General features: G+C 50.2%; 113 protein-coding genes (2 of these 113 only partly in view). 69 read left to right on the plus strand and 44 right to left on the minus strand.

The genetic code is table 11. The features are described from left to right. Both ACQYWX_RS10825 and ACQYWX_RS10830 read right to left on the minus strand, forming a co-directional pair. Window positions 1-1,019 carry the start of a FecR family protein gene (locus tag ACQYWX_RS10825; RefSeq protein WP_431688757.1) on the minus strand. 1,150 nt of this gene lie to the left of the window's left edge, so 1,019 of the gene's 2,169 nt are visible here — the first part of the coding sequence; the start codon lies at window positions 1,017-1,019; its stop codon lies off the left edge, out of view. A gap of 12 nt (window positions 1,020-1,031) precedes the next feature. Next, window positions 1,032-2,345, minus strand: a complete 1,314-nt coding sequence (locus tag ACQYWX_RS10830; RefSeq protein WP_431688758.1) for a tetratricopeptide repeat protein — start codon at window positions 2,343-2,345, stop codon at window positions 1,032-1,034. Between the two features lie 127 nt (window positions 2,346-2,472). Here ACQYWX_RS10830 and ACQYWX_RS10835 point away from each other — a divergent pair, with 127 nt between their 5' ends. Next, on the plus strand, window positions 2,473-4,674 hold the full coding sequence (locus ACQYWX_RS10835; protein ID WP_431688759.1) for a CHASE2 domain-containing protein: 2,202 nt from the start codon (window positions 2,473-2,475) through the stop codon (window positions 4,672-4,674). A 46-nt stretch (window positions 4,675-4,720) separates the two neighbouring features. Here the strand turns inward: ACQYWX_RS10835 and ACQYWX_RS10840 are convergent, their stop codons facing one another. From ACQYWX_RS10840 to ACQYWX_RS10870, 7 genes are all read right to left on the minus strand, one after another. Beyond that, window positions 4,721-5,677, minus strand: coding sequence for a GNAT family N-acetyltransferase (locus tag ACQYWX_RS10840; RefSeq protein WP_431688760.1), 957 nt, complete (start codon window positions 5,675-5,677; stop codon window positions 4,721-4,723). Continuing rightward, window positions 5,664-6,881: a cupin domain-containing protein gene (locus tag ACQYWX_RS10845; protein WP_216735743.1), complete on the minus strand. Its 1,218-nt coding sequence runs from the start codon at window positions 6,879-6,881 to the stop codon at window positions 5,664-5,666. Before ACQYWX_RS10845 ends, ACQYWX_RS10840 begins: the two co-directional genes overlap by 14 nt. A 7-nt stretch (window positions 6,882-6,888) precedes the next feature. Beyond that, the gene (gene purB, locus ACQYWX_RS10850; protein ID WP_431688761.1) at window positions 6,889-8,283 is read right to left on the minus strand and encodes an adenylosuccinate lyase; all 1,395 of its coding nucleotides are present in this window, start codon (window positions 8,281-8,283) and stop codon (window positions 6,889-6,891) included. Window positions 8,284-8,343: 60 nt separating this feature from the next. Continuing rightward, window positions 8,344-8,961: a high frequency lysogenization protein HflD gene (gene hflD / locus ACQYWX_RS10855; RefSeq protein ID WP_216735745.1), complete on the minus strand. Its 618-nt coding sequence runs from the start codon at window positions 8,959-8,961 to the stop codon at window positions 8,344-8,346. A 13-nt stretch (window positions 8,962-8,974) separates the two neighbouring features. Continuing rightward, on the minus strand, window positions 8,975-10,069 hold the full coding sequence (gene mnmA / locus ACQYWX_RS10860; RefSeq protein ID WP_216735746.1) for a tRNA 2-thiouridine(34) synthase MnmA: 1,095 nt from the start codon (window positions 10,067-10,069) through the stop codon (window positions 8,975-8,977). A 132-nt stretch (window positions 10,070-10,201) separates the two neighbouring features. Then, window positions 10,202-10,648 carry an NUDIX hydrolase gene (locus ACQYWX_RS10865; RefSeq protein WP_216735747.1) on the minus strand — a complete coding sequence of 149 codons (447 nt, stop codon included), beginning with the start codon at window positions 10,646-10,648 and terminating at the stop codon, window positions 10,202-10,204. Between the two features lie 21 nt (window positions 10,649-10,669). Beyond that, complete coding sequence (locus tag ACQYWX_RS10870) at window positions 10,670-11,278, minus strand: pseudouridine synthase (protein WP_279502014.1); 609 nt, start codon at window positions 11,276-11,278, stop codon at window positions 10,670-10,672. A gap of 165 nt (window positions 11,279-11,443) precedes the next feature. Between ACQYWX_RS10870 and icd the strand changes: the two genes are divergently transcribed. Beyond that, window positions 11,444-12,703, plus strand: a complete 1,260-nt coding sequence (icd, locus tag ACQYWX_RS10875) for an NADP-dependent isocitrate dehydrogenase (protein WP_216735749.1) — start codon at window positions 11,444-11,446, stop codon at window positions 12,701-12,703. Window positions 12,704-12,912: 209 nt separating this feature from the next. Here icd and ACQYWX_RS10880 read toward each other — a convergent pair whose 3' ends face one another. Further along, window positions 12,913-13,263 carry a cold-shock protein gene (locus ACQYWX_RS10880; RefSeq protein ID WP_127969723.1) on the minus strand — a complete coding sequence of 117 codons (351 nt, stop codon included), beginning with the start codon at window positions 13,261-13,263 and terminating at the stop codon, window positions 12,913-12,915. Window positions 13,264-13,624: 361 nt separating this feature from the next. On the opposite strand from ACQYWX_RS10880, the gene clpS reads away from it, so the two are divergent. Then, window positions 13,625-14,005, plus strand: a complete 381-nt coding sequence (gene clpS, locus ACQYWX_RS10885; protein ID WP_216735750.1) for an ATP-dependent Clp protease adapter ClpS — start codon at window positions 13,625-13,627, stop codon at window positions 14,003-14,005. An 18-nt stretch (window positions 14,006-14,023) separates the two neighbouring features. Beyond that, window positions 14,024-16,303, plus strand: coding sequence for an ATP-dependent Clp protease ATP-binding subunit ClpA (gene clpA, locus ACQYWX_RS10890; protein ID WP_216735751.1), 2,280 nt, complete (start codon window positions 14,024-14,026; stop codon window positions 16,301-16,303). Window positions 16,304-16,459: 156 nt separating this feature from the next. Here clpA and infA read toward each other — a convergent pair whose 3' ends face one another. The 9 genes from infA to ACQYWX_RS10935 all read right to left on the minus strand — a co-directional run bounded on the left by infA (window position 16,460) and on the right by ACQYWX_RS10935 (window position 23,592). Then, window positions 16,460-16,678 (minus strand): translation initiation factor IF-1, encoded by a 219-nt coding sequence (gene infA, locus ACQYWX_RS10895; RefSeq protein WP_011396232.1) that lies wholly within the window; start codon window positions 16,676-16,678, stop codon window positions 16,460-16,462. A 210-nt stretch (window positions 16,679-16,888) separates the two neighbouring features. Beyond that, the gene (locus tag ACQYWX_RS10900) at window positions 16,889-17,593 is read right to left on the minus strand and encodes an arginyltransferase (RefSeq protein ID WP_216735752.1); all 705 of its coding nucleotides are present in this window, start codon (window positions 17,591-17,593) and stop codon (window positions 16,889-16,891) included. 2 nt (window positions 17,594-17,595) lie between these two features. After that, window positions 17,596-18,300 (minus strand): leucyl/phenylalanyl-tRNA--protein transferase, encoded by a 705-nt coding sequence (aat, locus tag ACQYWX_RS10905; RefSeq protein WP_279502008.1) that lies wholly within the window; start codon window positions 18,298-18,300, stop codon window positions 17,596-17,598. Between the two features lie 104 nt (window positions 18,301-18,404). Beyond that, window positions 18,405-19,355, minus strand: coding sequence for a thioredoxin-disulfide reductase (gene trxB / locus ACQYWX_RS10910; RefSeq protein ID WP_127969728.1), 951 nt, complete (start codon window positions 19,353-19,355; stop codon window positions 18,405-18,407). Window positions 19,356-19,538: 183 nt separating this feature from the next. Beyond that, entirely contained in the window at window positions 19,539-20,447 is a 909-nt protein-coding gene (locus ACQYWX_RS10915) for an AAA family ATPase (protein ID WP_127969729.1), read from the minus strand. A gap of 132 nt (window positions 20,448-20,579) precedes the next feature. Further along, window positions 20,580-21,482, minus strand: a complete 903-nt coding sequence (locus tag ACQYWX_RS10920; protein ID WP_431688762.1) for a carbon-nitrogen hydrolase — start codon at window positions 21,480-21,482, stop codon at window positions 20,580-20,582. Then, entirely contained in the window at window positions 21,482-22,516 is a 1,035-nt protein-coding gene (locus tag ACQYWX_RS10925; RefSeq protein WP_431688763.1) for an agmatine deiminase family protein, read from the minus strand. The genes ACQYWX_RS10920 and ACQYWX_RS10925 overlap by 1 nt, the downstream gene beginning before the upstream one ends. Window positions 22,517-22,554: 38 nt before the next feature. Beyond that, window positions 22,555-22,848 (minus strand): hypothetical protein, encoded by a 294-nt coding sequence (locus ACQYWX_RS10930; protein WP_431688764.1) that lies wholly within the window; start codon window positions 22,846-22,848, stop codon window positions 22,555-22,557. A gap of 132 nt (window positions 22,849-22,980) precedes the next feature. Further along, complete coding sequence (locus tag ACQYWX_RS10935; protein WP_431688765.1) at window positions 22,981-23,592, minus strand: PilZ domain-containing protein; 612 nt, start codon at window positions 23,590-23,592, stop codon at window positions 22,981-22,983. A 176-nt stretch (window positions 23,593-23,768) separates the two neighbouring features. Between ACQYWX_RS10935 and ACQYWX_RS10940 the strand changes: the two genes are divergently transcribed. Together ACQYWX_RS10940 and ACQYWX_RS10945 are read left to right on the plus strand one after the other, a co-directional pair. Further along, window positions 23,769-25,010 (plus strand): lipoprotein-releasing ABC transporter permease subunit, encoded by a 1,242-nt coding sequence (locus ACQYWX_RS10940; RefSeq protein ID WP_431688766.1) that lies wholly within the window; start codon window positions 23,769-23,771, stop codon window positions 25,008-25,010. Then, window positions 25,003-25,698 carry an ABC transporter ATP-binding protein gene (locus tag ACQYWX_RS10945; RefSeq protein ID WP_279501998.1) on the plus strand — a complete coding sequence of 232 codons (696 nt, stop codon included), beginning with the start codon at window positions 25,003-25,005 and terminating at the stop codon, window positions 25,696-25,698. Before ACQYWX_RS10940 ends, ACQYWX_RS10945 begins: the two co-directional genes overlap by 8 nt. 100 nt (window positions 25,699-25,798) lie before the next feature. On the opposite strand, the gene tal is transcribed toward ACQYWX_RS10945, so the two are convergent. Together tal and dusA are read right to left on the minus strand one after the other, a co-directional pair. Then, window positions 25,799-26,758 carry a transaldolase gene (tal, locus tag ACQYWX_RS10950; protein WP_216735760.1) on the minus strand — a complete coding sequence of 320 codons (960 nt, stop codon included), beginning with the start codon at window positions 26,756-26,758 and terminating at the stop codon, window positions 25,799-25,801. Between the two features lie 27 nt (window positions 26,759-26,785). Further along, entirely contained in the window at window positions 26,786-27,835 is a 1,050-nt protein-coding gene (gene dusA, locus ACQYWX_RS10955; RefSeq protein ID WP_431688767.1) for a tRNA dihydrouridine(20/20a) synthase DusA, read from the minus strand. A gap of 159 nt (window positions 27,836-27,994) precedes the next feature. Between dusA and ACQYWX_RS10960 the strand changes: the two genes are divergently transcribed. After that, a complete protein-coding gene (locus ACQYWX_RS10960) occupies window positions 27,995-28,765 on the plus strand; it encodes a hypothetical protein (RefSeq protein ID WP_431688768.1) in 771 nt (256 codons plus the stop codon). Here the strand turns inward: ACQYWX_RS10960 and ACQYWX_RS10965 are convergent. After that, a protein-coding gene (locus ACQYWX_RS10965) for an IS3 family transposase (RefSeq protein ID WP_431685671.1) occupies window positions 28,739-29,898 on the minus strand; the annotation gives its coding sequence in 2 pieces (ribosomal slippage) (window positions 28,739-29,634 and window positions 29,634-29,898; 1,161 coding nt in all). The genes ACQYWX_RS10960 and ACQYWX_RS10965 overlap by 27 nt on opposite strands. Before the next feature lie 39 nt (window positions 29,899-29,937). On the opposite strand from ACQYWX_RS10965, the gene ACQYWX_RS10970 reads away from it, so the two are divergent. Next, a complete protein-coding gene (locus ACQYWX_RS10970) occupies window positions 29,938-30,285 on the plus strand; it encodes a tyrosine-type recombinase/integrase (protein ID WP_431688769.1) in 348 nt (115 codons plus the stop codon). On the opposite strand, the gene ACQYWX_RS10975 is transcribed toward ACQYWX_RS10970, so the two are convergent. From ACQYWX_RS10975 to ACQYWX_RS11015, 9 genes are all read right to left on the minus strand, one after another. After that, entirely contained in the window at window positions 30,209-30,544 is a 336-nt protein-coding gene (locus ACQYWX_RS10975; protein WP_431689510.1) for a pyocin activator PrtN family protein, read from the minus strand. The genes ACQYWX_RS10970 and ACQYWX_RS10975 overlap by 77 nt on opposite strands. Window positions 30,545-30,570: 26 nt before the next feature. Continuing rightward, complete coding sequence (locus ACQYWX_RS10980; RefSeq protein WP_431688770.1) at window positions 30,571-30,981, minus strand: single-stranded DNA-binding protein; 411 nt, start codon at window positions 30,979-30,981, stop codon at window positions 30,571-30,573. Window positions 30,982-31,015: 34 nt separating this feature from the next. Next, the gene (locus ACQYWX_RS10985; protein ID WP_431688771.1) at window positions 31,016-31,843 is read right to left on the minus strand and encodes a DUF2303 family protein; all 828 of its coding nucleotides are present in this window, start codon (window positions 31,841-31,843) and stop codon (window positions 31,016-31,018) included. Between the two features lie 6 nt (window positions 31,844-31,849). Further along, a complete protein-coding gene (locus tag ACQYWX_RS10990) occupies window positions 31,850-32,185 on the minus strand; it encodes a hypothetical protein (protein WP_431688772.1) in 336 nt (111 codons plus the stop codon). Window positions 32,186-32,196: 11 nt separating this feature from the next. Then, the gene (locus ACQYWX_RS10995) at window positions 32,197-32,694 is read right to left on the minus strand and encodes a siphovirus Gp157 family protein (protein WP_431688773.1); all 498 of its coding nucleotides are present in this window, start codon (window positions 32,692-32,694) and stop codon (window positions 32,197-32,199) included. Next, window positions 32,694-33,422 (minus strand): hypothetical protein, encoded by a 729-nt coding sequence (locus ACQYWX_RS11000; protein ID WP_431688774.1) that lies wholly within the window; start codon window positions 33,420-33,422, stop codon window positions 32,694-32,696. The genes ACQYWX_RS10995 and ACQYWX_RS11000 overlap by 1 nt, the downstream gene beginning before the upstream one ends. Next, window positions 33,409-33,774: a hypothetical protein gene (locus ACQYWX_RS11005; protein WP_431688775.1), complete on the minus strand. Its 366-nt coding sequence runs from the start codon at window positions 33,772-33,774 to the stop codon at window positions 33,409-33,411. The genes ACQYWX_RS11000 and ACQYWX_RS11005 overlap by 14 nt, the downstream gene beginning before the upstream one ends. Next, a complete protein-coding gene (locus ACQYWX_RS11010) occupies window positions 33,771-34,025 on the minus strand; it encodes a hypothetical protein (protein ID WP_216740566.1) in 255 nt (84 codons plus the stop codon). Before ACQYWX_RS11010 ends, ACQYWX_RS11005 begins: the two co-directional genes overlap by 4 nt. Window positions 34,026-34,445: 420 nt before the next feature. After that, window positions 34,446-35,138 carry a S24 family peptidase gene (locus ACQYWX_RS11015; protein ID WP_431688776.1) on the minus strand — a complete coding sequence of 231 codons (693 nt, stop codon included), beginning with the start codon at window positions 35,136-35,138 and terminating at the stop codon, window positions 34,446-34,448. A gap of 100 nt (window positions 35,139-35,238) precedes the next feature. Here ACQYWX_RS11015 and ACQYWX_RS11020 point away from each other — a divergent pair, with 100 nt between their 5' ends. From ACQYWX_RS11020 to ACQYWX_RS11045, 6 genes are all read left to right on the plus strand, one after another. Beyond that, window positions 35,239-35,433, plus strand: coding sequence for a Cro/CI family transcriptional regulator (locus ACQYWX_RS11020; RefSeq protein ID WP_216740568.1), 195 nt, complete (start codon window positions 35,239-35,241; stop codon window positions 35,431-35,433). A gap of 21 nt (window positions 35,434-35,454) precedes the next feature. Continuing rightward, complete coding sequence (locus tag ACQYWX_RS11025; RefSeq protein ID WP_431688777.1) at window positions 35,455-36,066, plus strand: hypothetical protein; 612 nt, start codon at window positions 35,455-35,457, stop codon at window positions 36,064-36,066. Window positions 36,067-36,077: 11 nt separating this feature from the next. Next, a complete protein-coding gene (locus tag ACQYWX_RS11030) occupies window positions 36,078-36,980 on the plus strand; it encodes a replication protein (protein WP_431688778.1) in 903 nt (300 codons plus the stop codon). A gap of 2 nt (window positions 36,981-36,982) precedes the next feature. After that, on the plus strand, window positions 36,983-37,693 hold the full coding sequence (locus tag ACQYWX_RS11035; RefSeq protein WP_431688779.1) for a replication protein P: 711 nt from the start codon (window positions 36,983-36,985) through the stop codon (window positions 37,691-37,693). A 17-nt stretch (window positions 37,694-37,710) separates the two neighbouring features. Beyond that, window positions 37,711-38,016: a hypothetical protein gene (locus tag ACQYWX_RS11040; RefSeq protein WP_431688780.1), complete on the plus strand. Its 306-nt coding sequence runs from the start codon at window positions 37,711-37,713 to the stop codon at window positions 38,014-38,016. Window positions 38,017-38,220: 204 nt separating this feature from the next. Then, entirely contained in the window at window positions 38,221-38,568 is a 348-nt protein-coding gene (locus ACQYWX_RS11045; RefSeq protein WP_431688781.1) for a hypothetical protein, read from the plus strand. Window positions 38,569-39,342: 774 nt separating this feature from the next. On the opposite strand, the gene ACQYWX_RS11050 is transcribed toward ACQYWX_RS11045, so the two are convergent. The 3 genes from ACQYWX_RS11050 to umuD all read right to left on the minus strand — a co-directional run bounded on the left by ACQYWX_RS11050 (window position 39,343) and on the right by umuD (window position 45,562). Further along, window positions 39,343-42,186, minus strand: a complete 2,844-nt coding sequence (locus ACQYWX_RS11050; protein ID WP_431688782.1) for a COR domain-containing protein — start codon at window positions 42,184-42,186, stop codon at window positions 39,343-39,345. A gap of 1,691 nt (window positions 42,187-43,877) precedes the next feature. Beyond that, entirely contained in the window at window positions 43,878-45,143 is a 1,266-nt protein-coding gene (gene umuC / locus ACQYWX_RS11055) for a translesion error-prone DNA polymerase V subunit UmuC (RefSeq protein WP_431688783.1), read from the minus strand. Beyond that, window positions 45,140-45,562: a translesion error-prone DNA polymerase V autoproteolytic subunit gene (gene umuD, locus ACQYWX_RS11060; RefSeq protein WP_431688784.1), complete on the minus strand. Its 423-nt coding sequence runs from the start codon at window positions 45,560-45,562 to the stop codon at window positions 45,140-45,142. Before umuD ends, umuC begins: the two co-directional genes overlap by 4 nt. Before the next feature lie 177 nt (window positions 45,563-45,739). On the opposite strand from umuD, the gene ACQYWX_RS11065 reads away from it, so the two are divergent. Together ACQYWX_RS11065 and ACQYWX_RS11070 are read left to right on the plus strand one after the other, a co-directional pair. After that, window positions 45,740-46,156, plus strand: coding sequence for a hypothetical protein (locus ACQYWX_RS11065; RefSeq protein WP_431688785.1), 417 nt, complete (start codon window positions 45,740-45,742; stop codon window positions 46,154-46,156). Between the two features lie 51 nt (window positions 46,157-46,207). Next, window positions 46,208-46,849 (plus strand): hypothetical protein, encoded by a 642-nt coding sequence (locus ACQYWX_RS11070; RefSeq protein ID WP_431688786.1) that lies wholly within the window; start codon window positions 46,208-46,210, stop codon window positions 46,847-46,849. Window positions 46,850-46,858: 9 nt separating this feature from the next. Here the strand turns inward: ACQYWX_RS11070 and ACQYWX_RS11075 are convergent, their stop codons facing one another. Beyond that, window positions 46,859-47,185, minus strand: a complete 327-nt coding sequence (locus ACQYWX_RS11075; protein ID WP_431688787.1) for a type II toxin-antitoxin system RelE/ParE family toxin — start codon at window positions 47,183-47,185, stop codon at window positions 46,859-46,861. Between the two features lie 493 nt (window positions 47,186-47,678). Between ACQYWX_RS11075 and ACQYWX_RS11080 the strand changes: the two genes are divergently transcribed. The 5 genes from ACQYWX_RS11080 (at window position 47,679) to ACQYWX_RS11100 (ending at window position 50,156) form a co-directional block, all read left to right on the plus strand. Continuing rightward, window positions 47,679-48,305 (plus strand): hypothetical protein, encoded by a 627-nt coding sequence (locus tag ACQYWX_RS11080; protein WP_431688788.1) that lies wholly within the window; start codon window positions 47,679-47,681, stop codon window positions 48,303-48,305. 411 nt (window positions 48,306-48,716) lie between these two features. Next, window positions 48,717-49,100, plus strand: a complete 384-nt coding sequence (locus ACQYWX_RS11085) for a M15 family metallopeptidase (RefSeq protein ID WP_431688789.1) — start codon at window positions 48,717-48,719, stop codon at window positions 49,098-49,100. Then, the gene (locus ACQYWX_RS11090) at window positions 49,097-49,501 is read left to right on the plus strand and encodes a 3TM-type holin (protein ID WP_253938772.1); all 405 of its coding nucleotides are present in this window, start codon (window positions 49,097-49,099) and stop codon (window positions 49,499-49,501) included. Before ACQYWX_RS11085 ends, ACQYWX_RS11090 begins: the two co-directional genes overlap by 4 nt. Next, window positions 49,501-49,779 carry a hypothetical protein gene (locus ACQYWX_RS11095; RefSeq protein ID WP_011398331.1) on the plus strand — a complete coding sequence of 93 codons (279 nt, stop codon included), beginning with the start codon at window positions 49,501-49,503 and terminating at the stop codon, window positions 49,777-49,779. Before ACQYWX_RS11090 ends, ACQYWX_RS11095 begins: the two co-directional genes overlap by 1 nt. Further along, window positions 49,779-50,156: an HNH endonuclease gene (locus tag ACQYWX_RS11100; protein ID WP_431688790.1), complete on the plus strand. Its 378-nt coding sequence runs from the start codon at window positions 49,779-49,781 to the stop codon at window positions 50,154-50,156. The genes ACQYWX_RS11095 and ACQYWX_RS11100 overlap by 1 nt, the downstream gene beginning before the upstream one ends. A 67-nt stretch (window positions 50,157-50,223) precedes the next feature. Here the strand turns inward: ACQYWX_RS11100 and ACQYWX_RS11105 are convergent, their stop codons facing one another. The 3 genes from ACQYWX_RS11105 to ACQYWX_RS11115 all read right to left on the minus strand — a co-directional run bounded on the left by ACQYWX_RS11105 (window position 50,224) and on the right by ACQYWX_RS11115 (window position 52,503). Continuing rightward, a complete protein-coding gene (locus ACQYWX_RS11105) occupies window positions 50,224-50,619 on the minus strand; it encodes a glycine cleavage system protein H (RefSeq protein WP_431688791.1) in 396 nt (131 codons plus the stop codon). Window positions 50,620-50,837: 218 nt separating this feature from the next. Next, window positions 50,838-51,620 (minus strand): transglutaminase-like domain-containing protein, encoded by a 783-nt coding sequence (locus ACQYWX_RS11110; protein ID WP_216740464.1) that lies wholly within the window; start codon window positions 51,618-51,620, stop codon window positions 50,838-50,840. Between the two features lie 25 nt (window positions 51,621-51,645). Continuing rightward, a complete protein-coding gene (locus ACQYWX_RS11115; RefSeq protein ID WP_431688792.1) occupies window positions 51,646-52,503 on the minus strand; it encodes a transglutaminase family protein in 858 nt (285 codons plus the stop codon). 514 nt (window positions 52,504-53,017) lie between these two features. Between ACQYWX_RS11115 and ACQYWX_RS11120 the strand changes: the two genes are divergently transcribed. The 16 genes from ACQYWX_RS11120 to ACQYWX_RS11195 all read left to right on the plus strand — a co-directional run bounded on the left by ACQYWX_RS11120 (window position 53,018) and on the right by ACQYWX_RS11195 (window position 69,272). Then, entirely contained in the window at window positions 53,018-53,494 is a 477-nt protein-coding gene (locus tag ACQYWX_RS11120) for a phage terminase small subunit P27 family (protein ID WP_431688793.1), read from the plus strand. Between the two features lie 13 nt (window positions 53,495-53,507). Next, complete coding sequence (locus ACQYWX_RS11125; RefSeq protein ID WP_431688794.1) at window positions 53,508-55,226, plus strand: terminase large subunit; 1,719 nt, start codon at window positions 53,508-53,510, stop codon at window positions 55,224-55,226. Next, the gene (locus ACQYWX_RS11130; protein WP_431688795.1) at window positions 55,226-56,431 is read left to right on the plus strand and encodes a phage portal protein; all 1,206 of its coding nucleotides are present in this window, start codon (window positions 55,226-55,228) and stop codon (window positions 56,429-56,431) included. The genes ACQYWX_RS11125 and ACQYWX_RS11130 overlap by 1 nt, the downstream gene beginning before the upstream one ends. Window positions 56,432-56,450: 19 nt before the next feature. Beyond that, window positions 56,451-57,008 carry an HK97 family phage prohead protease gene (locus ACQYWX_RS11135; RefSeq protein WP_431688796.1) on the plus strand — a complete coding sequence of 186 codons (558 nt, stop codon included), beginning with the start codon at window positions 56,451-56,453 and terminating at the stop codon, window positions 57,006-57,008. A gap of 5 nt (window positions 57,009-57,013) precedes the next feature. Next, entirely contained in the window at window positions 57,014-58,207 is a 1,194-nt protein-coding gene (locus tag ACQYWX_RS11140) for a phage major capsid protein (RefSeq protein WP_431688797.1), read from the plus strand. Next, the gene (locus ACQYWX_RS11145) at window positions 58,207-58,494 is read left to right on the plus strand and encodes a head-tail connector protein (RefSeq protein WP_431688798.1); all 288 of its coding nucleotides are present in this window, start codon (window positions 58,207-58,209) and stop codon (window positions 58,492-58,494) included. Before ACQYWX_RS11140 ends, ACQYWX_RS11145 begins: the two co-directional genes overlap by 1 nt. Beyond that, entirely contained in the window at window positions 58,491-58,829 is a 339-nt protein-coding gene (locus tag ACQYWX_RS11150) for a phage head closure protein (RefSeq protein ID WP_431688799.1), read from the plus strand. Before ACQYWX_RS11145 ends, ACQYWX_RS11150 begins: the two co-directional genes overlap by 4 nt. Beyond that, window positions 58,826-59,326, plus strand: coding sequence for an HK97-gp10 family putative phage morphogenesis protein (locus tag ACQYWX_RS11155; protein WP_431688800.1), 501 nt, complete (start codon window positions 58,826-58,828; stop codon window positions 59,324-59,326). The genes ACQYWX_RS11150 and ACQYWX_RS11155 overlap by 4 nt, the downstream gene beginning before the upstream one ends. Continuing rightward, window positions 59,323-59,697, plus strand: coding sequence for a DUF3168 domain-containing protein (locus ACQYWX_RS11160; protein WP_431688801.1), 375 nt, complete (start codon window positions 59,323-59,325; stop codon window positions 59,695-59,697). The genes ACQYWX_RS11155 and ACQYWX_RS11160 overlap by 4 nt, the downstream gene beginning before the upstream one ends. 2 nt (window positions 59,698-59,699) lie before the next feature. Further along, a complete protein-coding gene (locus ACQYWX_RS11165; RefSeq protein WP_431688802.1) occupies window positions 59,700-60,116 on the plus strand; it encodes a hypothetical protein in 417 nt (138 codons plus the stop codon). A 14-nt stretch (window positions 60,117-60,130) separates the two neighbouring features. Next, a complete protein-coding gene (locus ACQYWX_RS11170) occupies window positions 60,131-60,496 on the plus strand; it encodes a hypothetical protein (RefSeq protein ID WP_431688803.1) in 366 nt (121 codons plus the stop codon). A gap of 41 nt (window positions 60,497-60,537) precedes the next feature. Then, window positions 60,538-60,717, plus strand: a complete 180-nt coding sequence (locus ACQYWX_RS11175) for a hypothetical protein (RefSeq protein ID WP_431688804.1) — start codon at window positions 60,538-60,540, stop codon at window positions 60,715-60,717. Window positions 60,718-60,750: 33 nt separating this feature from the next. Next, window positions 60,751-62,616, plus strand: coding sequence for a hypothetical protein (locus ACQYWX_RS11180; protein ID WP_431688805.1), 1,866 nt, complete (start codon window positions 60,751-60,753; stop codon window positions 62,614-62,616). Then, the gene (locus ACQYWX_RS11185) at window positions 62,616-63,008 is read left to right on the plus strand and encodes a hypothetical protein (RefSeq protein ID WP_431688806.1); all 393 of its coding nucleotides are present in this window, start codon (window positions 62,616-62,618) and stop codon (window positions 63,006-63,008) included. Before ACQYWX_RS11180 ends, ACQYWX_RS11185 begins: the two co-directional genes overlap by 1 nt. Window positions 63,009-63,096: 88 nt before the next feature. After that, window positions 63,097-68,349, plus strand: coding sequence for a hypothetical protein (locus tag ACQYWX_RS11190; protein WP_431688807.1), 5,253 nt, complete (start codon window positions 63,097-63,099; stop codon window positions 68,347-68,349). 158 nt (window positions 68,350-68,507) lie between these two features. Beyond that, window positions 68,508-69,272 carry a hypothetical protein gene (locus tag ACQYWX_RS11195; protein WP_431688808.1) on the plus strand — a complete coding sequence of 255 codons (765 nt, stop codon included), beginning with the start codon at window positions 68,508-68,510 and terminating at the stop codon, window positions 69,270-69,272. Window positions 69,273-69,414: 142 nt separating this feature from the next. Here the strand turns inward: ACQYWX_RS11195 and ACQYWX_RS11200 are convergent, their stop codons facing one another. From ACQYWX_RS11200 to ACQYWX_RS11215, 4 genes are all read right to left on the minus strand, one after another. Beyond that, the gene (locus ACQYWX_RS11200) at window positions 69,415-70,662 is read right to left on the minus strand and encodes a HEAT repeat domain-containing protein (RefSeq protein WP_431688810.1); all 1,248 of its coding nucleotides are present in this window, start codon (window positions 70,660-70,662) and stop codon (window positions 69,415-69,417) included. Between the two features lie 177 nt (window positions 70,663-70,839). Continuing rightward, entirely contained in the window at window positions 70,840-71,556 is a 717-nt protein-coding gene (locus ACQYWX_RS11205; protein ID WP_431688811.1) for a DUF4328 domain-containing protein, read from the minus strand. Then, window positions 71,543-71,803 carry a hypothetical protein gene (locus ACQYWX_RS11210; RefSeq protein ID WP_431688813.1) on the minus strand — a complete coding sequence of 87 codons (261 nt, stop codon included), beginning with the start codon at window positions 71,801-71,803 and terminating at the stop codon, window positions 71,543-71,545. Before ACQYWX_RS11210 ends, ACQYWX_RS11205 begins: the two co-directional genes overlap by 14 nt. A 14-nt stretch (window positions 71,804-71,817) precedes the next feature. Next, window positions 71,818-72,015, minus strand: a complete 198-nt coding sequence (locus tag ACQYWX_RS11215; RefSeq protein ID WP_431688815.1) for a DUF6316 family protein — start codon at window positions 72,013-72,015, stop codon at window positions 71,818-71,820. Between the two features lie 525 nt (window positions 72,016-72,540). Here ACQYWX_RS11215 and ACQYWX_RS11220 point away from each other — a divergent pair. After that, window positions 72,541-72,840 (plus strand): hypothetical protein, encoded by a 300-nt coding sequence (locus ACQYWX_RS11220; RefSeq protein WP_431688816.1) that lies wholly within the window; start codon window positions 72,541-72,543, stop codon window positions 72,838-72,840. 9 nt (window positions 72,841-72,849) lie between these two features. Here the strand turns inward: ACQYWX_RS11220 and ACQYWX_RS11225 are convergent, their stop codons facing one another. Continuing rightward, the gene (locus tag ACQYWX_RS11225; protein ID WP_431688817.1) at window positions 72,850-73,350 is read right to left on the minus strand and encodes a hypothetical protein; all 501 of its coding nucleotides are present in this window, start codon (window positions 73,348-73,350) and stop codon (window positions 72,850-72,852) included. 162 nt (window positions 73,351-73,512) lie between these two features. On the opposite strand from ACQYWX_RS11225, the gene ACQYWX_RS11230 reads away from it, so the two are divergent. From ACQYWX_RS11230 to ACQYWX_RS11250, 5 genes are all read left to right on the plus strand, one after another. Then, entirely contained in the window at window positions 73,513-73,767 is a 255-nt protein-coding gene (locus ACQYWX_RS11230) for a hypothetical protein (protein ID WP_431688819.1), read from the plus strand. Between the two features lie 124 nt (window positions 73,768-73,891). Beyond that, window positions 73,892-75,883: a diguanylate cyclase domain-containing protein gene (locus tag ACQYWX_RS11235; RefSeq protein WP_431688821.1), complete on the plus strand. Its 1,992-nt coding sequence runs from the start codon at window positions 73,892-73,894 to the stop codon at window positions 75,881-75,883. 125 nt (window positions 75,884-76,008) lie between these two features. Beyond that, complete coding sequence (locus ACQYWX_RS11240; RefSeq protein WP_431688823.1) at window positions 76,009-76,524, plus strand: DUF1993 domain-containing protein; 516 nt, start codon at window positions 76,009-76,011, stop codon at window positions 76,522-76,524. 150 nt (window positions 76,525-76,674) lie between these two features. Then, entirely contained in the window at window positions 76,675-77,259 is a 585-nt protein-coding gene (locus ACQYWX_RS11245) for an ATP-dependent Clp protease proteolytic subunit (RefSeq protein ID WP_431688825.1), read from the plus strand. A 485-nt stretch (window positions 77,260-77,744) separates the two neighbouring features. After that, window positions 77,745-78,914 (plus strand): DUF3103 domain-containing protein, encoded by a 1,170-nt coding sequence (locus ACQYWX_RS11250; RefSeq protein ID WP_431688827.1) that lies wholly within the window; start codon window positions 77,745-77,747, stop codon window positions 78,912-78,914. Window positions 78,915-79,014: 100 nt separating this feature from the next. Here ACQYWX_RS11250 and ACQYWX_RS11255 read toward each other — a convergent pair whose 3' ends face one another. Beyond that, on the minus strand, window positions 79,015-79,320 hold the full coding sequence (locus ACQYWX_RS11255) for a ComEA family DNA-binding protein (protein WP_127969748.1): 306 nt from the start codon (window positions 79,318-79,320) through the stop codon (window positions 79,015-79,017). A 225-nt stretch (window positions 79,321-79,545) separates the two neighbouring features. On the opposite strand from ACQYWX_RS11255, the gene ACQYWX_RS11260 reads away from it, so the two are divergent. From ACQYWX_RS11260 to rfbD, 26 genes are all read left to right on the plus strand, one after another. Next, the gene (locus tag ACQYWX_RS11260) at window positions 79,546-79,893 is read left to right on the plus strand and encodes a histone-like nucleoid-structuring protein, MvaT/MvaU family (RefSeq protein ID WP_431688829.1); all 348 of its coding nucleotides are present in this window, start codon (window positions 79,546-79,548) and stop codon (window positions 79,891-79,893) included. A gap of 226 nt (window positions 79,894-80,119) precedes the next feature. Continuing rightward, window positions 80,120-81,610 (plus strand): capsule assembly Wzi family protein, encoded by a 1,491-nt coding sequence (locus ACQYWX_RS11265; RefSeq protein ID WP_431688831.1) that lies wholly within the window; start codon window positions 80,120-80,122, stop codon window positions 81,608-81,610. Between the two features lie 17 nt (window positions 81,611-81,627). Next, window positions 81,628-84,714, plus strand: coding sequence for an SLBB domain-containing protein (locus ACQYWX_RS11270; protein WP_431688833.1), 3,087 nt, complete (start codon window positions 81,628-81,630; stop codon window positions 84,712-84,714). A 123-nt stretch (window positions 84,715-84,837) separates the two neighbouring features. Beyond that, window positions 84,838-85,788, plus strand: coding sequence for a Wzz/FepE/Etk N-terminal domain-containing protein (locus ACQYWX_RS11275; protein ID WP_279501979.1), 951 nt, complete (start codon window positions 84,838-84,840; stop codon window positions 85,786-85,788). 64 nt (window positions 85,789-85,852) lie between these two features. Then, entirely contained in the window at window positions 85,853-87,727 is a 1,875-nt protein-coding gene (asnB, locus tag ACQYWX_RS11280) for an asparagine synthase (glutamine-hydrolyzing) (protein WP_279501978.1), read from the plus strand. Then, window positions 87,708-88,571 carry a class I SAM-dependent methyltransferase gene (locus tag ACQYWX_RS11285; RefSeq protein ID WP_431688835.1) on the plus strand — a complete coding sequence of 288 codons (864 nt, stop codon included), beginning with the start codon at window positions 87,708-87,710 and terminating at the stop codon, window positions 88,569-88,571. The genes asnB (ACQYWX_RS11280) and ACQYWX_RS11285 overlap by 20 nt, the downstream gene beginning before the upstream one ends. Before the next feature lie 154 nt (window positions 88,572-88,725). Continuing rightward, window positions 88,726-89,898: a lipopolysaccharide biosynthesis protein gene (locus tag ACQYWX_RS11290; protein WP_431688836.1), complete on the plus strand. Its 1,173-nt coding sequence runs from the start codon at window positions 88,726-88,728 to the stop codon at window positions 89,896-89,898. Next, window positions 89,898-91,655, plus strand: coding sequence for a carbamoyltransferase C-terminal domain-containing protein (locus ACQYWX_RS11295; RefSeq protein ID WP_431688837.1), 1,758 nt, complete (start codon window positions 89,898-89,900; stop codon window positions 91,653-91,655). Before ACQYWX_RS11290 ends, ACQYWX_RS11295 begins: the two co-directional genes overlap by 1 nt. Window positions 91,656-91,690: 35 nt before the next feature. Beyond that, window positions 91,691-92,440, plus strand: coding sequence for a class I SAM-dependent methyltransferase (locus ACQYWX_RS11300; protein ID WP_216735775.1), 750 nt, complete (start codon window positions 91,691-91,693; stop codon window positions 92,438-92,440). A gap of 5 nt (window positions 92,441-92,445) precedes the next feature. Beyond that, a complete protein-coding gene (locus ACQYWX_RS11305) occupies window positions 92,446-93,858 on the plus strand; it encodes a hypothetical protein (RefSeq protein ID WP_431688839.1) in 1,413 nt (470 codons plus the stop codon). 4 nt (window positions 93,859-93,862) lie between these two features. Further along, entirely contained in the window at window positions 93,863-94,960 is a 1,098-nt protein-coding gene (locus ACQYWX_RS11310; RefSeq protein ID WP_431688840.1) for a glycosyltransferase family 4 protein, read from the plus strand. Further along, on the plus strand, window positions 94,950-95,882 hold the full coding sequence (locus ACQYWX_RS11315; protein ID WP_431688841.1) for a glycosyltransferase family 2 protein: 933 nt from the start codon (window positions 94,950-94,952) through the stop codon (window positions 95,880-95,882). Before ACQYWX_RS11310 ends, ACQYWX_RS11315 begins: the two co-directional genes overlap by 11 nt. Beyond that, window positions 95,875-96,609 carry a class I SAM-dependent methyltransferase gene (locus tag ACQYWX_RS11320; protein ID WP_431688842.1) on the plus strand — a complete coding sequence of 245 codons (735 nt, stop codon included), beginning with the start codon at window positions 95,875-95,877 and terminating at the stop codon, window positions 96,607-96,609. The genes ACQYWX_RS11315 and ACQYWX_RS11320 overlap by 8 nt, the downstream gene beginning before the upstream one ends. 150 nt (window positions 96,610-96,759) lie before the next feature. Then, window positions 96,760-97,893, plus strand: a complete 1,134-nt coding sequence (locus tag ACQYWX_RS11325; RefSeq protein ID WP_431688843.1) for a glycosyltransferase family 4 protein — start codon at window positions 96,760-96,762, stop codon at window positions 97,891-97,893. Between the two features lie 128 nt (window positions 97,894-98,021). Further along, window positions 98,022-99,935, plus strand: coding sequence for an asparagine synthase (glutamine-hydrolyzing) (gene asnB / locus ACQYWX_RS11330; RefSeq protein ID WP_431688844.1), 1,914 nt, complete (start codon window positions 98,022-98,024; stop codon window positions 99,933-99,935). Window positions 99,936-99,994: 59 nt separating this feature from the next. After that, window positions 99,995-101,992 carry an asparagine synthase (glutamine-hydrolyzing) gene (asnB, locus tag ACQYWX_RS11335; RefSeq protein WP_431688845.1) on the plus strand — a complete coding sequence of 666 codons (1,998 nt, stop codon included), beginning with the start codon at window positions 99,995-99,997 and terminating at the stop codon, window positions 101,990-101,992. 12 nt (window positions 101,993-102,004) lie between these two features. Then, window positions 102,005-103,111 carry a glycosyltransferase family 4 protein gene (locus tag ACQYWX_RS11340; RefSeq protein ID WP_431688846.1) on the plus strand — a complete coding sequence of 369 codons (1,107 nt, stop codon included), beginning with the start codon at window positions 102,005-102,007 and terminating at the stop codon, window positions 103,109-103,111. A 410-nt stretch (window positions 103,112-103,521) separates the two neighbouring features. Beyond that, on the plus strand, window positions 103,522-104,577 hold the full coding sequence (locus ACQYWX_RS11345; RefSeq protein ID WP_216735784.1) for an MraY family glycosyltransferase: 1,056 nt from the start codon (window positions 103,522-103,524) through the stop codon (window positions 104,575-104,577). A gap of 112 nt (window positions 104,578-104,689) precedes the next feature. After that, a complete protein-coding gene (locus ACQYWX_RS11350; RefSeq protein WP_431688847.1) occupies window positions 104,690-105,610 on the plus strand; it encodes an NAD-dependent epimerase/dehydratase family protein in 921 nt (306 codons plus the stop codon). A 221-nt stretch (window positions 105,611-105,831) separates the two neighbouring features. Next, a complete protein-coding gene (locus tag ACQYWX_RS11355) occupies window positions 105,832-106,761 on the plus strand; it encodes a ketoacyl-ACP synthase III (protein WP_431688848.1) in 930 nt (309 codons plus the stop codon). A 266-nt stretch (window positions 106,762-107,027) separates the two neighbouring features. Then, window positions 107,028-108,047, plus strand: a complete 1,020-nt coding sequence (locus ACQYWX_RS11360) for an MraY family glycosyltransferase (protein WP_216735787.1) — start codon at window positions 107,028-107,030, stop codon at window positions 108,045-108,047. Between the two features lies 1 nt (window position 108,048). Further along, window positions 108,049-109,965 carry a polysaccharide biosynthesis protein gene (locus ACQYWX_RS11365; protein ID WP_371824032.1) on the plus strand — a complete coding sequence of 639 codons (1,917 nt, stop codon included), beginning with the start codon at window positions 108,049-108,051 and terminating at the stop codon, window positions 109,963-109,965. Window positions 109,966-110,137: 172 nt separating this feature from the next. Continuing rightward, window positions 110,138-111,202 (plus strand): dTDP-glucose 4,6-dehydratase, encoded by a 1,065-nt coding sequence (gene rfbB / locus ACQYWX_RS11370; protein ID WP_216735788.1) that lies wholly within the window; start codon window positions 110,138-110,140, stop codon window positions 111,200-111,202. Window positions 111,203-111,283: 81 nt separating this feature from the next. After that, complete coding sequence (gene rfbA, locus ACQYWX_RS11375; RefSeq protein ID WP_216735789.1) at window positions 111,284-112,156, plus strand: glucose-1-phosphate thymidylyltransferase RfbA; 873 nt, start codon at window positions 111,284-111,286, stop codon at window positions 112,154-112,156. A gap of 10 nt (window positions 112,157-112,166) precedes the next feature. Beyond that, the gene (gene rfbC, locus ACQYWX_RS11380; RefSeq protein ID WP_216735790.1) at window positions 112,167-112,706 is read left to right on the plus strand and encodes a dTDP-4-dehydrorhamnose 3,5-epimerase; all 540 of its coding nucleotides are present in this window, start codon (window positions 112,167-112,169) and stop codon (window positions 112,704-112,706) included. Next, on the plus strand, window positions 112,706-113,281 hold the 5' portion of the coding sequence (gene rfbD, locus ACQYWX_RS11385) for a dTDP-4-dehydrorhamnose reductase (protein WP_216735791.1). 336 nt of this gene lie beyond the right edge of the window; 576 of the gene's 912 nt are visible here — the first part of the coding sequence; its start codon is at window positions 112,706-112,708; the stop codon falls past the right edge of the window. Before rfbC ends, rfbD begins: the two co-directional genes overlap by 1 nt.

Genomic DNA, 113,281 nt, shown 5'->3' on the forward strand with positions numbered 1-113,281 from the left:
ATGCGGTCATTGATGAACTGCTCATACTCGGCGACGGTCAGGCGCGGGTCCTGAATGGCGGGGCCGGAGTTGTCGCCAGAGGGGGCTGGCGTCAGTCCGCCGCTCAAGTCAGGATTGGTGTCGGTGAAGTTGGTGGTTTCCGGATCACTGACAAGGTTAACGGGATTGGACTCGGCAATCGTCGTCGCGGAGATCAGCTCCGCGTCGCTGTTATTGGCGCTGGCGGTTGTGTCGTCGGTGAAACCATCCGGTGATGTTTTGACTGCGCCAGTCGCCGCTGTCTGGCCTGAGGAAGCGGATGTGCTCTCGCTCTCTTTATCCGGCTCCTCTGCGGAGTTGGCGTCGTCGGCGGTCGCTCCTTGTGAGCGCGAGCGCCGTGCTTCCGCTTTCGGGATGGGCAGGCCTTGCTGCATTTCCGGCGGCGCTTGCAGGAGCCCTTCAGGGGCCTGTCCGGGCGTGATGGCGGAGAAGCGGAAGGCGACATCCTCTCCCAGGTCCAGGGCTCCAGCTGCGTTCTCTACCCGAACGCCTCCTTGCCAGACCGCCAGCAGCAGCTTTTGCCCACTGCTCTCCAGAGCCTCGTAGTGCGTGCCGCGGATACCGATGCTGGCTGCGTGGGTGGAGACTTTGTAGGCGTCACTGTCGCCTTTGCCGATGGAGCCTGTAATGGTGCGGAATCCGCCTTCCAGCAGCTGCATGATGGCGGCTCCGCCTTTACCCTCGTCTCCTGGAGAATATTCTTCAATGGTGAAGCGGGTGTTTTCCCGCAGCGTCATCAGAGCCTTGTCGGTAAACCTTAGTTGCAGCATGGAGTCGGCCCCGGTGGTGAGCGTATCTCCCACATAGATAGCGGCGCGCCGGTTCAGGGAACGTTCTTCGCCATTATCTCCTGTCGCTGTGGCGACGCCGCGGGACATAATCACTTTTCCCGCCTCCAATGGCGCAGCGGCGGCTATAGGCGCCAGCATGCCGTAGGTCATCAGTATGGCGGCCAACGCGTTGAGCATGAGTTCTCGCATAAGGGAACCTCCTTAAAACCGCCAACGAACGCGGAATTCTCCGCGCCATCGGGTGTAGTCATATAAGTCCAGATTGCTTTGGTTGTCCGTGTAGGACAGCTCGGCGAGCGCGCTTAGCTCATGATTGAGCTTCCATTCGCCGCCGGCGTTGAATTGGGAAGATTTATCGTCGCGCACTTCCCCGAAGACCGGGTTTTCCGCTTTGTAATCAGCGAAAAAGCCTGAGTATCCCAAATACGGCGTTATAGTCGGGGAAAGCTTGTAGCTAAGCCGATAGCCCAGACTGTAGAAGTCTTTGGCGAGAGAAGCTGCGTCCTGCTCCCGTGGGTTCTCCGTTCCGGCGAAGACACTGAGGGTGTGCAGGAGTCTGGCGCGAGGAATAAGCAAAGACAGACCTGTCAGCGGCTGATAGTTATTCAGCAGCGGGTTGGCGAAAGAGTCTTTGACGAATACGCCCGCGTAAAAAAACGTCAGCAAATGCGCATTCCATTGCTCTCGCCACTGCATGAACGTGCCCGTATTGCGCTGGTAATCTTCGGCGTCCAGCAGCACATGTTGATAAGAGGCCCCGGCCTCCAATTCCCGACGGGCGCGACTGTATTTCCAGGAAGCGCTGAGGCGGGCGGAGTCGAGGTCAAAATCGCTGTTTTCAAAGTTGTGCTTGTGCTGGCTGTCGAACTCCAGTTTGGCGGCGTTTAATTGTGAAACCGGGTGTTCGTAAGCGAAATTGGTGCGCAGCGCGGCGTATGCGCTTTCCGTTTCCTGAGCGGAATCAGGTAGCTCAAACAGACCGACGAAGCGTTCGTCGGTGGCGTTATTGATGTTACTGTCGTAACCGCCGCCCAGTCCGATATAGCCGCGCCAGCGCCGCTGGCTTTCATATTCGCGTTCGTCCAACGCGGCGAGAAAGCGGGCGATATTGTCTTTGACGGCGGTCGGCGGCTCTCTGGCCAGAACGATGAGAAACTGCTCCCGCGCAGCTTCATACTGCTGCAGATTAAATAGCGTTCTCGCATACTCCAGGCGGAAGCGATCATTGTCCGGGTATGTGGCAGTGAGCCTTTCGAACATAAATTGCGCTTCCGGATAGTGGCCGCTCTGCAGGGCGGACATGCCGAAATAGAAATCGAACTCCGGATCGCCTTCCATGTTCTCCACTTGCGCGGACCCCAGTCGATAAGCCTGCTCATAATCCGCTGCGGCGTTCAACGACTTCAAGGTCGCAGTGATTGAGCTACTCTTAACAGAATCCTGGGCGTAGGCGGGCAGGCCCCAGATCATCAGCAAAACCATTAACAGGCGGCGAGTTATTTTGGTTATCAACAAAGCGATAATTCCTTTTGCCGATGGTTACGGAAACATCCAGTGCTTTAAGTCTAGAAAGAGAGGGTGATTTTGCCAGCCGCAGTTTTTTCGGAGTCGGCAATAAATTGATGAATTGCAACAAGTTCACATGCGAACGATTTCTGGGTTCCTCAAGCATCTTCCCGCGCTGCTGATTGCTGTCGTCATGATCGGCTGGCAGCTGATCACGCAGTCGGGCGACCGTTCGTTATTGAATCGTCTCGACTATGTGTTTTATGACTGGCGGGCGCAGACAGGGGCGCTTTTCACCAGGGCGGAGCTGTATGCGGACGTGGTGATTGTGGACATCGATGAGGAGTCCATCCAGCGTGAAGGACGCTGGCCCTGGAGTCGCGCCCGGGTGGCGGCTCTGGTGGAGTCGCTGCAGGAATCCGGCGCGGCGGTGGTGGCGTTTGATGTGGTGTTCTCCGAGTCCGAAAGCAATAACTTCATCGAATCCGTAGCGGCGTCCGCTGGTCCGGATCTGAGTGATGAAGAACGCGCGGTGCTTAATCGCATTGCTATGTCCTGGCGGCCGGATGAACAGCTGGCGGAACGTCTGTCGGAGATTGATACGGTGTTGGGGTTCTTCATGCATCTGGACACGTCGATGCAAATCGGCAGGTTGCCGGACCCGCTCACCTCCGCGCCGGCAGGCAATGTGCTGATCAATGCTTCTGGCTACGCCGCGCCGTTGTTGGAATTGCAGGATGTGGCGGCGGGAAGCGGGTTTGTCACCACCTTTCCGGACGCGGACGGGGTGATTCGACGCACCCCGTTGTTCATGTCCCATGATGGCTCTGTCTATCCCTCTCTGGCTCTGGCGTCGGCGATGACCTATTTGCTGACGGATGAGGTGGAATTGGAGTTCGCGCCTTTGGGCGCGGTGCAAGCTGCGAGCGGTATTCGTTTGACTGATGCGCTGGTGCAGACTGACGCCGTTGGACGGGTATTGGCGCCATATCGGCAGGGGCGCGGACAGTTTCGCTATATTCCTGCCTGGATTGCGCTGGCTGGCGGTTTGGCGCCGCAGGAACTGGAAGGCAAGCTCGTGTTTGTGGGAACCTCCGCCATTGGTCTCGCGGATCTGGTCAGTACGCCGTTCGCCACGGTTTTCCCTGGCGTAGAAGTGCAGGCGCTGGTGGCGCAAGGGCTTTTGCGGGGAGGGTTTCCATATCGACCGGTGTGGGAGCCGGGCGCGGTGCTGGTGTTTCAGCTGGCTTTGCTGCTGTTGCTGGTTTGGGTGTTGCCGGGGCGTCGTCCCCTGACAATGGTGCTGGCGGCGATCATGATCAGCCTGTTATTGGTCGCATTGAACACACTGATATGGACGCGCTGGCGCATGGACTTTCCCATGATCAGTACGCTGTTGCTGGCGCAAGGCGTTTTTGGCTGGTATCTGGTGACGGAATTCATTCACGAATATGCTGTCGAGCGACGTGTTCGCGGTATGTTCGCGCAATATGTGCCGCCCGCGCATATTGATCGTATGCTGGATAATCCAGAGCAATACTCCATGGCGGGGGAAAGCAAGGAGCTGACGGTGTTGTTCTCCGATATCCGCAGCTTCACCACTATCTCCGAGCAGCTATCCGCCGCGCAACTGAAAGAGCTTCTGAATCTTTACTTTACGCCTATCACCGAGTCCATTTTCCGTAATGACGGCACCATCGATAAGTATGTCGGCGATATGGTGATGGCATTCTGGGGCGCGCCGGTAGACGACCCGGAGCATGCGGAAAAAGCGGTCAAAACCGCCATGGAGATGCAGGCGATCACTCGGCGCTTGTCCGCCGAGCTTACCGCCAAAGGCTTTCCCCCTATTCAAATCGGTGTTGGCGTTAATACCGGCCTGATGAATGTCGGCGACATGGGGTCGCAGTATCGCAAGGCGTATACCGTATTGGGGGACGCAGTGAATCTGGGCTCCCGGCTGGAGGGGCTGACCAAGTTCTATGGCGTGGATGTGCTGGTGGGAGAGACGACAGTCAAGGAGGCTGAGGGCTACGCCTTTCGTTTCTGTGATCGCATTCAGGTGAAAGGCAAGGACATTCCGGTGGACGCCTACGAACCTTTGGGAGAAAAGGGGCGACTGGATGCGGTGACCTTGAATCGTCTGACGCGCTACCAAAGGGCGATCGAGTGTTATCGAGCGCGGCAATGGGAGCAGGCGGACGCCATATTCCAGCAACTGCAACTCGAAGAGCCAGGCTGTCGTTTGTACGGTCTCTACAGGGAGAGGATCAGCGGGCTAAGACAGCAAACGCTGCCGGAGGATTGGGACGGCGTCTACCGCCACACCTCCAAATAGCGGTGAGCTGTGCGTAGAAAACTCAGTTTGGGAGCTGAACGCCGATCTACAGGGAAAACTGACGCAATTCCTGCGAAACCTGACTGTGCTGCAGTAAGCGCATGAATTCATCTTTCAGGCGCTTCACCGTGCCGGGGTCCTGATAGCAGCAAAAGCCTTCCCATTTTTCGTAATGATGGCGCAGTAAGACGCCGTCATCGTCAATCAGCACATAAACCTGCTCGGGAAAACTCAGCTCAGGATTGAGCATCTTGATTTCAATATTGGAGGTGAGCCGACGGGCGAGGGCGAGCAGTTGGTTGCTCTGCGCCACTGGCGTTTTCGGCGCACCCAGCAGGATTTTAATCTGTGTGGCGCGACCGCCCCGGGCGAGACGACTCAGTGCATCCAGCACATCGGGGTCGTCCAAAACATTTTTTTCCAGATCCCAGGTCAGAATTAAGGCGCTTTGTTTCGCCTGGGAGGTAAGACACTTCAGGTGCTCCAGATAGTCGGGCTCAGAGTGGGTGCGGTAAACCCGCTCGTCTTGCCCCAGCGCATTGGCGGCTTCGACTTTGGCGGTTCCTAACGTCAGCTCCATGCGCTGATGCAGCGAACCGGCTTCTTCATGAGGCGAACCTAAAGCCTGGAAACCTTCGTTCGCGTAGAGGGAGGTAGCGTCGATGTTGGCGCTGAGCGTCAGAAGGTTGAATCCTTCTGAACGGGCGTAACCGATAACGAATTTGAGCAGACTTTTGGCGATGCCCTGGCGGCGAAACTCCGGCAGCACCGCCAGACGACCGACCTTCGCTTTTTCTGGCGACAGACGCACCAGACGGGCGACCGCGAGATTGCGGTCTTCCACGTCTTTTACCAGGAAATGTACGGCGTTCTCGTCCTTGTCGTCCCACTCCAGTTCCGGGGGAACGCCTTGCTCCTCCACAAACACTTGTTGGCGGATCGCGCGTAGTTCGCTCTCATTTTCCAACCAAGTCGTAATGCGGGTGTACTTAAGCGTCGTCATCGTCCCAGTCTTCCTCGTCATCATCGAAGCCTTCTAGCACCAGACTGCCTCTATTTAACAAGGAACTCAACAACTTCAATGCGTCCTTATCGGCGCCCCACGGCAGCAGCCGTTCACGGTCTATGTTGTTGCTGCGGCACAATATTTCCACCAGCGGCGCAAAGCGCTCATCGGCGTCGTATGCCTCGCCGTCGACGGCGAACATGACACGGCGCACGCCAGCTTCTTCATACAGACTGTAGGTGTAGCGGGAACCTTCGTTCCAGCGCCACTGGATTTCTGAGTCCTGCAACGATTCGCCTGCGTCTTCAGGCGAAAGACGCATATCCGCCTCCAGGGGCGGGACAGCGGCGTCAAACTTAGGCGCGCTGATAAAGCGACCGAAGCTGCGACGCAGGCCTGCTTCGTCATCCAGCAGAGCTTGTAAACGGGATTTGATATCCGCAAAAACGTCGTCGCTTATCAGGCCTGGATTATTTAATGGCGCTTCGGTGGCGTCATGCAAATGGGTGGATAACGCGGGATTCTCAAACCAATCGTCCGCCAGCGCGGACATCAGTTCCGCATAAGTAGGTGAGCGAAAGCCCACGGAAAGAGTGATACAGGACGTTTCCGCGATGCCGTAGTGGGCGTAACGTGGCGGCAAATACAGCGCATCGCCTGGCTCCAGCAGCCATTCTTCCGTCTGCTCGAAATTCTGCAGAATGCGTAATGGCGTGCCGTCCACCCTTGGCGACTGGTGATCGCAGGGCGGGCCGATGCGCCAGCGGCGAGCGCCCGTCGCCTGGATCAGGAACACATCGTAATGGTCAAAGTGCGGTCCCACACTGCCGCCGGGGGGAGCGAAGCTGGCCATGATGTCATCCACGCGCCAGTTGGGCAGGAAGCGGAAGCGGTCGAGCAAGTCGGCGACTTCTGGAACCCAGGTGTCCAATCCTTGCACCAAAAGGGTCCAACCCTGAAGAGGCATGTTCTCCAGCTTTTCAATGGAAAACGGGCCATGCTCAAGTTGCCAGGGCTGACCGTTCAGTTCTTCATAGACCAAACGGGATTCCACTTCTTCTTCCGTGGCGAGCCCCGCCAGATCATTCTCGTCCAGCGGGCATTCGTAACCGGGAAGTAAACCGCGAATAATCAGCGGCTTTTTTTGCCAGTAATTCGCCAGGAAGTCGGCGACGCTGATGTCGCCCAGGTGAGTCAACATATCGCTGTTACTCGCCGCTATAGTCTTTGATGCGCGCAGCTTGCTCCGCAGCATTGCCAATGTATGTCGCCGGCGTCATTTCAAGCAGACGCTGCTTGGCTTCTTCAGGAATTTCCAGCGACTCAATAAACGGCTTCATCGCTTCCTGGGTAATCGCTTTGCCGCGAGTCAGCTCTTTCAGCTTCTCGTAGGCGCCTTCGATGCGATAGCGACGCATGACGGTCTGAATGGGTTCCGCCAATACTTCCCAGCTTTGATTCAGGTCTTCGTCCAGGCGCATTGGGTTCAGCTCCAGCTTACCAAGGCCTTTCAGAGTAGAGTGATAGGCGATCAAGGACTGCGCCAGACCAACGCCCAGATTACGCAATACGGTGGAGTCGGTCAGGTCGCGCTGCCAGCGGGAAACCGGCAGTTTGCGGCTCAAGTGTTCCATCACCGCATTGGCGATGCCCAGGTTGCCTTCGGAGTTTTCGAAATCAATCGGGTTAACTTTGTGAGGCATGGTGGAAGAGCCGACTTCGCCAGCCACCGCTTTTTGCTTGAAGTAACCCAGGGAAATGTAGCCCCATACGTCGCGGTTCAGGTCGATCAGGATAGTATTGAACCGGCATACTGCGTCGAAGGCTTCAGCGATAAAATCGTGGGGTTCGATCTGAGTGGTGTAGGGGTTCCATTCCAGGCCCAACTCATTGATCAGGCCTTGCGCGTGGGCTTCCCAGTCGACATCGGGATAGGCGCTTAAGTGCGCGTTGTAGTTGCCGACAGCGCCGTTGATCTTGCCCAGCATTTTGACCTGACGAATCTGCGCCATTTGTCTTTTTAGACGAGCGACCACATTGGCAAGCTCTTTGCCAACCGTTGTGGGAGATGCAGTTTGACCGTGCGTACGGGACAGCATGGGCTGTGCGGCGAAGTTCAGAGCCAGCTCTTCCAGTCTGGCGACGACCTGCTGCATGACCGGCAGCACGACGTCTTGTACGCCGCGCTTCAGCATCAGGGAGTAAGACAGGTTGTTAATGTCTTCCGAGGTGCAGGCGAAGTGGACGAACTCATTGATATCCGTAAGGATTTCAGGCGCGCCTTCGCGTTTGAACTGTTCTTTGATGAAATACTCCACCGCCTTCACATCGTGATTGGTGGTGCGCTCGATTTCCTTGACTCGGGAAGCGTCTTCCAGCGACAGGTTTTCGTAAATGGCGGTCAGGAAGGCCGCAGTGGCTGCGTCAAAAACGGGAACTTCTGGGATACCGGGATTGGCGGCCAATTGCAGCAGCCATTTGATTTCCACTTCAATCCGCGCTTTGATCAGACCAAACTCACTGAAGATCGGCCGCAAATCGGCGACCTTACCGGCGTAACGGCCGTCGACGGGGGAGAGTGCTGTCAGCTCGTTAAGTATCATGTTTCTATCTCTTGCAGCGGTTGAACAAACGTTGAATTCTAACATTAAAGGGGCGTGCGATCAGCGCAACATGCCATTGGCGATCTGCAGAATCTTTTTGCGCATGAAGAACAGTTTCCAGCGGCGTCCGCCAACCTGTCTCCATAACACGGCGGCGCGAATGCCAGCCAGCAGCAGGGCGCGAATTTTATCCGCGTTTTCATCCACTCTCAGGAATCTGGGGTCGCCAGTCACCTGTATACGCTGAGGGAAGGTGCTGATGGTGTCGCTGTATAGCGAGGCGAAAGCGCTGATGATATTGGTATGTGTGGGGTCGAAGTGCAAAGTCTGGGTCGTTATCTGCGCGATGCGTTGGCTCATTACGTCCAGCATATCGCCGCGCTTGTTGACCTTGCCTTCCAGGTACAGGAGCGTCAGGGCGTAACGCACGACATCCACTTTTTTGCGGTCCTGCTTTCTCTCCAGTACGGCGATCAACTCTTTCAAGCCCAGTTGCACGCCATAAATATCGCCATACACATCCAGGGTTGAGGTCGCATCGACCTTGAGCAGGCTTTTCAGACTGCATTCATAGCTGGTTGGAGCGACAGTACCTTGCTTGGCCAACTGATCCACCAACGCGGCGGACTGAAAGACGCCCGCCAGCGCTATCACTTGATTCTCAAGGTTATAGGACAATGTCGACAGACTCCTATTTGAATACGGATTCGATAACGCCGCCGCCCAGGCAGCGCGCGCCATCATAAAATACAACTGACTGGCCGGGGGTGACCGCCCGCTGGGGCTTATCAAATGTCACCTTTACGCCGCCATCCCGCACATCCACCCGACACAACTGATCAGGTTGACGATAACGGGTTTTGGCGTAGCAGGAGAAGGAGGACTTGGCGGGAAGGCCGTTAATCCAATCCAGCTTGCTGGCGGTAAGACCGGCGCTGAACAGTCGAGGATGATCGCCGCCTTGGGCGACGACCAGTTCATTGTTATCGAGATCTTTCTCCACCACATACCAGGGCGCGTCGTCATAGCCTTTCAAGCCGCCAATGCCGAGACCCTGGCGCTGACCGATAGTGTGGTACATCAAGCCTTGGTGACGGCCAATTTCTTCGCCTTTATCCGTCACGATTTTCCCGGGCTGGGCAGGCAGGTAGGTTTTCAGAAAGTCGGAAAACTTACGCTCGCCGATGAAGCAGATGCCGGTGCTGTCCTTTTTGTCGTGAGTGACCAAATCCTGCTCCCGGGCAATGCGGCGGACTTCTTTCTTTAATAGACCGCCGACCGGGAATAAGGTTCGCGCGAGCGCCTGTCCGGGGACGGCGTGTAGAAAGTAGCTCTGTTCTTTGCTGGGATCTGCGCCTTTCATCAGATAAGTGTGCTCGCCAAAACGGGAGAACTGGGCGTAATGGCCGGTGGCGATCAGATTGCCGCCAAGAGCCTGGGCGTAGTCCAGGAAAGCTTTGAATTTGATTTCTTTGTTGCACAGGATATCCGGGTTGGGCGTGCGTCCTGCGCGATATTCATCCAGAAAATGTTCGAAAACGCGGTCCCAGTACTCAGCAGAAAAGCTTGCTGTGTGCAATTTGATGCCCAGCTTATCGCAGACTTTTTGCGCATCCTCCAGATCGGAAAGCGCGGTGCAGTATTCGGTGCCGTCATCCTCATCCCAGTTTTTCATGAACAAGCCTTCGACTTCATAGCCGAGTGCTTTCAGGAGGTAGGCGGATACAGAGGAGTCGACTCCTCCGGAAATGCCAACGATGACGCGTTGATTACGATGTGTGGACATGGCTTAAACTTTCAGGGCTTGGATTGGCTAAGGGACGCCAAGGCTTCAGTGTGAAAAAACGCCCTATTATAGGCGTCCGCCGGCAAGATTTCTAAAGTTTCATTAACTGGCGCCTGATTTTTGGCGCAAGCCTTAGATTCTGTGGTGGCGAATCGTATCCAGAGGAAGGCGGCGACCTGCAAGATAATCTTCCAGACACAGCCTGACCAGATCGCTGCGCAGAGGGATATCGCCATTGATCAGTTGCGCAGGCGACAGCCAGAGGGTGGCGGTGATGTCCGGGTCCAGCGTGCGTCCGGTTTGTCTTAAGGGGCGAGCGCTGAAGCAGTAGCGATGGTAAACCGTCTCCGGATCGGGTGTATTCAGGACATATATGCCGACAAAATTTTCCAGTTCCACTTCCCAGCCGGTTTCTTCCAGCGTCTCACGTAGAACTGCGTCAAATATGCTTTCGCCTTTTTCGATATGGCCGGCGGGCTGATTCAGAACGGCGCGCCCATTAATCTCTTCCTCTACGAACAGGAATTTATCGTCTTGGGGAATGATCGCGGCCACGACGGCTCTGGGGCGCCACACCATAAAAATGCTCCGAATATTTGATTAGCGTTTTTTGAAACGAACAACTTTCTGAGGGTTTCTGCGACTGGAGGTTTGCGCTTTCTGCGGCGCGTGAACGTGTTCTTCCCGCCACTCTCCAGGCTCTAAGCCATTAATGCTCCAGGGGCCAATACTGTATCGGATCAGACGCAGGGTTGGAAACCCTACCGCGGCGGTCATACGACGCACCTGTCTGTTTCTGCCTTCAAAGAGGGTCAGGGCGATCCAACTGGTGGGGATGTTTTTACGTTGTCGGATGGGAGGGTCACGCTCCCAGACCTCGGGTGGGCTGATGAGGCTGGCGTGAGCAGGGCGGGTGGGGCCGTCATTGAGCATTACCCCTTTCTCCAGTCTACGCAATGCGGCTTCGCCAATGACGCCCTCGACTTGCACCCAGTAAGTTTTCGGGAGTTTAAATTTCGGTTGACTGATGCGCGCTTGAATCGCGCCGTCATCCGTCAGCAGCAGTAATCCCTCAGAGTCGTAATCCAGTCTGCCTGCGGCGTACACGCCGGGTTTGTCGATATAGTTGGACAGGGTGTCGCGTCCCTGAGAGTCGTTAAACTGAGTCAGAACGTTCATGGGCTTGTTGAATACGACTAAAGTAGCCATTGCTTGGAGTTACCAACTTCTGTAATAAAATTACGGTTTTCGCAGTGCTATACTATGGGTGCGGTAATAAAACTACAAAGCGCTCCCGCTTCACGCCGTTCGGTGGAAGCTTCTTTCTGTTCGATATTATGGAATAACACAAACCTTAAACCTACGGAGTAGAGAATGGGATACCAAAAGATCAGAGTTCCTGCCGACGGTGACAAAATCACAGTAAACGCGGACCTGTCCATGAATGTCCCCAATCATCCAATTATACCTTTCATCGAAGGCGATGGGATTGGCGTCGACATTACCCCTCCAATGATCAAAGTTGTCAATGCGGCTGTTGAAAAAGCCTATGGCTCCAAACGCGCCATCGCCTGGATGGAAATCTATACCGGCGAGAAGGCGACCAAGGTGTATGGGCCCAATGACTGGCTGCCTGAGGAAACCTTGGAGGTGTTGCGGGAGTTCTCTATTGGTATCAAAGGACCGCTGACCACGCCTGTTGGCGGAGGCATTCGCTCCCTGAACGTTGCGCTGCGACAGGAACTTGATCTCTATGTCTGTATGCGCCCGGTGCGCTGGTTCAAGGGTGTGCCCAGTCCTGTCGTGGCGCCTCAGAAGACCGACATGGTGATTTTTCGTGAGAACTCCGAAGATATCTACGCTGGCATTGAGTGGAAGGCGAATAGTCCGGAAGCGCAAAAAATCATCCGTTTTCTGCGTGAAGAAATGGGCGTCACCAAAATCCGTTTTCCCGACAATTGCGGTATCGGCATCAAGCCTGTGTCGGAAGAGGGCACCAAGCGTCTGGTGAGAAAAGCGATTCAATATGCGATTGATAATGACAAGCCGTCAGTGACTCTGGTTCACAAAGGCAACATTATGAAGTTCACCGAAGGGGCGTTTAAGGACTGGGGATATGAATTGGCGGTGGAGCGCTTCGGGGCGGAACCCCTGGATGGCGGGCCATGGCATGCGTTCAAGAATCCAAAAACCGGCCGTCAGATTGTTATTAAAGACGTTATCGCCGACGCATTCCTGCAGCAAATCTTGATGCGCCCGGAAGATTACAGCGTCATTGCGACACTGAACCTGAACGGCGACTACATTTCCGACGCTTTGGCGGCGGAAGTGGGGGGAATTGGCATTGCGCCAGGCGCGAATATTGGCGGCAGTGTGGCGTTGTTTGAAGCGACGCATGGCACGGCTCCCAAGTACGCTGGCCAGGACAAGGTGAATCCTGGGTCGTTAATTCTTTCCGCTGAGATGATGTTGCGTCATATGGGATGGGAAGAAGCGGCTGATCTGATTTTGAATGGCATGGCCGGCGCTATCGAGGCGAAAACGGTAACTTACGACTTCGAGCGTTTGATGCCGGACGCGACATTGCTGAAAACTTCTGAGTTTGGCGATGCGGTAATCAGGCACATGAAGTAGGATTTTCCGTGCAGCGGAAACTAAAAGCCCCGCATGCAGCGGGGCTTTTTTTCGCCATCTCGTTTATGTCTATCGCCATGATCTGACGTACATAATAGTTGATGGCGCAAAGGCGGTGATTTGGCCGATTGATGTCGCAAGCAGGGCAAAACACGCCCCGTACAAGCCGGAGCATGTTTGGAATTTCAAGTATCCGGATGGTTGCTAAGCTAAGCGCTTGCGGCCATTGGCGTTCTTGAATTCTCTTTTGATTTATTCTCGACTGATTCGGTTTTTGCGGCGCTTTCAGGGCCTTCCGCAGTCTCCGTTTCAGGATCGTTCGAGGATTTTTCTGGTTCGGATTCTAGCGGAACAATATTGACCGCGTGGAATCCTTTGCCGCTGGGCTGTGCGTCAAAATTAACAGCTTGTCCCGCTTTCAGCGTCTTGTATCCTTCCATTTGGATTGACGAGAAGTGGACGAACAGATCTTCTTTGCAGAGATCGCCGTTTCCTTCATCAGCGATGATAAAGCCGTAGCCCTTGGCATTATTGAACCATTTTACTTTACCTTGAGGCATGATCGACTCCCTTGTCTCCATAGAGATGGGCTTTTACCCTAGTTATTTTTGTCTATTGGCCAGTCCACTCTAATTTTACTACTTTCGCTTTACTACTAAAGCACCGGTAGCAGCAGTACAACAATTCGAGTATCTCGGCCTAGTTTGCTACCAAAGCAGATAGTATTATAAAGCAGCGCATATTGAAAGTAACCGGCCAAAAGGCTGGGCCCATTGAAGTTTGGATGGGGCGACTCCACTTTTATAATTGGCGTATAGTGTAGTTGGCGGGCAGTTATTGTGTTGCAAAAAAGAGCTCAGAGCTGGTTGCCGGAAAGTTACGAACTACTGTAAAAATTTAACTAAATTATTCAATCCGGCTATGGGTAAAGTTGAAAATAGTCTACTAATATTAAATCAGGACAACGATGGCCTGGAGGATGAAGGGAACCAAGATGGGGACCACCCCGGGAGTCTAGCGCTAGCGCCTGAGAAACCGGCGCTGAAGCGGCCTTCGATGTATCAGGTTGTTATGTTGAATGACGACTATACACCGATGGACTTCGTTGTTGAGGTGTTGATAACGTTTTTCAACATGTCGGAACCTAAGGCTACGCAAGTTATGCTGGCGGTGCATACCCAAGGGCGTGCAGTATGTGGAGTGTTCACCAGGGATATCGCTGAGTCGAAGGCGGCTCAGGTAAACCAGTACTCGTCCGAGTGTGAACACCCTCTGCTATGTGAGATAGAAAGAGCGGATTAGTCATTCCTGAGGTGCCAAATGCTAAGTAAAGACCTCGAATTAACTCTTAATGCAGCTTTCAAAAGCGCGCGCGAGAAACGTCATGAATTCATGACGGTCGAGCACCTTTTGCTTGCCCTGCTCGACAATGATTCTGCGCTGAAAGTGTTAACAGCATGCGGCGCGGATCTGGGTCAGCTGCGTAACGAGCTTTCGGAGTTTGTTGATTCGACTACGCCGTTGATTCCGAACAATGATCCAGAGCGGGAAACTCAGCCGACTCTTGGGTTTCAACGGGTACTTCAAAGAGCCGTATTTCATGTCCAGTCATCAGGCAAGAAAGAAGTGACTGGCGCTAATGTTCTGGTCGCTATTTTTAGCGAGCAGGAAAGTCAGGCGGTGTACGTCCTGAAGAAACAGAACGTCGCTCGTATTGATGTGGTTAACTATATCAGTCATGGCATTTCCAAAGTTTCCGGCGACCGTGAACAGGATGAGGAACACGAACACCAGGAGGAAGGCTTGGAAGAGGGCGGCGGTTCAAAACCTTTGGAATCGTACGCAACCAATCTGAATGAGCAGGCCAGACTGGGGCGGATTGATCCTTTAATCGGTCGTGACAAAGAGCTGGAAAGAGTCATGCAGATTCTTTCGCGTCGTCGCAAAAACAACCCGCTGTTGGTGGGGGAGGCTGGCGTTGGTAAAACCGCCATTGCTGAAGGTTTGGCGAAACAGATCGTTGAAGGTAACGTGCCGGACATCATTAAAGATGCGGTAGTCTATTCTCTGGACCTGGGCGCCCTGTTAGCGGGTACCAAGTACCGTGGCGACTTTGAAAAACGCTTCAAAGCGTTATTGAAAGAATTGAAGCGTCAAACCAAGTCCATTTTGTTTATTGATGAAATTCATACCATCATTGGCGCTGGCTCAGCTTCCGGTGGCGTTATGGACGCATCAAACCTGTTGAAGCCGTTGTTGAGCTCCGGTGAGATTCGCTGCATCGGTTCAACCACCTTCACTGAATTCCGCGGCATATTTGAGAAAGACAGCGCCCTGGCGCGTCGTTTCCAGAAGATTGACGTGGTGGAGCCCTCTGTTAACGATACCTATCTGATTCTGAAGGGCCTCAAAAGACAGTTCGAGAAGCATCATGAAGTTGAATATACCGACGCGGCGCTTCGTTCCGCGGCGGACTTGGCGGATCGCTATATCAATGATCGCCATATGCCGGATAAGGCGATTGACGTCATTGATGAGGCGGGCGCCAGTCAAAGGCTGAAGCCCGAGGCTGATCGCGCTAAGATCATTGATATTCATATCGTTGAGAGCGTCGTGGCGTCAATCGCCAGGATTCCACCAAAAACCGTTTCTTCTTCCGACAAAGACAAGCTGCGCAATCTGCAGCGTAATTTGAAGATGGTGGTGTTTGGCCAAGACCCTGCAATTGAGGCCTTGGTGACCGCTATCAAGCTCTCCAGAGCGGGGTTGAAGTCGGACGGTAAGCCTGAAGGCTCATTCCTGTTTGCTGGCCCTACAGGGGTTGGTAAGACGGAGGTGACTCGTCAGTTGGCCAAAATTCTGGGTGTGGAGCTGGTGCGTTTTGACATGTCTGAGTACATGGAAAGGCATACGGTTTCCCGTTTGATTGGCGCGCCTCCTGGCTATGTCGGGTTTGATCAGGGTGGTTTGTTGACCGAAGCGGTTAATAAGAATCCTCATTGCGTATTGCTGCTGGACGAGATAGAGAAGGCGCATCCGGAAGTCTTTAACCTGCTACTGCAGGTAATGGACCACGGCACTCTAACTGACAACAACGGTCGCAAGGCGGATTTCCGTCACGTCATTCTGGTGATGACCACCAACGCTGGCGCTGAGGAAATGAGTCGTCGCTCCATTGGCTTCCGTTCTCAGGACCACACGACTGATGGTATGGAGATCATTACCAAGACCTTTACGCCTGAGTTCAGAAACCGTCTGGATGGAATCATTCAGTTTGGCCCATTGGACACCACTACGATTACTCATGTGGTGGACAAGTTCCTGACCGAGATGCAGGCGCAACTGGACGAGAAGCGCATCCTTCTTGAGTTTGATACCGAAGCCAAAGCCTGGTTGGCGGTGCACGGATATGACGAGAAGATGGGGGCGAGGCCCATGGCTCGACTTATTCAGGAGAATATCAAGAAGCCTCTCGCCGAACAGATCCTGTTCGGAGATTTGGCGGAATGCGGCGGCACCGTGTTTATCAGTGTGAAGGACGACAAGTTGGACTTCAAATATGTGCCGGAGCGTGAACTGCTGGACGAGTCTACGCCTTAATTGGAAGGGTGTTGGAAACTAAAAAAGGGGCGGTAAGCCCCTTTTTTATTTCGCCTGCTTAAATCGCCAGATAATTACTGGTGATTTACGAATTTTCCCAACTGCAGAACGTGTTAAACAGTTCAGGAGGCGATTTGGGAGAATTAATGTGAGGTATTAGCGGGCGCGGTATACGATGCGACCTTTGCTCAGGTCGTAGGGGGTCATTTCTACTTTGACTTTGTCTCCAGTCAGAATGCGGATGTAGTTTTTACGCATTTTTCCGGAGATATGGGCAGTAACGACATGACCATTTTCGAGTTGAACCCTGAACATTGTATTGGGAAGGGTGTCAATGATGGTCCCTTCCATTTCAATATTACCTTCTTTCGCCATTCAGCTTTGTCCTCATGAAATTCGTGTTAAGCGCAAAAAGTTAAAAAATAGTAAGCGCTTTTTTAAGAGAGCGAATTTTGCCTTAATTATAACCAAAGTGCAAAAGCCAATTCTTTATTATCTGGATAATCAGCCCCTATTTCGCAAAATTTTCGGGTTGACGCGGGGATAAGGGTGTTATGTAGCCAGGAGATGTATGAAAGTTGGGCGTTAAATAGTAATCCAGGAATCTCTGACTAACACTTGAATAGGGCGGTAATTGGTTTTGTAGGACATTTTTCGACAGCCTCGTATCCAGTATCCCAGATATAAATAGGGGAGGCGTTGTTCGCGGGCGAACTGGAGTTGCCACAAGATGGCGTAGACGCCAAGGGCGCGTTTATCCTCATTCGGATCAAAGAATGTATAGATTGCGGAGAGGCCGTCTGTGGTTCTGTCTGTTACCGCGATGGCGAGCAGTTTGTTGTCCAGGCGGAACTCGATAAACAAGGTTTCTGACCGCGCCTCCAGTAAGAATGACTCATACTGGTCCAGTGTGGGAGGGTACATATCGCCGTCCTGATGTCGGGCGCTGATGTAGCGTTGGTAGAGTGCAAAGTGCTCTTGTTCGAACTGAGCGGAGCGCAGACGTACCGTCAGGTCTGAGTTGCGCTTCCAGGTGCGTTCCTGGCTGCGTGTACGGTTGAATTCCTCCGTGGGGATGCGCACGGCGATACAGGCGTTGCAACCATTGCAGCGAGGCTTGTAGTAGTGGTTGCCGCTGCGACGGAAACCCAGTTGTGACAACCGGGTGTACAGATCCACGTTGATGTCCGCTTTAGGGTCCACGAACATGGTGGTGGCCAGGCGATCGTCAAGGTAACTGCACGGGTGTTCCGGCGTGGCGTAAAAAACCAGAGTCCTTAAGTTCGACATCGTCAGCAGCCTGTGGGGTCTATCGTCATCTTCCAGGGGTGAGAGAAATCGGCTCGCACCTCTATTTCTAGTATAGATAAAAACTCTTTTCTTGAAATCTGGCAAGCCCCTAAAGAGAGAAGGTGTGGATTGGGCACCTGACAGTCAATTAATCGATAGCCCCAGGCGTGTAATTGTCGGACCAAGGTGATGAATGCGGCTTTGGATGCGTTGGTTTCTCTGGAGAACATGGACTCGCCAAAAAAGCAGCGTCCGATGGCGAGACCATACAATCCGCCAACCAGTTCGGACTCCCGCCATACTTCAATGCTGTGAGCGACGCCAATCTGATGGAGATAGCTATATGCCTGAAGCATGTCAGGGGTGATCCAGGTTTCGTCTGAGTAGGAACGAGGCGCGGCGCAGGATTGCACTACCTGACTGAACTGCTGGTCGAAGCTGTAAGTAAGTCCGCTGTTACGCAAAAAACGGCGCATGCTGCGGGATATATGCAAGTCTTCGTGTCGAATGATGCAGCGAGGATCGGGAGACCACCAAAGTATCGGCTGGTCGTCGCTGAACCAGGGAAAAATGCCGTTTTCATACGCCAGACGTAAGCGGGCGGGATGGAGATCTCCGCCGACACAGAGCAGGCCGTTTGGGTCCTTCAAGGCGCTGTCAGGATGAGGAAACCATAGGTTTTCATCTAACCAGGGTAGGGCGGGCATAGAAATGAATCTTGCTGGGCTTGTTTTAATACACAATATCGAAGAAAGCGTAAACAAAAACGCCCATTTGGATTAATGGGCGTTTAGTCGCATTCCCGGTGGGATTATTGGTCCAGGAACTTCTCGGCGTCAAGAGCGGCCATACAGCCAAAGCCCGCCGAAGTTACCGCCTGGCGGTAGATATGGTCGGCAACGTCGCCTGCGGCGAATACGCCGGGTACGCTGGTTTGGGTCGCATTGCCTTCAGAACCGGAGCGAATTTTGATGTAGCCGTCTTTCATATCCAGTTGGCCAGCGAAAATGTCGGTATTGGGCTTATGGCCAATAGCGATAAATGCGCCAGTCACTTCCAGCTCCTGAGTGCTGTCGTCTTTGGTGCTGCGCAGGCGCAGGCCCGTTACGCCGGAGTCGTCGCCCAGGACCTCGTCCAGTGTGTGATCCCAAACAATTTTGATATTGCCGTTCTGCTCTTTTTCGAACAGTTTGTCCTGCAGGATTTTTTCCGCCCGCAACTTGTCGCGGCGGTGCACCAGGGTGACTTCCGCTGCAATATTGGACAAGTAAAGCGCTTCCTCGACTGCAGTGTTGCCGCCGCCGATAACTGCGACTTTCTGCTTGCGGTAAAAGAACCCATCGCAGGTGGCGCAAGCGCTGACGCCTTTGCCTTTAAATGCTTCTTCAGAATCCAGGCCAAGGTACTGCGCGGAGGCGCCGGTGGCGATAATCAGCGCGTCACAGGTGTACTCGCCGTTGTCGCCTTTCAGGCGGAACGGGCGCTGGCTCAAGTCAGTTTCGTTGATGTGGTCAAAAATGATTTCGGTGTCAAAGCGCTCTGCGTGCTTTTGCATGCGCTGCATCAGCTCAGGGCCTTGTACGCCAGCATCGTCGCCGGGCCAGTTATCTACATCCGTGGTGGTGGTCAATTGTCCGCCCATTTGCATGCCGGTGATAATGACCGGATTCAGGTTGGCGCGGGCTGCGTAAACCGCAGCGGTGTAGCCGGCGGGGCCGGAGCCTAGAATAAGCAGTTTGATGTGCCTGGTTTCTTTACTCATTGACGTTCCTTAATGCTGAAATAAAACAATGCCTGGTACGGACCCCTTGCCGCTGTATCCAATGATCCCTGTGGCTGGAAGGCATCAAAAATAATGCGCCTAAAGTACCATATTTGTTTAACTGGATTGATTATATTTGGTTATGGGGCATATAGAGCCACGTAATTATGGGTGAAGCGGTTTTTAGACCACTGTCACCTCTCTTAGAATTTGCGTCGACAACGGATAGTGCTCCGCGCGGCTTGAGCCTCCGAGCCGGTGCTCGACGACAGCTGGCAGGACGGTCTGAACGTCGTCAGGAAGCACGTGCTGGCGTCCCTCCAGCAATGCCCAACCTTTGGCCGCGCGCAGGAGTGCGATGGCTCCACGAGGCGATATGCCGTCTTTAAAGCCGCTGTGGCTGCGAGTATAGGCGATGATGCGCTGGATATAGTCTATGAGCGGGTCAGTGGCTCGCACTTCCAATACTTTCGCCTGCAGATCCGCCAACACGTCCGGCGGCATGACAGGCTGCAGCTTGCTCAGCAGTGAGCGACGGTCACTGCCTTTCAGTAGTTCACGCTCAGCTTCCGGCGGCGGGTAGCCGAGATGAATGCGCATGAAGAAGCGATCCATTTGCGACTCCGGCAGCAAAAAGGTGCCGGACTGGTCGGATGGGTTCTGCGTCGCAATGACGAAGAACGGCTTCGGAAGCGTGTAAGTGGTTCCTTCGACGCTGATCTGGCGCTCTTCCATGGCTTCCAGCAAGGCGCTCTGAGCCTTTGGCGTGGCGCGGTTGATTTCGTCGGCCAGCACCAATTGCGCGAAAAGAGGTCCTTTATGAAAAGTGAACTCGCTTTTGTTCTTATCGAACAGGTTAATCCCAATCAGGTCGGACGGCAGCAGATCGCTGGTGAACTGCACCCGGTTGTAACTCAGGCCCAGCGTTTGCGCCATGGCGTGGGAAAGCGTGGTTTTGCCCATGCCGGGCAGGTCTTCTATCAGCAGGTGCCCTTGGCAGAGGAGGGAGGTGAGTGCGAGCCTGATCTGGTGCTCTTTACCTAAAACGACTTTGCCAATCTGTGCGACGGCCTGTCTGACGGTTTCTGTCATGGTTCGTCCAATCAGTGATTAACGGTCATCAGTCGGCTGCGCGCCGCGCTGACTGTTTGAGAATTATAGTCGCGCCAGGATAATTTGGGCGCTAAATAGAGAAGCGGACGTATAGTCCGCTTCTGGCTCTAACTAGTCGATGTAACGACGAGTCAGGTCTTGGTAGGCGTCTACTCTGCGATCGCGCAGATAAGGCCAGATGCGGCGGACATCATCCGTGCGCTGCAGGTCAAGCTCAGCGGCGATTATCTGCACGCTTGAGTCATCGGCCTGACGCAGGATTTCGCCCTGTTGGCCAGCGATAAAGCTATTGCCCCAAAACAGGCTGCCGGGAGACTGTTGTGAAGGGTCGGGCTCTTGGCCGACCCGGTTGGCGACGATTACCGGCAATCCGTTGGCGACTGCGTGTGCGCGCTGAATGGTGATCCAGGCGTCCAGTTGGCGTTTGTGTTCGGCTTGATCGTCGCGCACGTCCCAGCCGATAGCGGTTGGATAGATCAGCATGTCTGCGCCGGCCAGCGCCATTAATCTCGCCGCTTCTGGATACCACTGATCCCAGCACACCAGTACGCCCAGTTTACCGACAGAGGTCTGGATTGGCTTGAAGCCCGCCTCGGCATCAGCATCGCCAGGCGTGAAGTAAAACTTCTCGTAGAAGCCGGGATCGTCGGGAATATGCATTTTGCGGTATTTACCGACCAATGATCCGTCTTTCTCCAATACGACCGCCGTATTGTGGTAGAGGCCTGGGGCGCGCTTCTCAAATAAAGAGCCAACGATCACTACATTGTGCTTGCGCGCGCACTCGGACAGGAACTCGGTGGTCGGGCCGGGAATCGACTCCGCCAAATTGAATACGTCCACATCTTCTGTTTGGCAGAAGTACAGGGTGGCGTGCAGCTCCTGTAATACAATCAATTCAGCGCCTTGCGCCGCAGCCTGGGCGATTAGCTCCGCCGTCAGGGCAAGACTTTTTTCTTTCTCGGGAAAGCTCTGCTGCTGGAGGGCCGCCACCTGTAAGGTGGTTTTTTTCATCAGATCACTCCCTCTGGTAATTGCATGGTGACGCAGTGGAGACTCCCATGCTGTTCAATCAGGCTGCGGCAGTCAATGGCTTCAATAGTACGGTCAGGGAAGCATGACTGAATGGCGTTCAACGCCGCCTCGTCCTCGGGAAGGTCGTAGACAGGAACCAGGACTGCCTCATTAATGATCAGGAAGTTGGCGTATGTCGCTGGCAGGCGATGACCGTCTTCGTCATAGCAGGCTCGCGCCATGGGTAGTGGAACCAGTTTGTAAGGCGCGCCGTCCGCATCGACGAATGACTGCAGTTGCTTTTCCATTGCAGACAATTCCACGTAGTGCTCATCTTCCGGGTCCAGACACTGTACATAGCAGATAGTGCGTTCGTCGCAGAAGCGGGCGAGCGTATCAATGTGGCTGTCGGTGTCATCCCCGGCCAAATAGCCGTGATCCAGCCACAAAGTGCGTTGGATGCCCAAGTGTTCCGCCATGACGGCTTCCACTTTTTCCTTGGTGGCGTCCGGGTTGCGCGTCGGGGTCAACAGGCAGGCGGAGGTGGTTAGCAATGTACCTCGACCATCCGTTTCAATGGAGCCGCCTTCCAGAATATAAGGAATATGGCGCAAGGCTGCGCCATCAAACGCGCCCAGCTCGTAAAGCGTAGCGGTTATCTGGTCGTCTTTTTCGGAGTCAAACTTACCGCCCCAGGCGTTAAAGTGGAAATCCAGCAGCACCGGCTCGTCATTGTCATAAATGGTGATAGGCCCGTGGTCCCGGCTCCAGGTGTCGTTCGACGGGGCGCAGAACAGCGCCACTTTTTCAGGAGGTACGCCGTTTTCGTGCAATGCGTCGGCGATCGCCTCCAGGCGCGGAAATGACTGACAGTTAATAACCAGATTCTGGTATTTGCATACCGCAATGGCGATATCCAAAAAAGTTCTGTCAACTTCTTCCAGGCGGTCAGCCCAGTCGGTTTGCTCATGAGGCCAAGTCAGCAGAACGGCGCACTGCGGCGCCCATTCAGGAGGCAGGACAATAGTGCTCACTGGTTAATCCATCGTAAACAGTTTAAGGGGCGAGTAGTTTACGGTTTGACGGGCTTAAGTACAGTATGAATTACGCGATCGCCCTCAAAATATACGGAATAGTTTCCGTACTCCCACACTGTGATAGGCGGGTCGCCTACCGGGCCTTTAACATGAGAAGGGCTGCCGTAGCGTTTTTCCACCGCGCTCATAGTTAGGCCAGTGCGTGGCGTTTCCATGCTGGCGTTTGATGAGCCTTGTTGCATGATGGGGGTGACTAGCTCATCGGCGTTGGCCAATGGCGCGAGACTGATTAAAGCGACAGCGAATAACTTATTCCAAGAATTTAGCATCGACTTATTCCTAAATTCGTTTCTTTAACATACTAGTCTAGCTGTATTTAGCTGATTAGACACTTAAAATTTCATACGCAAGTCTTTGTCATTAATTGAGTAATGCTCTTGGATTTGCGTCATGGCGACATCTTATTCCAGTTGGCGCCTGCGTTGCTGTTGCTGGGTTCTCAGAATGTGTCTTGCAACGATTTGTCGCTGTGATTCACTAAAATTAATGAAATTGACTCGCGTGATAAATCCGTCGCCGTTTTCTTGTTCATGGCTTAGAACATGCTCTGGATGCTCCCTGACGGACTCGGAGCTGACGACTTCCGCTTCGGTCAGAATGGATATATAGCTGGGCACCAGCGTCGCCTTAAGAATCAGCTGCTGTCCCGCACGCTCCTGGCGGGGGCTGACAAAGGCCATGCCGCCCTCGCTCAGGTCGATAAACTGCAGTCTATCCTCATTGATGTCCGTCTCCACCAGCGCGAGCGTGCGGGCGATCAAGTCGACTTTTTTGTTGAGCGCTTTCAGCAATGCAGCGAGGGAACGGTCCTTTTCCGCAACATGTCCCATCAGCTTGGCGGTCTCCAGATCCAGGCTTTGCAACTCGTTCAGCATTTCGAAATAGACAGGGTGCCGATAGAACTCCGCCATTGAGTGATTGCTTGCAGTGCGTTCCTGATACTCAACCAAAGCCTGGTCATGAATTCGATAATAATCCCTCCGGTTATCTGATGTGGCGTCTGAATCGGACATATTAATAAACCGTAGTAGTGAAACACTTATTAATAGATTATAGTTTTACGCCGCTTAATTTGGGCTAATTAACTTATCATCTTAAGCGGCCAGTCGGACGCTCCCATCCGATCACACTTTCAGGCGGCGATTTAAGCCCGCCAACAAGCCAACCATTAATACCAGGTGCTCTGTGGATGTATAAACCCTTATCTCTATTTATAGGCTTGCGCTATACCTCGGCGAAGCGAGATAACCACTTTATTTCTTTTATCTCCTTGACGTCCATGATTGGGTTGATTCTTGGAGTGCTGGTGCTGATTACCGTCATGTCCGTCATGAATGGTTTTGACCGGGAGTTGCGGCAGCGGATATTGGGTATGGTTCCGCACGCGGTGATTAAGAGCCATAACCCTATAAGTAGCTGGGAGGAGGTCAAAGAGTTTGCTTTGCAACATCCGCAGGTAGAAGGCGTTGCCCCATTCGTATATGCGCAAGGCATGGCCACCGCGTCGGGAAATGTGCATGGAATCATGATCAACGGTATTGATCCCGAGGCGGAGAAAGGTGTTTCCATCGTTCAGGATCACATCACCTCTGGCAGTCTTGATGATTTGAAGCCTGGGGAGTTTGGTATTGTTCTTGGCGACATTTTGGCTAGCTACATGCGCGCCAGAGTGGGAGACAAAATCACGGTCATATTGCCCGAAGCTTCGGTAACTCCTGCTGGAGTGTTCCCTAGAATGAAGCGGTTTACAGTGAAAGGGATATTCAGCGTTGGTGCGGAACTGGATAGTACGCTGGCGATTATCAATATAGAAGATGCAGCCAAGATAAAGCGCTTGGGAGATTCTGTTGAGGGTGTGAGACTTAAGCTGAAGAACTTGTTTGATGCTTCAAAAGTGTCCCGCACAATTGTGGCGGAATTAGGGAGTGGGTACTACGCAAGCGACTGGACGCGGACGCACGGTAATTTGTTTCAAGCTATCCAAATGGAAAAGACCATGGTTGGATTGCTGTTGATGTTCATCGTTGCGGTGGCGGCGTTTAACATTGTTTCCACTCTGGTAATGGTTGTGACGGACAAGAAAGCGGATATTGCAATATTGCGGACGATGGGGGCGACCCCCGGTAATATTCTGCGCATTTTCATGGTCCAAGGTCTGTTTATAGGGGTTGTGGGCACTGCCTTGGGGGTGCTGCTAGGTTGCCTGCTGGCGCTTAATATCAGTGATATGATCGCCTGGTTTGAGAAAGTGGCGGGTATTCAGTTACTAAGCTCCGATGTGTATTTCATCAGTTACCTCCCTTCTGATTTGCAATGGGGAGATGTTGGGTTGATTAGCGCAGTAACCCTGACTATCAGCTTTGTTGCGACTATGTATCCCGCATGGCGCGCGTCCAAAATCGAGCCGGCGGAGGCGTTAAGGTATGAGTAGTCCAGTATTGGAATGCCAATCTGTGCATAAAGTATATGTTCAGGGGAAGGAGTCTATCGAAGTTCTGCGTGGCGTTAATATTTCGCTTTACCCAGAGCAGACCGTCGCTATTGTCGGCGCATCCGGTTCGGGTAAGTCCACGTTGCTGAATATTATGGGCGCTTTGGATCATCCAAGTTCGGGCTCTATTCGCATCTCGGGACAGGACGTGCACGGTATGGATGAAAAAGCCAAGGCCAAACTGCGGAACGCGCACGTGGGTTTTGTCTATCAGTTTCACCACCTCTTGCCTGAGTTCAGTGCGCTGGAAAATGTCTGCATGCCTTTGTTGTTGAGAGGTGTGGCGGTCAAGGAAGCTAAAAAGGAAGCAGAATACTGGCTGGAGCGTGTGGGTTTGTCGCACCGCCTTAAGCATCGTCCTGGGCAGCTGTCTGGTGGTGAGCGCCAGCGAGTAGCGATAGCGCGTGCGCTTTCTCCCAGGCCGTCCTGTGTTTTGATGGACGAACCTACCGGTAACCTGGACCCGGATACTGCGGATTCTGTGCAGGCGCTGTTATGGGATCTGGTGCGTCAGAATCAGACCGCGTTTGTGCTGGTGACTCATGATTATGGGCTGGCGGCGCGTATGGATGAACAATACTCCTTAAAAGAAGGCGTACTGGCGAAAGTGGATCGCAACTCTTTGTAGAGTAACCTTTGCGGCGCATGTCGTTGTGGGATTAAAAAAGGCGGGTTCTTTATAGAAGCCCGCCTTTTTTATTGGGGTTACCCTGGAAGCTCTGCCAAGTTTAGCCCATTTTCTTGAGCAGCATTTGCTCTAGCTTAACTTGATCTTCGGCGAACTTGCGAATGCCTTCGGCCAGTTTTTCGGTAGCCATTGCGTCCTCGTTCATCCCCCAGCGGAAAGTGGCTTCAGTAATCGGCGCATCGCGTTCGGCGCTAGGCTGCTCAGAGGATAGGGCGCGGGTCAATTCGCCGGAATCAGCTTCCAGGTCATTCAGCAGTTCTGGGCTGATGGTCAGCTTGTCGCAGCCTGACAGGGCTTCAATTTGTCCAGCATGACGGAAGCTGGCGCCCATTACGATAGTGTTGTAACCACGTGATTTGTAGAACTCGTAAATAGATTTGACTGACACTACGCCAGGATCTTCGTCAACGGAAATCTCGTCTTTGTTCCACTTGGCTTTGTACCAGTCATAGATGCGCCCAACAAAAGGCGATATCAGGAATACGCCAGCCTCGGCGCAGGCAACCGCCTGAGTGAAGGAGAACAGCAACGTCAGGTTGCAGCGAATGCCTTGCTTTTCCAGCACTTCCGCAGCGCGAATACCTTCCCAGGTAGACGCGATTTTGATCAGAATGCGGTCTTTGCCAACGCCGACGTCATTGTAAAGCTTGATCAGCTGCTTGGCTTTTTCGATGGTGGCGTCAGTGTCAAAGGACAAGCGAGCGTCCACTTCCGTGGAAATATAACCCGAAATGACTTTTGAAATTTCTTTGCCGATAGATACGGACAAGTAGTCGATAGCGTGGGCGACGGCCTCTTCAGGCGTAGCGGATTGTTGCTTGCCATAGTTGAGCGCGTCATTGACCAGGCTTTCGTAGACGGGAAGAGATGCGGCCTTCAACAGTAGCGAAGGGTTGGTGGTCGCGTCGTCGGGTTTGTGCTTTTTGATTGCTTCGATATCACCCGTGTCAGCGACAACGGAAGTCATTTGGCGTAATTGCTCGAGCTTGCTTAAAGCCATTGTATTTTTATCCCTGGGTTGGTTCTTTCAGACCGCCTCGGAGGCGGTGTTCAGAGAGTTGGACTGTTTGTAAGAAGATACTATATCTAAAGCTTCTCTAAAAACAGTCGGTGAGGCAGTGCGTTTGATGGCGTTTTCGCTTAAATATCTGCGAAACTGTTTCCCACCTTTTTGGCCATGAAACAAACCCAGCGCGTGTCGCGCCATATGCCAGACCGCAACGCCGTTTTGATAGTTGCGTTCGATATACTCTAAAAACTGATAGCCGATATCCGTAGCGCTGAAGCTCGGCGGCGGAGTGTGAAACAGACGGTGGTCCACGTCCGCCAGCATCCATGGGCGCTGATAGGCTTCGCGCCCGATCATGACCCCATCGACTTCCTGCAGGTGGCTTTCCGATTCGTCCATGGTTTTGATGCCGCCATTGATAATGATCTCGAGCTCAGGAAATGTCTGCTTGATCATATAGGCGCGCGGATATATCAGCGGTGGAATTTCGCGGTTTTCCTTTGGGCTGAGTCCTTTGAGAATCGCCTTGCGCGCATGAATGATAAAGGTGGAGCATCCTGCTGCTTTGACGGTGCGGACAAAATTCAACAAGAACTCTTCGGAGTCCTGATCATCAATGCCTATGCGATGTTTGACCGTCACCGGGATGGAAACAGCGGAGCGCATGGCGGCCACGCATTCCGCCACTCGCTCAGGATAGCCCATCAGGCAGGCGCCGATCATATTGTTCTGTACGCGGTCGCTGGGACATCCCACATTCAGGTTGATTTCATCATAGCCCCAGTCTTCGCAAATCTTGGCGCACTCCTTCAATTCATCAGGATTGCTGCCGCCAAGCTGCACGGCGACAGGATGCTCTTCCGTGTTGAAATCCAGGAAGCGATGACGGTCCCCATGTATGATGGCTCCAGTGGTCACCATCTCGGTATATAAATAGGTATGCTTGGAAAGGAGGCGGGCGAGGTAACGATAGTTCCTGTCCGTCCAATCCATCATCGGGGCTACGGAAAAGCGACGAAGTCCTGAAATGCCTGAATCTATTGGCTTAGTGCTTGATTTTGTTGACATACTGCGTTGTATAAAACTGTACTTTCTTGTGCAAAATTAGGCGGTTTTATACAATTGGTGCACCAAGCGTGCACCATGATCCACTAAAAATGCACCATGGAATTATAGGAAAGTGCACCAGCAATTGCGGTGCAAAATTCGTCCGGAAGGCAGTATAACATGGCAACCATCATCAAGCGTAAAGCCAAAGACGGCAGTACCCGCTATAGAGTGCAAATTAGAGTAAAAAAAGGAGGGGAGGTTGTTCATAGCGAGAGCGCTACTTTTCCAACTATAAAGCTAGCTAAGGAATATGAACGTCGCAGGGAGACTGAACTAGATCAGCCTGGGGCGATTGAGAGATTGCAGTTTAGCGGCCTGACGGTTCGCGACGTGCTGCAGTGGTACTTTGATGAGTATCATGAGGTTTCAGGGTTTGGCGAATCTAAAGCGTCTCATTTTAAAATGATGATAAATATGGAGCCTTTTGCAAGTATAGAGCTGATTGCCCTGACCACGGCGCACCTTGTAGATCACCTTAAGGATCGTCGCAAAACTGTATGTGCTTCTACGGCGAACAATGATTTGGTTTGGCTTCGGGTGGCGTTTCGAACTGCCAAATCTCATTTTCCTGACTACCCAATTAATTTGCAGGCTGTTGAAGATGCAGTAGTGATCGCACGTAAACACAAACTTGTGGCGAAGTCTGCACAGCGTGATCGTAGGCCCACGGCTGAAGAGTTGGCTTTACTCTCAGATTATTTCATGCGGCGCGATAAAAGCTCCTCAATTCCTATGCATGACATTATGTGGTTTGCAATCTATTCGGCGAGAAGGCAGGGGGAGATTGTTAAACTAAAGTGGACTGATAACCATGATGATGCTCGGGTCGGATTAGTAAGGAATGCGAAACACCTGTTCTGGTCAAATCCCACCGGACACTTTCTTTAGAGAGTTTTCATAATTAACCGGCGACATATCATTGTTCGCCGTATGCAGTCTTTCGAGGTTGTAATACCTCATGTAGGCTGCGACATCCTGCTTCATGTGTTCCCGGGTGGGCTGGGGGATTTTTAATATCCAGTCATGCTTAAGGCTACCAAAAAAGCGTTCAACCACCGCATTGTCCCAACAGGCTCCTACATCGCCCATACTTGCCCTGATTTCATACTTTTCCAGCAGTTTTCGATAATGTCCGCTGGTGTACTGAGAGCCCCGGTCACTATGGAATACCAGGCCCTTGGGCGGCTTCCGCAAATTGTAGGCCTTGATCAGCGCCTGGCTGACCAGGCTCGTTGTCATGCGCTTATCGATGCGCCACCCGACGATCCTTCGGGAATATAAATCCATGACAATGGCCAGATATATCCAGCCTTCTCCTGTTTTCAGATAGGTCACGTCGCCAGCCCAAACCTGATTGGGCGCGGTAGGATTAAAATTCTGATTCAACAAGTTATCCGCCACCGCATGATGGTGTTTGCGCCTTGTAGTGGCTTTGTAAGCAACGCGTTGCGTGACCTGAAGACCAAGCCGCCTCATGAGCTTGCGAACCCGGTAGCGTCCCACCTGAAAGCCTTCTTCGCGTAGCTTCTTCATCATCTCTCGACTGCCCAGACTGCTTCGAGAAGCGTTAAACAGTCGCTTCATTCGCCGATGCAGATGCAGCTCATCAAACCGGATCACCGGCGCGGAGCGCCGTCGCCAGGCATAGAATGCTGATCGACTTGCACGCAGAGCCCGGCAAAGCACTTTCACAGGGAAGCGATTCGACTCTGCCTGAATGAAGGCGAACTTTATTTCATTTCTTTCGCGAAGAAGGCCGAAGCCTTTTTTAGAATTTCCTTTTCCATGCGCAGCTCTTTGTTTTCTTTGCGAAGCCGTTTTAACTCGGCGCGCTCGTCTTCAGCCAGAACCTGATTTTCAAGTTGAGCTTCAATCTTTTCCTTCCACTTGTAGAGCATATTGGCGCTAATGCCGAGGGATTTAGCCGCTTCTGGGACGGAATAACCTTGGTCGCGCACCAAGGAAACGGCCTCTTCTTTAAACTCTTTTGTATACTGCTTATACGACTTTTTCTGACTCATGCTGACACCTTAATCGTTGACGGGTATTGTCTCTTATTAATGTGTCCGGGACTATTAGACCACTACAACCCAACTAAGAAAGATGGCAATCATAAAAAGTTCAAATATACCAATGAGGCGTGGGAAATCGTCCAGCGTCAGCCGCGAGATAGTGAGTATATCTTCCCGTACATCGAGGGCACTATTAGTTCGATTTTTACTAGGGCCTGCCGTATCAATGGTATTGAAGACTTGAGGTTTCATGATCTAAGGCATGAGGCGACGAGCCGGCTCTTTGAGGCCGGCTACAGCATAGTAGAGGTGCAACAGTTTACGTTGCACGAGAGCTGGGGAGTTTTGAGGCGGTACACAAATTTGAGGCCCGAGAACCTGGAGTTAAGGGCTTAACGTTAAACCCATTAATGGCGGCCCAGCTCTTGGCGGCCTCTTCTCTCTGGTTATCAATCCAGTTCGCCAAATCGTGAACGTGAACAATCCACTCTGAAGCGTTAGATTTTGCGCGGTATACAGCAAAGGGAAATTGCTGTGCGCGAGCCTTTCTTTGTATCTCCGTGCGGACAGTAATGTTCAGATACTTTTCAGCAATTACGGTGAGCGGTATCTGGCTTGTTTCGTATTCGGCCATTAATAAGAATGCAGTATTCATAATTTCCTTATCTTTCTTTGTGTCATTCAAAAAGGAATGTCGTCGTCAAAGTTGTCGTATGCCTGGCCTGTGGCTGGCATCTGGGCTGGTGGCGGCGTTGCTGGCCTGTATGGTTGCGGCGCAGGCTGGGTTTGTTTCGGGCTCGCAAAGTCGATCTTAACTATCTTGCAGCGAATCTTGGCGCTGGGTGTGCCGTCGCCTTTGGTGAACTGCTCCAGCTCCAGATCGTCAGCTGTCACGACCAGCTTTGTGCCTTTGGTCAGATGCGGCTCCATCGAGATTGCCCGGTCACCCCATAGCGCGCCGTCGATCCACTGGGTCCGCCTGTTGTCGCCGTGGCCGATGCTGTAGGCGAGGGCGAGCGTAGCCACTGCCTGTCCGCTTGGTGTGTATCTCAGTTCGGCGTCACGCCCGAGGGCGCAGAGTTTGATAAACATATAATCTCCAGAAAGGGGCGAAGCGCCCCGTTAATTACGAGCGGATTTTTCCCAGGTAGGAACGAACTTTCAGGCCGCTGAAACCTTCAGCCAGTAACGCCTTAAACTCCTGCGCGATCTTCTCCCGTTCGGCTTCCCACTGAACAACCCGGAACAAGACTGAGACGCCGCCTTGCTTATCGTTGTTGCTGACACCGAGGCGGATTTGAAAGGCGCGCTCGCCCAGTCCGTCATAGGGAATGCAACGGAAAATAAGCGTGTGCGGCATGACCTCTTTGCTCTTGGCTTCGATGGACTCCATAGCGCTACGTTGGGTTCTGAAGTCGCCTTGCTCGTGTTCCGTGGTCCGGGTGGCTTCAATGGTGATCCGACGAATAGCGTTGATTGCGGTTTTAATGTGCATAGTGGCGCCGCTTTCGTCTTTGGCTTCGATGTTGTCGTGCCAGTCCTCAATCCATTCCGCAGCGGCCTTTTGCGAGACCTTCGAACTGTTAACGGCCTGCAGGGCTTTAAAAGCGGCGGTGTGTTGCAGGTCCAGTGTCGCTTGGTGATCGCAATGTCCTGGCGCTTCGACGGTCCCCATATCGAATACGGTTGTGGCGCTCAGCTCTTGGTTGGCCGTGTCGATGAAGCAGGACGCGCCGTCCACGTCGAACTCGGCGACGTATTTCTGGTAGTCCTGAATGCTGGTTGTGCTCATCTTGGCCCGGTAGCGGGTCCGCGTCGGCATGTGGCTTTCAAGGCTTCTAACATCAAATCCCGAAGGCAGGGCGACCAAGGGAGTGCTGGTCCTGGTCAGGTTCTCGCTCATGTGTTGAGCCAGAGCGGTGTCCTGAATGTGTTTGATTGCTGTCATGTCCATAGTGTCTTACTCCGCGTGAATGTTGCCGTGTTTGTCGAATAGTTGGTTTTGCCCTTCGGGAAAGAGCGTGAGCTTGCCTTTGCTGCCTACATGCATAGGCGTCTGCGTGCTGTCTTCCTCGGATGTTTTCCCTCTGCTGGTGGGAGCCATGAAGGACAGCTTGTGGCCAATCGAAACTTGGTAGCTGTTGCCGATGCGGCTTATATCAAGCTCTATCTTCACCTTGCCGGTTTTGTTGTGCTCGACGACGCCGGAGGCGACAAGGGATAAGGCGTGGCTAAGCTTTTCCTCAAAGACGCCGCCGTCCAGATCGGCGATGAAATTTGTAACGTTCGTTGTCATGGTCTGCTCCGTTAATTGATGCGTATGGCGCTTTTGACGCGCTCCAGTCTGGCGCCGGGAATGTTCACGCCTGCTTTCAGCGCCTTGGTAATGCTCGCCTTGTTGGGTTTTACTTCCGTCTTCACGTCCACGTATTCATCGGGTAGGGCGCTTTCGTCTTCGATAGCGGCGGTCTCCCTGCCCTTAACGTAAGAGATGGAAAACAGCGGACAGCTGATATTCTTGATCCCTGTGCGCTCCATGTTTTCCCGCAGGTAGTCCGTCACTTGTTCCTGACGGTTTTCTAAGGTTTTCTTGCGGGCCTGTAGGCGCTTTATCTCCGTATCTACTGCCTTAATGTCGGGCTCCAGATTGCGGATGAAGTGCGCGACCGAGACAGCCTTGTCCTGAAACTCTCCCTCGATGGCGTCCAGCGTATCGACAACGGCCTGTTTCAGGTTGGCGTCGTCGCCGGCGTCTAGGTTTTGCAGCTCCAGCAGCTTGCCGGTGATTTTGTATAGCTCCGTCATCAGGCGGCCTCTTGTTCTTCCAGTTCCGCTTTCTTGCGGTCCTTGGCCAGTGTCAGGCGCTTAATCCCGGCGGTGTCTCGCTTGGCTTCCAGCTTCCGCAGAGCGGACTTAAACACGCCCGCCAACATGTTCAGATTGACGGACTCATTCATCAGCCGGATGTTTTCATCCAGCCAGGCTTGCGCCTTGGCTTTCTGGCGCTCTTTGGCTTCCACTTGGTTAACCGCTGTTTCGATTTCGACCTCTTGGGCGACCTGCTCGACATAGTTAAAGTCGTCATACAGTCCCATGTGGATGTCGGCGCCGAAGCCTAAAACAGACAGAGCTTTAGAGAGCGCATCCGTCAGCGACTTTTTAGGCGCTTCCGGGTCTGTCTGGATGCCGTGCCGGGTTCGGAATACGTAGGGAGTGTGGCCATAGTGAACGACCTCTCCGCGCTTGCCGTCGACTTCATACCAGACCGCCAGCTTGATAGTGTGGATCTTGCTCATCACAAGCGGCTGACCTTCTACGCCCAGGTTAAGAGGCGCGCCTTCGTCGAACCTTTCCTCCAGTACCGTGTAACCCCAACCCGTTCCGACCGGCCCGAATTGCTCCGTAGCTTTGCGGTGCAGATAGGTCGGGTTGATGCTGGTCCCAGTGAAGCCACCGGCGCCGGTGTATTTCTTGGTGTAAGCGGGGTCAGTCTTTTGGACTGACTCCCATAGTTGCAGGTTAGTGGTGGGCATACGCTTGGTGTTCCTCGTAGCGGTCAATCGCTATGTCTTCCTGCTCTTGTTTGTAGGCAGCGTCAGCCAGATATTTGCCAATGCTATATGCAGCGCTGTCGATCATCTGCTTACAGGAGTTAACCGCAGCGCGGCGGCCTTGTTTGTCGTCGCGGGTCTGGTAGATCAAGGACAACACGGAGTCGATATCGTCGCCTTGCTTTACTTCGTCTAGCACATCTTGAAAGCCCCACTTCTGGCCGTTCACATGTACGCGCCTGCCTTCCAGTAGATCCTCCGCGATGGACTTAGCCGTGCTCTCCAGAATGCGCTCTTTGATCTCTTGTCTTTCCATGTAGTCCATGTATTTCATTGCTCTAAGTCCTTCTGAAGTTGGGTAATGATGTTTTGTAGTTCGGCGATCTTCCGGTCGCGCTCCTGAATGGCTGAGTTGGCGTCGACCAGATCGTCATGGCTGCATTCCAGATCAAATACCAAGTCGCTGTTCTTATCTCGTAAGTCGTCCAGTCTGTAGAGGATGGCTTCAGCCTCGACCGCGCACTTGATCATGAGGGCGTTTAGAAGCTCTCTGTCTGTCATGTGGGTGAGTAGAGTTCCGTTCATGTGTGGTCCTTATTGGTAGATAGCGACTGGAAACTTGGCGTTAGGGTTAACGGCCTTGATGGCTCGTTTGCTCTTGTATTGGGCCAGTCTGGATAGGTTGCTGATTGGTCCTTGGTGTGGAGCAACTGCAACTGAAATTTCTTTGTGGGCTGCGGAGTGCAGGGCTTTTCTGGTGTCTAGCATTCTTGTCCCTCAATCGTTCAACTTAATGAAGGTGAGTTTAAAAATGTAAACAATGAAGGTCAAGCAAAATGTTTAATATATTAAACGTTTTTTTGTTTGGCTAAAAAAAGACCCGCTGGAATAAGCGGGTCAGTTCAGGGATGTTTAATATTTGGGCGAGGTTCTAATTCGGGGATGTTGGCGTTTAAGTGTAATTTGTTTTGCCGTTAGAGCCCTGATCCTTGTTCTCATAGTTCGTTAGATCATAACGGAGTACCAAAAAGCTTTTCCTAAAACTCGGACATGCTTAAGGCTTTCCCCTGTGATTAACTCATCTGGATATTCAGCAACGTTGTAGCATTTCAATCTAAATCCACCGCCCGGTGTTCTATAAACCAACCGAACCAGAGGCATTCCGTTATGGTCAATTCCGTATAGCTTTCCGTCCAATATTTCTGTGTTGGACGTGTCTATGCCAACGACTGTGCCATTGGGCAAAACAGGCTCCATGCTTGGGCCTTTGACTTCTATGCATGCTGCGTGCTCAGGAGTAATTCCACGCTCTTTCAATACAGGTATTGGATAGCGAAGCTTGGCTCCTTGAATATCTAACTTGATGACGCTGCCGCTACCGTTCGACAACTTTACTTCGGTATAAAAAGGCAACTCTATTTCATCCTCCTTTAATGGGTCTCCTTCTTCCCAAAATTCCACCGTGCCCATCCATTCGGCTCTTCTTTCAGGCCCTTGGCTTTCTACGCCAGTAATGAGCCAATTAGGATCACATTTCAGCACCTTGCTCAGCGCAATTAGATTCTGGCCGCTTGGTTTGCTTAATCCACTGATCCAATGGCTAACAGCCCCTTTCGAGACGCCGGCCTCTCTTACGATTTGCGCAGCTTTTAGGCCTAAAGCCTGCATGCGCTGTTTGATGCGGTTTGATGTATCCATGTTTATTATTGTAAACACCTGGGAGTGTACAATCCTTGACTGTTTTTGTTCAACCTTTTAATCTTGCGTTTAATTTATTAAACAAAATAAGGTTGAACCAATGAAGAAAGCTATCGCAATTCACTACTTTGGCAGTCAAAAGGCGCTCGCAGATGCTTTGAACCTCCATAAGTCCGCCATTTCACAATGGGGCGACACGATCCCGGAGCTTCGCGCTTTCCAGTTAGAGAGGCTGACAAACGGCAAGTTAAAGCATGAGCCGAATGTAGCCGCCGAAACGACACGGTCAGTTTAAGAGCAGGGAGGCTTTTAATTCATGAAACAGCAATCACGCCTAAAACTGCTTATGTCCGCCGTTAACCGCTGGCTGGAACAACCCAAAGCGAGCCGGGCGACTATCTGCGGCGAAATCGTTCAAGCGGCTAACGACTGCGGACTGTCTGAAATCCTTAAAAACGAAGGGATTACGTTTAACCGGTCTGACGACATCTATAACGACATGCGCGTCAACGCCCAAAAGATCTTCCGCTGGCTGGGTCAATACGACGGGATACACGCCTTCCTTGATCGTTTGTGGTGTCTCGAGCCCGCCATTGTTGCGGCCATGCCTGAAGCCTTGCGCCTGTCTTATCTGAATGACGTGTTCGGGGTTACCGGGGTTGTGGTGTGTAGTCGGCAAGTGAGTTGCGAGCATATCGACGCCACCCGCATGGCGGCATGCCTAACCAAAGAACAGATGGAAGCCCAGGTGTCCGTCATTGAGTTGGGCATACACCCGGACCTCGAATCCGCCCGTCGCGCCTATCAGGAAGTGTCCGAAGCGGTCGCCACTGGTGCGGCTGTACTGGGCGAGCTGGAAAGAACCTATCCCGAGCTGAACTATAAGGGCGCTGCAATGGCTGCCCGCTCTCACGCAGTTATCAACTAGGAGGTTGATGTATGACGGCGCAAGCCAACGTCTTGGCGTTTCCTTCCGCGCCCAAAATGGAAGTGGTCAAAGCAGATATTGATAACGGCTTCTTTCGCCTAGCCAATGAGCTGGCGGACAGTCTGTGCAAGGTCGAGCTGTCAGGCCGTCAGTATCGCGTCTTCATGGCGTTAATAAGGAAGACCTACGGATACGGGAAAAAGTATGACTGGATTGTGGCGGAGCAGCTTTGCCAGCTCATGAGTTATGAGGGGTGTCCGTCCCATATCCGCGCAGACATCCGCGAGCTTAAAGCCCGCCGCATGATCGTTGTCGATGGTCGGCAAATGGGGCCTAACCCTGTTATCTCCGACTGGGAAATGACGAAGCCAAGCAGGCCGAAAACGGCCCATAAACGAGCCGAAACCGGCCCGAAAATGAGCCGAAACCGGCCTGTTAATGAGCCGAAAACGGCCTGTTCTTACACTACGGATTTAGAACAAAACAGGCCGAAACCGGCTCGTCAGCAGGCCGAAACCGGCCCGAAAAACGAGCCGAAAACGGCCTACACAAAAGACAATAAAGACAATCTTACAAAAGACATTGTTAAGAAAGCGCGTGTGAAACGCGCCACCCAAGCGCCGACCGATTTTGAAATCACCGACGAGCTGTTCGGCTGGGCATGTGACAACCGGATCACCACGGACCTTGTCACCGAAACCGATAAGTTTCTCGATTACCACCGGGCCAAGGGGTCGACGTTCAAGTGCTGGAAATCGGCGTGGCGTAACTGGATGCGCAACAGCATGAAGTTTGCGCCGAAGCCAACCCGTCAATCGCAGCTCAACGAATACGGCGCCGCAGGCAACAGCACGGTGCCTGGAGATGTTTACGGGTTTCACGACACAAGCTGGGCGCAGGATTTAGGGATTTAACCATGGAAGCAAAGCACATCGGATCACAGCAAATACACGGCGTAATCAGTCGAACGCTACGCCAGGGCGACACGCTACAGCACACGACGCAGCGCAGGACTTACGGGCAATCACAGGCCGCTATTTCCGAGCAGGCGGCGGAGATCGTCAACGCCTTGTTCACGGAGCTTAGCGGAGTATTCCCCGCCTGGAAGTACGCCTTCCCAGACCATGAAGTCATCCAGCAGGCCAAGAAAGCTTGGACCAAGGGATTCATCGAAAACGGGATTCTGAGCATGCAACAGGTTCAGGTCGGTTTAACCAGAGCGCGCAGGCTGAACTCCCCGCACATTCCCAGCGTGGGCCAGTTTATCGCGTGGTGTAAACCGACAGCGGAAGACCTTGGCCTGATGCCAGTGCAGGCGGCTTACCGGATGGCCTGCCAAGGCATTCAGCAGCTTGAGCGGGGTGAAAGCCTTGCCTATCTGGCGGTGCGTATCGCAGCAAGGGAGACGGGCAGCTTTGAGCTTAGAACGCGCACTGAAAGCGAAATGCTGCCGCTGTTCACCCGCAATTACGACATCGTCTGTCGCCGCGTCATGAACGGGGAAGACATCCAGGCGGACATCCCAAAGGCGCTACCAGAGCAGCCCGCGAAGGCGTCTAAGCCTGTCTCCCGCGAAGAAGCCCGCCGACGCATGGCGGACTTATTGAAATCAGTTTCGGCCAACTAGGCCAAGGAAAAGCAGTAATGACACAAACACACGCAAGAAGAACCGACCCCGTAAGCAGCCATCTGGCGGCGGCAGCCAATGAGCCGAACCGCTGGACGCAAACGCAGCTTGTAGCGCTGGAGTTAGCCAAGCGCCCGGTGCCGGATTGGGTCATAGGCTGGACCAGTTCAGAGCTTGCCAGGACCGCCAAGCTAGATCGTTACATGGTCGCACGCCGTTTACCAGACGCGGAGAAAGCGGGATTGGTGGAGCGCGTAGGGATCATGGAGTGTTCGATTTCAGGACGTAAGGCGGTGGCCTGGAGGGCGGTTAAGCATGACTAAGCGCCCAAGGGAGTACGCCGCCGAGATTCTGAGAATGCAGAGCAGGGAGGAGCGAGCCGGAGCGCTGGCCGCTGTTCCTGCTCAGTTTCGGGCGATGGTGGAGGCGCATGTGCGGACCTACTTCGCGCTGAAGTCCAAACCGAAAGCGGCGCCGGCTGTGATAACGCCGGAAATGGCCAGGGCAATGGTACGGAGGCGGGCGGCATGAGCGACGAAACCCTAGAGCAGAAACTACAGAACATCCGCAACAAGGCGGCGGAGTTTGCGAGAGCCAAAGCGAACCGGGTTTACCTGGAGGAGTTCCGCAAGTCCAAGATCGCCCTACTGATGCGGCAGGCGGAGAGTGCGGACCCAGACCTGACGGCGGCGAACCGTCAAGAAGCCTGGGCGAGGAGACACCCGGAATACCTGGAGCTGTTGCAAGGCCTGATGCAGGCGACGGAAGAGGAGGCGCGTTTGCACTGGGAACTACGGACAGCGGAATGGGCGGTTGAAATCTGGCGGACCAAGTCGGCCAACAAGCGGGCGGAGCGAATGAGGTACGGGGCTTGATCTACAGAAATCAAAAACTACTGGCAGCCATTAGGCAGCTACCTTGCGCCTCCTGCGGGATTGAGGGTGGCTCTCAGGCGGCGCATTCCAACCTGCTGAGGCACGGCAAGGGCAGGGGATTGAAGGCGTCAGACGCCGCCACGTTCCCGCTGTGCGCGCCTTGTCACATGGAGTTTGACCAAGGCAAAGCATTAACCAAAGCGGAACGAGAGCAGCTGACCATGGATTGGCTAGCGTGGACACACATCCAACTTATTGAAAACGAACTGATAGAGGTAAAGCGATGAGACGAGCAGTAGATGAAACCGCATGGTTGCTGGAACAGTGGGCGCGGTGGTCTAAATTTAATACAGATAATATTGGTTTCCCATCAGCTACGCCCTTTGCGCGGATGGCTGGGAGTTCGGTACGGTCGCCGGTGATTACGGATCAGGAGGCGGCTAAGGTGGATTTGGCTGTGTCCAAGCTGCGGGCGAGGGATGAGGAGATGGGGGAGGTCCTTAGATTGTACTACATGGCGGGGGAGAATCTTTCCCATGTGGTTAGACATATGCCTAATTTAAGCCGTCATAAGGCGGATATATTGATCCGGGCAGGCATAGCTTGGGTGGATGCTGCGCTTGAGTTAACCTAGTAAAAAAATTTTTTACGCCAATTAAGTGTGAAAGATGATAAGTAGGGATCTTTATATGAGTGACACATATGAAAGGGTCTAAGGTTAGGGGCCCGGATTGTGTTATTTGTAACCACCGGGCTGATATGCAATATCCTTTGTCAGAAATGCTTCTCAATTAATGTAAATAGTTTTTCTGCTATTGAGATAAGGGGGGTTCCAACCGCACCTATTTTTTTTGCGGCTTCTACAATTCCATTGAAGCTAATTTCAAGATATTTTTTTCGAGGATTTGAACTTGTTATTTCGCTAGTCAGAGAGTCAGCTTCTCTGAGTATTTCGCTGGTTTCTACGCTATGATTATCACCTATTTCCTTTGTCTTTATGAGTAACTCTTCAATTAATGATTTGATGTCGTTGTTAATGTTTGATTCATTTATTTTATTAAAGCAATCGTTCATCGTTTTTGCTTTTGCTTGTATCACGTCGCCATGTATGGTGGAGTTATTTATGTTCATTGTGATTTCTCCTTGTGCAGATCTGTTTTTAGCCTCTTCCAACTCCTTTTTATGAAACCCGCTGGGGGGCTCGAAGTACTCTCTCAAGTCTATGCGTCCTTCGCAGGTCGGACACACTCTTTCTGTTATCCCATTTCTAATATAATAGGATTCTATTTCTTTATTGGAAAGCGCTATAAATGATAAGTCATTAATGGATGTGATTGACATATTGCATTGATTGCATGTAAAAACTACTTTGTAATCGTTGTCTAAGTACTCACTGGCAAGCTCCTCTATGGTAGAAAGTATTCGCATCATAAATATCCATCTTCTTGAAAAGAAATTATCGTCAGTTTCTTTCTTTACTGAAATCCATATATTTGTGCCCTGGATAAATATTATTGAGTCGTTATCGCATTTATCAGAATTTCCACTTGTTTTTGAAGTGAGATAGGCGATATTTATCCAAGCTTTTTGTGAATTTATTTCGTTCGTCTGAATTGAATTTGAAAGCCTAACTATTATTCGAGAAAAAAAGCCGGACGGCATATACGGTAGTCCTATTCCGATAGTCCAAGAGGGAAATTTTGATGTGTCTTTAAATATGTCAGATAGGTTCTTGTTTTCAGGAAGATAGCATGGGCAAAAATACTCTCCCAATTCGGTTGTTAAAGGATATATTATGTCAAGGCTTCTATGGAGGAGAGCACTGAATAGTCTATGCTTTTCAATTTCGTTAATTCCCATTCCGCTCCATGCATCAAATAGGTCTGCTCTGGAAAAATGTCCTTTATTTGTTTTAATTTTATTGAAAAATGGAGAGTTGTATGCAGTGCCAGAATCTAATGGAGGGAGGAGAGTGTAAAGGCCTTTGAGGAGCCAGTTTATATCGATTACTATTAGTTCAATTTGTCGTAAGTATATTATGTCACCAATGAAGTCGAGGTGGTCCAAGAAATCGTTTTTGTAGTTTTCTTTCTTATTCTCCCAGTGTAAATGGCTGTTGCATATTTGCTCAAATTCCTCTCTATTTAAATACTTCTTTTTACTTTCTCTGCAATATCTGAAGAAGCTATACTTTCCTTCTAGATAATCTTTGTTTATGGGTTGGAGTTCAATTTCTCCTATTATGTTTGATAACGTTCTCTTTAGGGTGTCAATAGATTTTTTAATTTTGAAGTCTACTTCAATTTCTCTGATAAAGTTAAGGTCATATTTGTTTAATATGTGGCTCTTGTAATGTTCCCAAATGTATATTTCATTTGATGTATCTCTAAATTTATTTAGAATTGGCACTAATTTTGCTCCTGGGGCTAACATGGATATTGTATTTAGCCAATAATGTATTTGGTCAAGCGTTGTGTCGTGAGATATAAGGAGAATGTATAACCCGCCTCGTTTCAAAAAATATTGGTGGCACATATATTGTATTTCGTGGCCTGCAAAATCCCATGTATAAACATGTATTGTGCTAACTGACTGAGGGTGGTCATCAATATTTACTATCCAAGGGGATGGTGATACATCGATGCCTAGCGTCCTTTCAAGGTTTTCGTCGGGGGCTAGGTAGTTAGCCTCATGAATTGATTTTCTGCAAGTAGTCTTTCCTGAGTTAGGATGTCCAACTATAAAAACTCGTATGTCATTTGAAATATTAGTGCCTTCATCGTACCGCGTGAAGTGACGCCTAATCCGATCATATTCGGTGTTTCGGTTAACGTCAAAGCTAGTAATTTTATTATGGAATAGAATTATGATCTCAAGGGAGCTTAACTTGTAAGAAAGCCCAATATACTTTGCTCCCAAGTCTGTTATATTGTTGTTCTGAAGATCTATCTTTAATAATGATGCCAAGTAAGGAGATTTTGAAATTGCAATAGCTCCGTTGTCACCAGTATTATTCTCTTCTAGATTTAATATTTGAAGTTGCGAGAAGTTATTGTTATTTGCTAATGCGATCGTAGCGTCTTCTCCTATCCCGCACCTTGCCATGTTCAGCTTTTTAAGTGATCTAAATCTAAATGAATTTAATAATTCTTGTCCACCCTTGTCATTTAATAAATTACCTTCTAAGCTTAGCTCTATAAGGTTACTTAGATGGCAGTTTTTTATTAATTCATTTATGCTGTCGCATGTTAGACCATTAAATGATAAGTCGATATTTTTTATGTTTAAATTGTTTATGTTTCTTGCTAGTGATTGGATGCCTTCAGATCCGAAAAAATTCCCTGCAAAATTTATTTCTTCTAACTGATTTGCATATAGGTTTTTGAATATGTCATCTATATTTTTTGAGGTTAGGCTAGAGTTAATTATTGAAATTGATTTTATCGAATGTAAGCTTCTCCTGATTTCTGGGATATAAATATCTATATCACTTTTATCTGCTATATGCATATGGGTAACTACTGTTCTAGGTTCCGGCACAGTATTGCTAGACTTGGATGCTTCAACTTTTAATATTGTTATTGGATCGAAGGGAGGAGGTGGGGGTGTATCATCCATAAAGGCATATCTCCACTATAGATTATGGATATATAACAAATGCTAGCTTCTGGTTGAAATTTAAACAAGTCAAAAAGTGAGCAATTCAGATGATCTGAGGGGATAGGGAAAACCTCATTGAGCTATCCGGTTGGCCAGGAGTTTGGCGCGAAGCTCTGTGATTAAGGATCAGGAAGGGGCCAAGGTGATGTTACGAGCGCGGAATGAATAGATGAAGGGAGGGAGCCTATCCATGTGGTTCGCTGAATGCCAATACTGGTCCTGCGTAAGGCTGATATTTTAGGTAAGTCAGGAGTGGTGTAGATAGACTTGTCCTACTTACATAGCTTGGCTTCTGGTTAAAGTAAGGCCTTTATGCCAGAAAAGTTGATGATTTTATATTGTTAAATTTAATAGTTATATATTGGTCTTATATGAGGCTTGGGATATGTTGAAATATGTGACTGATAACAAAGGAAGTTTATTTTCTTCTATGAGCTATGGGGAGGGTCGAAGCTTATGTTCTAACGCCAAAATGATTTTTTTCACAAGCCTTCACTCACAATTTATTAGTGTATATTCTGTGAATGTCGGAGACACAGAGAGCCTGCGGCAACAGGCCCTCTGCGCTGACGCGAGTCTAGGATAGAAACGCAAATGCACTTACCTAGTAGTCTCTAATCACCGTAAGGCGAAATAGCACTACGTCAATATTGCAATTTTGATTATTGGGTGAGAGGTCTCCTAATGCAAGGAATTATTCAATCCTTAGCGGAGGGGCTGCTCTGCAATGAGAAAGCTAAAGATCTTATACCAAACGATTAGAGTTTTGGTTGAGCTTTATAAGTTGTTGATTTATATACTTAGAATAAAGCCGTAAACAGATGGCTCACGCTAACTGATGAGCAACTATCTATTTTGCAAAAGCCCTCTATGAGGGCTTTTTTCAGCGCAATTACCCACTACGGAAGACAGTGCGCAAACTGACCCAGTTTTCTAAATGGGAAGCCTGGGAGAGGCGACGGCGTAATTAGTGAGGCTCCTTAGCAAGGCAAAGTTTAGCTGTAATGGTGTCCAAACCATGGGCGTAGTAGCTCGTACGGTAGTGTGATTAGGTATTTGAACTTTGTCCGGGGCGGACATTTTTGCTTTCATGCCGCGTAAGGCGGTGCTACTATTACTGTGCCAATACCAATCTAGCTTGTTAGCTCTCTAAGCGCTTTGAAGCAAGATTAAAGATAAGGCGTCTCTACAGACGCCTCATCCCTTTCTATCTTTCTATTTTCTAGGCCTCTCTTTATTCCACCTTCGTTGTACTTAATGTTGCTGCTAGAGCTGTGCAGAGAGCAGCTACTGCGCCCCATGCCATTCTGACTACGAACTCATTACCTGAGCTAGGGTGAGTGATTGTAATTGTGGCCATTGCTCCCATGAGAATTAGGGAAATTAGGCATAGAAGTAGTATGGTTGTAATCAACCGATAATGGGTCATTTAAGCCTCCAGGGCTATATAGTATGGATTTTTAGCGCTGGAGTTTTACGGGGTTGGATGATATGCCAATACCAATCTAGCCCGTTAAACACTCAACGCATTCACCGATGATACAACAAAATTCATCGCTGTGTAGTTTGAATTCCCCTAACAAACAAGTTGCACCTTTAGATGTTCTGTAGTGCGATAAAAAACAGGGGGTTAGGTTCCTGAAAACGGATCAGTGAGCTAGGGGAAGTTTATTCCAGTTTGTTGTATAAGCAGGAGAAAGCCTCCCTCTTTTCATTCCCCAGGGCTGCTGTATACCCTGTCCAGCAAACCAAACAACGCCACCAGTTCCCCTATTAAGCTTATCCAATGTCTCCATAAGCTCCACACTACCGCGCCTCCCTTCGTCTTCTTCAAATAGATGACGCTGACAAACCCCAGGAGGGGAGAAGTCACAAAGCATTACTCCGGCCTTCAAATAGCGGTAGCCATCCCGCCAGATCCTCTCCAGTAACACCCTGGCAAGCTCTATAAAATCGCGGGTATCGTCAGAAGGAAAAGGCAGCTTTCCTGTTGCTGCATTGGAGTAGTATGGTTCACCTTTGGAGAATTTTCCGGTCTGGATAAACACGGTAATGACGGAGGCGCGCTGTTTCTCCCGGCGCAGCTTTTCGGCGGCGCGGCTGGCGTACTCGCATACGGCCCCACGCATGTTTTGAAAGCAGGTAATGCGCTCGCCGAAGGAGCGGCTGCAAATGATCTGTTTCTTAGGTGGCGGGGCGTCTTCTAACTCAATACAGGAAACGCCGTTAAGCTCGTTAACCGTGCGCTCTACGACAACCGATAAGCGCTTGCGGAGTAGGGCGGGGTTTGCTTCGGCAAGTTCTAAGGCGGTGGTAATGCCCAGGGCGCCCAGGCGAGCGGCAAGCTTTGAACCAATGCCCCAGACCTCCGAAACCGGCGTAAGGGTCAATAAACGGCGCTGGCGGTAGCGGTCGGAGAGATCAACCACGCCGCCGGTAGCTGGGTAACGTTTGGCTGCGTGGTTGGCGAGCTTGGCTAATGTCTTGGTGGGAGCAATGCCCACACAGACGGTAATGCCGATCCACTGGCTGATGGTCTGGCGGATCTGCTGGCCGAACTCCACCAAATCGATACAGGCTGAGACGCCGGATAAATCGAGAAACGCCTCATCTATAGAGTAGACCTCACACACCGGAGCCAGTTCGCCCAGGGTGCGCATAACTCGGCTGGAGATGTCCGCGTAAAGCGCGTAATTGCTCGAAAAGGTGACGACCCCGTGATCTCTAACCAGGTCGCGGAACTTGAAGATAGGCGCACCCATGGGAAAGCCAAGCGCTTTGGCCTCCCGTGAGCGGGCGACAATACAGCCGTCGTTGTTGCTGAGCACCAGGACGGGCGTGTCCTTCAAATCGGGTCGGAAGAGCTTCTCACAGCTCGCATAGAAGTTGTTGCAATCAACCAGCGCAAAAGTCATCTGTTGAGTATCCGGACAACGCCTGACACCACGCCAAACACTTCGATCTCAGGCGCGTCTATGGGCTTGTAACGCTTGTTACGGGGGAGCAAACAAGGGGTGGGGTGGAGCTGCAATTCCTTAACCGTGAACTCGCCGTGTAAGGCTGCAATAACTATGTCGCCGTGCTTGGCGGTAAGGGAGCGGTCCACTATCAGGATATCGCCGGAATAGATACCGGCTTCTATCATCGAGTCGCCCTGAACGCGGACGTAATACGTGGCGGCGGGGTGCCTGATACATAGCTCGTTGAGGTCCAGGGCTTTTTCTATGTAGTCCTGGGCAGGGCTCGGAAACCCAGCTGAAACGTGCTCCAAATACAACGGGAGTAAACGCCTGCGCATCCTTGCACCGCTGCGACCAAGTAGCGATACGCGCATTGTGACCTCTAAAGTGATAAAATATACTGTATAAAAATACAGTATTGCCGTGATTCCGGCAAATGGCGCCGGTTGTGTGGATGGTAGGCCACGATGCGACGTTTTTTGGCGTTAGATACGAGATAGGATGTAACATATTGAATCCCCAGATAAAGAAGGATCTGCAAGGCTTGTACTATGCTGAGAATAGAATTTGAAGAGCCCAGTAAATCGAAGTGCGATTGCTGTGGGAATATAGCCACGAGGCTTACGCGTTTCGTTTACAAGGAAAATGATGCCTTTGCTGTGTATTTTGCTTTATTCACACTTGGTCATGAGGAGGAAGGTGTTTACGCCCTTATTGGTCTCGGAGAATGGGGAGAAGGTGGAGAGCAAGAAAACCGAACGGCCTTTGCGGTAAGAATGAAGACTGTCAACGATAACCGTGGCGTCATGGTAGTGGACCGAGGCGAGTCTCCTTGGCGAGATGTAGAGTACTTCGGTCGAATATTGGACCGGGAGGAAGCTTTGGCCCACCCTTGGATTAAAGATGTTTTCTATATAACCGATCGAATTTTTGAAGAGGATCGGGCAATTTCGGACTTTTTAGGTTGATCAAGCTGTAGCATGAATCTGTTATATTTAAAAATACTGTGGCGTAAGTTCATGAATGTAGAGCCGTTAGAAGTATATAAAAATGGTGATAAATATACCGCCTTCCCCGAGCCAGATGATGTTTTTGGAAGGGAGTTAGAAAAATCTCATTTTCTACCCTTGGGGCTGATCCATCTTGCCAAGCCGGGGGAAAAGGATGTGTTGGTAGCGGTTCCCTTTTGCGATGAGGCTGGATGTATTGGAAATGTAAATAGAGGTCCTACAATTGGCGATTATTGGCTAACATATTCACTCAAGGACGGAAAGTGGTCAGTAGACTGCTCACCAGACGAACTTATATATTGCGACTATTACCCAAAGGAGTCCCGCGAGAAGTATTCAAAAAATAAAGAGTACTTTTCCCAGTTTGGAGTTCTAAGCAAAGACTCTGATAAGGAACTATTTACATTCGATTGCTTTGCTTCTAGCTACAGTAATTGGTACGCAAGGATTGGCGATCATCTTAAACATGACCTCTCTCCACCAGTGGACGAGGACGAACGCCATGTCACAATCTACGATGATAGCGGCGATAAGTTTCAATATTTAGGGCATGCTGAGGTTTGTCTATACGCAAGACCCATGGCGGCCCAGCTTCACGTATTTTACCTTGATAAGCTTAAAAAGGTTTTAATTATCACTGAGTACACGTAGACAGTGCGACTATAATATGGTGCTCTCCATCGCCCTGGCTAAGTCCTGTCCTCTAATTACCTGACTCTGGTGCATGATCCGTGCGATGTATGCGCCATAGTCACGGGGAGCGTAAAAGATCACATAGGGCAAAAACTCAATCCGCCGAATCCCCGGAAAAATGAAATCAGCATCGCGTCCCGAGTAGGGAAACTCGGCTAGTAATTCAAGGGTGTCGTGCAGCTTATTATAAAACTTGTCTGCCTGAAGCTCGCCAAACTGCCAATAGCCGCGCCGGTATAGCTCGCCCAGGTCGTCTTCAGCATCCAAGCTGAGACGATAGCCTGCTTCCGTCATGCAGATTGATGTTGCTTAAGCTGTGCTTTGGTTTTCTCTAACCACTTTTTGCGGTCGAAATTTGAGGTGGGTTCCGGTTTAGCCATGGCCTTAGTCACGGCTTCACGGCATTTGGGGATGTCCAGATGCTCGTCAGGGATTGTGGCTTTGGGGATAGCTTTCATTAGTAAAGGCCCAGTGTCCGTTGGATACTTTGGCATCATATCTCAATACATGGCGCGAAGAAATGACAACGCATCCTTGCACCGCTGCGACCAAGTAGCGATACGCGCATTGTGAACTCCAAAGTGATAAAATATACTGCATAAAAATACAGTATGGTTGTGACCTCGGCAAATGGCGCCGGTTGTGTGGATGGCAAGCCACGATGCGACGTTTTTTGGTGTCAGATAAGGGATAGGATGTAACATACTGAATCCCCCTGAAGGATCTGCAAGGTCATGAAATTGATAAGCGCGAAAATGCGATATACAAATGTTAGATTCGTCAAATTATGGAACTAAACTTTTCCTCGATTATTATCTTAGTATTGCTGGCTGCGGTGATCATTCAAGCTATTAGTATCGTTTTTTCTCAAAAAGGGTTCACATGGAAAACTATTTTAAACTTCTTGGCTAGTGCCTGCGTTATTGTTGGGGCTATAGGCTTTTTTGGTCCTGCACTTTCGTCAATTTCTGGCCTAGGTGCTTCGCAGTCCTTTGAATGGCCAGTAGGTAATACCGGTAAAGCCCTAGAATATCCTGACGGCTACCTAGTCGTACCTCATGAGTCATCTGGCAGAGTCCAATTGTATAATCACTCTCTTCAGTTTATACGAGGCTGGCAAGTAAAGGCCTCCGGCGGCCCATTCAAGTTATTCCCAGCTGAGGACTCTACTTTTTATATATTTACCGCGCGAAATAGAATGAAGTACCACTACGATTTAGAAGGAAATTTGTTATCTTCACAAAAGTATACTGGCCCTTATCCCAAGGATAGTGTTGATTTAGTAAGTGCTTCGATACCAACACCTATATATCTACAGGCATTCACTCATCCACGTACAGCTTGGTTTTTCGCTGTAGTTGGTGCGCTGTTGTTTATAGCCGTTAATGCACGTAGTCTAAAATCTAACAGATAGGATTGCCCACTTAAGTACATCTATCACATCAGGCTGATTGTGGCCGTATTGAGCTTGTTCGCTATCGCCTTATAGCGAAATATCGTACCTTCAGGGTGGTAAATAACGTCTAAAAATACGCAGCATGAGGTCAGTATTGATTTAGAATATCTTGGAGATATTAAAACCCCAAAAACAAAGCCTTAAGTAAGGCGTATTGTTTTAATTTTTGGAAATATACTGTCCAATTTTGCATTATTGTTGCTTTTTTTGAAACAATTGTGTAAGCTGTTTCCCATATTCTGCACTACTACGCCCTGACAACTCTCAGGGCGTTTTCATATAAAGACTCGGTATCCGAAAGGGGCCGGGTTTTTTGCTTTCTAGAGCCTCGCTTATGCGGGGCTTTTTCGTTTGTGGGTTATGCAAAACATGAGCTTCTACTTAGGAAAGCGCTCCAAGTCGCGCTTGGTTGGCCTGCATCCTGACCTTGTGAAAGTAGTGGAAAGGGCGATTCAGATCACCCCGATAGACTTCACTGTGCTGGAAGGTCTGCGCAGCCTTGAACGCCAAAAGGAACTGTATAAGGCAGGCAAATCAAAGACGATGCGCAGCCGCCACTTAACGGGGCATGCGGTGGACCTGGGTGTGCTGATAAACGGCGCTATCACTTGGGAGGCCCGCTATTATCAGATACTCGCCGACGCTGTGAAGCAAGCCGCCGAAGGGCTGGGCATTCCCATAGAGTGGGGCGGTGACTTCAACGGCTTTTTCGACGGGCCTCATTATCAACTACCTTGGAAAGAATACCCATGAGCGCCTGGGCCTCAATTCTGAACCTGTTTAAACCGGTCGCCGACCTGATCGACAACGTCCACACCAGCGACGAAGAGCGCCTGCAGGTACAAGCGCAACTATTCCAGATTCAGGCCGAGCTAACCCAGCGAGTGATGGAGTACGAAACCAAGCTGCTGGAGGCGAAGGCCAGAACGATTCAGGCGGAGGCCCAAGGGCAAAGCATCCTGCAGCGCAATTGGCGCCCGTTAACTATGCTGTGCTTTCTGGCGCTGGTTGTGTGCGACTCCTTCGGTCTGCTGACGTTCAGGCTAAGCGTGGAAGCCTGGGACCTGCTGCAAATAGGCTTAGGTGGATACGTCGCCGGCAGATCGCTGGAGAAGATCGCTCCCAAGGTAACCGACGTGATGAGTAAGAAATAATGGAAGAGAACCAAACCACCCGGAGGCACTGGCACTTGGACAAGACCATCAGTGTGGGCCACCTGATCAGCACGCTGGTAATCGCCATTTCCGTGATCACCTGGGCGGGCTCCATAGATCGCCGTGTGGAGCAAAACGCGTTGGCGGTTAAGTACCTGAATGAAGAGCAGGTGCAACAGCGTCAGCGTATTGATGCTGTGCGTAATGAGATTAAAACAGATCTACGGGCGATCAACGATAAGTTGGACCGGCTCATAGAGCGGCAGAGTGAAAGATAATGCCCAAGGCATCCCTAAGGCCCTGTAAGGATAAAGGCTGCCCCAATACGACCCGACATAAGTCACGATACTGTGAGAGCCACGCAGACAAGCGAGAGGCCACACGTTGGGGAGTCTGGCAACAACAGAAGGGCAGCGACACCCAACGCGGTTACGGTTGGCAATGGCGTAAGCTGAGGGTGCGGATACTGAGACGGGATAACTATTTGTGTCAGGTGTGCTTAAAGGCGGGGCGTACCAGTGCGGCCACTGAGGTGGATCATATACTGCCCAAGGCGGAAGGAGGGGATAATCGTGGCAGTAATCTTCAGGGTATTTGTAAGGCGTGTCACCGGATGAAAACAAATATTGACGTGAAAAAGCAAGCCGCTACCTGACGCTCAAGGTTGCCAATCCAGTGGCATTGCTACCGTATGTACTCATAGGTAGCGAACGCAATAAAGTTTAAGCATATGCAAACATGGGCGAAAGTCTGAAAGTAATATCATACTCGGATTCAGACATTAGCTCTTTAATATCTGAAGCATCCTCAATTTTCACAATGAGCAGCCAGTCATTGCCATATGGATTGCTGGTGTCATGGGAAGGATGGTTGTTGGTGCTGACAATGTAGCCTGAAATTGGCATGTAAAAAGGCAGAGTCTCCCCCCTTAGGGTTTCAAGTGTCCCAATTTGTTCTCCTGAGACATAGAGCTTGGTGTAGTCAACGTTACAAGATAGCCTTATAGAGCCTTTAAGATCTGACACAAAATCTGTTACACCTACTATAGCGAAGCTGGCTAAGATGCGAACCCATTCGTGGCAGGAATAATATTTTAATGTGGATCGGGTCTCGTTCATGATGTCACCTAGACGGATACAGCATTCTGGAGGTATTTATTTGCAGGTGGGGAGTCCTGAGAGAGTTGCCGGTAGCGATACCTAGGCGCAAACGGTAGCAAGATGCTAGTGCAAGGTGCATCTCTTACCCTATTCCTAATGAAGGGAAAAAGACACCGTTTTCAAAAATATATTTTCATTAACAAATAAGTGCTCATGTAGGCAATATACCGGCGTATTTAACCCAACTCTACGCATACTTTTTGCTGAGTGGGGTACACAGCTGGACCAAACTGGTTGTAGATTGCGACATCTGCTGCGTCTCGACCATAGCCCAGAGCGACATAACCTCCTTTTTTGGAATGCTGTGTTGCGTCGAATGTGTACCATCGCCCAGCCACAAAGGCTTCAAACCAAGCGTGTAATTCCATTGGTTGTAGGGCATTTAGGTAACCTACCACCATGCGAGCAGGAATGCTCAAGCTGCGACAAAGAGCAACGCCAAGGTGGGAAAGATCTCTGCATACGCCAATTTGCCTTTGATTCACCTCGATAGCTGAAAGAGGTAATAGGCTGCTTCCAGGTTGAAACTGTATGGTTTTACGCAGCCAGCTTTCTATTTGAGCCACTTGGTCGTAACCGGGGTGTTGGTTGTGCGTAATTTGTCGCGCCATTTCATTAAAATAGTCAGATTCACAGTACCTACTGGGCAGCAAATATTTTAATACGCTGTCAGGCAAGTATTGAATATCTACAAAGTAGCCTCCTGGCTCCTCATCGATATAGTTGGATGTCATGATTCGGGCTGACGTATAGACTCTAAAATTCCCAGGAGGGGCAACCAGTCTCTGACAAAGGTTGCCGTAATCGTCAGTAAACTCGAAAACAGGAACACTCGGAAAAAGAAGATACTCCTCGGATGCAATCCACTGCTGCGCACCGCTTCTGGGGCGTAGCATCAATATGAACGGAGTGGGGTATTCGATTGTAAAAAGGAGTTCACAGCTTGTTTTTAGCCACATAGGCTACACCTCTTGATGGCGGGGCTTAAGTGATGTCACTTACCTCGACATTTACCTCCATGGATGAGCCGGGGACTCCGAAGAAGCTACCTGCTATTGGCGGTATTGACTCTGGTAATCTGGCTACTGCGACGGCTATATGTTCGGCTCCTGCTATTGACCCTCTGGTGGGGTCAAAGCCTTTCCAGCCTGCGCCGGGAATAAATACTTCCGCCCATGCATGTGTTGAGCCGGACTGGGCGGACATGCAATTGGTATGTATGTAACCACTGACGAACCTTGCGGCAAAGCCTAGTTTTCTGGCTGAGGCCATAAAAAGGTTTGCGGAATCTCGGCAAGACCCTGTATTGAGGAAGAGTGTGCTTTCTGCACTCTGGACGCCCTCTTCTTCGCGTCTATGGTAGGCGATTGTGTGAAAAATACGTTGGTTTAGTCGTAGCAAGAGGTTAATGGTTGGAATACGTTCACCATGCCGCCATAGCTCGCTAATCCAATTCATAAAATGAAAGCTATTTGTCTCATCCATTCCGCTATTGATATAGGGCGACAACAAGACCCTGTCTTCATCCAAGTAGTTGAATGGATAATCCACGGCGTAGTCTGCGACAAGAAAGTCATACGGAATCAAGTCGTATTTTTGAATTAGGATCTCGCTGTATATCCTCAGTCTTCTGGCTTGATCGGAAAAGCTGGCGATGGAGACCGAGTTTCCTTCGACATCGCGGTGCCAACGCTGAGTAGCTGACGGAAAGATTTCCAATTTAGATGACTCGATCCGCAATTCATGGCCCTCCCTTGGGCGCAGTCGCAGTGTGTGTGGGTGCAACTGTACCAATCCCGAGTAGGTGTAGGTTGTCTCATGAGTAATCCTATATCGCCTCATGCTGAGATGTGCGATCCCTTGTGATTAAGAGTGATTGTTGGAAAGGGAGGGCTGAATGCGGTCACCGTGTTGGGGCCGAATAATGAGAGCAGTTAATTGTGACTTGCTCTAAAGCTCTACGGAAAAGACGGATAGTTAATGAGTAAGGGGCGAAAGAGTATCCTCTGATATTCAGAGGACTAACGGAAGGATGGCTACCATAGTTGTGGGGCATATATTCGCCTCCTTAGCACAATAAAATTCCTTTGCTTAAAAATGATATGGAGGTGAAAGTGGGAGAATCAAGAGGAGGCAGATACATTGGACGACCAAAGACCAGGAAGCTGTGAGCTTTAATCAAGTGGTCAGCGCCCGTTTAAGCGTTGCAAAGCGCTAGATGCAGAGACAAAGCCAGATCTGATTCTGAAGATGCCGAAGGTGGGGGGCAGGTCAAATTTCTGATACCTGAGCGACCAACACCGCACCCCTAAGTCTTTTTTTATACCCGCGAAATTAAAAATTTCAGGCTAACGCAATGAGTGGAACCGCAACCAGAGCTGGAAGGGGGCGGAAGCCCAAGCCCGTTGCGCAAAAGCTCCTGGCCGGCAACCCCGGAAAGCGTCAGCTCAACACCCACGAACCCCAGTTTTCACAGATCACTAACATAGATTGCCCGGACTGGCTGGGCGACGACGCGCGCCGCATGTGGGAGCTGATCGCCCCGGAGCTCTGCGCGCAAAAGATCATCGCCATTACGGACGTGCATAACCTAGAGGCCTTCTGCGCCGCCTATGGTCGATGGCGTTTGTCTGAGCGTGAGATAGCGCAATACGGCATTACGATCACGGACGCAAACGGCGGCCTGAAGAAGAACCCGGCGGCCACCGTCGCCAATGAATCCTTAAAACAACTGGCGACCTTCGGGGCGCTCCTGGGCCTGGACCCATCCAGTCGCCAACGTCTGACCGGCGGCGGCAATCACGACACGTCAAACCCCTTCGATAAATTCTGATTTCGGTTACTCCATGGCGGCTAAATATCCTCACGTCGAGGCGGCGACGCGGTACGCCCGCGCCGTGCTGGACGGGTCTATCCCTGCGTATCGGTACACGCGCCTGGCGTGCCAGCGTTACCTGGACGATCTCGCCCAGGAGAGCGACCCGGACTATCCGTATTACTTCGACAAGACGGAGGCCGAGCGTGTCTGCGAGTTCGTCGAGCTGCTGCCGCACACCAAGGGCGAGTGGGCGTTCAAGCGTCAGCTTATCAAGCTGGAGCCCTGGCAGGTGTTCGGCTTCGTTAATATCTTCGGATGGAAGAGCAAGGCCGACGATCTTCGCCGCTTCCGCGAGGTGTATTGGTGCGTGCCAAGGAAGAACGGTAAAAGCATTATCGCCGCCGGCGTGGGGCTGTATATGTTCGCCTGCGATAACGAGTTCGGCGCGGAGGTCTACAGCGGAGCCACCAACGAACGCCAAGCCTGGGAGGTGTTCAGGCCGGCCAAGCTGATGGTCTCCAGAACGCCTCTGCTTCAGAAAGCAAAAGGGATCGCGGTCAACGCGAAGAACCTCAACCGCCCGGCGGATGAGGCTCGTTTTGAACCGGTCATTGGTAAGCCCGGCGATGGCGCAAGCCCCTCCTGTGCGCTGATCGATGAGTATCACGAACACGACGCCCCCGACCTGTATGAGACCATGGTGACGGGGCAGGGCGCACGCCGGCAGCCGCTGACGTTTATTATCACCACCGCCGGCAACAACATCGAAGGCCCCTGCTACGACAAGCAGACCGAGGCGCAAGAGATGCTGGACGGCGTCGCGCCGAATGACGAGCTGTTCGCCCTGATGTATGGCGTGGATGATCCGGAGCGCTGGGCGGACCCGGATGTATTGGCCATGGCTAATCCGAATCTGGGCGTTAGCGTTTATAAAAAGTATCTGGAAAGTCAGCAGCAAAAAGCGATTCGCAGCGCCCGCTTTCAGAACATATTCAAAATTAAACACCTGAATATATGGGTTACGGCGCGCTCGGCGTTCTTCAACATGGAGCAATGGCAACGCTGCTACGACCCCAGCCTGAGCGTGGAAGACTTCGAAGGTCAGGAGTGCATCGGCGGCCTCGACTTGGCCGGCAAGTTGGACTTGAACGCTTTCGTCAAACTGTTCTATCGCGATCTGGCAGATGACGACCGCCGCGTGCGCCGGCATTACTACTGCCTCTCGCCGGTGTTCTGGGCGCCCGAGGATACAGTCAACAACCCGGACAACCGCAAGCTATCCAGTCGTTATCAGAAGTGGGTCAACCTGGGGGCGCTCACCGCCACCGATGGCGCCGAGGTGGACTATCTGGAAGTGCTGGCGGAAGTCACCGACACCAACCAACGCCACCCCATTGCGGAGATCGGCATCGACCCGCACGGCGCGCTGAACCTGTCGCACCGCCTGGACGACGAGAACCTGAACCCGGTGCAGATCACGCAGAACTATTCCGGTATGTCCGCCGGCATGAAGGAGCTGGAGGCGGCCATCGCCGCCGGGCGTTTTCATCACGACGGCCACCCCATTTTAACTTGGTGTATGGGCAACGTGGTCGGACGCTATATGGGCGGCGCCGATGACGACATCGTTCGCCCGACCAAAGAACACAAAGACAAAAAAATCGACGGCGCGGTCGCGCTCATCATGGCCGTGGGCCGCGCCATGCTGGCGGCGGAAACCACTGGTCCCAGCATAAGGTTTGCCTGATGTTCTCCATTTTCAAACGTAAGAACGCCGCCGTCATCGACAGCTCGGCAAAGCTCGCGGAGTTGCTGGGCGCTTGGTATGACGCCGACGCCGGCGTGCAGATCACCCCCGGCAACGCCCCGGAGATCAGCGCTGTGTTTTCGTGCATCAAAGTCCTAACCGAATCTATCGGCATGCTGCCCTTAAACCTGTTTAAGGAACTGCCCGGCGGCGGTTCGGAAAAGGCCAGCGGCCACCCGCTGCAGGCGCTTCTAAAGCATGGACCGAACGACTACCTGACGGACCAGGAATATAAAGAACTGATCGTCGCGCACCTGTGCTTACGAGGTAACCATTACAGCTACATCAACCGCACGGCGTCGGGCCGGGTGCTGGAGTTGCTGCCCATGGCCCCGGACGCAGTGACGCCAAGACTGTCCAACGACTACGAACTGACTTATGACGTGCAGTTCAAAAGCGGCCCTGTGCGCACGCTGCCGGCGGAGGAGGTGCTGCATATCCGCTTATGGAGTCTGGACGGTTTAACAGGATTGAACCCGATTCAGTACAACCGCCACTGTTTGGGGCTGGCCAAGGCGACCGAAAAGCATGGCTCCACACTGTTCGCCCATGGCGCGAAACCCTCTGGCGTGCTCTCCACTGATCACGCGCTGACAGATAAACAATACGAGCGGCTGAAACAGGAGATGGAGTTACACAGGGGCGTGTCCAACCAAAACCGGGAAATGATCCTCGACGGCGGCTTGAAGTGGCTGCAAGTGTCGATGACGGCGGAGGATTCGCAATTCCTTGAAACCCGCAAGTTTCAGCGTTCGGAGATCGCCGGCTTTTTCCGGGTTCCGCCGCACATGATCGGCGACCTGGAGCGGGCGACGTTTTCGAATATCGAGCATCAAGACTTGGCGTTCGCCCGTCACACTCTGATCCCGTATTGCACCCGCATCGAGAAGCGCATTAACAAGTCGCTGCTCTCAGACAAAGAGCGCGCCGCCTATTTCGCCAAGTTCAACATCAACGCCCTGATGCGCGGCGACATGAAGACCCGCAGCGAATACTACACGGCCATGATTCAAAACGGCGTCATGAGTCCGAACGAAGTCCGCATCCTGGAGGATATGAACCCACGAGAAGGCGGCGACACCTACCTGACGCCGCTCAATATGGCGGTTAACGGTCAGCCTGCCGACGAGACGGAAACGAATTAAGCAGCCAGACGAGGCACGCATGCACACCAAGCAAAAACTGGATATCCCATTAAAGATCAAGTCTCTCTCCGACACCGGCGAGTTTGAAGGGTACGGCTCCGTATTCGGAGTTAAAGACTCGTACAGCGACATTGTCGTCAAAGGCGCGTTCACGGCCTCGCTTGAACGCTGGAAACAGCAAGGCCGCCTGCCTGCGCTGTTATGGCAACACCGCATGGATGAACCTATTGGCGTCTATACCGCCATGGAGGAAGACGAGCACGGTCTGAAGTTGTCCGGGCGTCTGCTGGTTGACGATGACCCACTGGCCAAGCGCGCTTATGGGCACCTTAAAGCCGGCTCTATTTCCGGCCTCTCTATTGGTTATTCCGTGCCGTCCAACGGCATGGAGTACGACAGCGCCAAAGAAGCGTTTTTGATTAAAGAAATCGACTTGTGGGAAGTGTCCCTGGTGACCTTTCCCGCCAATGACGAGGCGCGCATTGCGCAGGTCAAACACCGCCAACGAAACGCCGAGCACGCACAAGCCCTGGCCGCTATTTCATCCCTAAAACATATATTCACCACAAGGAACTAACCCTGATGCCAGTCGAATTAAAAGACATCCAAGACGTAGCGGAAGAACTGTCTAGCCGCTTCACGGAATTTAAATCAGCCAATGACTCCTCTATGGAGGCCACCCGCGCAGAGGTAATCAAGCTCACCGAAAAAACCGACAAGCTCAACGCCCAGCTCAGTGAACTGGAGGCCCTGAAAAAGGAGCTGGACGGCCTTTATAAAAAGCAGAACCGCCCCGGAACGGTGGAAGGGGATGCGGAATACCGCAAACACTTTATCGACCAGTGGATGCGAAAAAACAACGCCGCCGGCATTGAGGTCAAGGCCGTCAACCTGGGTGCGAATCAGGACGGCGGCTTTGGCGTGCCGGAAGAGTTGGACCGCCAGATTTTGGAATTAGAGCGCGAGCTGTCTCCCATGCGGGCGCTGTGCCGCAATATCCAGGTGTCCACGGATGGGTACAAGCGTTTGGTTAACCTGGGCGGCGCCGGCTCTGGCTGGGTCGGTGAAACCGACGCCCGTCCGGAAACCAACACACCCAAGCTGGCGCAGATTGAAGCCTTCATGGGGGAAATCTACGCCAACCCCGCCACGACCCAAAAGGCGCTGGATGATGTGTATTTCAACGTTGAGCAATGGATCGCCGACGAGGTGGCGCAAGAGTTCGTCGACCGCGAAGCCGACGCCTTTCTAAATGGCGATGGCGTGGGCAAACCGAAAGGCATCCTGTCTTACGCCATGGACGCGGCCCCGGACGCCTCCCGCGAGTTCGGCAAGCTGCAACGAGTGATCAGCGGCAAGGCGGGCGACTTCACCGCGGATAACCTGCTAAGCGTGATCTACCGTCTCAAGAAAGCGTTTCGTCGCAACGCCAGCTGGATGATGACCGGAACCACGGTGGAGAAGGTGCGCAAGTTCAAGGACGCGGACGGCAACTACATGTGGCGTCCGGGCATTGAGGCGGGCCAGCCGTCCATGCTGTTGGGTTACGGTATTGAAGAGAACGAGGACATGCCGGAAGTGGCGGCGGATGCGAACGCTATTTTGTTTGGCGACTTCATGCGCGGGTATTCGATTGTTGACCGAATTGGCGCACGTATGCTGCGCGATCCCTACACGCACAAACCCTTCGTCCACTTCTACACCACGAAGCGGGTGGGCGGCATGTTGGTCGACTCCAACGCCATTAAGGTGCTGACGTTGAGTAAGGGGGCGTAATGGCCCCCATCACCTTAGAGGAAGCCAAGCAGCATCTACGGGTCGAGCACGAGGAAGAAGACGCCTACATCTCAGCGTTGATCGCCGTGGCGCGCAATCTGGCGGAGGAATATTCAGGCCTTTCCCTGGAGGAAGGCGAGAGCATTCCCGAGCTGGCCAAGCACGCCATAAAAATGATCATCGCCACCCTGTACGAGCAACGGGAGGACCAGACGGCGGCGACGGTCTCACAAGTCCCGCTGTGCTCCAAAGCGCTGCTGGATCTGCTGCGGATTCGGCGGCTATGAGAGCGGGACGACTACGGCGGCGGGTGACGATTCAAGCCAACGTCTCCACTCAGGATGAGTACGGCGAAACCGTGCAAGGCTGGCGAGAACTCGTCACGCGCTGGGCGGGCGTGGAGCCGCTGTCCGGTCGCGAGTTCCTGGCCGCCAGCGGTCCCCGCGCCGAACTGACCACCCGCATCGTGCTGCGTTGGGAGCCGGCGCTGGCTGGGCTCACGTCCCAGGATCACCGGGCAATCTATCAGGGGCGCGTCTACGACATCCATTCCGCCATCAACACCCGCGAGGAAAACAAAGAGTGGGTGCTGATGTGCGCGGACACGGGGGCGGCGGTATGAGCAGCGGCGTCAAGATCAGCGGTTTGCGCGAGCTGCACCAAGCTTTACAGCAACTCGGCAAACAGGCGGCCAACAAGGCGGCGCGGGACGGGCTGACCGAAGCGGCCAAAACGTTTAGGAAAGAGATCCGTCAAGGCGCGCCAGTGAAAAGCGGCCACCTGCGCAAGCACATCCGCTACAAGCTCCGCAGGGATCGCAGCGGTCGCGGCTACACCGGTCGCGTGGGCGTCCATCCCAAGGCTTACTACGCCCGCTTTATCGAGTTTGGCGCGGCGCCGCACGCCATCCCCAACCCAACCATCGGGCGCGGAAGAAACAAGCGCAAAAACAAAAAGCGCCTGCGCATCGGATCACAGGTGGTGTCCGGCGTTAACCATCCCGGCATTGCCCCGCGTCCTTTCCTGCGCCCGGCGTTTCTACGGGCCAAAGACGCGGCGGTCAAAGCCGCCGGCAAACGCATGTGGCGTTCCATTATTCAAGCGAGGGCGCGCCGATGATTATTCCGCGATTACTGAAACGACTGCGTAAGGCGGATCAGATCAGAGCGTTGATTCCGCCGTCTGCGATTCACGGACGCTTTCTGCCGCCCCACGCAGCAACGCCAGCGCTGTCCCTGCTGTATGTCGGAGACGATCCCGTCAACGACTTGGGCGGAGAGGATAACAGCCGCCGCGAACGGGCGCAGATAGACGCCTGGGCCCCGACGCTCAAGCAGGCGGACCAGCTGGCGGAGGCGGTTATCAAAACGCTGGCCTTGCGTGGGCATGACTTCACCGCAACCCGTGCTGGTAAAACCTACGAGTACGACGACGCGGCCCAGCTCCACCGGCTGATGCTGGATTATTCATTTACCTTTTACGAGGACTGATCATGGCGAAAATGCCCGCCGACGGAACCAAAATTGAAATCGACAGCGCGACCCCCGGCACGCCCGACATCGAGGTGACCGGGGTTAAATCCTATTCGGGTTTTGACGGCGAACGTCCCGAAATCGACAACACGGACTTAAGCAGCGAGGCCTCCGAGTTCTTTCTCGGCAAGCGCGACTGGGGGAGCTTTAGCCTGGACTGGTTTATCAACTACGCCGACCCCGGCCAAAACGAAGTCCGCGCCGCCGAGCTGTCTGGAACTTTAAAGACCGTCAAGATCACGTTTCCCGACCTGACCACCGCTACATTCAAAGCCTATGTGAAGAACGCCACCAGTTTGAGTGGAGGCATCAGCGGCATGGTGGAAGGCTCCGCCGCGCTGCGCATCACCGGTAAACCCACTTTCGCGAAACCCTAAACGAGGTTTTTTTGATGAGTTACTTAAGCAAACAGCAAATTCTTTCCGCACAGGACATCACATCGGAAGACGTGGAGGTGCCGGAGTGGGGCGGGACCGTGCGGGTCGCGCTGATGAGCGGCGCCGCCCGCGACGACTACGAAGGCTCGCTGGTGAAGCTGTCTCCCGATGGCAGCGCGCATCGGGATCTGACTAACATCCGCGCCAAGTTGGTGGCGGTCTGTCTGGTGGATGACAAAGGCGAGCGCTTATTCAGCGAGAGTGACGTCAAAGCCCTGGGCGCAAAATCCTGCGCCGCCCTGGATCGCGTTTACCACGTCGCCGCCCGACTCAATCGCTTAACCCAAGGCGAGGTGGAGGACGCCGCAAAAAACTCCTGAGCCGGCCCGAGCGCCGGTTTTACTTCTACCTCGCCGCCAAATTGGGCAAAACCGTAAGAGCCCTACTGCAAGAGATCGACTCCGCCGAGCTGGCCGAGTGGATGGCTTACGAATCCCTAGACGCCTACGCCGAGCAATTCGAACGTGAGCGCCAGAGTAGCGCGGAGCGGTCGGACGCGCTGAAAAACCTCCTATTCGGCGACGCCTGGCGCGACGCCTAACTCTCTCCCTTTTTAACCTGGTTAAAGCCTTCTATGAGTCAGGAAATGATTGGCGCGCTGTCCATCGATCTGCGCCTTGCGACGGCCAAGGTCGAGGACGGATTGCGCAGCGTCAACAAGCATCTGGAGCGCACGGCGTCGGCAGCCAACAACGCTGGCAAGATGTTCACGACGCTGGCCACCATTGCCACGGCGGGCGTGTTTGGCGGGGTCATCAAAGGCAGTCTGGACGCGGCCAACCACCTGGGCGACCTGAGCGTGCGCCTGGGCGTGAGTGTGGAAGGGTTGAGCCGTCTCGCCTACGCGGCGGAATTGTCGGGCGTATCCGCCGGCACACTGGAAACCGGCCTGCAGCGCATGACGCGACGCATCGCCGAGGCGGCCGCCGGCAGCGGCGAAGCCATCGGCGCAATCAAAGCGCTGGGCTTATCCGCGCAGAAGCTCCAGCAACTGCGTCCCGAACAGCAGTTCGAAGTGCTCGCGGACGCTCTGGCGGAGGTGCCGGCGAAGTCGGACCGGGTGCGCCTCGCCATGAAACTGTTGGACTCTGAAGGCGTCGCTCTGCTGCAAACCATGGAAGGCGGCAGCGCCGCCATTCGGGCCATGGGCGAAGAGTCCGACCGCACCGGCAACACCATCAGCACAAGCTTTGCGACCCAGGCCACCGCCGCCAATGCCGCCATTATCAAGATGAACGCGGCGCTGACGGGCATGACCAACAACATGGCTGTGGCGTTGGGGCCGACCATCGAGCAGGTCGCGCACTTCCTGGGGGATGTGCTCCCCGAGGCGGCCAAGCTGGGCGGGCAGGCGGTGCGGTTGCTCGCCGCCGGCGCGCTGGAGGTCAGCGCCAGCGTGGTCGAGTTTATCCGGGTGGCGACCTACTACCTGGGCAAGCTCTCCGATGATGTGGCGCAAGTCGACGCTGAGCTGTACGCGATGCAGGAGAACCTGCGCGGCGCCACCGGCGACATTTTCGCGGAGATGGAGGGGGCGAACAGGGAGACGGAAAAGTTCAAGGTGACGCTGGGCGAAAGCGTCGTCACCTTGCTGGACTACCAGGGCGTGACCGCCACCGTGGCGGACAACCTGCAACGGGTGAAGGCGGCGCAGGAGGAAGCCAACGCCGCGTTGCAGCGTCAGAACGAAATCCGGGGGAACGTCGAAAGCATCCGCGAATCCCTGCTGACCGAAGAGGAGGCGGAACGGGAGTCCTACCAGCGCCGGCGGGACATGCTGCAGGAGGCGCTGGACGAAAAACTGTTAACCCAAACGCAGCATATGGAGTTGTTGGGCGAGCTGTCGGCGCAACATCAAGCCACGCTGACGGAGATCGAAGAGCGGGAGAAGGGCAGGCGCAAGGCCCTGGCGGAGGCGGAGCATCAGGAGCGGGTGTCGGTCATGACCGGCATGCTGGGCAACCTCTCCACCTTGATGGACACGAAAAGCAAGAAGCTGTTTGAGATCGGCAAAAAGGCGGCTATCGCTAACGCCTTGGTCTCTGGTTATGAAGCGGCGGTGCATTCCTACAACAAAGGCGCGCAGATTGGCGGCCCGATTGTAGGCGCTGCGTTTGCGGCCACGTCTGTGATCGCTACCGCCGTGCAAATCCAAAAACTGAAATCGCAGAAGTTTGGCGGAGGCGGAACGGTCAGCGCCGGCGGAGGCGGAGCGCCGCCCAACACTTACCAGCCGCCACAACCCACGATCCCCAGCGGACCCGCCAGCGGCAAAGGCGAGGGCGCGCAGATCATTTTTCAGTTTAACGGCTCTGTGAATGGCGACCCCTACCTGATCGCCGACGCCATCGCGCCGCACTTGCGGGACATTGTCAGCAAGAAAGACATCGTCCTCGTGGAAGCGAACAGCCGCAACGGGCAACAACTAAGAGGGCTCTAATGTACGTTGAATATATCGCAAGGCGCTTTATCGCGCCCGGCCATGTCGCAGGCGGCAATTACTGGATTGATGTGAAGCTGACGCGCTGTGATTTTGATGCGCAGATTGAGGCGCAGACGACCACGGCGCTCAGCGGCAAATCGAAAACCTTGCTCCACCGTATTGATCAGACCTACGACATCGCCACCGTGTACATGAACCAACCGGAGCAAATAGCGGAAATGCGGGAGTTCTTGGGGTCTGTTAGCGGTGGCGAGAGCTTTATGGTCAGCCTGTATGGCGACCAAGCGAGCCCGTTACAGTCCGCCACGCTGAGCCCGATCACCTGGAAAGAAGAACGCTACGGCACGACGGATTATTGTAGGTATACGTTCAAAGTGCGAGTGGCTTAAATATAGGCACGGCTTCCCATACGCCCAGCCTGAATGCCTCTTCGCCTCCTTTCTATTTCCCCAGCTTTATTAATAGGCATCCAACCTAATGAGAGTAAGCAATAGCGAGTTTGTCTCCGCCTGGAGCGGCGAGAGCGTGTCGCCCGTCTATGTGGTCGAGCTGTCGTTCGACCGCGCCAACGAGGACGTGGTGTATCTGACCAGCGGACCGGTAACGGGTTTGTCAGGCGTGGTCTATGACGGCGTGTTGAACGCCCGCACTTTGTCCGGCACATCGCAAAAAATCCAACCCGACAAAGGCTTGGCGTCCATCGGTAGCCTGGAGTTTGAGGCGCTGGACCATAACCTGAGCGCGCTGCAAAAAGCCAAGCTGGGCGACCGCAAGGGTCTACGCGGCAAGCGCGTGCGCGTCTGGGTCGGCGAGCGTGGTTTGCAGTGGCAAGACTTTGTCCTGGTGGCCACGCAGATCATCGAGAACGTCGAGATCCTGAACGGGGTTTATTCGTTTAGTTGCGCGGATGTGCAACGCACGCTGCGTAAGGATATTTTCGATGTCAAAAAAACGGCATTAAGAGGGACGGCGTTCACGATCAATAAGCGACTCCTGGTTTATTCCACCGAAGGATTTGAGCCCGTTTATCAACCTCCAGGCTCTGGCGTGACAGACGCCCCCGGTCAGACGGTTGGTTATCTCAAGATGCCCAATGGCTGCATCATCCGCTATCAGAGCAAAACGGAGACGACGTTTGAGGGATGCACCTGGGGCGTGCTGGGCACGCAACATCTGGCGACTATCTACCTGAAGACCTCCGACATGACCGCTGACAACGCGCCCATGGTGGAGGAATACGTGTACATTGAGCAGCCCGCGCCCATGCTGTTGTATGGATTGCTGACGGGGTATGTTTACGGTCACCCTGGCAAACGCTATCCAGACCACTGGCATTTGGGCGTCGATCCGCAATACGTGCGCACCTCCGATTTTATTAACATCGGCGCGGACCTTTGGGATCTCTCTGATGCGGATAAAGGTCTGCCGGCGGTGGTGCGCGGGCAAACCAAAGTAGACGGTAAAAAGTTTATCGAGGAGCAATTGCTGCTCATGATGGGCGCGTTCGCCCCCATCTACGCTAACGGGGAGATGGGGCTGCGTCGTCGCACGGCGATTATGTCTAGCGGCTCCTATGTGCGTGAGCTGAATGCCGGGAACTTGTTGAAGGTTGGCGCGCTGCGTCACGACATGGGGGCGGTCATTAACCAGATCGCGCTTCACTGGCACTATGACCCGGATAAAAAAGAATACCGCCGCGCCAATGTCCTGGTGGACCCGGACTCTATCGCCACCCATGGTCCCTCTGATCTTAAAGAACTGAAGTTTAAAACCCTGCACAGTTCCCGCCATGCCTATTCCGCCATCAAGCATCAGTTCGACGCGCTCCGCGACGCCTACGCTGGGCCTCCTTTGGTCATGGACGTGGTGGCCGATATGGACAACCATGATCTGGAGGTGGGCGATATTGTCCGCGTCAATTTGGAGCATGTGCAGGATTACACCGGCTCGATGGCGGACGGACGCCTGGATCGCAATTTTGAAATACAGCAGATCTCCACGGACTGGGTGACAGGGAAGGTTAAGCTTTCCTTGCTGGGCTCCTCGCAACCCGCAGGCGCCTTGCCCCCGGATCAAGACGGCGCAGCCCTGGCGGATGCATGGTACAGCTCCACCGGAGTGGCCATCAATGCCGCCAACTATCCAGGCAAGGTGTTGGAGACCAGCACGCAGATGCGCATCACCGGCGATATCTCTCTGAGTGGCGGAAGCAACCTGTATCAGTCCGTCTTCCATTGCGACCGGGATTTAACCGTGGACGCCGGCGTGACGGTCTATCTGTCAGGTAACGTACAGTTGCGCGTCAAAGGGTTTCTGCAGATCAACGGCAAGCTGGATGGCAAAGGGCGCGGGATTGCAGGCGGCGCAGGCGGGCAAACCGTGACGCTATCGGGTATCGGTTCCACGGTGGCGGGGGATGGCGTTATCTTTGGTCTGGGCACAGGCGACCGCCGCCGCTTTGAGTCCGGCGATAATCGTGGCGGCAAAAACGCCATGCCCTCCCGTAATAGCGTGGCTTATCTGAATTTGTCTGTAGACCCGGAAGGGCAACTGCAAGGCCTGCCGGAGGATATCCGCGGTAATGGCGGTCACGGAGGCGGCGCAGCCGTCAACAGCTACGGCGGTAACACGGGAGAGACCCCGGGCGGTCGTGGCGGAAACGGCGGCGCTGGTCTGCTGGTGGTGGCGCGAGGGATTGACCTGGGCGCAAATGGGCAAGTGGACACCAGCGGCGAGGACGGGGAATTGGGAAGCCCGCGCCAGATCGGCGGGAACTTGGACCCTAAAGCCTACATCAAGTCCGGCAGCGGCGCCGGCGGCGCGCCCGGCGCTGTGTATTATGTGATTGACGGCAAATACAACCCGCCCAATGTGACCGTGGGCAACAGCGCAGCGCACTATGGCGTCAGCCCGGTTCAAGACGGGGTTTACTTCATTGAGGGGCGCAAACACCAGAACGATACCGTGGGCGCATCCTGGGACCCGTCTTTTGAGGGGATCGATAAGGCGGTCGCTTCCGCCTATGTGGGGCATTACCTTGGCGCGGAGCGTGAGAATGCCGTGCGCGGTTTTCTGACCAAGGCGACCGGGGACGCGCCGAATATGGCGGAGTCCTGGCATCGCGTGCAGATCCTTTCTGGCTATCAAACGCCCGTCGTGTTGGATGAGGTTAGCGCGGCGGTTCCGAAATTTGTAACTGTAACGGAGTCGACCAATACGCCACGCACGCCGGATGGCAATATCTCTACATTGGAGATCAGCGTCACCCCGCCGGATGATCCCAACTATAACCACGCTTTTGTCCAGTATGCGCCGGCTAATCACTGGGCTTGGACGGACCTGGGGGCTGCCACGCCGGAACTCACCCTGCAGGTCGTGAGCGATGGCTCAAAGTATCAATTTCGAGCGTTCTCCGTCACCAAAACCGGGGTGCGATCATCTTTCTGGACCACGAGCAGGGTGGTCGCTGTGACGCGTATTGATAAAAACCCAATGACGACGGCGACGGTGCTTCCCCTGCTGACCCCTAAGGTGGCGCTGATCAATGGAGAGGAGGGCAAGACGCAGTTTAAAGGGCGCGACGCTCACATCTCTATTTACTACGCGTCGAAGTATCATGAGCCGCCGCACTTTGCGCATTACTGCGTGTCGGTTTATTCGCCGGAAAACCACCTGCTGCGGCGCGAATACATCACCGGGCGGAATTATTCCTACACCGGAGAAAAGAACCTGGAGGATGGCGGCCACCGGGCGTTCACCATTGGCGTGACGCCACAAGGCAAGCAAAACCAAAATGGGGAAGAGGCGTTAATCAGCGTGTCCAACCCCGCCCCCAAAGTCGCCATCAACAATACCGTGGCGGGGATCAGCACGGCGCGCACCTATCTGACCGACATCACCGACCCGGATTTCAAGGCGGTGAAAGTGTATCGCTCCACGGAGAAGGGCTTCACTCCTGGACCGGATAACCTAGTCTTTGACGGCTACGCCAACCCTGTCATTCACGAAGGGCTCCAGCAGGGCACGAACTACTATTTCCGCCTGTTGGGTCGGGATGAGTTCGGCGACGGCGAACTGACGCCGGAGTTCAGCTTCACAACACAGCCGTTTAATCTGGCGGGCGAGCTGAGCGACGGCGACAACCTGATTGTGCGCGGGAATGTCGTCAGCGAATACGGCGGCTCCAAAGTGATTCTGGGTCCGCTCAAGCGTGACGGTTATTTCAACGTGCTCGAAGCCAGCGCGGCGAACGCGCCCATATTCGAGGTTAGGGAAAACGGCGACCTTATGCTTGGCAGCGAGCAAAGCGGCTCTTATGCGTTCTGGGATCAGTCCGAAAAAGCGTTCAAGGTGTTCGGTCAGATCAACATCGCGGCGGGGAGCAAAGGCTATTCCGCCCTGCAGGATCGTCCCAACTCGTTGTCGTCCATCAATGCGGCGGAAGCTGGCAAGCTGCAAGGCATTCAGGACGGCGCCACCAAGGGGGCGGACTGGGGACAAGTGTCGGGCATTCCGCAACGGTTTTCCGATAGCGCTACGCCCGGTCTGAACCTGACGGCGGACTACCTTGGATTTCATAACGGCAGCCGCTTCACCACTTACATGGACCGAAACGGCCACTTCGCCCTGAACGCCGGCGCGGCGAATAACTGCCTGAGCTGGAACGGCTCTGTGCTGTCCGTGCGCGGGGATGTGTTGGCCACCAGCGTGGCGGCGAGCGTCAGCCTGAGCGCGCCCACGATCAGCGGAGGAACGATCCAAGGGACGAACATCACGGGAACCACCATTAATGGAGGCGCGATCAATGGAACCAGCATCACCGGCGCTACGGTAACAGGGTCCACGATGCAGACCGCCAGCAGCGGCAAGCGGATTGTTCTGTCCTCGGCCACCAATGAAGCCCACTTCTACGGGGATCAGGGAGACGGATCGATTCAGGAGCTGGCGAGTATCGGCATACGACCGGTCGGAGGCGACAAGTATGTGATGCAAGTGGGGAACCTGAACCCGGGCAACCGTCGGGCGGGCATACTGGCTCACTCGAATGATACGGTCGCGATCATGGCGCAATCGAATACGGGTATGCCGCTGTTTGCAGTGCATGAGTCACAGACCGCACGGACCAGCCCGGCGATATATGCGCTCAATATGTCGCACGATCCGATATCTATGGGCATAAAAGCGAGCAGCGCAGGCGGGGTAGGGGTGAATGCCCAGGGCAACAAGTATGCGGTTTACGCCAACTTTGGAGGCTATGGCCCTTTCACCGGCGCGCACGATTGCTTATTGCGTTCCGGCAGCGAGCCCAAGCCGGGACAAATCCTGGTCTATGGCGAGGTCATCAACCGTCGGGATCTGTCCAACGTGCTGCATGAAGTGCGCCTGTCATCGAAGCCGCGGCAGCGTGGCAAAGCGGGCGTTTATGTTTCCGCCACGGTCATTAACCCGGAACACTTTGACATGACGGACGAGGCGTTTGCGGAGCTGGAGAAGACTTATACCGCCGGCATTATGAACGCCTTGGGGGAAGGTCAGATCCTGGTTTGTGGTGAAAGCGGCGACATCGAGATCGGCGATTACATCGTCACCTCAAGCCGGCCCGGCATTGGCATGCGCCAGGAGGATGACGTGCTGCGTAGCTACACCATAGCGGAGGCCCGCGAGGCGGTTAACTGGATAGAGGAGGGAAGCGACGAACGGTTGATCTCATGTAAATATCTATGTGGCTGAGGGCGGGGTACTGGCTCGGCCTTCCTTTACAGGGGAATGCCATGGTTTTATGCCTGTCAGTCACAGAGTGATGCGGTAAAATGGAGTGGTAACTAGAGGTAGAGCGGTTATTGTATCGCTGCTGCAATTATAAATTAAGTAACTTGAAGGAGACTAATATGGAGCTTGGTGCTGCGGTTTCTAGTATTCAAAAAGCACTTAATGTTGGAGGTGGAAGTATAGATTATGCAGCGGGCGATTGGTTAATGCCAGTTTATTGTAATCACGTTTTTGGTACTGCGCTTTTTGATTTTGATATTGAATCTGGTAATGATGATGCCGAACGTGTTGCAAACCTTTTTCTATATAGAATAAAGAAAGATCATCGATGTAGCATAAAGGAAGTTTGGGTGGGTGAGGAATGTAAGTTGGAGTTTACTATCGATGATAAAGAGTTTTCATTGACTGTAATTGACCAGTCTAAATTCTCGGATTTAAGGGCTTATATAACTGAAGTTATTGAGGGTAATACTAGTTATATTGTAAGGGAATTGAATGGCTTTGGCTCTGGAGAGTCTCAATATGTTGTAATCCCATCATGCATCGAAGCGGAATTTGATGTGTTCAAAGAAAAAGCACCACCTTTAGAGCTGTTGATGAATGTTCTTGAAGTGGGATCAGAAGAAGGAATGTGGTCAGTTTTTAGAGCGTGTGGTAATCCAGAAAATCTCTTCAATCAAGCAACGGAAAATGGCGATAGGCCGATATTTGCTGCTATACGATCTAAGAATAAGTCACTAGTAAAAGCGACGCTAGAAAACGCTTCTCCATTTACTACTAATAAAGATAATATTAATGCAATAGATTATGCTAAAAATTATTTTAGTAATGAAGATGTGATAGAGCTATTTGAGGGGATTGAAGAGGATTGGTATCGTTTTTAGGTCGTTTAGAAGAATTGCAAAGGTCCCAAGTGTTATGTGACGGGCTAGCTCTTGAGGCTAAGCGTTTTTGCCTGCGCGAGGAAGGCGAAATGCCCCAAAGGTTCGGGGCATTATTATGCGCTGTGACCAAAGGAGGTCACCATCAAACTGGGTGGCCTGAACGTATCCAGGTGGCCTCAAGAGGACCTGCTAGTGGTTCTATTTCAGTTGTCCAAAGCGATGCTTGATTGTATTGGTTTGCATAATAGCTTCGCTCGTCAAATGGCAAATGAAGCCCTGAAAATATCATTAACGCTTCGTGGCGTACTTCTCTAGATTCTCGATCAGTATCTAGTAGGAGGGAGGCTTGAGTGGCGAGAGAAAAGGGCTCGCCATCTTCATACCGGACACCCTTATCAAACTGATCTATATTTTCACTTAGCCAGCTTCTCCAGAAGCTAACCAGTTCTTCCTCTGCACCAAATTGGTCAACATTCCATTCTCCAGTTATATCGGAAATTCCCTCGCTGGCCGCCGCGCGAACTTCTTCCTCTGCATGTGATAGGTAAGGCAGTAACTGCTCGATAACGTTTATGTCGCCTGAAAAACCAAGGCTTCGTAAAGTGGCGACTAAAGCATCAACAGCAGAGATCTCTGGTAGTTGCTCAATAAGGAACTGAATTTCTGACTTAGATGCGTAGCGTCCAATTGTGAAAGCAAGAGTAGCATCGTCTAGCCTTTTATCAAAAGCCATCCGGTAAAACTCCATCCCACGATCATCGCCACACATAAGTAAGCTCTTGGCGCTTAGCCTTCTTATGAGAATGTCCTCGGCCTCATCTTGTACGATTTGCAATAATGGGGGCACGAAATCTGGACTGCCCAAATATCCTAGCATCGATACGATGCTCATGGTTGGGTTTAATACTCTCCCACCGTTGATGTAGAAGGCCGAAAATTCGGCAAGCATATTTTTGCCGATGACTTCTGCAAATTGATCCTCAACCCATGGTAACGAGAGCGCGTAAGCTTTGCGGCAGAAACTAACAATGATGTCCTGCTCGCAAACTCTGAGTACACGAGAGATCTTTTGGTGGAAATAGCTTTCTTTGCTCTTTAGTCTCTCTAACAGCATATCCACAAGAGGGGCATGCTGCGATTTTAATATAATGTGTATTGATACTTGGGTACTTTCATTGCCTATTGGAAGCTGTAATTCAAGATAATTAGACAATTCTGCTAAAGAGGTATTCGCTGCTAACACGCTTGTTATTTGTTCATACTCAACCTCGAGCTGTACAAGTTGAGCTATTTCATCGCGGTCTCTTGAGGAATAGATTGAGCTGGCAATTTTTTCTCTTTCAGTCCATAAGAGCACGGCTTTTCCAAACTCTTCTTTCCAGTCATTCATAGTCTATCTACCTTATATTGGGCGGGCCATCTCGGTATGCGCTAAGAGGAAGATGTGCTGCGCAGCTACTCCATAGCGGAGGTCCGTGAGTCGGTTAACTGGACAGAGAAAAATGACGAGAGATTGATCACGTGTAAATATCTTTGCGGGTAAGTTTGGGGGGGTATGTCCCCCTTTTTATATGTCTTGTTTAATAGCAACTTGGGATTGTTGGCTATGAGATTGTGCGTTCCTGTCTTCTAAATGGGAAAGCTGCATTTTGGTAATGTTATTGACGATTGCTAAAAACACTAGAGCCAGAGGTATGTCAAGGAGTGTTGCTATTTGCGTTATAATATTTAAATCCATGAACTCTTGAATTTCATCAGCATGAGATGTAAGGCGAAAAACAACCTGGCCAAGTATGTTAGTAGTCACCCATAGAGTCCACCAAAGTGGCAAAATTCCACTAACGCTCTGATTTGTAAAGTCTAATGGGTTTTTGCTTGCCTTCCATATTTCCTTCATTGCTTGATATGGTTTCCATAGCGTTAGTATTGGTATGAAGTAGTATCCAATTGACCATCCAGGCGTAAAGACCATTCCATCCGCACCGAGCTGCCGTGCATTATAGTTTGCTCGATGTATCCACCTCAGTATCAGAACTGAAGAAGCTATAAAAACCGCTAAATATATCAAGCTAATTATATTCTGCCTTTGATCATTGGCTTCTCCGTCTGCAATAGCTTGCTCCTGCGAGGAGTAAACCTCATTTTGATAGTCAGATAATAATTGATACTCAAGATACCCTGAAAAGATAGAAACCACTGCAACTACAATTTGCGCATAGAGCGCGTATCTGACCCAACGGGTTAAAGCGCTTGAATCTCTGTAACCTACGTTATGCTTTGTCAAAGCAAAATTTCCTTACTTTCATGTGAAGGGGCTCGGCCGTAGGAGGCTGGTTGCTGGCCCCAGTTTTGTGACTGTTAATTGGAAGGAGATTCCCTTCGTTATGCTCTTCTAGTGTTTCGGTTTCCACAGCAAAAGCCAGGGGCTGATCCAAAATCTCAGCCAGCCATTCATTTGCATATGGGGTGATTTGCCCATACTCCCTCAAAACGGTCATTGCCTCAAGCAGCCTTTGGCGGATGTGCTCCATTCTAGCTCCTTCCTTTATATAGAGGCCGACTGAAAGTATTGGAGGTATGCAGCTAGACCTTTTTCCGCAGCGTTTGTTGTCTCATAAGGACCAAGGGAAATATTCTCGCGGGTTTTGCAGTACCATTGGCCGTCTACTTGGTAGAGGCGCATCTCGCTCCTAATGTGATCAAAAGGAGCCCGGTCGCCGTTGCGGCGGTTGGTGTTTGGCATTGTTTCTACTCCATAAGGTTACAACTCCACGGCGCGGATTTTACGTATGACAGGGGGTAATTTCTAAGCGATTATTCGTAATTCGTTGTGAGAGATTTCTTACAAATTACTTTTTTAATGACTTGGTGGGCGTTTTTTTGATCTGACGGGAAGTTCGGCAAGTGCACCATTTTTGCACCATATTATTTTTTATGTCTGTAAGTTTTTGAAATAAAAAGATATATTTTTTATGCTGTCCAATCCATCATTGGGGCCACGGAAAAGCGACGAAGACCATCATTGCTCGTCATGTCTGCGTTGTTTGCTGAAGTTGCAGGCATTATTACATCTCTAAAAACGGGGAGGCTTGCAGCGAACTGAAGTCGTTGTTGCGCCTTTTGCTCTTGGGCGACCTGATTTGGTCAATTGGCGGGCAGTATATCATGGCCGTCGCTGTAAGGCAGTGAGCTTCGTGACGGCTTATGTAACGTTTATGTCACGATTTAGGCCCGTAACTTTATCTGGAAAAGGAATTGGGAGACGGTATTGCTATTAGTGTGCATAGGTCTATTTATTGTGGTCGCTTTTATCGCCCCGCTGCTTATCTCTTCATGGAAGTGGTTGAGCGCCTTGGTTTTGGTTCTTGGAGGGCTGCTTCTCATGCTGGGCGTTGAATTCATGTACCGAGAATATATGGATACAGAAGTCAGAGATTACGGGGCTCTTGGAATGCTAGTCCCTGTGGTCATCGCTGTGATGGCGGGGCCTGTATTTGCTGGCGGGCTTATTAAGTTACTTTATTTGGCCATCAAGGCGGATATTTCTTCCTCAAATGGAGAGGCATAGCGACGCTATTCATCCTTCTTTGTCTTTGTTCAGATCATGCGCATAGGTTGCTTCCATTACAAGGGCGTATGGCGTCCAAATTAAACAGATCAAGGCGCTGAAGAAAACGCAAGAAATAAGATGTATCCAGCCGGCGCCAGTTAAGTAAGCCAGTGCGAACAGGGCGAAAAACGCAGCGATCGATACGAGCCCAGCCCTCTTGCGTTTAAGAAGAGCGTGAGACAGATGCTCTCTGCCTATAATGAAAAAAATTGCGAGTCCAATAGTCAAGAGGCCTGATTCTATTTGTGTATCCGCTGGATCTTGGCTGAAAAGTAGGTTTGCGCCTACGGAAAAGAGGAAAGGTGAGTAGCCCAGAGCTAGATGATGGTGTGGATCTCCCTTGATGTAATTGGCAGTGATTGAGAGCCAATGCCCCTCTTTGGTCTCGTTTTTAGTCAGGAACGAGACCCAGAATGGCGCCGCCAGGAAGAATCCCAGAAACAATAGCATGGCGAGAGCGATGACCAAGGTAGATGCCTCTGTGGTGGACGTCAGATTTTACATTTCATAAAGATAATTTTTCATCACCTTTTGCTTTATGAGTATAAGATACGCGGCCTGCAAAGTGTTGGCGCGTAAAGTACTGCGTTAGGCGGTGCTCGCCACGAAAGTATTAATTGGGATGATTAAATGATTTACGAGCATAAACGAAATACCAATATCGGCGTCGGCTTGGGCGTCATAATGCAGTTGGCGGGAAAGTCCATGAGCGCCACCAGTCCAACAATGGGTTTTATTGTCGTCTTATTGGGCATTGTCCTCTTTGTGTGGGGCTGCGGGCAGTATGCGAAAAGCAAAGGGTATTCTGGAGTGTGGGGATTTCTTGGGTTGTTCAGTCTGATAGGCCTGATTATTCTGGTTTTTATGAAAGATAGAGATCGCTAGCCCGACCAGACTTACCGCCGCACACTATGCGTCATTCTCTGGTGCATAGTCCCTCAGAGTTCTTGCAACCCCTTATCAAATCATCTATCTCTTAGTATTCGGACTGCGATCGGAATCGGCCGCTATGAATCTGGGTATTCGAACCCTGCTATCACTCACCCTTGCCGGAATAGTCTTCATCACCACCAGCCTTGTGAATGGGATTGTCGACTATGAGGCTTCGCACCGTTTACGGAATGAGTTAGGGGAGCAGTATTCTGAACTCGCCTATCAAATGGCGGATCGGTTGGATAGGGGGATGTTCGAAAGGCTCAGTGACATGATCAACGTGTCCAGTCTCCCCACTATCCGCAATCTCAATGGCTCCCAGGCGGAGCTGCAGCGCAATATTCTGGAAACCCTCAAGCGAACTTACGGCTATTACGCCTGGGTGGGTCTCACCGATGTTAACGGTGTGGTGCTCCGAGCTACCGGTGGTCTGATGGAAGGAGTGGATGTTTCCAGCTTGCCCTGGTGGAAAGAAGGGCATCTCGCCCCTTATGTTGGCGATGTAAGGGATAGCGAAATGCTTGATCGCTATCCGCGTCAGGGCGACCCGACGCAACCTCTGCGTATCGTGGACTTCGCTGCGCCGATTCTCGGGCCGGATGGCGCGCCAATTGGCGTAATGGGCGCTCACCTTAACTGGGACTGGGTCAAAGAAGCCGCATCCAGCCTGCTGCAGCAACGCAACAAAGATATAGAACTGCTGGTGCTCTCAAAGGATGGCGATGTCCTGCTGGCGCCTGAAAATACGCCTTTTACGAAAGTGACGCTTCCAGATTCGCTCAAAGGCAACGAAACCCACATTATGACCTGGCCTGATGGTCAGAAGTATTTGACGGGCTTTTCCGGCACCAAAGGGTTCCTGGAATACTCCGGGCTTGGGTGGACAGTCATTGCGCGACGGGAAGTCTCCCAGGCCCTCGGTCCGGTTCGGCAGCTGAGTGCGGCAATATGGATGTGGGGAGGCTCGATTACTATTATTTTTGCCATGATTGGCTGGATGATCGCGGCGCGTATTTCGCGTCCTCTAAGAGAGCTGGCGGCTTCCGCGGAAGCGATTGAGCGCACGGATAGCCAACTTTCCTACACGGAATCATTCGCCCCCAGAGAAATTCGCGGATTGGCGGCGGCCTTGCGGGATATGCTGGAGAAGCTGCGCAATCGAGAGGAAACCTTGCAGCGCCAGTATTCGGAGCTGCAAATGCTGTACGAAGGCTCACCGGTTGGCATCGCTATGATTGGGCAGGACTTGAACTGCCTGCGCATCAATACCCGTTTGGCGGACTGGTTTGGGGTGGATAATACGTGGGTGGTGGGGCGTAATATCCATGAAATCTCCAGTGAGTTGATGGAGTGGACCAAACCGGTGGTATTGAAAGTGTTGGAGTCCGGGGCCCCGGAGTTTGGTATTGAGATGACGATGAATGAGAGCAGTGCAGGTAAGTCGCGGCACTTTTTAGCCTCCTGTCTGCCCTTGTTTGAAGAGAAGAAAGCCTCTGCAGTCGCCGTGGCGTTACTGATCAGCGAAATGACCGCGCAGCGACAGGCGGAATACTTCGCGACTCACGATACGTTGACGGGGCTGCCCAATCGACGCTTCCTCTCTACTTTTATTACGCAGGAGCTGGCGGTGGCCCGGCGACAGAACAAGAAGGTCGCTGCGCTGTATCTGGATCTTGATCGTTTCAAAGACGTCAATGATAACCATGGACATGACATTGGCGACGCGCTGCTTCAGGAGGTGACGCGCCGATTACGTCAAGTGGTGCGCGAGTCGGATTTGATCGTCAGGCTGGGGGGCGATGAATTTGTGGTGGTGCTCCTGGATATTAAAGGCGTTTCCGATGTTACGCGGCTTGCGGAAAGCATTATCAAAAGCCTGTCGGCGCCATACATTTTTGCAAGCGTCGAAGTACGCACCTCCCCCAGTATCGGCATCGCCGTCTATCCTGATGATGTCTCTGGTGAGTCCCAACTGCTTTCCTGTGCGGATGAAGCCATGTACGAAGCTAAGAAAAGCGGCCCTGGGCAGTATCGGTATTACGCCGATCTGCATGGCGCCGAAGAATAGCCTGGCGCTGTAACGTCGCGGCAACGCCTTCATTTACCTCAAAGACATTTACTCGTCGTCTTGCGTCCTGTATTTAGTGATCGCCAACACTAAGTATTTCATATGGCTATCGATTAAGGAGTAGCATGTACGATCAATCCGTTATCGTCTTTGAACACTATTTGCAGCGTTTGTCCGTCATGTTGAACCGCCTGGAGGCATATGCTGAGGCCGGGTCTAAACAGGAAGCAATACTGCAAACGAGTCTCGCGCCGGGTATGTTCCCACTTGTTCAGCAGGTGCGCACGGCGATCGGTTTTTCTCTGCGGACCTGCTATCCGCTAGCCGGGCTGGATATACCGGAAACAGAGTCTCATGAAGACACAGTTGCAGATCTGCACCGTCAAATTCAAGAAGCAGAGCGCTATTTGCAGGCCTTGTCAGCGCAAAGTTTTACCAAGGCTGCAGAACGGGAAATTGTGACGACAGCCGGGTTTAAAGAGTTGCGATTGGATGGTCAAACTTTTCTTACCCAGTATGCATTGCCGAATTTTTTCTTTCACTTCAGCATGGTCTACGCAATTTTGCGACATTGTGGGGTTCCAGTCGGGAAGGGGGACTTCGATGGTTTTCATGAGTATCCCCCGGGATTTGCATTTTGAGCCTCATGAACATTGACCTTCGCACTTAGGTTACTTTTTGGGGGTACTTTTGGGGTTGTTTTGATCTGAAAGAGGTGAACTATACTGAGGTGGCTTAATCACCGGTTGCGTTCAGTGCGCAAGCTAAAATCAATATAAGGAGAGTGATCCATGGAAAAGTTGTCCGGCGAACCTGAAAAGGGGAGTAAGACTGACCGTATTGAAGAGCAGTATTCATTCAAGTCCCGTTTTGTGTTTATTTTCGGCGAGATTAACCATGAAATGGCGCAAGCGACCTGCCAGCGCTTGATAGCCTTGGCGGAAGACTCGGAAGACCCTATCAGAGTGCTGATATCTTCTCCCGGCGGGCATGTGGAGTCGGGAGACGCAATTCACGACATTATTCGTTTCATCCGCGCGCCGGTCGTTACGGTCGGCGCTGGATGGGTCGCCAGTGCGGGTACGCATATCTATTTGGCGGCGGAAAAAGAGCGTCGAGTTTGTTTGCCCAATACGCGCTTTATGATTCACCAACCTGGCGGCGGCGCAGGCGGTCCTGCCTCGGATATCGCCATTCAGGCGAAAGAGATCCTGAGAGCCCGTGAGCGTATCGCCCATGTTGTCGCCAGACAGACGGGCAAACCATTCGAAAAAGTATTGGTGGATATAGAAAGGGATTTTTGGATGAGTCCAGAGGAGGCGATGGATTACGGCATTGTTTCCCGCGTAATCGAGTCCTACAAGGATCTCCAGTAAACTTTATATTCTCTACTGCTTCATGAGCGCGGTTTAAAGCGCTCATGATTTATTTATAACGATTTATATAACCGACCTTATCGAGTATATACTTCTGGCGCGAAAAATAGATAACAATGTATCTCTATTTCCGCCTCAGCCTGCTGATACTAAAGAGATTTTTAGAGTCATTTGGCTCTAGAGCATAGGAAAAAATATCAGCCTCGTCACTATCCTATTCAGCCGATAAAACTGAAACTTGCAACATTCTTCTCAAAAATATTAAAAAAATTAAATCATTGAGAAACTTTTTGGAAAACATGTTGTATTCTCAAATGACCGGCGGACCTCTCATGCATATAAAGTCGTTATCAAAATCCAGTGTGTTCTCCGGCAGTAACCCCTGATGGGGGCTATTCGCTCTTTTCCATTTATCCAGCGCTCGTAGTCGAGGGAATAGACCTGTATCAGGGTTCTATCAATAAGGAAATAATAAGGAATTCAGTATGAGGAAAAATACTGCTTTAGGATTCGTAACTTTGTTGGCGTGCAGTTTCATGTCCAATATAACGGCGGCCGAAACGGTCACCATTAATAACTCGCCATCAAATGTTCCTGCTATTCACTCTAAGTTCGTCCCGCCTGGATTTATCAAACTCGCCAATGAAAAACGTATGATGGCCAGCGCCGCTGCACGGGAAATTAATCCAGCGGATCTTGTACGCCAATTAAAGGAAAATAACGGCAGCGTCTCGGTGGCCAATGTACTGAAGGATGTAAAAGGTTTATCCAGTTCCTTTGTGAATCAGGCGCAAAGCGCAGAAAGAAGCGTCCTGAACAAGAAAGGCATACGTACAAAAGGGGAAACATTACTTGAGTTGCGCATAGCCGCTCCGCAGATGATGTCGCAGTTACAAGAGGGCGTGGAGCCTCTCTATGCCTACGAACCGGATGGGGATGAATCTTCCTGGCAATATATTGAAGCCTATGACAGCAATGGCGGTTTGCACTTGCTGGATGTGTGGAATATGCCGGAGCAGCCCGTTGTCGTTGTCGACATCAATGCGAAAAAGGATATGCAGCTTGGCCTGGCGCAGATGCGCCAGGTTTTTTCTCGATCTGCGTCTAAATCCATTCAGATCAATAAAGCTCAGTCGGATAGCATCGATGTGACCATACTGGACAGCATCCGTTTGGAAGACGACGAGGAACCATGGATCTCTGGCAATGCTGAGGTATACGCGATTGTGACAGGCGTTGATCCCAGCAGAGATGAGCCGGCGCTGGATATTGTGGACATGCCTTATCTCGATGAAGACGGCAAAACTTATTACCCCAACCAGGTTGTCGTTTATTGGGATAGATATCGTTGGGGCGCAGCGAATATCATTTTGATGGAGCATGACGATAACACCAACTATCAAACGTTGGCTCAAAAGCTACTGACTACCGCCGCTGAAGTATTGTCAGCGCTGGGGCAGCCGGAGATCGGGGCATTGGTGGCGTTAGGCAGCGGAATTGTCGAGCTGATGCCAGAACACTGGTTCAGCAATGACGACGACTATCTGGACTCTTTCTATACATTAGAAAAGAGTATGCACTATGGAAATCACATGGGCGTATCGGGTAATGCGATGACGACTATGAGACCCTACACGTTGAATGGAATTAAATAACGGTAAATAAACGGGCGCATAGATGCGCCCGCCAAATAAAAAAGGCCCACTCCAGGAACAGTTATAACTGTCGCGGAGGGGCCTTTCGAATGCCTCAATATTATTCCAGCACAATCAAGCTACGATTCTTTTCTACGGTCTTCTCACCAATACCTTTAACCAGCGCCAACTCGGAAATATCTTTGAAGGGGCCGTTGGTGGTGCGAAACTCTATAATAGCTTCGGCCTTTTTAAGGCCAACGCCATTGAGTGCTTTTGCTAATGCTTCGGCGTCCGCCGTATTAATATTCACCACATTCTGTTGCGCGGCCGGCTGCGTTTGCTGTGGCGCGACGTCCGTAGCGAATGAAACATTAGCGAAGGCGAGAGTAAAAGCGAAGAAAATAACGGATAGCAGTTTTTGCATGTGAAATCACTCCATTGAAGTATTTGATTTAATATCCACCGATCCCGGTGGTGGCGCTATTATGCTCAATGCGTTTAAAAAAGCTGTACGCTTTATTCTGAATTTTTCGTAAGAAATAACGTACGGCTGTAAGAAATGCTCCATATACCTCTTGATATTTATTTATTTTTAATTACATTGTTATGGGATGATTGTAAACCCGATCGAATAACCCCGGAGCTATAAATGAATAAACTATCTGCTTATATTGAAGCAAAAGCCGCCTACGAAAATCTCAAGAGGAAAATCGAAGCATTGGAGAGCGATGAGAGTGTTAAGAAAACGTTAGAGTTTCAAAAGAAACTACAGGACTTAATGGATAAATACGGGGTATCCAAAGAAGAAGTCGTTCGTATGTGGAACAAAGACGAGAAACCTAGTGCGACTGATAAACGTCGTGGCGTTCGTCCTTTGAAAGTATACAAAAACCCTCATACTGGCGAAGTGGTTAAAACCCGCGGCGGCAATCATAAAGTGTTGAACGAATGGCGCGGTAAGCACGGTAAAGAAACCGTCGACAGCTGGATCAGCTAAGCTTTTTGGCGCTACCTGCAGTGCTTTCCGGCAGGTGGCGCGCACCAAAATCAGTCACCTAATGCATTGATTTGGTTAAATAATGCGCAAAAATTAATTTTCCTCGCTTCCTACACATTCCAAAACATCTCTCCTATAATCCTTTTAAATAGCTGTATCTAATTATAATAACGCCAGCTCTCCTAATCAGAGTGGTATCAGACAACTACAATAATCGGTAATAAGGGTGAAGGAATCACTAATTCCGGGGAGGAAGTCTGTACTTGCCTTGCTCCTGGTCTGGTCACTTAATGCGCATGCTTCGCCATGGGCGGATACTGACGATATCCGTCTGCGCCATAGCCTGCAGCTACTAGTCGATTCAGGGTACGCCAACCTGAATGTGATGGCGTGGCCTATCTCCTGGTCCAGCATCGATAGAGAATTGATGCTGATCGACCGCGCAGAACTCCCTTCCGATCGTATTCGTACCGCTTTCGACTATGTCCAATTTGAATTACGCCGCTATAAGACTCAGAGCGCTCATTTTGAAGCGCAATTCTATGCTTCCAGTCGTTCTCCTTTCCTAAAAGGCTTTGGTGACAGTTTTACAGAGAAAGATGAAGCATGGTTGCAAGCGGAATTTTTGGGTAGTTTTTTGGCTGCCGGCATACGTGTCGGCGGCGTCAATGGGGATTATGACGAGACTCCTACTGCTCGGGCCGACGGCTCTTATATTGCTGGAATCTTCGGTAATTGGGTTTTTGGCATCGGCGCAATTGACCGCTGGTGGGGACCGGGGTGGCAATCCAGTCTTATTCTTTCCAATAACGCCAGGCCGGTCCCTGGCGTGTTCCTGCGGCGTAATGCCGACACTTCTTTTGAAACACGCTGGCTTTCCTGGTTAGGGCCCTGGAGCTTCGAAATGTTTGGTGGTCAATTGGAGGGCGAGCGTGCTGTCCCTGACGCCAAACTACTAGGCGCTCGTTTCTCTTTTAGACCGCTGCAAAATCTGGAGTTTGGATTATATCGGGTTGCTCAGTGGGGAGGAGAGGGGCGTCCTCAGTCAATTTCCAGTTTGGTTGATATGTTGTTGGGGAGAGACAACATCGGAGATGGAGGGGTCGTTGCTGAGAATGAGCCTGGTAATCAGTTAGCCGGTATCGACCTGCGCTTTTCCCTTGATTTTGATTCGCTTCCCTCCGCCCTCTACCTGCAAGTGGTTGGAGAAGATGAAGCTGGAGGCCTACCGTCCAAGAGGCTATGGCTCGGTGGGCTTGAGAGTTCATTTGGCTTCAATGATTGGGATTATGGTGTTTTCCTTGAGGCTGCGACGACCTCGGCGGGGGGGATTTTTGGATCTCTTTCTTCCAATGTTGCATATAACCATCAAACTTACCTGACAGGCTACAGATATCACGGACGCTCTATTGGAGCCTCGGTGGATAATGATGCGGAAATATATTCCATTGGGCTGCGTTTAATTGCCCCGAGTTCTACGGTGATAACAGGGTCTGTTGCAAAAGTGCGCGCGAACATTGACAGCGCGCGAATCGCCCCTTCGCCCAGCGGAGAGTTTTATGAAGAGTCGCTATGGGAAGCACAGCTGGCGTATCAGAGTGAATGGGGAGGATTGCGGTATGAAGTCGGCTGTAACTATTTCTCTAGAGAATTAATCAACGATTATGCCGCAAGTGGCGATTTCCTGGTGTGGCTTGAAGGGACATATAGATTTTAATAATGAAGAACGTATATATGCACAGTATGTATAAAGCTATAGCGATAATACTTCTCTGGGGATGGAGCTTGCTCTCAGGCGCTCAGACGCTAACGCAAGAGCAAGTGCAGCAGTTTCTTTCGCTTCCTGAGGCGCAACAAAAGGCGCTTGCCCAACAATATGGTCTGGATATAAACGCTTTAAAAAAATCACAGGCCACCACAAGCCAGAAAAAACTTGAGCCAGCTCCGGAATCACCAGTCAGGCCATTGCCTTCTGAAGAGCAAGAGCGTTTTGCTGACAGTGGCGGACCTGACAGTCGTATTGATGAGTATGGATATGAATGGGAGCCGGACGAAGGGGCGTACTCCTATGAGCAAGACTGGCTGTTGCGCGATGATGAGCCGCCTGCCGATAGAGATCTGGGTCAAGATGTAGGGTATGAGAGAGATAGAAGCTGGTCTTCAAGGGAGGAAAGCAGGGAGCGTTATAACAAGGATCGGCGTAACAAGCAGTTCAGGACTGACCGCCAAGACAAACGAGAACAGTTGGATCAGCGGGAGTGGCGAGAAAGACGAGAGAGAGAAGAGAGACGTGATGCGCCTTCTACCGCCAATAAAATAAAACCATTTGGCTATGACCTATTTGCTGGTGCGCCAACCACGTTTGCACCAGTCACTGAAATACCTATACCCGCAGAGTATATCGTTGGACCTGGAGACACTATCCGGGTGCAGATGTTTGGCAAAGAAAATCAACTACACGAGCTGATAGTCACCAGGGACGGTCAGATTCAGATACCTCAAATAGGACCAATTCCCGTGGCGGGCTTGTCTTTCAACGAGTTGAAAGATCAATTAACACGTTTGATTCAACAAAAATTTATTGGCGTTGAGAGTGCTATTTCCCTGGGCGAGCTAAGAAGCATAAGGGTGTTTATCCTGGGCGAGGCAAGAACGCCGGGGGCTTATACGGTAAGTTCGTTATCTACCATGACTAATGCTCTGTTTGTCAGCGGAGGAGTGAGACCTACTGGTTCGCTACGTAATATACAGCTTAAGCGCCAAGGTAAGCTGATTTCCGCTTTGGATTTGTATGACTTGCTGCTGAGCGGAGACACAAGCGCTGATCATCGCTTGCAGCCTGGCGATGTCATTTTTATCCCTCCCAAAGGTAAAGCTGTGGGCGTTGATGGCTATGTTCAACGCCCTGCTGTCTACGAGCTGAAGAATGAAAAGACGATATCTGAGGTTGTAGAGCTGGCGGGGGGGCTTCGGGCGGAAGCCTACCCGAAGTTCACCAAGGTGGAGCGGGTCGCCGATGGCTTTAAAAAGACAGTGCAGGACGTGAATCTCCTTACCAAGCAGGGGGAAAGGTTTGGCGTCAAAAATGGTGACTTAATTACTGTCGGCGCCGTGGATGAACTTGTGGAAGGCTACGTGAAAATCCTGGGCGAAGTCAGCCGCCCAGGGGTATACGACTGGAGTCCGGGGATGCGGGTCAGTGATGTCTTGCACTCCATCAAATCAGGCTTAAAACCTTTGTCGGACTTGGAGTATGCGCTGATAGTCAGAGAAAAGGGCGCCTATAAAGACATTGAAGTTATTCACGTCAAACTAGGGGAGGCCCTTTCAAAACCAAGTAGCGCTGCAAATGTGGTTATGATGGATAAGGACCGGCTGCTGGTTTTTGATCGATATCGCAGTAGAAGCAAAATGCTGGCCGGACTGTTAAGAAAATTAAAGGCGCAGTCGAGCCCGGCCGAGAAAGAAAAAACATTCTCCGTTCTTGGAACCGCTCGCCTGCAAGGTAAGTTTCCGTTACCTGAAAACTACTCTGTGAAGGACGCTATCATTGCAGCAGGGGGGATAGACCCAGCCGTAACGGACCTCAATTACGCGCTATTGATAAGAGAGGTCAACCCGCGTGGAGATATTGCAGTTAAGGCGCTGGACTTGGTAGAAATTTTTTCTGACAAGCGAGATGCCGGCTATACGATTAAGCCCTTAGATAAGCTCATTCTCTTTAATAAAGATGCAATCAGGGAGCCGCTTCTTGAAGACGTTATTAGCAGGTTGCGAGAGCAAGCGCGCCCGGGCCACCCCCCTCAGTATGTGACCATTGGCGGCGCGGTGAAGTTCCCCGGCTCCTATCCTGTTACGGAAAAATTCTCAATTGATCGGCTCATTCGTGCGGCGGGGGGATTGCTCGACTCTTCATATACGCTGCAGGCCGAAATATCGCGCATAAATGTCTCTTCTGCAAAAAGCGACTTGGAAGTATTTAATGCGCCTGTAAATACGCTGACTGATGGCGTGACGAGCGAGCTAAAAGCAATGGATAAGGTATTTATAAAAACTATACCTGAGTACGCGGAGCGATATACCGTCACTTTGGAGGGGGAAGTTCAGTTTCCGGGAGAATATGTAGTTAGAAAGGGGGAGACGCTATCACAAGTCATCGAGAGGGCTGGGGGATTCAGCTCGAACGCCTTTATTAAAGGGGCGATCTATACAAGAGAGCGTCTAGCGGAGTTGGAGGCGGAGAGGTTGAAAGAGGCGGAGGCGCGCTTGAAAAGGGACTTGGCCTCACTGCAACTGCAATTGGCCAGGGAAGGCAACCCTGGGCAGGAAATATCTACATCTGATCTGGGCACATTGGAAAACTTGCTTAGCCAAGTCAAAGAGAGCAAGCCTCTGGGTCGTCTGGTAATAGATTTGAATGCGTTGATGCAAGGGGATAAGAAACAAGATGTCATTTTGCAGGAGGGAGATAGATTAATCGTTCCTCCAGTCACGCAATCTGTGACGGTCATAGGAGAAGTCCAGTTTTCCACCAGCCATATCTTTTATCAAAATCTTTCCGTTGAAGACTATATTAAACGGAGTGGCGGCGAAACGGCTCAAGCGGACGCGGGGCGTACTTATGTTGTAAGGGCAAATGGCTCCGTTTGGCTACCAGGCGGTTCCCCTTGGTTTAGCAGTGGTACGGAGAAGATAGGACCTGGAGACACTATCGTAGTGCCCCTGGAAACGGACAGGCTTAGTAAGCTACAGCTTTGGACGAATGTCAGTCAGATCTTCTATCAGATTGCTTTGGGAGCGGCGGCGGTTGCAAGTTTATAGCGTAAATAATTCCCTGGTGTAACTACATTAATGTAGTTACTGTTACTTTGTTCAGGAGGGTTTATGAAAAGATTATCTATCCAGATAGGAAGAGAAATGACCTTCTCTATGGACTATTGAACTATGGAAAGAAAGACTTTTCCTGTTATTGAAACGTACAAGGATAACGAAGTCAGTCTTAAGGACATATTTCGCACCTTGTGGAAGGGGAAGTGGCTAATAATATCCATAACCTTCATTTCAATTTTTTTTGCGATATTAATGGCGGTTAATAAACCGAATATATATAAGTCATCTGTATTGTTGACGCCGGCGCAGGAAGAGCAAAAAGGGGGGCTTGCAGGTCTTGCGGGTCAGTTTGGAGGGTTGGCCAGTATCGCGGGACTTAATATTGGCGGAGGGAAGTCTGAAGTAACAGAGGCGCTGGCTATCCTGAAGTCACAAGATTTTCTCACGCATTTTTTGAAAGAGGAAAATATTAAGTCCTCTCTGTTTATTAAAAACTGGGATAAAGAGAGTGGACAGTGGAAAAAACCGGGCTCTCTGCTAGGCGGACTCTTAACCTGGTTAAAGGGAGATGATGAGGAGGAATTATCTTCTCTCGAACCTTCCTGGCAAAAAACCTATCAGGTCTTTGTAAGTAAGCATTTAAGTGTATCTGAAGATCCTAAATCCGGGCTGGTAACGGTTTCTGTCATGGCGTATGAGCCAGAAGAGGCGGCGCATTGGGTAACCCTCCTGATTAATAAACTGAATAGCCATGTAAGGCTACAGAAAAAAGCTGAAGCCGAAAGAAGCATAGATTATCTAAATGAACAGATAAGGCTCACTGTAAATGCTGAAATGCAAAGAGTTTTATATCAGTTAGTCGAAGCGCAGGCCAAAGTGGCTATGTTGGCTAGCGTCAGGGAGGATTATGTGTTCAGGGTGATCGATCCTGCGTTTGTGCCAGAGCAAAAATATAAACCAAATAGATTTCAAATGGTGATCGTTGGCGCTATCGCAGGTTGTGTTTTTGGGGTTTTATTAGTTTTATTTATTCAGATTTTAACTGAAAGCAAGCAAAGTGAGTAAGCCTGTTATTGTTGTCCTTGCATTATCACTATTTATATAAATGATATGAGGATCTATCAAGCTAATGTGTGGAATAGGCGGTTTCTACTATAAACCTTCACACTGCGCGAACCAGGATGGCGCGGCGTTGCTTAAAGGGATTCTGGAAAAGCAGCGGCATCGCGGCCCTGATGCTTCCGCTTATTGGCTTAATAAGTCGAAAGCAATAGGGCTTTGTCACTCCAGGCTGGCCATAGTTGATTTATCTCCCCAAGGCAATCAGCCCATGCATAGCCCTTGTGGTGACTTGACCGTAGTTTTTAATGGAGAGATATATAACTATAAAGAACTGCGAACCCGGTATGAGGCGCTTGGATATAAATTTAATTCCAATTCTGATACTGAGGTTTTACTGGTCGCCTACCGGGTGAAGGGAGAATTGTTTCTTGATGAGCTAAGAGGGATGTTTTCCTTCGCACTTTTTGACCATCAGAGAAATATCCTGATTTGCGCACGGGATCCTGTAGGCAAAAAGCCTTTCATATACGCTGAAACTAGTAGCGGATTTTATTTTTCTTCTGAGATCCCCGCATTGGGAGTGTTTACGGATATAAACAGAAGTATTGATCACTCCGCCTTGGCGGCGATGCTTTTACATAATCTTCGTCATATTCCTGAGCCACATACCGCTTTTCAAGGGATTAAAAGGCTTAGGCCAGGCCACGCAATGATTGTTCGCGAAGGAAGGCTGGAGTCGATGTGGCGGCATTGGAGTCCCACTCCCGGCATGGTGAGAGACGCCGCGGAACTGCGTGATGTAATTGAGAACGCTGTGGCTATACGGTCCCAAGCTGATGTTCCTGTTGGCGCATTATTGTCGGGCGGGGTAGATAGCTCCGCTATTGTCGCTTTGATGAAAAAGCACACCAACCAAACTATTCGAACCTATGCCTTCGGAGCTGGCCCTGAGGATGAAGATTTGTGCAGGGCGAGAAAGGTAGCGAGACTTTTCGGAGTGAGTCATAAGGAATTTTATTATGACGCTGATAGGCAATTTCAGGTTTTTAAAAGCTTGTTGGCGACCTGGGGGGAGCCAATCATGCTGTTGCCGCTTATTCATACTTATGAAATGTCTGAAGCGATTCATGAGGATGGAGTTAAGGTCGTCATGAGCGGAAATGGCGCTGATGAGCTGTTCTTCGGTTATACCGGTCATTTCCATACTGCAAAAATATCAAAGCTTTTAAACGGCATAGCTTTATTTCTGGCATGTGCTCGAATTGCACCTGACAGTTGGAGAAAGGGGCCGCTAAAGTTTTTACTAGAAAGGCCTGGATTAAGGAAAGCGGCATATTATAAGTATAAGGCGGCTGAACAATGGCCTTTGATTATTCCTCCTGACATAGCCAGGACCATGCTGAACTATGTTTCCGAGGAAATGAGTTATTGGGGGCCGCTTCTTCCAAATAAAGATTTCATCGATGAGTCCAACTATTTGGCTTTACTAATTGAGAATGCCCATTCAATAACAATTTCGTCTGATCTGCCCGCAATGATGGCCTCAGTGGAATTTCGAGCGCCTTTTCTTGATAAAGAAGTTATCGCAGCTGCGATGGGAATACATTTTAAAGATAAGGTGCGCAAAGGGGGAAGTGGAGAGGGTCTGAAATATATTCTCAGGGAGGCGGTGGGAGACTTGATCCCAAAAGAAATACTGCATGCGCCAAAGCGAGGCTTTGGTATGGGTATTCAGGAGGAAGATGTTTTAAAGGGGCCATGGCGAGATGTAGGAAATCGTCTTTTTACCGGAGCGGATGACTGCGAGGGCCTATTTGACGCAAAAAACCTGAATGGTGTCTGGAATCGGTACCTGGGAGGAGACAGCCGCGTCGATACAAGCACTGTCGCGAGGCTCTTCGCCATACAACTCTGGAGGAATCATGAGAGCGCTGACTTCTGAAGCGGAAGCCCTTTGGTTGGACTTCTTGAACAACTCTGACAATAGAGGGCACGCGGAAAGGATTATTTTGGGCGACAGCCTTCAACGTCATTACGAAGCTTGTTCTCAGTCATCTCGCGAGGTAGTTCGGTGGGTCTCCCAGTACGTAGACAGAAATAATGTAAAAAGCATTCTTGAGGTTGGCTCTTCTATTGGAATGAACTGCGTGGCCCTCGCTGAAGAGTACCCGGGAGCTAAAGTGACTGGTATTGAGCCTGAACACGAAGCGGTTAATGTGGCGGAAGCTTTATCTAAGGAGGTTGCTACTTGCCGATTTGTTCGGGGCTTCGGTGAGAGCCTACCTTTTGAGGATGGTGAGTTTGATCTGATTTTATGTAGTACGGTGATTGAGCATGTCAGGGACGTAGAGAAAGTCATCAGTGAAATGACGCGGGTGCTATCAAAAAATGGAGTGATATACATTGAAGCGCCAAACTACATATGGCCCTATGAGCCGCACTTACAAATATGGACGATACCAAAGCTGGGAAAAAAATGGATGTCTTTGTGTGCTCTGGTTCAGGGTAAGAGAAAACAGGCGCCCTTTTTAGATCACTTGCAGCTTGTAACGCCTCATCAAATTAAGAAATTACTGCTTAATAATGAACTCGCCATCAGAAATGTATTTTATGAAAAAGTAGAACGCTTATTGCTCGGTAACTCTGTGGCGATAAAGGCGTACCCTGGCATAGCAAAGGCCCTTCGTATGCTGAATAAATTAGGGGTGGGAAAGGTAGTAATCAGCGTGATATTCCTAATTGGGCTTTACCCCAGTCTTATGTTTGTCGCTAAAAAGGGACAATGAATTGCTAGCCTTGGCGTCAATAAAAGTTATAAAGCCATACTTAAGCACTCTTTCAAGTGGTTATATCCTGATGTTCGTAACAATGCTGACTCAGCTTATTACGATACCTCTATATCTTGACCAGTACGAAAAGTGGGGGTTTGGAGTTATTTCCATGATGCTTGCCGCAATACCTCTCCTGGCATTAGGAATAACTTGGGTTAGCGGCGGAGGGGCGCGTCTTATGGGAGAAGCGGTTGCTAAACAGGATATTGCTGGCGCCCGTCAGATCTACTCAACATCAAAGTACCTATTTACAGGTTATGGACTTATCGTTGCGGCGCTGCTTGCGATAATTGGAGTTTTCTTTCAGAGTTACTGGCTTAGCGGGGCTCCTGACTCCTATGCAATATCTAATTTTCACTCCTTAATTGCATGCTTTTGTATATACATTGTCATCCAGTATGAGTTTTCCTCTGAGCTGGCTGCGTTTGCTGCGACGAAAAAACAGCACGAAGGTAATGTATTGCAGGTTATAAGCCCTTTGATTATGGCTGTCTCAGTATATCTTATGATCTTGTCTGATATCGGTATGCAGGCGGTATTTATAGCCATGGCGCTTGGCTTTCTGACAATGCGAATATGCACCCACTTTTACTGGAGGAAAATGTCCAGCCACGGACATTATGTGATTTTACAGCGCCCAGATAGGGCGCAAATAGAAATTGCCTCTAGAATGCTTAAGAGCTTTGCGGCAGGGTACTCAATATATGGAGTATTACTTCTATTTATATTCTCGGATGTAATCATTGTTGGGTATTTAATGGGGGCGGAAGCCGCCGCTACTCTCACTCTGATTTGGAAAATCCCTAATCTTCTGATGCAGACATTGTGGAGAATTCCCGGATATGCTGAGCCATATGTCATTCACATGGATGCCAAAGGTGAGAAGGAGAATTTGCGAAATCTCTTCAAAAAAGGATTTTTCGCTTATGGAGTGATGTGCTTTGTGGCGGCGACGGTGTTTTACTTTGCAGGAGAAAGCATACTAAAGGTATGGGTGGGTAATATTTCCGAGCTTTCAGGCGATTTTAATTACTTAATGTGCGCCGGAGCTGTTTTCTTTCTTAGTCTTGCCCGATGGCCGGTTAGCTTCCTTTATGCAATGGTTAGATTACGTATGCTGATAAAAGTTATGGCTGTTGAGTTGGTTTTTAAAATTGTACTAATAATTTCACTGTATGACTATTTTGGCTTTATTTCTCCAATTGTGGCGGTAAACGTTGAATATATACTAGGGCTGGCTCTAGCCTATTACTTTATAATAAGAAAAGAGAGATTGATCTAATGAAGATATTAGCGATTCATGTCGGTCATAATTCCACTGTCGCAGCTATGGAAGATGGTGAGATTAAAGGCGCGTTAAGTCAGGAGAAGCTGGATAATAAGAAGAACTCCGCAGATTTTCCGGTGGATGCCATTCGCTCTCTTTGCAGAGAGTTGGGATGGCGTACGGACGAGATAGATAAAGTGCTGATAGCAAGCTTGGAGGTCTTTCCTGCTATTTGTTACGACTATCTATTTGGATCTACACCGGAAACCCAGACTTCCCTGAGCATAGCGGAGCTTATCAAAAGGGCCGAAAAAGGTATCGCAGGACGTTTGGCTCCTAAAGCATTTGACCGACTTAGGACTATTCGGGCGAATCAGCTAAAGGAGATGGGGGTAGAGGAGTTACAAGTTAACTTAAAAAAAGCAGGACTTGAGCATAAATCCATAGAGCATATTGAGCATCATACCTGTCATGCTCGTGCGGCATTTCACTCATTTTGTTCAACTCCATCAAAAAAAGACGCACTTATATTTACCTTAGATGGTAGCGGCGACGGCCTATGCGCCACTGTGAGCATTGCTCGCGCTGATGGCGGTTGGGAGAGGTTGGCTGAAACGCCGATGAGGTCATCCCTGGGTGGTATATATAGTAACACCACTAGATTTTTAGGCATGAAGATACTGGAGCATGAATATAAGGTAATGGGATTGGCTCCTTATGCAAAAAGCTACTACCTGAAAACCTATGAAAAGATTTTTAAACCGGTAATAGATTTAGATCCACATAACCCGCTTAGCTTTTCTTCCAATGTGGATACGACAAAATTCTACGATTATCTGGTGGAGAATGCAGTTGGAGAGCGTTTCGACAATATCGCCGCCGCGTTACAGCATCTAACGGAAGATCTATGCATTCGCTGGATTAAAAGTGGAATAGAGAAAACGGGACTGCGGGATATATTTGTTGGCGGCGGAGTTTTTATGAACGTCAAGCTAAACCAGCGAATTAAGGATTTGGAAGAAGTCGACACTGTCTGTTTTATGCCTTCATGTGGCGATGAGTCTAATCCCATTGGCGCTTGTTATGACTATGCTGCGAGAAGCGGTCATCCCACAAAACCATTGAAAGACTTATTTCTGGGGATCGGATACTCAAGGGAGGATTTCGTTGATTACATAGAAAAAACGAGGTTGAGTGAGAAGTATAAGATTCAAGAGTTTGATGAGATAGAAGTAAAAATTGCGCAACTGCTTGCAAGCAAAAATGTCGTTGCAAGATTTCATGGCCGCTGTGAATGGGGAGCCCGTTCATTGGGTAATAGAGCCATATTGGCGCACCCAAGCTATATGGAAAGCTTCTACACAGTTAATGACTTGATTAAATCCAGAGACTTCTGGATGCCTTTCGCTCCCAGCATCCTCGAAGAGCATGCTTCTCTGTATTTGCAAAACTATAACCCGGAAAAATCCGAAGCGCCTTATATGATATGTACATATCAGGCGACAGAGGAAGGGGTCGCCCAGCTGCGCGCTGCGATCCATCAAGGGGACCACACGTTGAGGCCTCAGGTCGTCAAAAAGCAAGTGAATCCTGACTATTACAGGCTGATCCATGAGTTCCATGGCCTTACAGGCGTAGGAGCTGTTTTAAACACGAGTTTCAACCTTCATGGCTATCCGTTAGTCGCCACGCCAGAGCAGGCAATTATGACTTTTGAGAACTCAGGCCTGCAATATTTGGCGCTTGGAACATTTTTAATCTCAAAATCATAGCGTTGCTATGGGCCAAGAATACAAGGTACGCAATTATGAACGATATAGTGCGGCTCTCAGAAGATAGAGTGGCTTATTTTGATCATGACTCCACTGCTGTACATGCTGTTTCACCGGTTGTAAACACTGTTCGCTCACTTCTCAATAATCCGGCTTCAGTTAATTTGTTGGATGTAGGAGGAGGGAATGGGACTTTTTTGGATACTATGCTGAGCTCTATGCCTGAATCAAGGGGAACAATTGTCGAGATGAGCCAAGTAATGGCTGACAAAAATACATCCCGTCACAACAAAGAGGTCGTATGTGATAACTACTTGGATTGGGCTAACAGAAAGCTAGATAGTAATGAGAGGTTCGATGTCATTTTTTTTAATTTCGTACTCCATCACTTTGTCAGTGAAAGCTGGGCGTCATCTGTAGCATTACAGAGGAAAGCTTTAGAAGTATCCAGAGAGCTACTTACAAAAAATGGTGTGATTATTGTTTATGAAATTCACTATAACGGAGGGTTGTATAACGAGGTAACGAGTAAAATAATATTCGGAATTTCGTCCAGCAGGCTGTTGGCTCCGTTTGCGAAATTTATGGGAGCTAATACTGCAGGATTTGGTGTTTGTTTTCACTCAGAACCTTTTTGGAAAGAGCTTTACTATAATCAAGGGTTGGTGTGCAAAAAAGAGTATTTGATAATGAAGGGCGCTTTTGAAGGCTTTATGCCGAAGCTTCATAAGGTTTTTTTGAATATAAAAAGTATGAATTATAAAATCCACTTTGTTGGAAAATAACAGAAATGCTTTTAGCCTTTCTCATAGTCTCTTGTGCTTTGGTTGTTGGGCTTTGGCTATACGATACTTATCGTCTGGGTGTCTCCAAATCCTGCTTGAATCATTTTTGGTTTTTCTCGCTGTTATGGATAATATATTTTCCATTTAGAGGGGTTTTGATTGACCAGGGAATAATTTCTCTCCAAGTTAGCAGGGATTGGCGTGAGTCAGAGCTTATTATTTCGCTATTAGTGGCATTCTTGTTTTGGGTTTCTGCATTTTTCGGCTATTTGTCATTAACGGGCAGCAACCAGCATTTTATAGCGAAGAGAGAGGTGGCGGTAAAGTATCCAGGGATTAAGGTGTTGGTGTTAGTTTCTCTGGCCTGGGTTTTCCTTTTTGGTCGAGTTATACAAGACGGTGTTTTTGTCCCATTTCAAGGTAACGAGCAAAACGAGATGAGGACAGGGGGAGGGCATGTATTCCTATTTTCAGAACTCTATTTGAACGCGTTTTTCTCCTATGTATGCATTATTTGGATTTATAAAAGGAGGCCTGCTAAAGATAATGTTTTTTGGATTGTCGTTGTGGCTGTATTGATTACATCTCTTGTTATGACAGTTGCGCTGGCTTCCAGGCGTATTATATCAATGACAATATTTGTTTTGGCGGTGTGCTATATTTTAAGGAGGCGGCGCGGAGTGGCGTTGGCGCCAGCTTTGATACTTTCTTCCATATTTATGGCGCCGCTTCTGCAGACTTTGAGATATACTGATCCGTACTTATTTTTATCTGAAGATATATCTGTCAGCAAGATAATTCTCAGTGCATTTGTGATGAGAAATTTTCTTACTTCTTTATCTTCCTCTTTTGAAGGTATCGACCACTTAGCTGCGTTTTTGGAGAAGGCTGATTTTAATCAGATTGTATTTGGAGTTGATGGCGGTGTGGCTTGGGTTTTCAACTTTTTTTTAGGGGCTGTTCCCAGGGCGTTGTGGACAAGTAAACCTGAAATATATGGAAGCATATCTGAACAGAAGTTTCTTTATCCTTGGATGTATGAAAACGGATCAGCTACAACAACTTTGCCATCAAGCTTTGTTGTTGATTTCATGTTTGGGATGGGTTTTTTTATAGGTATTTTCTTTGCCTTCTTTTTGGGAAGACTGTTTAAAATTCTCTATTTTAAATTATGGTCTAATGATGAAAATTATGCCGGAAAATCAATTTCCATATTTGTTTTGGCAAATATTTTTAATATAGTTAGAAGTGGAACTGGATTTACTCAGCCGTTAATTATATTTTTGATCTCATCGGCAATTATATTAGGCCCGCGCCGTATATATGAAGAGGTTAAGGAAATGGTTGAGATCATGCTAGGGTTAAAATGCTGTAAAGTTGAGGGTGGTGTAAAGGATTTGGCTTTGAATTCTGGTTAATATTATGAGTGCAATATATTTCTATCCCCATGGCTACTTTAGAGACCGTCAACTTGATACGGTTAGGAATTGGCCAGGAGAAGTCGCTAACCCAGATGTTGGCAAACAGATGGGAAAGCAAGTCGCCTCTAAAAAGTCTATTGCTGGCGCTGGTATAAAATCTTGGGTTAATAGAGTGCCATTGATTAACTTTAAGGTCAGGCCCAAGGGGCTTGATGATCATACTGTTGTCTATGTATGGGGGGCTTTAGTCCTATCTGGAAAGTTTATTGTAGATTTAGATAACCCTTATAGCCTTACTGGCTACAATATTAGAGCTTTCGGGTTATATAAGCCTATATTGAGGAAAATATTGCTTTCTGAGCGCTGTGTTCAGATAAGATGTATGAGCCGCGCTTGCCTAGAAAACTTACGGCTTACTTTGGGGGATGATGTGGCTGATAAAGCAGTTGTATCATATCCCTATATGCCTGTGGTTAGAGAGACGAATGTAACTCATCTTGCTAGAGGGGGAGGAGTTAAGAGATTTCTTTATATATCTACTCAGTTCGATATAAAAGGTGGGCGGGCGCTAATAAACGCATTTATAAATGCCTATAGATCATCTCCCAATATTTCTTTGGATATGATAACTCATCTTCCTGATAAATATAAAGATTTGGTTGCTAGTTGCCCTGCTATCCATTTTCACCCTGCAGAATATAGCCGGCGCGAAATAGCAGAAAAATTTATGAGCCATTGTGACGTTTTGATTCATCCAACCTACGTGGACTCATTTGGGATGGTGGTATTGGAGGCGATGTCATACGGAATGGCGCTAATTGCCACTGATGTGTACGCCATATCAGAAATGGTCAGGAATGAAGAGAACGGGGTTTTACTGCGGCCACCTATTTCGATATGGGATAAATACCTCCCATCTCCGTACTACTATCAACTTGGAAATATAAAGTCATTGATAGAAAGAGCGGATGATAGTGTTTTCTCTCGAGAATTGGAGAAAGCGATTGTCCATGTTGCTGAAGACGAAGAGCGTTTAAAGCGGTACAGGAAGAACAGCCTGGAGATTTTTTTGAGGGAGTTTGGCCGTCATGCTGCTTAGCGTTATTGTGCCTGCATTTAATGCCAGTGCGACTATAAGCGCGACTTTAAAAAGTATTAGCGCTTCCCTGGTAGATATCGCCTTCGAAGTGGAAGTAGTGGTGGTGGATGATGGAAGCGACGACGGTGATTCACTTGTGATCGCCATCAAGGACTATCCTTTTGTGCGCTTGGTCGTGCATGAGTCTAATAAGGGGATGTGCGCCGCTCGTAACACAGGAATCAAGGCCAGCCGAGGCGATTTTGTTACGATCCTGGATGCGGATGATGAGTTTGTCGAAGGTTGGCCTGAGCGATTGCAGTCAATCATTTCTGAATGGCCGGAAGATTGCCAATTGTGCTACAGCGCATGTGTAAATTCTAACGGCGCCCCTACTGTCTCAGAGCCAGCTTATCGTGGCAGATTGACCTACGAGGATCTTTTGAATGAAAGGCATTCAGGAGAATATTTGCCTGTTTTTCGTGGAAATTTTGTAAGAACTCAACTATATCAAGACTTAGGGTTGCGAAAGTCTTGTGGGATCGTTAGTTACCTCTATTTCGCAAAAGAATGCGACTTTTGGATTACCCCCATCATTTTAAGGATATATCACGATCAAAGGCAGGGCTCTGTTTCCAGTGGTTGGTTAACGGAAAAGAAAGCCAGAGAGACGGCCCTTTGTTATGAAAAGCTCTTTCAAGAATTCAGCGCTGAGTATCGACGGTACGCTCCCAGAGTTTATCACACCAAAATGTTGCGCTACGCCGTATACCGAAAAGTCGGCAACTTGTCAGGAATATGGCGTCCCTGGCTGCAGGGCTTTTCCATGCGCGCTATACCCGAGTTTCTAGCTACGGCTTTTATTCTTGTTATGGGAGAGGGGGTAATGCGCCCTCTTATAATGTTCGCACGTAGAATCGGAGTACTGAGAAAATATGGATAATACACTGGACGACTCTGAATTTTATGAAGATTTTTGGCGTGACGCAGGCTATCAGTATGCGTATGCGATGGATTCGGCGGTTAGAGATCGCTTTCCTGCAATCGAGAAAGTCTGGGGAGGGCTGCGTCGGCCGCATCGGGTCCTGGATTTCGGGTGCGGCAATGGCGTTCTGTCATACTGGATGTATCAGAATAGCTTTGCTTATAAGGTGCTCGGTGTAGACGTCAGTAGAACTGGAGTTCGTAATGCACATCGGGAATTTGCTCAACCGGGGTTGGACTACAGGGTTATTTCCTCTCCGATGAATGTCAGGCAGTTGGGCGCATTTGATGCGGTTGTTTCTTCCCATGTGCTTGAGCATATTCCAGATGTTGATGAAGCGCTGGCGTCATTGAAGGGGGTCGCCAAGTGGTATGTATTTGAAGTGCCACTTGAAGACTGCCTGTTTCAGACACTGAAATGGTCTCTTTTAAACAAACCAAGGTATGAAAACTCACTTGGACATGTACAGTTTTGGACGCGAGAAAGCTTCCGTAACTTGCTTGCAAGTCATGGATATGTGGTTATACGTGACTATATCTATGCTTCAGCTCCATTTTCGCCATATAACAATAAGTGGGTCAGGATGGCTGAAAAGCTCCTTCTGCGGTCTGCAGGATTAAATATATACTCTAAAATAATGGCTACGCATTATATTGTGTTGGCGAGTGAAAGCCCTTGGCAGTAATTTGCTTAATGGATCGTTATGTGATTTGTTAGCAGTATATTTTTATAGTTGGTGTTTAAAGGGGGCTCGTTTTTGAAGGTGAAAAGGTGAGCTTGATATATGAGTGGTCTGGAAAGTTGATAGTAAGGATATTAAAGGCGAGACCTACCGGTGAAAGTTCTAATTCTATTTACCAGCAGTGAGTTAGGTGGGGCGGAACGCAGCCTTACTAAAATGGCGAGGGCGGCGACCTATTCCACTCCAAATGTTGAATATTTCATAGGGGCGTTGGATGGCGATGGCGCATGGTCTGAATGGGCTCATGGAATAGGTATGACTCCATTTCTGTTTGGAAAGCGCCAGCGAAGGCATGGACGCTTTGGGATGTTGGCCATTCTTAACGCAATAAGATTTGTTCGAGAGCGAAATATCAATATTGTTTATGTCATCGGCTTTCGGTCAGCAGTTCTCCTCAGAATGCTGCGATGGTGCATGCCTTGTGTGAAATTGGTTCAAGGTATTAGGTGGAACCCAGATTCAACAAGCAGGCTAGATGTCTGGTTTAGGCGAATAGAGAAGTACGCGCACAGGATGATTGATGGATACGTCACCAATTCAACAGCCGCTTATCGTACGTTGCAGCAACTCGGTATTCCTTCTAGCAAACTTGCTACGGCCTACAATGGCTTGGACGCCATTCCATTCAGTTTGGACGTGACAGCCAAGCCTTCACTTGTAGTTATTACAGTTGCGAATCTCAATTACCGAAAAGGTTATGAGCCTTATCTGCATGCTATTTCGAAAGTTGTGAATGTAATTCCTGACGTCAAGTTTATTTTCTTGGGAAGAGACGATTTGGGAGGAATTATACAAAGTAAGATTCAGTCAATGGATTTGACGAAGTGGGTTACTTACGCCGGATTTCAACAGGATGTAAGCCCTTTTCTCAAGGCCTCATCTTTGATGGTTTTGCCCTCTTTGTACTGTGAAGGGTGCCCTACATCCATAATGGAAGCCATGAGTTTTGGTTTGCCAATTGTGGCCTATGCAATCGATGGCATTCCTGAGTTGGTGGAGTCTGGAAAAGAAGGACTTTTAGTTGAGCAAGTCGGTAATGTTGATTTTTTGGCGGACTCTATAGTGGCTGTCTTAGGGAATGCGGAATTGAGGGAGCGACTGTCTGTCGCCGCTAGATCCAAAGCAGAAACCACTTTCTCAATCACGAATTGTTGTAAATCTCATGAACAATACTGGAACAGACTGATCTATCGGACTGCGCAACTGGCCGCATACAACGGAAAGTAGTGGGCGACCAATGAATTAAAGGCTTAAGCGGCGCAGCCTATAGCGCGGCGATAAGATGGAAGCTTCTACTTATGTGTGGAGTTTTAGGTTGGATTGGCGCTCGACTAAATGTACAGCATGCAAATCAAATGCTGGATCAGTTAACGCATAGAGGGCCGGATGATCGTGGAGATTGGTTTTATCCAGATCATAACGTTTGGCTTGGGCACAGGCGCCTCTCTATTTTGGACTTGAGCAGTGCGGGAAGGCAGCCCATGTGCAGTGAAAATGGGCGCTGGACGCTGACATTCAATGGGGAAATATATAACTTTCAACAGCTCAGGCGACAGCTTATAGAGGCGGGTTGCCAGTTTAAAGGAAGCTCGGATACAGAAGTTCTATTAAGAAGCATAGAGCGCCGCGGTGTTTTTGATACGTTGAGGCGATTGGTCGGAATGTTCGCTTTCGCCGTCTACGATGTTCATGACAGGAAGCTCTATTTGGCGCGAGACCGAATGGGGGTGAAACCTCTTTACTATTCTGTTGATAGCGACGAAATCGCTTTTTCCTCAGAACTGGGACCTTTGAAGTGTTTGCCCTGGTTTGACGCTGAGCTGAATGGCGATGCGATGCACGCCTATTTTCGGTATCTAACTGTTCCCGCTCCAATCTCTATCTTTAAGTCGATACGTAAAGTAAAGCCTGGTGTTTTGATTGAGTGGTCGCAAACTTCCGGCGTTAAAGAGTCCGCATACTGGTCAATTAAAGAGACCGTTCGCAATGGGGTGTTAGCGCGCAAGGAGAAAGGAGGGCTTGATATCAAGGCGGTTGCGGACGAGATGGAGTCCATTCTCAGTGAGTCGATCTCCCTTAGAATGATTTCAGATGTGCCTCTAGGTGTTTTCTTATCCGGCGGTGTGGATTCCTCTCTGGTTGCCGCGATGATGCGCAAGCTTTCAAATGGCTCTATTTCTTCTTTTTCTATTGGCTTTGAAGAGCCGTCGCATGACGAGTCGGCATATGCGCGGGACGTGGCGCGGAGCCTGAAACTTGATCATCATGAGGCTATTTTAACTGAGCGCGATGCGATTGACTTGGTTCCTGAAATCGCCGGCGCTCAAGATGAGCCTTTTGCCGATAACAGCATTATTCCTACCTATCTGCTAAGTAAATTCACGCGTGAGAAAGTCACGGTTGCACTGTCTGGCGACGGAGGCGATGAGCTTTTCGCAGGCTATCCCAGGTATTTTTGGGGCGACCGAATAAGCGCGCTGAGAAAAGCGCTGACCCCGGTGGGGGCGAGGGCTATCGGTGGGCTATTAAAATCAGCGCCTGCGACATTTTGGGACAGTTTTGTCCATCGTTTAACGCGTGGGCGATATACCGGTAGCGAGGGACTGGCCTATCGAGTGGGCAGATTCGTTGACTACCTGTCTACTTCGGAGAGTGATGCATACAGAAAAATAATATCTGTATGGGACTCGCCAGGGGCGCTTTTAGGCATGAGAGAGCTGTATGACTGGGGGCCCTCGATAGATCATTACCAGGGAATTCCATGGTCGGAACAGATGATGGCCTGTGACCAGGAACATTATCTGCCCAACGATATCCTCATGAAAGTGGACTGGGCGTCTATGCGGTGCTCACTAGAAGCAAGAGAGCCGCTGCTTGACCATCGTTTGGTTGAGTGGGCTTGGACATTGCCCTTTCAGTATAAAAAGGCGGACGGCGTTGATCAGGGTAAGCGGGTGATGAGAGAGCTGTTGTACCGCTATGTGCCGTCAAAATTGATTGAGCGTCCAAAGAAAGGGTTTGGGTTGCCTATGGATCGATGGTTAAGAGGCGCGCTGAGAGATTGGGCGGAGTCCCTGCTGACGAAAACAGCATTGGAGCGCTCTTGTTTAGTGAATTTCGAATTGGTGGCGAATATGTGGCGTCGCCATCTCCGCGGTGAAAATTTCTCTTCACAATTGTGGACAATACTTGTGTTCAGAAGCTGGGAAGAAAGGGGCTTACTGAGCCGTAGAAAAGAAGTAGTTGTACCACCAGTAGCGCTTGTTTGATCAAGTAGCCCGGAATACCCGTAATTATAAATTTAAAAAATCGCTCAAGGGGGTGTTTGGTGTGTGGCATAGCTGGCTTTTGGGACGCAGGAGCGACAACTAAAAATCCAGAAAGCGTACTGCGTAGTATGGCGAACGCTATACGCCATCGTGGCCCTGATGATTTTGGCTTGTGGCATGATCCTGTTGCTGGTCTTGGATTCGCGCACCAAAGATTGTCTATTCAGGACTTATCTGAATTAGGCCATCAGCCGATGAAATCACCAAGCGGGCGCTACACAATTATTTTTAATGGTGAAGTTTATAACTTCCTTTCATTGCGAGCTGAATTGGAGAGTTCAGGGTATAAATTTTATGGCCATTCTGATACTGAAGTTATCCTTGCATTATTTGAGCAGAAGGGGGTCAAGGAAGCATTAAAAGCAATGGTGGGAATGTTTGCTATTGCGTTATGGGATAACTTCGAGAAAAAGTTGTATCTGATGCGCGATCGATTTGGTGAAAAGCCCTTGTACTATGGAGTGAGTCAAGGCGTTTTATTATTTTCCTCCGAGTTAAAAGCTATTCGGGCGCACCCTTGCTTTAATAACGATATAGATAAAGATGTCCTGTCGACCTATTTGAGGTTCAATTATGTGCCTACGCCTTATTGTATCTATAAAGGGTTTAGGAAAGCAGTTCCGGGAACGTATATCGTCTTTAAAGGAGATAATTTTCTTGAGCCTGAGTGTATCAACTACTGGTCTGTGGTGGACGACGCTAATTCACCTCGAGACTCATTTTCAGGCGACGATCATCGCGCCATAGAGAAGCTGGAGCAGGTGTTGCTGGATACTATTAGCGACAAGATGATAGCGGATGTGCCTCTTGGCGCATTTCTCTCTGGCGGCGTTGACTCCTCAACGATTGTTGCGTTGATGCAGAAGCAAAGCTCCAGAAAGGTCAGGACATTTTCTATCGGCTTTCATGAGGATGAATATAACGAAGCGCAATTTGCGAAAGAAGTGGCGTCGTATCTGAATACCGAGCATACGGAGCTCTATGTTACTCCCGAGATGGCGCAGTCGATTATCCCCGAACTACCTTTAATATATGATGAGCCGTTTGCTGATGTATCGCAGATACCCACATATATTGTTTCGCAGTTGGCTCGCCAGCATGTAACTGTTGCTCTCTCTGGCGATGGGGGCGACGAGCTTTTTGGCGGATATACCCGATATTCCTGGGCGACGAGCATTTGGCGAGCAATGCGAAATATTCCGTTGCCGGCTCGGTTGGCTGCCCAGTCTTTAATTAGTGGTGTATCTGTTGAGCGTTGGAATAGTATCGCTGACGCGTTAAGTCCATTGACGCCAGCGCGGTTCAAACAATCGCATCCTGGCGATAAACTGCACAAGCTTGCAGGCGTTCTTGGCTCTAAAAATCATTTTGATGTTTATCACTATCTCGTATCTCAATGCAAAAAGCCGGACTCTCTGGTAGCGGGAGGCTGTGAACTTTCTACGGTGCTGAATGAGTCTAGTGTTTGGGGGGCGTTGTCGGATTTTAGCGAACAAATGATGTTGATGGATCAGCTTAGTTATCTAAGAGACGACATCTTGACCAAAGTAGATCGTGCCGCAATGGCTGTCAGTTTGGAAACCAGAGTGCCTTTCTTGGATCACCGTGTCACTCAGTTTGCATGGCGTCTTCCGGCGGCGCTTAAAGTGAGGGATGGAAAAGGGAAATGGATTTTACGACAGGTGTTATACAGACATGTGCCCGAACAGCTTATTGAACGCCCAAAAACTGGGTTTGGCGTGCCGATCGCAGAGTGGTTAAGAAAGGATTTGAGGGACTGGGCTGAGTCACTTTTATCTCATGCGGCATTGGCAGCTCCGGGTTGTTGGAATGTTGACGCTGTCAGGGAGAAGTGGAAGGAACATGTGACAGGAAAGCGGAATTGGTGGTATGAAATGTGGGGGGTGCTTATGTTCCAGGCATGGCGCTTTTCAATAGATGACAGTTTCGCCAGCAGTTCCAAGGAATATGGGAGAGAGGTGGAAACCAACGCGTAAAGGAATACGGACATGAATAGAAGAATAATATTTTGCTCTAATACTTCCTGGTACTTATTTAAGTTTAGGCGCTCTACGATAAGTCGGCTGCTGGAGGAAGGAGGGGCGGTTTATTGTTTGGCTCCCCGTGATGACTATTCGAAAATGCTGGTGGATTTGGGCGCTGAGTTTGTTGACATAAGAATGGATGGAAAAAGTGTCAACCCTCTTAAAGAGTTTAGTGTTATTTGTGAACTATACCAGGCGATAAAGCGTATAAGACCCGACTATGTCTTTAACTTTACGCCTAAAATGAATCTGTATAGTGGGCTGGCGTGTAGGAGTATGGGGATTCTCTACTCGAATAATATATCTGGCCTTGGTACTGCATTTATTCATGATTCATTTGTGTATCGAGTGGCAAGAAAACTACTTGGGTTTTCCAATAAAGGGGCGCATAGAGTTTTCTTTCAAAATGAAGACGACAAAAGTCTATTTGAGCGTCTGAATCTCATCCGGCGGCAAAGTGTCGATATTTTGCCGGGGTCTGGCGTAAACACGGATGAATTCTACTTTTCCCCTCTACCTGACGGCCCAATCGTATTCTTGATGATAGCGCGTCTGATTGCAGATAAAGGCGTTCGCGAGTATGTAGCGGCTTCCAAAGTCGTCAGAGAAAAGTATCCAGATGTTAGGTGCTTATTGGTAGGGCCAATGGGAGTCAGCAATAAGACGGCTATCGCAGAGGAAGAGATTGCTGAGTGGGTGCGGAAGGAGTGGGTCGAATACTTGGGATACCAAGAGGATGTCAGGCCGCTAATTAGCTTGGCGCATGTGGTTGTGCTGCCCTCTTATCGAGAAGGTATGCCGCGGGTTGTTCTAGAGGCCGCAAGTATGGGAAGGGCGGCTATAGTAACTGACGCGCCAGGATGCAGGCAGTCGGTAGAGGCCGGTGTAACCGGATTTCACTGCCAGCCTCAGAATGCCTCTGATTTAACGAGAAGAATGCTTGAAGTCATTGAGCTTGAACGAAGCAGTCTCTCTATGATGGGGGCTGCCGCGCGAAGGAGAGTAGAGAAAGCATTTTCTGAGGTCTATGTCATTAATAGGGCGTTAGAGTGCGTTGAATCTGTATGTTGAAGAAAAACCGCTTATGTTGGCCCATGTTAGGGAGCATAGGATGGGCGCTGATGTTTGATGGTCCTAAAACACTCCCCAAGCCTTAAAAAGTTTAAGCAAAAAAATAGAAAGCGTCTAAGCTGAATAATACGATTCCCATCGCTGAGGGCTTGAGCCAGATGGTGTCGTTATAGGAGAAGGTTTTCCCCCTGTCGCCCCAATGGAGGCGTATTGGGGGAGACAAAAGTTCCGGACTGGAGTGTCGACTTGCGCAATGTAAGTTAAGTAGCCGGAAAAGCCCAGTTGTTAAGTAGTACCAGCTCTTTGACGTTCGTGCTTCATGCGCGGTGGCGGACTATTAGCTGTTTTACTCACCTCTGGCTAGACCAGAGCACCATTAACTGGTTTTACTCGAAGAATAAGAAGGGTGTATGGACGCGTTATTTCAGTTGGCTTTCTACAGTTTGGTGTTGGTAGGGACAATTGTACTACACAAAATTTTAATCCCGATGTCGCAGAAGCTGGAACTGGTTGATGTGCCGGGAGGGCGTAAGTCTCATGACGGCAAAGTACCCTTGATAGGCGGCGTCGCCATGTTTTTTGGTTTTTGTGTCAGCGGCGTCATTCTCACTCATGGAAACGAATATTTTCTACTCTTAATTGTCGCCTTAGTCATTATCTTAACTACGGGTATTCTGGACGATTTAAATGAACTGGGCGTAAAGACTCGATTTGCGGCTCAGACCGCAGCGTCTCTCGTTATGATGATTTTTGGCGGTGTCTCTCTACATAGCATGGGTAACCTTGTCGGGCTGGGTGAAATCACACTGGGAGTGATGGCTTTGCCTGTAACGGTGTTCTGTGTAGTTGGCGTCATCAATGCCCTCAACATGGCTGATGGGGTTGATGGCTTGGCGGGTGGAGTCAGTCTTGTCACCTTTATGGGATTTTATGTTCTGAGCTTGTTGGGAGGGGATGGCCTGTTTAAATCAGGCATACTGCTTTTATATATAAGTGTTATTGCAGCCTTTCTATATTTTAATATGCGGGGCCCAGGACAACCGAGGGCTCGGGTGTTCATGGGAGACGCCGGAAGTATGTTTCTTGGCTTTTCGATTGCGTGGTTTTCTATTGACCTGTCGCAGGGAGACCATCAGGTATTGAGGCCTGTCACGGCGTTATGGGTATTCTCAGTTCCTTTGTTCGACACCTGCCGAGTTATGGCGAGAAGAGTTAAATTTAGGCGCTCTCCATTTACAGCTGGCAGAGACCATATCCACCATATTCTTTTGGACCATGGCGTTTCAATCAGTCGAGTTGTCTTTCTCATTGTTGGCGGACACTTTGCGTTGGTCGCATTTGGCGTCGCAGGAGAAGTGGCGGATATTCCTGAATATTTAATGTTTCCATTATTTATCCTGGCGTTTATTGCGTACAGTCTTGCTGTGAACTCGCTTGATAATAAGCGCGTCAATCAGAGTGCTTAGTTGAGAAAAATAGAGTGGCTTGCTATTTGGTCAGCTGTGTCTGGGTGGCTAATAATGTGTAGCGTTGCGAGATATAATAGGAGGAAGTGAAATAGATAACTAAGCATTAGTAATGAAAATCTTAATAACCGGCTGTACGGGGTTTGTTGGCTCCGCATTAGCTGCTGAAGCTGCGTCGCGGGGGTATTTTGTCATTGGTACTTCCCGAAAAGCTGGTCAGTGCTCACCGCCATTTCCTGGTAAAATCGAGTTGTCTCCTGCCTATGAAAGTGAACGTTGGATTGATCTGTTGCGCGAGGTGGATGTTCTTGTTCACTGCGCGGCCCGGGTTCATCAAGTAAAAGACGACGCAATCGATCCATTGGCCGAATTCCGCGCCGCAAACACTGATGCGACTAAAAAACTTGCGCAATGGGCTGTTAAATCCGGCGTTAAGAAATTTATATATTTAAGCACGATCAAAGTTAATGGGGAGGGGACTTCCCCTGGTCAACCGTTTACTTCCTGCGACTCTCCAAATCCCTCATCTCCTTATGCCTTATCCAAGTGGGAGGGGGAGCAGGCCCTGCGTGAAGTTTCTGCTGGGTCCACAATGTCTTTTGACATCATTCGTCCTCCTTTGGTTTATGGCGATGGGGCCAAAGGAAACCTGGCTATATTGGAAAAATTAGCGCGGCTGCGAGCGCCGCTGCCCTTAGCCGGAGTGGAGAATCGTCGTAGTTTGATCAGTCGCGAAAACCTGGTCGACGTTATTTTACGCTGTGCGGAGGCGCCCTCCGTCGCTCCCGGAGCGGGAAATCTTTGGCTGGTTTCCGATGGCTATTCAGTGTCCACCAGTCAGATTTACCTTTCTTTGTGCCGCTCAATGGATATTAATGGACGTGTTTTCAATCTTCCCAAGCCGTTCAAATCGCTCATGTTCTATGTGCTTGATAAGTTGGAGATCAAGGAAAAGCTCTTTGGCAGCTTGGAAGTAGACTGCTCCGCCGCGATGTCCGAGTTAGATTGGCGACCAGCTCCGGGAATACGGTAACTAGGATGCTGATTACGTTAACTGATGCCGCCAGGAAATGAATTGCGGCTGCCTCTTATAGAAAAAGGTCGAATTTATCTTTCCTCGCTAAGCACTTACCTTTTGAGGTAAAGGCGCTGGCGACTCTCAGTTGAATGCCGGTCCCATCAAAGAATTACAAAAAGCCGTGTTTCGGGTGAAGGGCCCCCGAAAATGCGGTTTTGCTATTTAACGGTTTATTTATGATCGGCATCGAGCACATCAGTACGTATTTGCCAGAGGGACGAGTTAACAATCTGGAGCGTCAGGAGCAGTTTAACGTCAACGAGACCTTTCTGACCGAAAAGACCGGGATGCGGTATTTGGCGGTGAAAGGAGAGGGGGAAGAAACCTCTGACATGTGCGTGAAGGCGTTTCGACGTCTGGAAGAAGAGCTTGGTCCGCTTGCCAGCGATATTGAGTGCCTTGTAGTCTGTACGCAAAACCCCGACGCCTACGGCGTTCCTCATACTTCGGCCATCGTGCATGGTAAGCTCGAGTTGCCAGTGCACTGCGCTTGCTTTGATATCTCTCTTGCCTGCTCGGGATATGTTTACAGCATTTCCATTATGAAGGCCTTTATGGACGCCAATGGCTACAAAAAAGGCGTTCTTATCACTGCGGACCCTTATTCGAAAATAATCGATATGTCCGACAAGAATACTTCCCTCCTATTCGGCGATGCAGCTACCGTCACTTTGTTCAGCGATAAGCCAAAGTGGCTGATTGGCAAGTGTGTTTTTGGCACTGACGGTACTCGTAACGCCGCTATTCGCGTCCGTGCGGAAGACCGTAAATTTGAAATGGCTGGCAGAGCGGTACTCGATTTTTGCGCCAACGTCGTTCCTGAAAATATTCACGCCACTCTGGCTCAAAACAATACTGTTTTGGGCGACATCGATAAATTCATCCTCCATCAAGGTAGCAAGTTCATCGTTGATATGGTTATCAAACGCATGAAGCTTGACCCCGCCAAAGTTCCCTTCGAAGCCGCCCAGTACGGCAACACCGTCTCCTCATCCATCCCAATGATCCTGGCTAATGAAAAAGAGGCCCGAAAAGTGGTTGTCTCGGGGTTTGGCGTTGGCTTGTCCTGGGGGAGTTGTGTGTTATCCCGCCTCTGTGGTGATTAATATCCGCCGTTAGTGATGGCTGATTTTTTTGTTACAGATGGATACATTTTGGCGGTGATTATCGTTTCGCCACTTATGTAAGCCCGCATTAAAACCTGTTAAACTTCGCGCCGCTGTTAAAGCCTCCGTGGAAGAAAACCACTCTGTCTAGGCTTTAAAATTAGTCGCGGCTTGCGAGGCGTTTACCGTCTTTGAAATACTCATCGTGGTCCTTTGCAGCGAGAGTCGGCCCTTTACACTGCTCTAAACTCAATGTGGAATGAGTCTTGGATACTTTGGTTTTGCTTCTTATTCTGGGTATCGCCTCCTTTTTGTTAACTGGTTGGGCTAGGCGGTATGCATTAGCAAAGAAAGTGTTAGACATTCCTGAAGCGCGAAGCTCCCATACTGTTCCTACTCCTAGGGGAGGAGGAATCTCAATAGTGCTTTGTACCCTGGCAGTGCTACCTTTTTTAGAGGTTGAATACGGATGGGTATTGTGGTGTACGTTGGCGTTGTTGGCGCTAATTAGCTACGTTGATGATCATCAGGGCCTGGGTTTTAAAGTGCGTTTGTTGATGCAGCTGGTATGCGCATGCGCACTTGTATACTTTGTGGGGGTGTCTGATAGTCTTCATTATATTCTGGGCATGAATGCCCATGTTACTGGTTTTGTCTCAATCATATTGGCAGTCTTCGGAGTAGTCTGGATTACAAATCTGTATAATTTCATGGACGGAATCGATGGGATTGCGGCTACTGAGGCAATATTTGTATCTTTGTCTTTGGTAGGTGTATATACATATTCTGGTGAATACATATGGGCTTGGTTTATGCTTGTAGTGGTTGTGGCAAGTATGGGCTTTTTATGTTGGAACTGGGCTCCAGCGAAAATATTTATGGGGGATATAGGGAGTATTTCTTTAGGATGGGTATTTGGCGCAGGAATGTTGGTTAGCGCCCAGGTAACCCAAGTGGGAGTATGGGTATATCTTATTCTAATGGGAGTGTTTATTTCGGATGCGACCTGTACCTTGTTGGCTCGATTGTTAAATGGAGAAAAGGTTTGGCTTCCCCACAGAACTCATTTGTACCAGTTGTTGAGTCTTCGTCTAGGAGACCATCGTAAAGTTAACTATTTATTGATATTCGTTAATATTGTGTGGTTGCTTCCCATGGCGTTATTCGCTTTCATGGTGGCTGATTGGGCGTGGGGCTTTGCCGTAGCGGCTTATACCCCTCTTCTGCTGATCTGCGCTATGGCGAGAGGGCGACTGATTGGAAATTCCAAGGCTGAGGAATGTTAAAGTGCTGGAAACACTGCTGAATGCCTCCAGGCGAACCAAGCGAATACTTTCTGTAATTACTGACTCACTGTTCATTCTGATTGCTTTTTGGGCGGCGATGAGTTTGCGAATGGATGAGATCTACCTTAATTTTGACGTAAAGCAGGTTGGTGTTCTTGGAATTACCATTACGGCAAGTATTTTCTTTTTTGTCCGTCTTGGGTTGTACCGAGCGGTGATTCGCTTTATGAGCAATCACGCAATGATGGCTGTGTTTATTGGCGCCTCTTTCTCTGGTCTGGTGCTGGCAAGTATGGGCTTTTTAGTTAAGGCGTTTATTCCCAGGTCAGTGCCTTTTATGTACTGGTGTTTTGTTCTCCTGATGGTAGGTGGGTCCAGAATGCTTGTGCGAGCATATTTGCACAATAAATTAGTGAAGCCTAAAGAGAAAGTTATCATCTATGGCGCTGGACATGCTGGGGTCCAATTGGCCATAGCCTTGTCGCAGGGTAGTGATTACCAGCCGGTGCTTTATGTCGATGACGACAAGCGTAAGCAGCGAAGTATCGTGCAAGGGCTGCATGTGTATTCGCCAACAGAGCTTGATGAGCTTATCAAAGACTATAAAGTTAAGAAGGTTTTGCTGGCCATCAGTGATGCGCCGCAAAGCACAAAGCGCTTAATACTTCGATTTCTGGAGCCATTCCCTGTGGAGGTTCTTAAAATTCCCAGCTTTACAGACTTGATCGAAGGTAAGTCAAAAATTCAGGAGCTCCGAAGCGTAGAGATCGAGGATTTGTTGGGGAGAGATTGTGTCGAGCCGGATATGGAATTGATGCATTCATGCGCTCAGCATAAGAATGTTATGGTGACTGGCGCGGGAGGGTCAATAGGTTCTGAGTTGTGCCGCCAACTGGTCAGGTTGTCGCCAACAAAGTTGGTTCTTCTGGAGCAATCTGAATTTGCGCTTTATGAAATCACCAAGTCGCTATCGGAAATCTGCGCTCTAAGAAAGCTTAATGTGGATTTGATTCCTATTCTAGGGTCAGTCACTAATAAGGATTTAATCGGAAGCGTAGTCGCTAACTATAGTATTCATACCCTTTATCATGCTGCAGCCTACAAACATGTGCCCATTGTAGAACGAAACTCTATTGAGGGCGCAAAAAATAATGTGCTAGGCACCTATTATGCTGCGCTAGCAGCAAAGACGTACGGTGTAGAGAAGTTTGTACTTATTTCTACAGATAAAGCTGTTAAGCCTGTTAATGTTATGGGGCAGACCAAGCGTGCAGCAGAGATTATCGTGAGGAAAATGGCGGAAAAGCCATCCAAAACGACATTTTGCTCTGTAAGATTCGGTAATGTGCTAGGTTCCTCTGGCTCTGTTGTCCCTCTATTTAGGGACCAGATCAAGAAGGGGGGGCCGGTAACTGTGACTCACCCTGATGTTACTAGGTTTTTCATGACCATTCCTGAAGCGGCCCAGTTGGTGATTCAGGCGGGAGGAATGGCTGACGGTGATGGAGAGGTGTTTGTATTGGACATGGGGACGCCCATTAAAATAAAGGATCTTGCATATAAAATGGTTCATCTTATGGGCTTGGATGTTAAGGATGACGCTAACCCAGATGGCAACATAGAGATTGTGTACACCGGGCTTCGTCAGGGAGAAAAGCTTCATGAGCAGCTTTTTGATGAGGAAGATGGATTTGGCACATCTCACAGCCGGATTTGGCGTGCAAGACAAACTAAGATGAGAGATTTTAATATGGAAAGCTATGCTGCTGCTTTGCTTAAAGCATGCGAAGCGCAGTTGGAAGAGGTGGTCAAAAAACTGCTTAATCAAATAGTGGAGAGCGACACAGTGCAGGAACAAAGCTATAAAAGTGTTGCACTGACTCAATACCAAGGTAATGTGGTGGGCCTTGTTAAGTGAGGTCGCGGGAAGAGTCTATTGGGTTGTATCCTCAAAAAGTGCAATTTCTGTAGAAATAACCTAGTCGCTAGCCGCAGTGCTATTTGATTAAAACGTTTTGGTTTTTAGTGGCTAGGCTCAACTTGATTGTGCTTGGCTATATGGCTTGAGCCATTAATTGTGAGTATAGAGTATGAAGATATTAGTGACCGGCGGTGCAGGGTTTATTGGTTCTGCGGTAGTTAGATATATTATTAATTGCACTGATGACAGCGTGATAAATATAGATAAGCTAACCTATGCCGGTAATTTAGATAACTTGGTGGATGTCGCAGACAGTAATCGTTATGAGTTTATTCGTGCAGACATTTGTGATCGCACTGCAATAGCGAATGTATTCTCGCAATACAAGCCTGATGCAGTTATGCATTTAGCTGCGGAGTCGCATGTAGACCGCTCGATCGATGGGCCGGGTGATTTTATTCACACTAATATTGTTGGGACTTACACGTTATTGGAAGAAGCTCGTAAGTATTGGCTTCAGTTGCCAGTGGAGCGGAAAGAAGTATTTCGCTTTCACCATATCTCTACTGATGAAGTATTTGGCGATTTGGATGGGGTTACAGACCTTTTTCGCGAAGACACGCCATATGCGCCCAGTTCACCCTACTCAGCAAGTAAGGCTAGCTCCGATCATTTAGTTAGAGCATGGGGGCGCACCTATGGTCTGCCTGTAATTGTTACAAACTGCTCTAATAACTATGGTCCTTATCACTTTCCAGAAAAGCTAATACCTCTCATGATTCTCAATGCGCTGGAAGGTAAGTCTTTGCCTGTTTATGGACAGGGGGATCAAATAAGGGATTGGCTATTCGTTGAGGACCATGCTGCAGCTTTGTACAAAGTTGTGACTGAAGGTGGAATTGGGGAGACATACAATATTGGTGGTCATAACGAGAAAAAGAACATCGAAGTTGTGCGGGCTATTTGCCAGCTATTAGAAGAGCTGGTTCCTGTTAAACCTCAGGGCGTATCCTCCTACGAAGAGCTGATCAGTTTTGTAAAAGATCGGCCTGGTCACGATGTTCGTTATGCTATTGACGCATCGAAGATCCAAAGAGAATTGGGCTGGTCTCCTACAGAAACGTTTGAAAGTGGGTTAAGGAAAACCGTGGAGTGGTATTTGTCTAATAGGTCGTGGTCACAAAGAGTTCTGGATGGCTCATACAAAGGTGAAAGGTTAGGGCTTGCTCAGTAGGCGCGGGCTATTCAGTGGCCGCATTGAGTTACGACAGATTGTTATGCTCTTTAGAGTATGTTGGGGGAATAGATAGTTAGGATGAAAGGCATTGTTTTGGCAGGTGGGTCGGGAACTCGGCTACACCCGATTACAAGGGGGGTTTCCAAGCAGTTGCTCCCAATCTACGACAAACCGATGATTTATTACCCGATTTCAGTGTTAATGTTGGCTGGAATAAGGGAAATTCTCATCATTTCAACCCCAGATGACTTACCATATTTTAAAAAGATGTTGGGTGACGGTGGAGACTTTGGCGTTGCATTTGAGTATGCCGAACAACCTTCTCCTGATGGGCTGGCTCAGGCTTTCATAATCGGCGAAGACTTTATCGGCGATGATAGTGTGTGCTTAGTGTTGGGCGATAACATTTTCTATGGTGAGCACTTCTCTGATAAGTTGAAAATGGCCGCCAAGAAAGATAGGGGCGCCACGGTATTTGGTTATTTTGTGAATGACCCTGAGAGGTTTGGCGTTGTTGAGTTTGATCAGCAAGGGAGAGCGGTTTCAATTGAAGAGAAGCCGGAGATTCCTAAATCAAATTACGCAGTGACTGGATTATATTTTTACGATAATGATGTTATAGATATCGCAAAGTCGGTCCGGCCTTCAGAAAGAGGAGAACTAGAGATCACTTCTGTTAACAGAGCGTATCTGCAGCGTGGAGACCTTAATGTTACTCAACTTGGGCGTGGGTTTGCGTGGTTGGATACGGGGACTCACGACAGCTTGCTGGAAGCTGCGCATTTTGTAAAAACAATTGAGTCCAGACAAGGCCTTAAAATTGCCTGTTTAGAGGAGATTGCTTTTCATAATGGATGGCTGTCTAAAGATAGGCTGCTGGAGCAAGCAAGTGGGTTGTCCAAGACGGGCTATGGGCAATACTTAATGCACTTGGTCGAAAAGCAGCTTTGATTTATTAGTTATGAAAGTTATACAAACGAAGTTGAGTGGCGTTGTAATTATTGAGCCCAAGGTATTTGGCGATCATCGTGGCTTTTTTATGGAGACTTATCAGGCCTCTAGATATCGCGACGAAGCGGGTATTGATTTGGCGTTTGTACAAGACAATCACTCTCGCTCTGGGCGGGGAGTATTACGAGGTTTGCATTTTCAAAAATCGAAGCCTCAAGGTAAATTGGTTAGGGTGACTCAAGGGGAGGTCTTCGATGTGGCGGTAGATCTGCGTAAGGGGTCGCCCACCTATGGCCAATGGGAAGGTGTTATTCTTTCTGGAGAAAACCATCTTCAGTTCTATGTGCCTCCTGGGTTTGCGCATGGCTTCTGTGTTTTGAGTGAGACAGCGGACTTTCAATACAAGTGTACCGACTATTACGACCCTTCTGATGAGGGTGGTTTAATCTGGAATGATCCAGATATTGGCGTAGTTTGGCCAATAGATAGTCCAAATTTGTCGCAAAAGGACTTGGTATTGCCAACTCTGCGTGACCTCGAGGTTAGCTAATGGAAATTATGGTGACCGGCGCAACTGGCCAGTTAGGTTGGGAGTTGGCCAGAAGTTTGTCGATGCTTGGAAGGGTTCACGCACTGGATAGGCGTCAATGCGACTTGAATGACCCAGGCTCACTGAGGGCGGTGGTAAGGGATATTAAGCCTGACATGATTGTAAACGCCGCTGCCTATACAGCTGTAGATAAGGCTGAAACGGATGTCTCGGGGGCGATGCGTGTTAACTCTGAGTCGGTGGCTACTCTGGCTGAAGAAGCTAAGAATCTTGGAGCGCTATTTGTTCATTACTCAACAGACTATGTTTTTAATGGCGAGAAAGGGTCGCCATATACCGAGATTGACTTAGTTTGTCCTATAAATTCCTATGGTGCGAGTAAGCTTTCAGGTGAGAAGCTAATCGAGCAAATCGGGGGGGACTACCTAATATTCCGGACCAGCTGGGTATATGCCTCGCGGGGTAAAAACTTTCTGCTCACCATGCTTAACTTGGCGCAATCCAGAGAGTCTTTAAGCGTGGTGTCTGACCAGAAAGGGGCCCCTACTTGGGCGCGAGATTTGGCGCAAATGACT

Source organism: Hahella sp. NBU794 (assembly GCF_050749805.1).
Classification (GTDB): domain Bacteria; phylum Pseudomonadota; class Gammaproteobacteria; order Pseudomonadales; family Oleiphilaceae; genus Hahella.

What these genes read in the sequence shown, in the direction of transcription:
- ACQYWX_RS11070 (WP_431688786.1), top strand. Translation starts at nt 46,208, where the DNA reads ATGAATGTAGAGCCGTTAGAAGTATATAAAAATGGTGATAAATATACC.
- ACQYWX_RS11025 (WP_431688777.1), top strand. Translation starts at nt 35,455, where the DNA reads ATGAAACAGCAATCACGCCTAAAACTGCTTATGTCCGCCGTTAACCGC.
- ACQYWX_RS11090 (WP_253938772.1), top strand. Translation starts at nt 49,097, where the DNA reads ATGAGCGCCTGGGCCTCAATTCTGAACCTGTTTAAACCGGTCGCCGAC.
- mnmA (WP_216735746.1), bottom strand. Translation starts at nt 10,069, where the DNA reads ATGTCCACACATCGTAATCAACGCGTCATCGTTGGCATTTCCGGAGGA.
- ACQYWX_RS11065 (WP_431688785.1), top strand. Translation starts at nt 45,740, where the DNA reads ATGCTGAGAATAGAATTTGAAGAGCCCAGTAAATCGAAGTGCGATTGC.
- ACQYWX_RS10970 (WP_431688769.1), top strand. Translation starts at nt 29,938, where the DNA reads ATGTGTCCGGGACTATTAGACCACTACAACCCAACTAAGAAAGATGGC.
- ACQYWX_RS10915 (WP_127969729.1), bottom strand. Translation starts at nt 20,447, where the DNA reads ATGACAGAAACCGTCAGACAGGCCGTCGCACAGATTGGCAAAGTCGTT.
- purB (WP_431688761.1), bottom strand. Translation starts at nt 8,283, where the DNA reads ATGATACTTAACGAGCTGACAGCACTCTCCCCCGTCGACGGCCGTTAC.
- clpS (WP_216735750.1), top strand. Translation starts at nt 13,625, where the DNA reads ATGGGTAAAGTTGAAAATAGTCTACTAATATTAAATCAGGACAACGAT.
- ACQYWX_RS11145 (WP_431688798.1), top strand. Translation starts at nt 58,207, where the DNA reads ATGGCCCCCATCACCTTAGAGGAAGCCAAGCAGCATCTACGGGTCGAG.
- ACQYWX_RS11195 (WP_431688808.1), top strand. Translation starts at nt 68,508, where the DNA reads ATGGAGCTTGGTGCTGCGGTTTCTAGTATTCAAAAAGCACTTAATGTT.
- ACQYWX_RS11040 (WP_431688780.1), top strand. Translation starts at nt 37,711, where the DNA reads ATGACACAAACACACGCAAGAAGAACCGACCCCGTAAGCAGCCATCTG.
- clpA (WP_216735751.1), top strand. Translation starts at nt 14,024, where the DNA reads ATGCTAAGTAAAGACCTCGAATTAACTCTTAATGCAGCTTTCAAAAGC.
- ACQYWX_RS10940 (WP_431688766.1), top strand. Translation starts at nt 23,769, where the DNA reads ATGTATAAACCCTTATCTCTATTTATAGGCTTGCGCTATACCTCGGCG.
- ACQYWX_RS11340 (WP_431688846.1), top strand. Translation starts at nt 102,005, where the DNA reads ATGAATAGAAGAATAATATTTTGCTCTAATACTTCCTGGTACTTATTT.
- ACQYWX_RS11180 (WP_431688805.1), top strand. Translation starts at nt 60,751, where the DNA reads ATGAGTCAGGAAATGATTGGCGCGCTGTCCATCGATCTGCGCCTTGCG.
- ACQYWX_RS11120 (WP_431688793.1), top strand. Translation starts at nt 53,018, where the DNA reads ATGAGTGGAACCGCAACCAGAGCTGGAAGGGGGCGGAAGCCCAAGCCC.
- ACQYWX_RS11125 (WP_431688794.1), top strand. Translation starts at nt 53,508, where the DNA reads ATGGCGGCTAAATATCCTCACGTCGAGGCGGCGACGCGGTACGCCCGC.
- ACQYWX_RS10865 (WP_216735747.1), bottom strand. Translation starts at nt 10,648, where the DNA reads ATGGTGTGGCGCCCCAGAGCCGTCGTGGCCGCGATCATTCCCCAAGAC.
- ACQYWX_RS11010 (WP_216740566.1), bottom strand. Translation starts at nt 34,025, where the DNA reads ATGAACGGAACTCTACTCACCCACATGACAGACAGAGAGCTTCTAAAC.
- ACQYWX_RS10900 (WP_216735752.1), bottom strand. Translation starts at nt 17,593, where the DNA reads ATGTCGAACTTAAGGACTCTGGTTTTTTACGCCACGCCGGAACACCCG.
- ACQYWX_RS11270 (WP_431688833.1), top strand. Translation starts at nt 81,628, where the DNA reads ATGCACAGTATGTATAAAGCTATAGCGATAATACTTCTCTGGGGATGG.
- ACQYWX_RS10995 (WP_431688773.1), bottom strand. Translation starts at nt 32,694, where the DNA reads ATGACGGAGCTATACAAAATCACCGGCAAGCTGCTGGAGCTGCAAAAC.
- ACQYWX_RS11095 (WP_011398331.1), top strand. Translation starts at nt 49,501, where the DNA reads ATGGAAGAGAACCAAACCACCCGGAGGCACTGGCACTTGGACAAGACC.
- ACQYWX_RS11110 (WP_216740464.1), bottom strand. Translation starts at nt 51,620, where the DNA reads ATGTGGCTAAAAACAAGCTGTGAACTCCTTTTTACAATCGAATACCCC.
- dusA (WP_431688767.1), bottom strand. Translation starts at nt 27,835, where the DNA reads ATGTCAACAAAATCAAGCACTAAGCCAATAGATTCAGGCATTTCAGGA.
- ACQYWX_RS11165 (WP_431688802.1), top strand. Translation starts at nt 59,700, where the DNA reads ATGGCGAAAATGCCCGCCGACGGAACCAAAATTGAAATCGACAGCGCG.
- ACQYWX_RS11035 (WP_431688779.1), top strand. Translation starts at nt 36,983, where the DNA reads ATGGAAGCAAAGCACATCGGATCACAGCAAATACACGGCGTAATCAGT.
- ACQYWX_RS11345 (WP_216735784.1), top strand. Translation starts at nt 103,522, where the DNA reads ATGGACGCGTTATTTCAGTTGGCTTTCTACAGTTTGGTGTTGGTAGGG.
- umuC (WP_431688783.1), bottom strand. Translation starts at nt 45,143, where the DNA reads ATGACTTTTGCGCTGGTTGATTGCAACAACTTCTATGCGAGCTGTGAG.
- ACQYWX_RS11115 (WP_431688792.1), bottom strand. Translation starts at nt 52,503, where the DNA reads ATGAGGCGATATAGGATTACTCATGAGACAACCTACACCTACTCGGGA.
- aat (WP_279502008.1), bottom strand. Translation starts at nt 18,300, where the DNA reads ATGCCCGCCCTACCCTGGTTAGATGAAAACCTATGGTTTCCTCATCCT.
- asnB (WP_279501978.1), top strand. Translation starts at nt 85,853, where the DNA reads ATGTGTGGAATAGGCGGTTTCTACTATAAACCTTCACACTGCGCGAAC.
- ACQYWX_RS10870 (WP_279502014.1), bottom strand. Translation starts at nt 11,278, where the DNA reads ATGGCTACTTTAGTCGTATTCAACAAGCCCATGAACGTTCTGACTCAG.
- ACQYWX_RS11350 (WP_431688847.1), top strand. Translation starts at nt 104,690, where the DNA reads ATGAAAATCTTAATAACCGGCTGTACGGGGTTTGTTGGCTCCGCATTA.
- infA (WP_011396232.1), bottom strand. Translation starts at nt 16,678, where the DNA reads ATGGCGAAAGAAGGTAATATTGAAATGGAAGGGACCATCATTGACACC.
- ACQYWX_RS11285 (WP_431688835.1), top strand. Translation starts at nt 87,708, where the DNA reads ATGAGAGCGCTGACTTCTGAAGCGGAAGCCCTTTGGTTGGACTTCTTG.
- ACQYWX_RS10835 (WP_431688759.1), top strand. Translation starts at nt 2,473, where the DNA reads ATGCGAACGATTTCTGGGTTCCTCAAGCATCTTCCCGCGCTGCTGATT.
- ACQYWX_RS11020 (WP_216740568.1), top strand. Translation starts at nt 35,239, where the DNA reads ATGAAGAAAGCTATCGCAATTCACTACTTTGGCAGTCAAAAGGCGCTC.
- icd (WP_216735749.1), top strand. Translation starts at nt 11,444, where the DNA reads ATGGGATACCAAAAGATCAGAGTTCCTGCCGACGGTGACAAAATCACA.
- rfbC (WP_216735790.1), top strand. Translation starts at nt 112,167, where the DNA reads ATGAAAGTTATACAAACGAAGTTGAGTGGCGTTGTAATTATTGAGCCC.
- ACQYWX_RS11260 (WP_431688829.1), top strand. Translation starts at nt 79,546, where the DNA reads ATGAATAAACTATCTGCTTATATTGAAGCAAAAGCCGCCTACGAAAAT.
- ACQYWX_RS10985 (WP_431688771.1), bottom strand. Translation starts at nt 31,843, where the DNA reads ATGGACATGACAGCAATCAAACACATTCAGGACACCGCTCTGGCTCAA.
- rfbA (WP_216735789.1), top strand. Translation starts at nt 111,284, where the DNA reads ATGAAAGGCATTGTTTTGGCAGGTGGGTCGGGAACTCGGCTACACCCG.
- ACQYWX_RS11080 (WP_431688788.1), top strand. Translation starts at nt 47,679, where the DNA reads ATGGAACTAAACTTTTCCTCGATTATTATCTTAGTATTGCTGGCTGCG.
- ACQYWX_RS11005 (WP_431688775.1), bottom strand. Translation starts at nt 33,774, where the DNA reads ATGAAATACATGGACTACATGGAAAGACAAGAGATCAAAGAGCGCATT.
- ACQYWX_RS11150 (WP_431688799.1), top strand. Translation starts at nt 58,491, where the DNA reads ATGAGAGCGGGACGACTACGGCGGCGGGTGACGATTCAAGCCAACGTC.
- ACQYWX_RS11300 (WP_216735775.1), top strand. Translation starts at nt 91,691, where the DNA reads ATGAACGATATAGTGCGGCTCTCAGAAGATAGAGTGGCTTATTTTGAT.
- ACQYWX_RS11310 (WP_431688840.1), top strand. Translation starts at nt 93,863, where the DNA reads ATGAGTGCAATATATTTCTATCCCCATGGCTACTTTAGAGACCGTCAA.
- ACQYWX_RS10935 (WP_431688765.1), bottom strand. Translation starts at nt 23,592, where the DNA reads ATGTCCGATTCAGACGCCACATCAGATAACCGGAGGGATTATTATCGA.
- ACQYWX_RS11045 (WP_431688781.1), top strand. Translation starts at nt 38,221, where the DNA reads ATGAGCGACGAAACCCTAGAGCAGAAACTACAGAACATCCGCAACAAG.
- ACQYWX_RS10980 (WP_431688770.1), bottom strand. Translation starts at nt 30,981, where the DNA reads ATGTTTATCAAACTCTGCGCCCTCGGGCGTGACGCCGAACTGAGATAC.
- ACQYWX_RS11275 (WP_279501979.1), top strand. Translation starts at nt 84,838, where the DNA reads ATGGAAAGAAAGACTTTTCCTGTTATTGAAACGTACAAGGATAACGAA.
- ACQYWX_RS11250 (WP_431688827.1), top strand. Translation starts at nt 77,745, where the DNA reads ATGAGGAAAAATACTGCTTTAGGATTCGTAACTTTGTTGGCGTGCAGT.
- ACQYWX_RS11315 (WP_431688841.1), top strand. Translation starts at nt 94,950, where the DNA reads ATGCTGCTTAGCGTTATTGTGCCTGCATTTAATGCCAGTGCGACTATA.
- ACQYWX_RS11135 (WP_431688796.1), top strand. Translation starts at nt 56,451, where the DNA reads ATGCACACCAAGCAAAAACTGGATATCCCATTAAAGATCAAGTCTCTC.
- ACQYWX_RS11160 (WP_431688801.1), top strand. Translation starts at nt 59,323, where the DNA reads ATGATTATTCCGCGATTACTGAAACGACTGCGTAAGGCGGATCAGATC.
- ACQYWX_RS11215 (WP_431688815.1), bottom strand. Translation starts at nt 72,015, where the DNA reads ATGCCAAACACCAACCGCCGCAACGGCGACCGGGCTCCTTTTGATCAC.
- asnB (WP_431688844.1), top strand. Translation starts at nt 98,022, where the DNA reads ATGCTGGATCAGTTAACGCATAGAGGGCCGGATGATCGTGGAGATTGG.
- ACQYWX_RS11295 (WP_431688837.1), top strand. Translation starts at nt 89,898, where the DNA reads ATGAAGATATTAGCGATTCATGTCGGTCATAATTCCACTGTCGCAGCT.
- ACQYWX_RS11355 (WP_431688848.1), top strand. Translation starts at nt 105,832, where the DNA reads ATGATCGGCATCGAGCACATCAGTACGTATTTGCCAGAGGGACGAGTT.
- ACQYWX_RS11075 (WP_431688787.1), bottom strand. Translation starts at nt 47,185, where the DNA reads ATGACGGAAGCAGGCTATCGTCTCAGCTTGGATGCTGAAGACGACCTG.
- trxB (WP_127969728.1), bottom strand. Translation starts at nt 19,355, where the DNA reads ATGAGTAAAGAAACCAGGCACATCAAACTGCTTATTCTAGGCTCCGGC.
- ACQYWX_RS10880 (WP_127969723.1), bottom strand. Translation starts at nt 13,263, where the DNA reads ATGCCTCAAGGTAAAGTAAAATGGTTCAATAATGCCAAGGGCTACGGC.
- tal (WP_216735760.1), bottom strand. Translation starts at nt 26,758, where the DNA reads ATGGCTTTAAGCAAGCTCGAGCAATTACGCCAAATGACTTCCGTTGTC.
- ACQYWX_RS11245 (WP_431688825.1), top strand. Translation starts at nt 76,675, where the DNA reads ATGGAAAAGTTGTCCGGCGAACCTGAAAAGGGGAGTAAGACTGACCGT.
- ACQYWX_RS11230 (WP_431688819.1), top strand. Translation starts at nt 73,513, where the DNA reads ATGATTTACGAGCATAAACGAAATACCAATATCGGCGTCGGCTTGGGC.
- ACQYWX_RS11235 (WP_431688821.1), top strand. Translation starts at nt 73,892, where the DNA reads ATGAATCTGGGTATTCGAACCCTGCTATCACTCACCCTTGCCGGAATA.
- ACQYWX_RS11210 (WP_431688813.1), bottom strand. Translation starts at nt 71,803, where the DNA reads ATGGAGCACATCCGCCAAAGGCTGCTTGAGGCAATGACCGTTTTGAGG.
- ACQYWX_RS11155 (WP_431688800.1), top strand. Translation starts at nt 58,826, where the DNA reads ATGAGCAGCGGCGTCAAGATCAGCGGTTTGCGCGAGCTGCACCAAGCT.
- ACQYWX_RS11290 (WP_431688836.1), top strand. Translation starts at nt 88,726, where the DNA reads ATGATGCTTGCCGCAATACCTCTCCTGGCATTAGGAATAACTTGGGTT.
- ACQYWX_RS11185 (WP_431688806.1), top strand. Translation starts at nt 62,616, where the DNA reads ATGTACGTTGAATATATCGCAAGGCGCTTTATCGCGCCCGGCCATGTC.
- ACQYWX_RS11190 (WP_431688807.1), top strand. Translation starts at nt 63,097, where the DNA reads ATGAGAGTAAGCAATAGCGAGTTTGTCTCCGCCTGGAGCGGCGAGAGC.
- ACQYWX_RS11140 (WP_431688797.1), top strand. Translation starts at nt 57,014, where the DNA reads ATGCCAGTCGAATTAAAAGACATCCAAGACGTAGCGGAAGAACTGTCT.
- ACQYWX_RS11240 (WP_431688823.1), top strand. Translation starts at nt 76,009, where the DNA reads ATGTACGATCAATCCGTTATCGTCTTTGAACACTATTTGCAGCGTTTG.
- ACQYWX_RS11320 (WP_431688842.1), top strand. Translation starts at nt 95,875, where the DNA reads ATGGATAATACACTGGACGACTCTGAATTTTATGAAGATTTTTGGCGT.
- ACQYWX_RS10945 (WP_279501998.1), top strand. Translation starts at nt 25,003, where the DNA reads ATGAGTAGTCCAGTATTGGAATGCCAATCTGTGCATAAAGTATATGTT.
- ACQYWX_RS10845 (WP_216735743.1), bottom strand. Translation starts at nt 6,881, where the DNA reads ATGTTGACTCACCTGGGCGACATCAGCGTCGCCGACTTCCTGGCGAAT.
- ACQYWX_RS11050 (WP_431688782.1), bottom strand. Translation starts at nt 42,186, where the DNA reads ATGGATGATACACCCCCACCTCCTCCCTTCGATCCAATAACAATATTA.
- ACQYWX_RS11030 (WP_431688778.1), top strand. Translation starts at nt 36,078, where the DNA reads ATGACGGCGCAAGCCAACGTCTTGGCGTTTCCTTCCGCGCCCAAAATG.
- ACQYWX_RS10920 (WP_431688762.1), bottom strand. Translation starts at nt 21,482, where the DNA reads ATGAAAAAAACCACCTTACAGGTGGCGGCCCTCCAGCAGCAGAGCTTT.
- ACQYWX_RS11100 (WP_431688790.1), top strand. Translation starts at nt 49,779, where the DNA reads ATGCCCAAGGCATCCCTAAGGCCCTGTAAGGATAAAGGCTGCCCCAAT.
- ACQYWX_RS11015 (WP_431688776.1), bottom strand. Translation starts at nt 35,138, where the DNA reads ATGGATACATCAAACCGCATCAAACAGCGCATGCAGGCTTTAGGCCTA.
- ACQYWX_RS11255 (WP_127969748.1), bottom strand. Translation starts at nt 79,320, where the DNA reads ATGCAAAAACTGCTATCCGTTATTTTCTTCGCTTTTACTCTCGCCTTC.
- rfbB (WP_216735788.1), top strand. Translation starts at nt 110,138, where the DNA reads ATGAAGATATTAGTGACCGGCGGTGCAGGGTTTATTGGTTCTGCGGTA.
- ACQYWX_RS11305 (WP_431688839.1), top strand. Translation starts at nt 92,446, where the DNA reads ATGCTTTTAGCCTTTCTCATAGTCTCTTGTGCTTTGGTTGTTGGGCTT.
- ACQYWX_RS11085 (WP_431688789.1), top strand. Translation starts at nt 48,717, where the DNA reads ATGAGCTTCTACTTAGGAAAGCGCTCCAAGTCGCGCTTGGTTGGCCTG.
- ACQYWX_RS11170 (WP_431688803.1), top strand. Translation starts at nt 60,131, where the DNA reads ATGAGTTACTTAAGCAAACAGCAAATTCTTTCCGCACAGGACATCACA.
- umuD (WP_431688784.1), bottom strand. Translation starts at nt 45,562, where the DNA reads ATGCGCGTATCGCTACTTGGTCGCAGCGGTGCAAGGATGCGCAGGCGT.
- ACQYWX_RS10960 (WP_431688768.1), top strand. Translation starts at nt 27,995, where the DNA reads ATGGCAACCATCATCAAGCGTAAAGCCAAAGACGGCAGTACCCGCTAT.
- ACQYWX_RS10840 (WP_431688760.1), bottom strand. Translation starts at nt 5,677, where the DNA reads ATGACGACGCTTAAGTACACCCGCATTACGACTTGGTTGGAAAATGAG.
- ACQYWX_RS11130 (WP_431688795.1), top strand. Translation starts at nt 55,226, where the DNA reads ATGTTCTCCATTTTCAAACGTAAGAACGCCGCCGTCATCGACAGCTCG.
- ACQYWX_RS10930 (WP_431688764.1), bottom strand. Translation starts at nt 22,848, where the DNA reads ATGCTAAATTCTTGGAATAAGTTATTCGCTGTCGCTTTAATCAGTCTC.
- ACQYWX_RS11000 (WP_431688774.1), bottom strand. Translation starts at nt 33,422, where the DNA reads ATGCCCACCACTAACCTGCAACTATGGGAGTCAGTCCAAAAGACTGAC.
- ACQYWX_RS10975 (WP_431689510.1), bottom strand. Translation starts at nt 30,544, where the DNA reads ATGAATACTGCATTCTTATTAATGGCCGAATACGAAACAAGCCAGATA.
- ACQYWX_RS11200 (WP_431688810.1), bottom strand. Translation starts at nt 70,662, where the DNA reads ATGAATGACTGGAAAGAAGAGTTTGGAAAAGCCGTGCTCTTATGGACT.
- ACQYWX_RS10990 (WP_431688772.1), bottom strand. Translation starts at nt 32,185, where the DNA reads ATGACAACGAACGTTACAAATTTCATCGCCGATCTGGACGGCGGCGTC.
- ACQYWX_RS11105 (WP_431688791.1), bottom strand. Translation starts at nt 50,619, where the DNA reads ATGAACGAGACCCGATCCACATTAAAATATTATTCCTGCCACGAATGG.